Source organism: Streptomyces sp. NBC_01463 (assembly GCA_036227345.1).
GTDB lineage: Bacteria > Actinomycetota > Actinomycetes > Streptomycetales > Streptomycetaceae > Streptomyces.
The window spans coordinates 6964380-7079722 of record CP109468.1 but is presented as its reverse complement, the minus strand read 5'-3'; the positions used below and the strand labels follow the sequence as shown (position 1 = coordinate 7079722).

General features: G+C 70.9%; 104 protein-coding genes and 3 rRNA genes (2 of these 107 cut by a window edge). 30 read left to right on the top strand and 77 right to left on the bottom strand.

What is annotated here, in order from left to right:
- Window positions 1-95 carry the end of an alpha/beta hydrolase gene (locus OG521_31255; protein ID WUW24997.1) on the top strand. The gene continues 781 nt to the left of window position 1, outside the view, so only the last 95 of its 876 coding nucleotides appear in the window; its start codon lies off the left edge, out of view; it ends in the stop codon at window positions 93-95.
- 42 nt (window positions 96-137) lie between these two features.
- On the opposite strand, the gene fxsT is transcribed toward OG521_31255, so the two are convergent.
- The 4 genes from fxsT to fxsA all read right to left on the bottom strand — a co-directional run bounded on the left by fxsT (window position 138) and on the right by fxsA (window position 8138).
- Window positions 138-4073: an FxSxx-COOH system tetratricopeptide repeat protein gene (gene fxsT, locus OG521_31250; protein ID WUW24996.1), complete on the bottom strand. Its 3936-nt coding sequence runs from the start codon at window positions 4071-4073 to the stop codon at window positions 138-140.
- Window positions 4057-5418, bottom strand: a complete 1362-nt coding sequence (fsxC, locus tag OG521_31245) for an FxsC protein (GenBank protein ID WUW26867.1) — start codon at window positions 5416-5418, stop codon at window positions 4057-4059. Before fsxC ends, fxsT begins: the two co-directional genes overlap by 17 nt.
- Window positions 5419-5640: 222 nt before the next feature.
- Complete coding sequence (gene fxsB, locus OG521_31240; protein WUW24995.1) at window positions 5641-7896, bottom strand: radical SAM/SPASM protein FxsB, inactivated metallohydrolase extension form; 2256 nt, start codon at window positions 7894-7896, stop codon at window positions 5641-5643.
- A gap of 74 nt (window positions 7897-7970) precedes the next feature.
- Window positions 7971-8138, bottom strand: a complete 168-nt coding sequence (fxsA, locus tag OG521_31235; protein WUW24994.1) for an FxSxx-COOH protein — start codon at window positions 8136-8138, stop codon at window positions 7971-7973.
- Between the two features lie 226 nt (window positions 8139-8364).
- On the opposite strand from fxsA, the gene OG521_31230 reads away from it, so the two are divergent.
- The gene (locus tag OG521_31230; GenBank protein ID WUW24993.1) at window positions 8365-9291 is read left to right on the top strand and encodes a DUF4231 domain-containing protein; all 927 of its coding nucleotides are present in this window, start codon (window positions 8365-8367) and stop codon (window positions 9289-9291) included.
- A gap of 30 nt (window positions 9292-9321) precedes the next feature.
- Here the strand turns inward: OG521_31230 and OG521_31225 are convergent, their stop codons facing one another.
- The 7 genes from OG521_31225 to OG521_31195 all read right to left on the bottom strand — a co-directional run bounded on the left by OG521_31225 (window position 9322) and on the right by OG521_31195 (window position 18165).
- Entirely contained in the window at window positions 9322-9801 is a 480-nt protein-coding gene (locus tag OG521_31225) for a hypothetical protein (GenBank protein WUW24992.1), read from the bottom strand.
- 228 nt (window positions 9802-10029) lie between these two features.
- Window positions 10030-10929 carry a S1 family peptidase gene (locus OG521_31220; GenBank protein WUW24991.1) on the bottom strand — a complete coding sequence of 300 codons (900 nt, stop codon included), beginning with the start codon at window positions 10927-10929 and terminating at the stop codon, window positions 10030-10032.
- Window positions 10930-11189: 260 nt separating this feature from the next.
- Window positions 11190-11990: a DUF1684 domain-containing protein gene (locus OG521_31215; GenBank protein ID WUW24990.1), complete on the bottom strand. Its 801-nt coding sequence runs from the start codon at window positions 11988-11990 to the stop codon at window positions 11190-11192.
- Window positions 11991-11994: 4 nt separating this feature from the next.
- On the bottom strand, window positions 11995-13296 hold the full coding sequence (locus OG521_31210; GenBank protein WUW24989.1) for an NtaA/DmoA family FMN-dependent monooxygenase: 1302 nt from the start codon (window positions 13294-13296) through the stop codon (window positions 11995-11997).
- The gene (locus OG521_31205) at window positions 13293-14360 is read right to left on the bottom strand and encodes an LLM class flavin-dependent oxidoreductase (protein ID WUW24988.1); all 1068 of its coding nucleotides are present in this window, start codon (window positions 14358-14360) and stop codon (window positions 13293-13295) included. Before OG521_31205 ends, OG521_31210 begins: the two co-directional genes overlap by 4 nt.
- A 137-nt stretch (window positions 14361-14497) precedes the next feature.
- Entirely contained in the window at window positions 14498-16357 is a 1860-nt protein-coding gene (locus OG521_31200; protein WUW24987.1) for an FAD/NAD(P)-binding protein, read from the bottom strand.
- 506 nt (window positions 16358-16863) lie between these two features.
- On the bottom strand, window positions 16864-18165 hold the full coding sequence (locus OG521_31195; GenBank protein ID WUW24986.1) for a DUF5685 family protein: 1302 nt from the start codon (window positions 18163-18165) through the stop codon (window positions 16864-16866).
- Between the two features lie 248 nt (window positions 18166-18413).
- Here OG521_31195 and sepF point away from each other — a divergent pair, with 248 nt between their 5' ends.
- Window positions 18414-18857: a cell division protein SepF gene (gene sepF, locus OG521_31190; protein ID WUW24985.1), complete on the top strand. Its 444-nt coding sequence runs from the start codon at window positions 18414-18416 to the stop codon at window positions 18855-18857.
- Between the two features lie 38 nt (window positions 18858-18895).
- Here sepF and OG521_31185 read toward each other — a convergent pair whose 3' ends face one another.
- Window positions 18896-20107 carry an acyl-CoA dehydrogenase family protein gene (locus tag OG521_31185; GenBank protein WUW24984.1) on the bottom strand — a complete coding sequence of 404 codons (1212 nt, stop codon included), beginning with the start codon at window positions 20105-20107 and terminating at the stop codon, window positions 18896-18898.
- 109 nt (window positions 20108-20216) lie between these two features.
- Window positions 20217-21947 (bottom strand): MFS transporter, encoded by a 1731-nt coding sequence (locus tag OG521_31180; GenBank protein ID WUW24983.1) that lies wholly within the window; start codon window positions 21945-21947, stop codon window positions 20217-20219.
- Between the two features lie 568 nt (window positions 21948-22515).
- Between OG521_31180 and OG521_31175 the strand changes: the two genes are divergently transcribed.
- Window positions 22516-23556, top strand: coding sequence for a phosphatase PAP2 family protein (locus OG521_31175; GenBank protein ID WUW24982.1), 1041 nt, complete (start codon window positions 22516-22518; stop codon window positions 23554-23556).
- A 96-nt stretch (window positions 23557-23652) separates the two neighbouring features.
- Here the strand turns inward: OG521_31175 and OG521_31170 are convergent, their stop codons facing one another.
- The gene (locus OG521_31170) at window positions 23653-23868 is read right to left on the bottom strand and encodes an I78 family peptidase inhibitor (protein ID WUW24981.1); all 216 of its coding nucleotides are present in this window, start codon (window positions 23866-23868) and stop codon (window positions 23653-23655) included.
- A 675-nt stretch (window positions 23869-24543) separates the two neighbouring features.
- Here OG521_31170 and OG521_31165 point away from each other — a divergent pair.
- Both OG521_31165 and OG521_31160 read left to right on the top strand, forming a co-directional pair.
- Complete coding sequence (locus OG521_31165) at window positions 24544-25326, top strand: hypothetical protein (GenBank protein ID WUW24980.1); 783 nt, start codon at window positions 24544-24546, stop codon at window positions 25324-25326.
- Between the two features lie 137 nt (window positions 25327-25463).
- The gene (locus OG521_31160; protein WUW24979.1) at window positions 25464-25802 is read left to right on the top strand and encodes a hypothetical protein; all 339 of its coding nucleotides are present in this window, start codon (window positions 25464-25466) and stop codon (window positions 25800-25802) included.
- A gap of 132 nt (window positions 25803-25934) precedes the next feature.
- Here the strand turns inward: OG521_31160 and der are convergent, their stop codons facing one another.
- The 6 genes from der to OG521_31130 all read right to left on the bottom strand — a co-directional run bounded on the left by der (window position 25935) and on the right by OG521_31130 (window position 31021).
- Complete coding sequence (gene der / locus OG521_31155; protein WUW24978.1) at window positions 25935-27404, bottom strand: ribosome biogenesis GTPase Der; 1470 nt, start codon at window positions 27402-27404, stop codon at window positions 25935-25937.
- Between the two features lie 64 nt (window positions 27405-27468).
- The gene (locus tag OG521_31150; GenBank protein WUW24977.1) at window positions 27469-28143 is read right to left on the bottom strand and encodes a 1-acyl-sn-glycerol-3-phosphate acyltransferase; all 675 of its coding nucleotides are present in this window, start codon (window positions 28141-28143) and stop codon (window positions 27469-27471) included.
- Window positions 28140-28856 carry a (d)CMP kinase gene (gene cmk, locus OG521_31145; protein WUW24976.1) on the bottom strand — a complete coding sequence of 239 codons (717 nt, stop codon included), beginning with the start codon at window positions 28854-28856 and terminating at the stop codon, window positions 28140-28142. The genes OG521_31150 and cmk overlap by 4 nt, the downstream gene beginning before the upstream one ends.
- A gap of 124 nt (window positions 28857-28980) precedes the next feature.
- Window positions 28981-30066 carry a prephenate dehydrogenase gene (locus OG521_31140; protein WUW24975.1) on the bottom strand — a complete coding sequence of 362 codons (1086 nt, stop codon included), beginning with the start codon at window positions 30064-30066 and terminating at the stop codon, window positions 28981-28983.
- Window positions 30063-30425 carry a chorismate mutase gene (aroH, locus tag OG521_31135; protein WUW24974.1) on the bottom strand — a complete coding sequence of 121 codons (363 nt, stop codon included), beginning with the start codon at window positions 30423-30425 and terminating at the stop codon, window positions 30063-30065. The genes OG521_31140 and aroH overlap by 4 nt, the downstream gene beginning before the upstream one ends.
- A 164-nt stretch (window positions 30426-30589) precedes the next feature.
- The gene (locus OG521_31130) at window positions 30590-31021 is read right to left on the bottom strand and encodes a YidB family protein (GenBank protein WUW24973.1); all 432 of its coding nucleotides are present in this window, start codon (window positions 31019-31021) and stop codon (window positions 30590-30592) included.
- 99 nt (window positions 31022-31120) lie between these two features.
- On the opposite strand from OG521_31130, the gene OG521_31125 reads away from it, so the two are divergent.
- Window positions 31121-31843, top strand: coding sequence for a nucleotidyltransferase domain-containing protein (locus OG521_31125; GenBank protein ID WUW24972.1), 723 nt, complete (start codon window positions 31121-31123; stop codon window positions 31841-31843).
- Window positions 31844-31876: 33 nt separating this feature from the next.
- Here the strand turns inward: OG521_31125 and OG521_31120 are convergent, their stop codons facing one another.
- The 14 genes from OG521_31120 to OG521_31055 form a co-directional block, all read right to left on the bottom strand.
- Entirely contained in the window at window positions 31877-32701 is an 825-nt protein-coding gene (locus OG521_31120; GenBank protein ID WUW24971.1) for a nucleotidyltransferase domain-containing protein, read from the bottom strand.
- 3 nt (window positions 32702-32704) lie between these two features.
- Window positions 32705-33727, bottom strand: coding sequence for an ADP-ribosylglycohydrolase family protein (locus tag OG521_31115; GenBank protein ID WUW24970.1), 1023 nt, complete (start codon window positions 33725-33727; stop codon window positions 32705-32707).
- On the bottom strand, window positions 33724-34461 hold the full coding sequence (locus OG521_31110; GenBank protein ID WUW24969.1) for an NUDIX hydrolase: 738 nt from the start codon (window positions 34459-34461) through the stop codon (window positions 33724-33726). The genes OG521_31115 and OG521_31110 overlap by 4 nt, the downstream gene beginning before the upstream one ends.
- A complete protein-coding gene (locus OG521_31105) occupies window positions 34458-35537 on the bottom strand; it encodes an AAA family ATPase (protein WUW24968.1) in 1080 nt (359 codons plus the stop codon). Before OG521_31105 ends, OG521_31110 begins: the two co-directional genes overlap by 4 nt.
- Window positions 35534-36187: a nicotinamide riboside transporter PnuC gene (pnuC, locus tag OG521_31100; GenBank protein WUW24967.1), complete on the bottom strand. Its 654-nt coding sequence runs from the start codon at window positions 36185-36187 to the stop codon at window positions 35534-35536. Before pnuC ends, OG521_31105 begins: the two co-directional genes overlap by 4 nt.
- A 151-nt stretch (window positions 36188-36338) precedes the next feature.
- Window positions 36339-37571: an rRNA pseudouridine synthase gene (locus tag OG521_31095; protein ID WUW24966.1), complete on the bottom strand. Its 1233-nt coding sequence runs from the start codon at window positions 37569-37571 to the stop codon at window positions 36339-36341.
- Window positions 37571-38218, bottom strand: coding sequence for an SMC-Scp complex subunit ScpB (gene scpB, locus OG521_31090; GenBank protein ID WUW24965.1), 648 nt, complete (start codon window positions 38216-38218; stop codon window positions 37571-37573). Before scpB ends, OG521_31095 begins: the two co-directional genes overlap by 1 nt.
- The gene (locus OG521_31085; protein WUW24964.1) at window positions 38215-39291 is read right to left on the bottom strand and encodes a segregation/condensation protein A; all 1077 of its coding nucleotides are present in this window, start codon (window positions 39289-39291) and stop codon (window positions 38215-38217) included. The genes scpB and OG521_31085 overlap by 4 nt, the downstream gene beginning before the upstream one ends.
- A 110-nt stretch (window positions 39292-39401) precedes the next feature.
- A complete protein-coding gene (locus OG521_31080; protein WUW26866.1) occupies window positions 39402-39998 on the bottom strand; it encodes a hypothetical protein in 597 nt (198 codons plus the stop codon).
- A complete protein-coding gene (locus OG521_31075; GenBank protein WUW24963.1) occupies window positions 39995-41113 on the bottom strand; it encodes a ParA family protein in 1119 nt (372 codons plus the stop codon). Before OG521_31075 ends, OG521_31080 begins: the two co-directional genes overlap by 4 nt.
- Window positions 41114-41481: 368 nt before the next feature.
- Window positions 41482-42597 carry an alanine dehydrogenase gene (gene ald / locus OG521_31070; protein WUW26865.1) on the bottom strand — a complete coding sequence of 372 codons (1116 nt, stop codon included), beginning with the start codon at window positions 42595-42597 and terminating at the stop codon, window positions 41482-41484.
- Window positions 42598-42740: 143 nt separating this feature from the next.
- Window positions 42741-44804, bottom strand: coding sequence for a tetratricopeptide repeat protein (locus OG521_31065; GenBank protein ID WUW24962.1), 2064 nt, complete (start codon window positions 44802-44804; stop codon window positions 42741-42743).
- A 203-nt stretch (window positions 44805-45007) separates the two neighbouring features.
- A complete protein-coding gene (locus OG521_31060) occupies window positions 45008-45634 on the bottom strand; it encodes an NUDIX hydrolase (protein ID WUW24961.1) in 627 nt (208 codons plus the stop codon).
- Window positions 45635-45722: 88 nt separating this feature from the next.
- Window positions 45723-47384 (bottom strand): CTP synthase, encoded by a 1662-nt coding sequence (locus tag OG521_31055; protein ID WUW24960.1) that lies wholly within the window; start codon window positions 47382-47384, stop codon window positions 45723-45725.
- Window positions 47385-47790: 406 nt separating this feature from the next.
- Here OG521_31055 and OG521_31050 point away from each other — a divergent pair, with 406 nt between their 5' ends.
- Complete coding sequence (locus OG521_31050) at window positions 47791-49593, top strand: glycoside hydrolase family 15 protein (protein WUW26864.1); 1803 nt, start codon at window positions 47791-47793, stop codon at window positions 49591-49593.
- Between the two features lie 47 nt (window positions 49594-49640).
- Here the strand turns inward: OG521_31050 and OG521_31045 are convergent, their stop codons facing one another.
- Window positions 49641-50477 carry a sulfurtransferase gene (locus tag OG521_31045; GenBank protein ID WUW26863.1) on the bottom strand — a complete coding sequence of 279 codons (837 nt, stop codon included), beginning with the start codon at window positions 50475-50477 and terminating at the stop codon, window positions 49641-49643.
- Window positions 50478-50746: 269 nt separating this feature from the next.
- Between OG521_31045 and OG521_31040 the strand changes: the two genes are divergently transcribed.
- The gene (locus OG521_31040) at window positions 50747-52372 is read left to right on the top strand and encodes a PucR family transcriptional regulator (protein WUW24959.1); all 1626 of its coding nucleotides are present in this window, start codon (window positions 50747-50749) and stop codon (window positions 52370-52372) included.
- A gap of 13 nt (window positions 52373-52385) precedes the next feature.
- Here the strand turns inward: OG521_31040 and OG521_31035 are convergent, their stop codons facing one another.
- The 5 genes from OG521_31035 to OG521_31015 form a co-directional block, all read right to left on the bottom strand.
- Complete coding sequence (locus tag OG521_31035; GenBank protein ID WUW24958.1) at window positions 52386-53483, bottom strand: glycosyltransferase family 4 protein; 1098 nt, start codon at window positions 53481-53483, stop codon at window positions 52386-52388.
- Between the two features lie 231 nt (window positions 53484-53714).
- The gene (recN, locus tag OG521_31030) at window positions 53715-55460 is read right to left on the bottom strand and encodes a DNA repair protein RecN (GenBank protein WUW24957.1); all 1746 of its coding nucleotides are present in this window, start codon (window positions 55458-55460) and stop codon (window positions 53715-53717) included.
- 95 nt (window positions 55461-55555) lie between these two features.
- Complete coding sequence (locus OG521_31025) at window positions 55556-56461, bottom strand: NAD kinase (protein WUW24956.1); 906 nt, start codon at window positions 56459-56461, stop codon at window positions 55556-55558.
- Window positions 56458-57273: a TlyA family RNA methyltransferase gene (locus OG521_31020; GenBank protein WUW24955.1), complete on the bottom strand. Its 816-nt coding sequence runs from the start codon at window positions 57271-57273 to the stop codon at window positions 56458-56460. Before OG521_31020 ends, OG521_31025 begins: the two co-directional genes overlap by 4 nt.
- A gap of 7 nt (window positions 57274-57280) precedes the next feature.
- Entirely contained in the window at window positions 57281-57622 is a 342-nt protein-coding gene (locus OG521_31015; GenBank protein ID WUW24954.1) for a hypothetical protein, read from the bottom strand.
- Window positions 57623-57665: 43 nt separating this feature from the next.
- Here OG521_31015 and OG521_31010 point away from each other — a divergent pair, with 43 nt between their 5' ends.
- The gene (locus tag OG521_31010) at window positions 57666-58013 is read left to right on the top strand and encodes an SCP2 sterol-binding domain-containing protein (protein WUW24953.1); all 348 of its coding nucleotides are present in this window, start codon (window positions 57666-57668) and stop codon (window positions 58011-58013) included.
- 80 nt (window positions 58014-58093) lie between these two features.
- On the opposite strand, the gene OG521_31005 is transcribed toward OG521_31010, so the two are convergent.
- The 4 genes from OG521_31005 to OG521_30990 form a co-directional block, all read right to left on the bottom strand.
- Window positions 58094-58909 carry an ABC transporter ATP-binding protein gene (locus OG521_31005; GenBank protein WUW24952.1) on the bottom strand — a complete coding sequence of 272 codons (816 nt, stop codon included), beginning with the start codon at window positions 58907-58909 and terminating at the stop codon, window positions 58094-58096.
- Window positions 58910-59022: 113 nt separating this feature from the next.
- The gene (locus tag OG521_31000) at window positions 59023-60012 is read right to left on the bottom strand and encodes an iron chelate uptake ABC transporter family permease subunit (protein ID WUW26862.1); all 990 of its coding nucleotides are present in this window, start codon (window positions 60010-60012) and stop codon (window positions 59023-59025) included.
- A gap of 92 nt (window positions 60013-60104) precedes the next feature.
- A complete protein-coding gene (locus OG521_30995) occupies window positions 60105-61064 on the bottom strand; it encodes an iron chelate uptake ABC transporter family permease subunit (GenBank protein ID WUW26861.1) in 960 nt (319 codons plus the stop codon).
- Window positions 61065-61313: 249 nt separating this feature from the next.
- On the bottom strand, window positions 61314-62342 hold the full coding sequence (locus OG521_30990) for an HAD-IIA family hydrolase (GenBank protein WUW24951.1): 1029 nt from the start codon (window positions 62340-62342) through the stop codon (window positions 61314-61316).
- Window positions 62343-62415: 73 nt separating this feature from the next.
- On the opposite strand from OG521_30990, the gene OG521_30985 reads away from it, so the two are divergent.
- Window positions 62416-63702 carry a DUF1015 domain-containing protein gene (locus OG521_30985; GenBank protein WUW24950.1) on the top strand — a complete coding sequence of 429 codons (1287 nt, stop codon included), beginning with the start codon at window positions 62416-62418 and terminating at the stop codon, window positions 63700-63702.
- A 62-nt stretch (window positions 63703-63764) separates the two neighbouring features.
- Here OG521_30985 and OG521_30980 read toward each other — a convergent pair whose 3' ends face one another.
- The 6 genes from OG521_30980 to OG521_30955 form a co-directional block, all read right to left on the bottom strand.
- Window positions 63765-64538, bottom strand: a complete 774-nt coding sequence (locus OG521_30980) for a tetratricopeptide repeat protein (protein WUW26860.1) — start codon at window positions 64536-64538, stop codon at window positions 63765-63767.
- A complete protein-coding gene (locus tag OG521_30975; GenBank protein ID WUW26954.1) occupies window positions 64538-65848 on the bottom strand; it encodes a hypothetical protein in 1311 nt (436 codons plus the stop codon). The genes OG521_30980 and OG521_30975 overlap by 1 nt, the downstream gene beginning before the upstream one ends.
- Window positions 65849-66196: 348 nt before the next feature.
- A 5S ribosomal RNA gene (rrf, locus tag OG521_30970) occupies window positions 66197-66313 on the bottom strand.
- Between the two features lie 111 nt (window positions 66314-66424).
- Window positions 66425-69549 (bottom strand): 23S ribosomal RNA (locus OG521_30965).
- A 311-nt stretch (window positions 69550-69860) separates the two neighbouring features.
- Window positions 69861-71386, bottom strand: a 16S ribosomal RNA gene (locus tag OG521_30960).
- Together the 16S, 23S and 5S rRNA genes form the textbook arrangement of a ribosomal RNA operon.
- Window positions 71387-71967: 581 nt before the next feature.
- Complete coding sequence (locus OG521_30955; GenBank protein ID WUW24949.1) at window positions 71968-72609, bottom strand: DNA-3-methyladenine glycosylase; 642 nt, start codon at window positions 72607-72609, stop codon at window positions 71968-71970.
- Window positions 72610-72682: 73 nt separating this feature from the next.
- On the opposite strand from OG521_30955, the gene OG521_30950 reads away from it, so the two are divergent.
- From OG521_30950 to OG521_30940, 3 genes are all read left to right on the top strand, one after another.
- Window positions 72683-73465, top strand: coding sequence for a sporulation protein (locus tag OG521_30950; protein ID WUW24948.1), 783 nt, complete (start codon window positions 72683-72685; stop codon window positions 73463-73465).
- A gap of 135 nt (window positions 73466-73600) precedes the next feature.
- Entirely contained in the window at window positions 73601-74140 is a 540-nt protein-coding gene (locus OG521_30945) for a YbhB/YbcL family Raf kinase inhibitor-like protein (GenBank protein WUW24947.1), read from the top strand.
- A gap of 147 nt (window positions 74141-74287) precedes the next feature.
- Window positions 74288-74794 (top strand): HNH endonuclease, encoded by a 507-nt coding sequence (locus tag OG521_30940; GenBank protein WUW24946.1) that lies wholly within the window; start codon window positions 74288-74290, stop codon window positions 74792-74794.
- A gap of 61 nt (window positions 74795-74855) precedes the next feature.
- Here OG521_30940 and OG521_30935 read toward each other — a convergent pair whose 3' ends face one another.
- The 4 genes from OG521_30935 to OG521_30920 form a co-directional block, all read right to left on the bottom strand.
- Window positions 74856-75623: a sulfite exporter TauE/SafE family protein gene (locus OG521_30935; protein WUW24945.1), complete on the bottom strand. Its 768-nt coding sequence runs from the start codon at window positions 75621-75623 to the stop codon at window positions 74856-74858.
- Between the two features lie 62 nt (window positions 75624-75685).
- Window positions 75686-76624 carry an SPFH/Band 7/PHB domain protein gene (locus tag OG521_30930; GenBank protein WUW24944.1) on the bottom strand — a complete coding sequence of 313 codons (939 nt, stop codon included), beginning with the start codon at window positions 76622-76624 and terminating at the stop codon, window positions 75686-75688.
- Between the two features lie 155 nt (window positions 76625-76779).
- Window positions 76780-77208 carry an NfeD family protein gene (locus tag OG521_30925; protein ID WUW24943.1) on the bottom strand — a complete coding sequence of 143 codons (429 nt, stop codon included), beginning with the start codon at window positions 77206-77208 and terminating at the stop codon, window positions 76780-76782.
- Window positions 77209-77275: 67 nt separating this feature from the next.
- A complete protein-coding gene (locus OG521_30920; protein WUW24942.1) occupies window positions 77276-78073 on the bottom strand; it encodes an ABC transporter ATP-binding protein in 798 nt (265 codons plus the stop codon).
- 199 nt (window positions 78074-78272) lie between these two features.
- Here OG521_30920 and OG521_30915 point away from each other — a divergent pair, with 199 nt between their 5' ends.
- The gene (locus OG521_30915; protein WUW24941.1) at window positions 78273-79052 is read left to right on the top strand and encodes a hypothetical protein; all 780 of its coding nucleotides are present in this window, start codon (window positions 78273-78275) and stop codon (window positions 79050-79052) included.
- A gap of 277 nt (window positions 79053-79329) precedes the next feature.
- Here the strand turns inward: OG521_30915 and OG521_30910 are convergent, their stop codons facing one another.
- The 3 genes from OG521_30910 to OG521_30900 all read right to left on the bottom strand — a co-directional run bounded on the left by OG521_30910 (window position 79330) and on the right by OG521_30900 (window position 81524).
- Window positions 79330-79581 carry a chaplin gene (locus OG521_30910; protein WUW24940.1) on the bottom strand — a complete coding sequence of 84 codons (252 nt, stop codon included), beginning with the start codon at window positions 79579-79581 and terminating at the stop codon, window positions 79330-79332.
- A 160-nt stretch (window positions 79582-79741) separates the two neighbouring features.
- Entirely contained in the window at window positions 79742-80386 is a 645-nt protein-coding gene (locus OG521_30905; protein WUW24939.1) for a response regulator transcription factor, read from the bottom strand.
- Window positions 80379-81524, bottom strand: a complete 1146-nt coding sequence (locus tag OG521_30900) for a GAF domain-containing sensor histidine kinase (protein WUW24938.1) — start codon at window positions 81522-81524, stop codon at window positions 80379-80381. Before OG521_30900 ends, OG521_30905 begins: the two co-directional genes overlap by 8 nt.
- 204 nt (window positions 81525-81728) lie before the next feature.
- Between OG521_30900 and OG521_30895 the strand changes: the two genes are divergently transcribed.
- The 3 genes from OG521_30895 (at window position 81729) to OG521_30885 (ending at window position 84595) form a co-directional block, all read left to right on the top strand.
- Entirely contained in the window at window positions 81729-82451 is a 723-nt protein-coding gene (locus tag OG521_30895) for an SDR family oxidoreductase (protein WUW24937.1), read from the top strand.
- Window positions 82448-83557: an S-adenosylmethionine:tRNA ribosyltransferase-isomerase gene (locus OG521_30890; GenBank protein ID WUW24936.1), complete on the top strand. Its 1110-nt coding sequence runs from the start codon at window positions 82448-82450 to the stop codon at window positions 83555-83557. The genes OG521_30895 and OG521_30890 overlap by 4 nt, the downstream gene beginning before the upstream one ends.
- 285 nt (window positions 83558-83842) lie before the next feature.
- Entirely contained in the window at window positions 83843-84595 is a 753-nt protein-coding gene (locus OG521_30885) for a transglycosylase SLT domain-containing protein (GenBank protein ID WUW24935.1), read from the top strand.
- 87 nt (window positions 84596-84682) lie between these two features.
- Here the strand turns inward: OG521_30885 and OG521_30880 are convergent, their stop codons facing one another.
- Window positions 84683-87256, bottom strand: coding sequence for an FHA domain-containing protein (locus OG521_30880; GenBank protein ID WUW24934.1), 2574 nt, complete (start codon window positions 87254-87256; stop codon window positions 84683-84685).
- Between the two features lie 284 nt (window positions 87257-87540).
- On the opposite strand from OG521_30880, the gene serB reads away from it, so the two are divergent.
- Window positions 87541-88797 carry a phosphoserine phosphatase SerB gene (gene serB, locus OG521_30875; GenBank protein ID WUW24933.1) on the top strand — a complete coding sequence of 419 codons (1257 nt, stop codon included), beginning with the start codon at window positions 87541-87543 and terminating at the stop codon, window positions 88795-88797.
- A gap of 83 nt (window positions 88798-88880) precedes the next feature.
- On the opposite strand, the gene OG521_30870 is transcribed toward serB, so the two are convergent.
- From OG521_30870 to OG521_30855, 4 genes are all read right to left on the bottom strand, one after another.
- Complete coding sequence (locus tag OG521_30870) at window positions 88881-89399, bottom strand: histidine phosphatase family protein (GenBank protein ID WUW24932.1); 519 nt, start codon at window positions 89397-89399, stop codon at window positions 88881-88883.
- A 74-nt stretch (window positions 89400-89473) separates the two neighbouring features.
- Complete coding sequence (locus tag OG521_30865; GenBank protein ID WUW24931.1) at window positions 89474-89680, bottom strand: hypothetical protein; 207 nt, start codon at window positions 89678-89680, stop codon at window positions 89474-89476.
- Between the two features lie 148 nt (window positions 89681-89828).
- Window positions 89829-89939, bottom strand: a complete 111-nt coding sequence (locus OG521_30860) for an SGM_5486 family transporter-associated protein (GenBank protein WUW26859.1) — start codon at window positions 89937-89939, stop codon at window positions 89829-89831.
- Window positions 89940-89965: 26 nt separating this feature from the next.
- Window positions 89966-91267 (bottom strand): MFS transporter, encoded by a 1302-nt coding sequence (locus tag OG521_30855; protein WUW24930.1) that lies wholly within the window; start codon window positions 91265-91267, stop codon window positions 89966-89968.
- A gap of 124 nt (window positions 91268-91391) precedes the next feature.
- Between OG521_30855 and OG521_30850 the strand changes: the two genes are divergently transcribed.
- The gene (locus OG521_30850) at window positions 91392-92066 is read left to right on the top strand and encodes a FadR family transcriptional regulator (protein ID WUW24929.1); all 675 of its coding nucleotides are present in this window, start codon (window positions 91392-91394) and stop codon (window positions 92064-92066) included.
- 152 nt (window positions 92067-92218) lie between these two features.
- On the opposite strand, the gene OG521_30845 is transcribed toward OG521_30850, so the two are convergent.
- From OG521_30845 to fabG, 3 genes are all read right to left on the bottom strand, one after another.
- On the bottom strand, window positions 92219-92632 hold the full coding sequence (locus OG521_30845) for a hypothetical protein (protein ID WUW24928.1): 414 nt from the start codon (window positions 92630-92632) through the stop codon (window positions 92219-92221).
- A gap of 189 nt (window positions 92633-92821) precedes the next feature.
- The gene (gene fabI / locus OG521_30840) at window positions 92822-93589 is read right to left on the bottom strand and encodes an enoyl-ACP reductase FabI (GenBank protein WUW24927.1); all 768 of its coding nucleotides are present in this window, start codon (window positions 93587-93589) and stop codon (window positions 92822-92824) included.
- Between the two features lie 5 nt (window positions 93590-93594).
- Window positions 93595-94314, bottom strand: a complete 720-nt coding sequence (gene fabG / locus OG521_30835) for a 3-oxoacyl-[acyl-carrier-protein] reductase (protein WUW24926.1) — start codon at window positions 94312-94314, stop codon at window positions 93595-93597.
- 244 nt (window positions 94315-94558) lie between these two features.
- Between fabG and OG521_30830 the strand changes: the two genes are divergently transcribed.
- The 3 genes from OG521_30830 (at window position 94559) to tyrS (ending at window position 98913) form a co-directional block, all read left to right on the top strand.
- Window positions 94559-96082: a TldD/PmbA family protein gene (locus OG521_30830; GenBank protein ID WUW24925.1), complete on the top strand. Its 1524-nt coding sequence runs from the start codon at window positions 94559-94561 to the stop codon at window positions 96080-96082.
- Window positions 96083-96164: 82 nt separating this feature from the next.
- Window positions 96165-97559 (top strand): metallopeptidase TldD-related protein, encoded by a 1395-nt coding sequence (locus OG521_30825; GenBank protein WUW24924.1) that lies wholly within the window; start codon window positions 96165-96167, stop codon window positions 97557-97559.
- 85 nt (window positions 97560-97644) lie between these two features.
- Complete coding sequence (gene tyrS, locus OG521_30820; protein ID WUW24923.1) at window positions 97645-98913, top strand: tyrosine--tRNA ligase; 1269 nt, start codon at window positions 97645-97647, stop codon at window positions 98911-98913.
- A 96-nt stretch (window positions 98914-99009) separates the two neighbouring features.
- On the opposite strand, the gene OG521_30815 is transcribed toward tyrS, so the two are convergent.
- Entirely contained in the window at window positions 99010-99285 is a 276-nt protein-coding gene (locus tag OG521_30815) for a GlsB/YeaQ/YmgE family stress response membrane protein (GenBank protein ID WUW24922.1), read from the bottom strand.
- A gap of 192 nt (window positions 99286-99477) precedes the next feature.
- On the opposite strand from OG521_30815, the gene OG521_30810 reads away from it, so the two are divergent.
- Together OG521_30810 and OG521_30805 are read left to right on the top strand one after the other, a co-directional pair.
- The gene (locus OG521_30810; GenBank protein WUW24921.1) at window positions 99478-99843 is read left to right on the top strand and encodes a DUF3099 domain-containing protein; all 366 of its coding nucleotides are present in this window, start codon (window positions 99478-99480) and stop codon (window positions 99841-99843) included.
- A gap of 221 nt (window positions 99844-100064) precedes the next feature.
- Window positions 100065-100316 (top strand): hypothetical protein, encoded by a 252-nt coding sequence (locus tag OG521_30805; GenBank protein WUW24920.1) that lies wholly within the window; start codon window positions 100065-100067, stop codon window positions 100314-100316.
- A gap of 9 nt (window positions 100317-100325) precedes the next feature.
- Here the strand turns inward: OG521_30805 and moaA are convergent, their stop codons facing one another.
- The 3 genes from moaA to OG521_30790 all read right to left on the bottom strand — a co-directional run bounded on the left by moaA (window position 100326) and on the right by OG521_30790 (window position 103503).
- Window positions 100326-101315, bottom strand: a complete 990-nt coding sequence (gene moaA / locus OG521_30800) for a GTP 3',8-cyclase MoaA (protein ID WUW24919.1) — start codon at window positions 101313-101315, stop codon at window positions 100326-100328.
- A gap of 185 nt (window positions 101316-101500) precedes the next feature.
- Window positions 101501-103141, bottom strand: coding sequence for a cation acetate symporter (locus tag OG521_30795; GenBank protein ID WUW24918.1), 1641 nt, complete (start codon window positions 103139-103141; stop codon window positions 101501-101503).
- On the bottom strand, window positions 103138-103503 hold the full coding sequence (locus tag OG521_30790) for a DUF485 domain-containing protein (protein ID WUW24917.1): 366 nt from the start codon (window positions 103501-103503) through the stop codon (window positions 103138-103140). Before OG521_30790 ends, OG521_30795 begins: the two co-directional genes overlap by 4 nt.
- Window positions 103504-103793: 290 nt before the next feature.
- Between OG521_30790 and OG521_30785 the strand changes: the two genes are divergently transcribed.
- Entirely contained in the window at window positions 103794-105329 is a 1536-nt protein-coding gene (locus tag OG521_30785) for a S8 family serine peptidase (protein WUW24916.1), read from the top strand.
- A gap of 48 nt (window positions 105330-105377) precedes the next feature.
- Here OG521_30785 and OG521_30780 read toward each other — a convergent pair whose 3' ends face one another.
- The 8 genes from OG521_30780 to OG521_30745 form a co-directional block, all read right to left on the bottom strand.
- A complete protein-coding gene (locus OG521_30780; protein WUW24915.1) occupies window positions 105378-106421 on the bottom strand; it encodes a zinc-dependent alcohol dehydrogenase family protein in 1044 nt (347 codons plus the stop codon).
- Between the two features lie 21 nt (window positions 106422-106442).
- Window positions 106443-107144 carry a lysoplasmalogenase gene (locus OG521_30775; protein WUW24914.1) on the bottom strand — a complete coding sequence of 234 codons (702 nt, stop codon included), beginning with the start codon at window positions 107142-107144 and terminating at the stop codon, window positions 106443-106445.
- Window positions 107141-108028 carry a sterol desaturase family protein gene (locus OG521_30770; GenBank protein ID WUW24913.1) on the bottom strand — a complete coding sequence of 296 codons (888 nt, stop codon included), beginning with the start codon at window positions 108026-108028 and terminating at the stop codon, window positions 107141-107143. Before OG521_30770 ends, OG521_30775 begins: the two co-directional genes overlap by 4 nt.
- A gap of 131 nt (window positions 108029-108159) precedes the next feature.
- On the bottom strand, window positions 108160-108873 hold the full coding sequence (locus OG521_30765; protein WUW24912.1) for a VIT family protein: 714 nt from the start codon (window positions 108871-108873) through the stop codon (window positions 108160-108162).
- Window positions 108874-108898: 25 nt separating this feature from the next.
- Entirely contained in the window at window positions 108899-110125 is a 1227-nt protein-coding gene (locus OG521_30760; GenBank protein ID WUW24911.1) for an amidohydrolase, read from the bottom strand.
- Window positions 110122-111402, bottom strand: coding sequence for an amidohydrolase (locus OG521_30755; protein WUW24910.1), 1281 nt, complete (start codon window positions 111400-111402; stop codon window positions 110122-110124). Before OG521_30755 ends, OG521_30760 begins: the two co-directional genes overlap by 4 nt.
- Window positions 111403-111412: 10 nt before the next feature.
- Window positions 111413-112297, bottom strand: a complete 885-nt coding sequence (locus OG521_30750; protein WUW24909.1) for an SDR family NAD(P)-dependent oxidoreductase — start codon at window positions 112295-112297, stop codon at window positions 111413-111415.
- On the bottom strand, window positions 112294-113094 hold the full coding sequence (locus OG521_30745; GenBank protein WUW24908.1) for an acetoacetate decarboxylase family protein: 801 nt from the start codon (window positions 113092-113094) through the stop codon (window positions 112294-112296). The genes OG521_30750 and OG521_30745 overlap by 4 nt, the downstream gene beginning before the upstream one ends.
- Window positions 113095-113205: 111 nt before the next feature.
- On the opposite strand from OG521_30745, the gene OG521_30740 reads away from it, so the two are divergent.
- From OG521_30740 to OG521_30725, 4 genes are all read left to right on the top strand, one after another.
- Entirely contained in the window at window positions 113206-113862 is a 657-nt protein-coding gene (locus OG521_30740) for a TetR family transcriptional regulator (protein WUW24907.1), read from the top strand.
- A gap of 40 nt (window positions 113863-113902) precedes the next feature.
- Window positions 113903-114907 carry a DEDDh family exonuclease gene (locus tag OG521_30735; GenBank protein ID WUW24906.1) on the top strand — a complete coding sequence of 335 codons (1005 nt, stop codon included), beginning with the start codon at window positions 113903-113905 and terminating at the stop codon, window positions 114905-114907.
- Between the two features lie 64 nt (window positions 114908-114971).
- Window positions 114972-115205 carry a hypothetical protein gene (locus OG521_30730; GenBank protein WUW24905.1) on the top strand — a complete coding sequence of 78 codons (234 nt, stop codon included), beginning with the start codon at window positions 114972-114974 and terminating at the stop codon, window positions 115203-115205.
- Window positions 115206-115276: 71 nt separating this feature from the next.
- Window positions 115277-115343, top strand: partial view of an SURF1 family protein gene (locus tag OG521_30725; protein WUW26858.1) — the beginning only. 737 nt of this gene lie beyond the right edge of the window; 67 of the gene's 804 nt are visible here — the first part of the coding sequence; its start codon is at window positions 115277-115279; the stop codon falls past the right edge of the window.

The window sequence follows — 115343 nt, the reverse complement described above, 5'->3', positions numbered from 1 at the left end:
CCACCGTCGTGGTGGAACCGGCGGCCGCGCACTTCGACGCGCTGCACGCCCTCCCCCGCATCCTCACCTGGCTGCTGGACACGTCGGGAGGCTGAGCGGCGGGAGCGTCCGGCCCGGTGGCCGGACGCTCCCGTCCCTCACACCGCCTGCGGTTCCAGTTCGCGCTGGAACCGGCGCTCGTCCCGGGCGATCCGGGTGAGCGGATGCTCGTCACCGAGCTGCCGGGACAGCTCGTCGACCGTCTCGGCCCTGACCTGGAGCGCCTCGTCCTTGCGCCCCATCGCGTCGAGCGTGACCGCCATGTTCGACTTCATGGCCAGGGTCTCCGGATGGTGTGCGCCCAGTACGTCCCGGAACTGCACCGCCAGGACCCGCTCGGTCTTCAGCACCAGGTCGAGATCGCCCCGCTCCGCCGTGGCGTTGGCCAGGTTCATCACGCTGAACAGCGTGTTGGGGTGCTCCCGCCCGTACACCTCACGCATCAGGGCGACCACCCGGGTGAGCACCCGCACCGCCTCCTCGGCCGCGCCGGTCCCCCCGAGGTAGACCCCCAGGTTGTTCAGCGCCGCCAGCGTGTACGGGTGCTTCTCGCCCGGCACCTTCACGTACTGGTCGACGACCTCCTGCGCGGCGTCCCGGGCCTCGGTCGACTCGCCGGCCGCGAACAGGTCGGCCGCCAGATTGAGATCACAGGCCAGCGACTCCGGGTTGGCGGAGGTGTACTTGGCCCGGTACCGGGCCCTGGTCGCCACCGTCAGCCGGCGGGCGTCCTCCAGCCGGCCGGCCCGGCGCAGCGAGACCGCCAGGCTCTTGGCCGCGCTGAGCGTGCCGGGGAAGGACCGGCCGAGCGTGCCCTTGTAGCTGTCGTACGTACGGCTGAGGATGCCGACCGAGTCCTCGTACCGTCCGACGTCCCGCAGGTCACGGGCCAGGTTCATGGCCGAGGAGAGGCTGTACGGGTGTTCCTCGCCGAGCACCTCGCGGCGCCGGTCGAAGACGTCCTGGTCGATCTCGCGGGCCCGGGCGTACTGGCCGATGGAGCGCAGGGTGAACGCCAGGTTGTTGGCCGCGGCCAGGGCCCTGGGGTGCGAGTCGTGGAAGATCTGGTTGAACCCGTCGGTGGCCTCGGTCGCCAGCTCGATCGCCCTGGTGTACTCGCCGAGCGTGCCGAGGTCCGTGGCCAGGCTGCTGGTGCTCATGTACGTGTGCGGGTGCTCCGGGCCCAGCACCTCCCGCTGGGTCGCCAGCGTGATCTCGTCGAGGTCCTTCGCCTCCACGTAACGGCCGCGCGAGCGGTAGATGTTGGACAGGTGGAAGCAGAGGTAGAGGTACTGGATGTCCCGCTCCCCCAGCGTCTCGCGCCAGATCTCGCGCAGCTCCTCGCAGAGCGTGGTGGCCGTCCTGAAGTCACCGCGCTTCCACAGGTAGCGCACCCGGTCGATCAGCAGCCTGCGGGCCTCGGGCTCCTTGCAGTTACGGGCGTCGGACGGGCCGAGGTGCGGCCATATCGTGGCGAACTGAGGCCAGTTGGCGGGGTTGTCGATCGGCTCGTCGTCATCGGGCCTGGCACCGGCCAGGATGCGGTGGACGGCGTGCCGGGCGTCCCGCTGCTCCTCCTCGGTGAGCTGGGCCCGGATGACGGCCTGCACGAGCCGGTGCACCTGGATGGAGTTGGAGACCTGGTCGACCTTGGCGAGGGCGAACCGGCCGATCTCCCGGATGACCCGGCCCAGCACCAGCTTCTCCTGGAGCGAGGCGTCGTACGGCTTCAGCGCCTCGATCATCTCCTTGCTGTACAGCAGGTTCCCCGAGATCGGCTCGGGGGCGAAGAAGGCGCAGAGCTGGAGGAGGCGCACCGCGGCGGGCGAGCGCTCCTTGAGGCGCTGGATGGAGATGTTCCAGGTCGCCGCGACGGGCTCGGGGTAGCCGGCCGGCTGGTTGAGCGCCAGGACCTCCGGTGCCTGCTGGGCCAGCTGTTCCAGATAGGTGTCGATCGGGGTGGCGGTCTCCGCGATCCAGGCCGCGGCCTGTTCGACGGCGAGCGGCAGGTCGCCCACGGCGGTGGCCACCTGGGCGGCGTCCTCGTCGCTCAGTCCCGGTGCCCGGCGCTGGAGGTGCTCGATGGACTCCTCGCGCAGGAAGACGTCGACGGGCAGCGCGTCGCCGTGCTGGGACCAGGCCTGGTTGCGGGAGGTGACCAGGATGTGGCCGGAGCCGCCCTGGGGGAAGTAGCGCCGCAGCCGCTCGGGGTCGTCGGCGTTGTCGAAGACCAGCAGCCAGCGGTCCGACGGCACGCCCCGGCGCAGCAGGTCGACGGCCTCCTGGGAGGCGGCCGCCATGTCGTCGCCGCCCTGGGCGCCGAGCCGGACGGCGAGTTCGGCGAGGCCGGCGACCACGTCGTCGGTCTGCTCGGACGATATCCACCAGACCAGGTCGTAGTCGGCCATGAACCGGTGCACGTACTCCAGGGCGACCTGCGTCTTGCCGACGCCGCCGAGTCCGTACAGGGTCTGCGGCTGCGGCAGCACGACGGCCATGCCGCCGCCGAGCTGGTCGCGCATCCGCTCCAGGACCAGGGAGCGGCCGGTGAAGCCGGGGTTGCGCGGCGGTGCGTTCCAGATCCGGGGGACGGTGCCGGGGAAGCGCGGTCCGGGCGAGACCGCGTCGGTGAGCTGGACGGGCCGGTCCAGGGCCCGTAACAGGGCGGCGGTGGCGTGCACCTCGTCGAGCCGGAACAGATCGACGGGGTTGCGGTCGATGTAGGGCGCGGAGAGCCGGACGTCACCGACCCTGAGGGGCAGCAGATGGCGCCGCCCGCCGCCCGGGTCCTCGGCGACGGCCCGGTCCCAGAGGTTCACCGCGCGCTGCGACTTCAGATAGGCGCTGGAGAGCAGCACCACGGTCCGGACCGCGTTCTCCGCGGCGACGGCGGTCGCCTCCTGGGGCTCCCGCTCGGCGGACACGTCGCGCGGCACGACGCGGAAGCCGGCCCGGGTGAGCACGGACTCGATCCAGTCGGCCCACATCCGGTTCTCCGCCACATAGCTGAGCAGGAGATCGGCGGGCAGGGCGGGCCTGCGCCGGGTGAAGGCGTCGCGGATGCGCAGCCGTACCTCTTCGCCGACCGCCGGCATCGAGGTGACCTGCTGGCCGGTGATGACGGAGGTGAGCCGCTCGAAGGCGGAGAGGAGGGAGTTGGTGAGGCCCGCCTCGTCGCCGAAGGTGGCCAGTGTCTCCTCGTACGCGTAGTAGGGGCGGTACGGGATCTCCACCGCGCCCCAGTAGGCGGTGAGTTCGTCCCCCGAGAGGTCGCGCGGCAGCCGGTCGAACTTCAGCCGGGCCAGGGCCCGGCCGGCGTCGGCCTTCTCCTTCTCGCCCTCGTCGATGCGCATCGGGACGGGGAAGATCGATATGGGGCGGCCGGTGTAGCGCTCGGAGATCTGCCGGGCGACCGAGGCGGCGCCGTCGATGGACTGGTCGCTGAGGGTGAAGCAGTCGACGAGCACGTCGGGCAGGTGGACGGTGCAGATGTCGGCGATGTCGCTGAGGCCGGTGCGGCTGTCGATGAGGACGTAGTCGTAGTTGGCCTTCATGTCGTCGCGCAGGGCGTCGAAGAAGTGGCCGCCGCCGAGGCGGTCGTAGAAGTTGTCCCAGTCGAAGGTGGAGACGGTCGCGGAGTACTCGCGGTTCTGCCGTCCGGCGGAGACGAAGTCGAGCGTGCCGCCCTGCGGGAACTCCCAGCCGAGCGCCTCCGGGGTGAGCGAGACCGCGTGCGGCTGGATCCGGGCGTAGTCCCGGTGCCAGTCGTCGGCCCGCTGCACGGGGCTGGTCGCGGCCCAGGCGTACTCGGTGATCAGGTCGATGACCCCGGTGGTGGCGCCGAGCGTCGAGGGGTCGAGGAACGGGTGGAAGAACCGGTGGAGTCCGGGGGCCTCCAGGTCCCAGTCGACGGCCAGTACCCGTTTGCCGTTGGCGGCGAGGATCCAGGCGGTGTTGGCCAGGGCCATGGTGCGCCCGGTACCGCCCTTGTACGAGTAGAAGGTGACGATGCGCCCGTCACGACTGGCCGTCATCCGTGTCCTCCGCATCCGTCGAAGCGTCATGTGTCCCGGGGATGTACTGGGTCTGCGCCATCGGTCCCATCAGCCGTGTCCGTTCGGTGGGGCCTCCGCCGCCGGTGGCGGGCAGATAGACGGCCGCGTGTCTCAGATACTGCTGGGCGGCCACCTCGACCACCTGCGGCAGGATCTGGCCGAAGGCCTCCATGCTCGGCACGCCCTTGGCGGCCGCGCGGCAGTAGGCCCGGCCCTGGCGCATCTTGGTGGGCATGGTCCGTTCGAGCTTGGCGGTGAGTTCGGCCTCCGCGGCTCTGCTCTCGTGGTCGTCGCGGTTCCACGGCACGACCATCGTCACCCAGGGGCGGTTCTCCGCGTCGAAGGCGGCGAGCCGCCGGCACCGGTCCTCGTCCTGGAGCGCCCAGCGGTCGACGAGCAGGATCTCCGGGGTGGTCGGTGGCTGTTTGCCGCCCGGCAGGCCGGCCTCCTCGTCGAAGGAGGCGATGGTGGCCTGGTAGTTGAGGGAGCGCACCAGGTCCTCGGCCACGTAGGCGAGGGGGCGCGCGGCGTCCGGGTGGTAGGGGTTCCAGTCCTGCGGGTTGTCGCCGTAGTAGTCGGCGTTGCGCCCCTCGGGCAGGTCGTGGCGGGTGGCGGCGGCGATGGTCACCTGCATGGGGCGGGGGCCGCCGGCGGCCATGCTGCCCGGTGAGCCGAAGGCGCTGGGCGCGAGCCGGTAGTCGACGGGGCGGCCGGTGCCGATCCGTACGGTGTCGGCGACGCTGACGATGCGTTTGGCGAGCTCGTACACCGCACGCTCGTACTCCTCGTTGAAGAGTTTGAGCTTGATCAGCCCGTACAGTCCGTCGCTGACGTAACGGTCACCGAAATCACGGTGGTTGAACTGTAATCGCTCGGCGGGCCCCGGCAGCTGGCTGGGCGGCACCGGCACCCAGAGCGCCGGCACGATCGCCTCGGCCGGCTGGTTGGAGCGGGCCCGGTAATGGATGGCGCGCTGGGCGAAGGCGTACCACTCCTTGCCGCACATCTCGCTGGCGAAGTAGCGCGGCGAGAACAGCGGTACGAACACCCGGCAGGTGGCGAGCACTTCACCGAGCCGTTCGGACCAGCCCTCGCCGGAGCGTATCTCGCGGTCGATGAAGCCCGCGGGGGCGCCCGCGGGCAGATCGGTCATGGCCATCACATGGCCACACAGATCCTGGAAGAGCCGCTCGACCCACATGTCGGGGTCGGTGCCACCGCCGTACCCCGGTGTGTGGGCATAACTCAAGAAGAAGTACGGCCGATGGTCCGCCGCTCGCTGCTGCGTCGTCGCGTGCACACGACCCCCGTCCTGTGTGAGCACCCGCACCCGAGGAGTGAAGAGAATGCGAGCGAATTCATCATTCCGGAGCGGACCTTGCTCCACCCCCATGACGTTCGGTCAATCAACGCCACTTTTCAGTCATCTGTTCACGCGCTCCGCCGACCACACTCCTGATCGAATGCGGTCTGCGGTCGTTCCTCCCGGTTGTTCCTTCCGATTCTCCCGCATCCGCCCCCTTCCCATCGAACCGGAATCCAGGATTCAGAATTCTTTTCGCATCAGGGCCAGAAGCCGTTTTCCGCCGACGGTGAGTTCGGCGGCGCCTTCCAGCGTGTCGAGCGCCTGCGGCACTCCGTCCCGGTACCGGGGATCGAATGCCGCGAGCGCCAGTCGTTCATAGGTGCCGGCCAGCAGCCGGGAAAACGGAACCAATTCCTCCTGCCAGGGCATTCGATGTTCCCAGGAGCCGTCCGCCGCGTAAAGATCCGTGACGTCCGCAAGTGCCCGGAATCTCGCCCGCCGCACTCCGCGCAGCAGAGTGAGCGCCAGCGTGTACGCGCGCTCGTCCGCGCCGATTCCCAGGGCGCCGTATCCGTGCCGTCCCACGGAGGGCTCGCCCGGCACGGAGCCGGTGAGCGGGGTGAAGGTGAGCGGGCCGTCGGCGGAGTCCGCGCCGTACGCCGGAGCCCGCCGCTCGATCAGCTCCCACGCCTCGGTGAGCGCGGCACCCAGCCGGCCGGCCGCGGCCGCGCCGAGGGTGGCCGCCGCGGGTCCGGTGAAGCAGTCGCGGTACGGGTCGAGGTCGTCGATCACGAAGCCGCGGTCCGCGGCCGGGCCGCCGGGCAGGGCGAACGCGCGCACCGGCAGCCAGCCGGGCTCGGCCGCGGCCCGCCGCCGGACCCGTCGGATCCGCCGCTCGGCCGGTCCGGCGGCGGCCCCGGCCAGGAACCCGTCCCCGGCGGCGCACACCAGCACCGTGCCGTGCTCCCCCGGGCCGCCGACCATCAGCCGGCCGAGGGTGGGCAGGACCAGCGCGCCGTCCCGGTAGGTCACCGGTGCGCGGAGATCGAGGCCGGCCCGCACGGCGGCGGCCGCGAGCAGCGCCCGCAGGCCGTCGGCGGCGGCGGTCGCCGCTCCCGGGCGCTCGTCGTACAGGGCGTCCAGCGAGTCCAGCAGCCAGCTGCGGCTGTACGGATGGGCGAGTACGGCGTCCAGCTCCCGGGCCCCTTCCTCCGAGCCCTCCAGCACGGCCGCCAGTTCCCACCCGGCCGCCCAGGGATCGCCGCCCCTGCCGTCCAGGTCCGCGTGCAGCCGGGCCAGGAGCGTGCGGGTGAGGTCCTCCTGGGCGGCGAGCAGCTCGGCGGGTTCGGCCACCGCCGGTGCCACGGCGTCCGCGGACGTGCGGGCCTCGATGCCGTGCACCAGGGCGGCGAGATCGTGGCAGTAGACCGACGGGTTGTCGAAACCCTCGCCGGAGCCGGCGGAGCTGTAGCGGTGGGTGTACAGGCCTCCGCCGCACGAACGTACGACGGGGCAGGCGCGGCAGGTCTCGCTGACGCCCGCCAGGCCGAGCTGCCTAGCCCGCACCCCGGGGTGCGCCGCGACCTCGTCGAAGGAGTGCGCGAAGACGTCGAAGCCGGTGTCCGCCGCGCCCTCGTAGGCGCTCTTCAGCGAGTCCACCTGCTCCAGCCGGCCGTCGGTCTCGACGACGACGAGGTCGGTCGGGGCCAGGCCCAGCGACTCGGTGAGACTGGGGCCGCCGTTCAGCGTGGAGGCGACCGAGGAGAAGATCCGTACCGGCACCGGACGCCCCTGCTCCTGCCAGCGGTCGAAGACCGCGAGGAGCCAGTCGGCGTAGGCGGTGGGCGATCCGTCCGGACGGGGCGGCGGGTCGTCCCAGGTGGCGTGCGGCAGCAGGAAGTCGATGAGCGGCGGTTCGAGCTCCGTGAGGGCGTCGAGGACCGCGTGCGGGTCGTTCTCGATGTCGATGGTGCACAGGAGGCCGAGGTTGAGATGGCGGTAGCGCTCCTGCCGGAGCAGTTCGACGGCCTTGAGCACCAGGGGGTGGCTGCTGCGCCCGTCGGCGAAGCGGCGGTGCCGGTCGTTGGCCGCGCGGTCGCCGTCGAGGGAGATGCCCACCTTGACGTCGTACTCGCTGAAGAGGTCGAGATAGCGCGGACTGAGCTGCAGCCCGTTGGTGTGGATGCGCAGGTCGAGGGCGGCGATGCCGTCGAAGGCGGAGGTCAGCTCTTCGCAGATGCGGCGCAGCCGGGCGGGGCCCGCCAGTAGAGGCTCCCCTCCGTGCAGGATCACTGACACGGAGGGCAGTGCGTGTGTCTTGGCATGCTCAGCCAGGCGCTGAGCAGTCCGGAAGATGACGTCGTCAGAGATTGTTTTCGGACGGGTTCGCCAGCTCTGATCGGCATGTTCGTAGACATAGCAATGGTCACAGGCAAGATCACACCTGCTGTGAACCTTGAGGACTACTTCACGGAAAGGGACCAGAAGTCCTGTCATTCCACCAGTCTAGCCAGCCCGGAAGGGTGATCCGGCAGACCGGCTGCCCCGGAGGAGTGATCCGCAATAAGGGATCAGAGGGAGGAGTTGAAGGTGGATGCCTGGCTGGGGCGACCGGCGGAGGCTGCATGCACCCGACCGAGCTTCCTGGCTGCTTCGCCACCACGCGCGTCGATCGCGGCGAGCGGCACACGACTCTTCTTCGCAACGGCGAAGGAGAGGGAGGATTCAGTGGTCTTCACGGCCGTCCTTGAGGGGATTCGTTCCGATGGAATAGTTCCGGACAGGAAACCAGTGTTGGTACCTGCACCATTGCAGTGCCCGGCGGCACGACTTTACTCTCATGGCCTCGGTTGGCAACTGAGGACGCCCACTTGGAACAAGAGCGTCACACGGGACCGGCCAGGATCAAACGGAACTATAGATTCCGCCAACAGAGTGACAACATAACCGCAGACGGGAGTGAACATGACGGCGATTCCCGGACCACTGCAGAGCATGGTCTTCAGGAACGCTGATCTGCCGGATCTCTTTCACCACACGGACGCCATCGCGATCGCGCGTCAGCGCGAGGCGGTCAACACCACCAGGTGGCAGCTCATCCTGCTGGTCACGGGCTCGGTTCCGGCCGCGCTGCCCTGGCGTGCGGAGGTCGCGGGCACGCTCCAACTCACGGATGGTGTTGCGGTGTTGGCCTACCTCGGGGTGCTGATCACGACCTACCTCACCTCCCGGCGGAAAGCAAAGTCGCATTGGCAACTGAATCGCTCCGCGGCGGAGTTCATCAAATCGATGTGCTGGCGCTACTCGGTGCATGGCTCACCTTTCGACACCGGCACACATCACCCCGAAGCGGTGTTCGCCAATCGGCTCGAGGAGGGGCTGCAGGAGCTCCGCAAGGTGGGCTGGTCCGATCCCCGGGACCGGACGGCGGATTCCGGCGGGCTCATCACCGAATCCATGCGCGCATTGCGGGACAAGGCATTCACCGTGCGCAAGGAGACCTATGTGCGCGACCGGCTGATCGAACAGCGCAGCTGGTACCGCAGACGCCAGGAGGTGTCGCGGCGCGCCACGCTCGCCTGGTCGACCACGATCGCCGCACTGACGGCGCTCGCCCTGCTCCTCGCCCTGCTCAGGGCGTTCTCGGTCGGCCAGTCCTTCGCCCTGACCGGGGTGCTCTCCGCCGCGGGCGCCGCCTGTCTCGCCTGGGTCGAGATGCGCCGCCACCATCCGCTGATCTCGGCCCACTCCCTGGTGGAGAAGGACCTGGAGTCCATGCAGGTGGCGATGGAGACCACACTGAACGAGCGGCAGTGGCCGCGAGCGGTGTTCGAGACCGAGCGCATCGTCTCCCCCCAGCACACCGACTGGCTCGCCCGGCATCAGATGTGACGGCCGCCCACCCCGGCCCCTGACGACCCATCAGGCGCGCTCGACCCCGTCGAGCCAGATCACCGTGACCGGGCGGCCCAGCCCCCGGGCGTACGTCACGATGTCGCCGGTGCCGCCGAGGCCGCGGGCGGGGCGGCCGTCCCACACGGCGAGCAGGCGGTCGCAGTGGTCGGCGATGTAGGCGCCGGCCGCGTAGTACGCCTCGTCGGTGGAGTGCGGGTAGTCCAGCCTGACCTCGCGGACGGCGCGGGCCTTGAGGGAACGGTAGCGGGCGAGTTCGGCCTCGTCGGCGAAGCAGGCCTCGTAGTCGCCGCTGGGGATGACCACCGTCAGCTCGGCGCCGTGGGCGAGGGCCAGGTCGGCGAAGAGCTGGTCCGCGCCCACCGCCAGGCTGGACAGTGCCTCCACCGATCCGTCGAAGCCGCGGAGTGCCGTGCGCATCGCCGCCAGCACGTGGTCGTGGACTTCCCTTGGAATGCTGCGGTGACCGGTCACTCCGATGCGTTTCACGGACCTGGAACCCCCTGGGGTGTCTGCCGGGGGTTCCCGGAGGGCATCCCTCCGGGAGGCGCAGCATCCGCCCCCGTTGCTCCTGCGTGACCGTCCGTGTCACATCCTCTCAAAAGCCGCGGGGTCAGCGGGAGCCCCCGCCCCGAATTCGGGCGGGGGCTCGGCGTGTTCGACTTGCGCTTTCGAGGATCGGCCGGTCCCCGGGGACGGGACCGGCCGCCCGGTGCGTCAGTAGACGCTGACGCCGTACGCGCTGAGCGCCTCGGTGACCGGCTGGAAGAACGTCGTACCGCCGGAGCTGCAGTTGCCGCTGCCGCCCGAGGTGAGGCCGATCGCCCTGGAGCCGGAGTAGAGCGGACCGCCGGAGTCGCCGGGCTCCGCGCACACGTTGGTCTTGATCATGCCGTAGACGACGTCTCCGCCGCCGTAGTTGACCGTGGCGTTGAGCGCGGAGACGGTGCCGCTGTGGATGCCGGTGGTGGAGCCGCGGCGGGTGACGGACATCCCGACCGTGGCGTTGGCCGCACTGGTGATGTCGACGCTGCCGACGGTGCCCTCGTGGGAGACGGCGGCGTTGTCGTAGCGCACCAGACCGTAGTCGTTGGTCGGGAAGCTGGAGCCGACCGTCGGTCCGATGTAGGTGGTGTTCGAGGAGTTGGTGTACCAGGGCGGGTTGCCGTCGGTGCAGTGACCGGCGGTCAGGAAGTAGTAGGTGCTGCCGCTGCGGACGTTGAATCCGAGGGAACAGCGCCAGCCGGGTGCGTAGATGGCGTCACCGCCGGAGAGCAGCTTGCTGAACTTCCCGGAGGTGCGCTCGATGCGCAGGGCGCCCGCGTTGGAGCCCGCGGAGTCCTTGATCTGCTGGATCTCCGAAGCGGAGACGGTGCTGTCGACCGTGACCACGAGCTTCTTCGTCGCGGGGTCGACGTTCCAGGCCGTGCCTGCCACGTCGGCGCCGAGGACGGCTTCGCTCGCGGCGGAGAGCTGGTTCGCGCTGTACGTTCCGGTGGAGCTGGCCTGTGCGCTGGGGACGGCGAGTGCGGCGACTGCCACGAGGCCTGCGGCGATGGCGACGGCCCTGCTGCGTCTCGCGTTGCCGCTGAGGGGGGTGGTGCGCTTGATCCTCACTTGTTTCCTCCCGAGGGGAGTCGGGGGTCCGCCTGTGGGGTGGCCGGACCCGTGAGGCGCAGTCAGGTGAACGGCCGGTGTCCGGATTCCGGATGTGCCGTGCCCCTGACAAGCGCTGCTCGGGAGTATTCAAGGCGTCAACTTCCGGCGCAAGAGCGCCTTTTGGCCTGAGCTTGCGGCGTGGCGACTTGCGCCGCGCAGCCGTCCGGCCCCGGCGGATCAGTTCCACCGGGGCCGGACGCGGTCGGTACGGGGGCTGTTCAGCCGTCGGTCCGCAGGCGCTCCCCCGCCTCGACGGCGACGGAGAGGGTGTTGCCGGGCGGCGGGAAGGGGCAGATGAAGTGGTCCGCGAAGGCGCAGGGCGGCAGCAGCGCACGGTTGAGGTCGACCGTCACCGAGCCGTCGGCGGCCGGGGCCGCGGGCCGCAGGAACCGGAAGCGGTAGCTGGTGTCCCCGCTGGTGGCGTCGGCGAAGACCGCCCAGAGCGAACCGTCGTCCTCGACGGCCACCTGGAGGGTGTGCCGGGCGCCGTCGAACTCGAAGGCGATCTCCCCGCCGAGACCGAGTCCGCGCTCGACCCCGTCGGCGTTCTCCACCTGGATGGTCCGGGAGGTGTCGTACGCGCGGAAGGTGCCCGGCACGGCCCAGCGCGGGTCGTACGGCGTGGCCGCGATGGCGCGGAAGGCCCGCCGCGCCGCGGAGTCCGGGTCGAAGTCCCGTACCGCCCAGAGCCCTTCGCGGCTCAGCACGACGAGCCTGCGCTCCCCGTGCGCGATCCGCGAGGTGTGGATCGGGCCACGGTCGGCGCCGAGCCGGACCTCGCCGGTGAGGGGCTTGCCGTCGGCACTCAGCCCGTCCTCGGGAGCGGCGGTGAGCACCACCTCGTCGCCGTCCTCCCGCCAGTGGCCCGGGACGGCCGGAATTCGACCTTCCGGGTAGTCGGAGAGCCAGTGGGTGCCGGTGAGGGAGAGCGGCCCGTACGGCGCGGCGACCGTGGCCGTCCGCTCCTCGTGCCAGTGGTTCCAGTCCCGTGCCGCCTGCTGCTGTGCGTCCGTGCTCATGCGGTCAACCTTTCCATACCGGCTCGGCGAGCCCGAGGTGCGACCGCAGCGTGGAGCCGGTGTACGCGGTGCGGAACACCCCCCGTTCCTGGAGGAGCGGGACGACCAGGTCGACGAAGTCGTCGAGGCCGCCGGGGGTGAGATGGGGAACGAGGACGAAGCCGTCGGCGGCTCCCGCGGCGACGTACCCGGCCAGCTCGGCCGCGACGGTCGACGGGCTGCCGACGAACGACTGCCGGCCCGTCGCCTCGATGACCGTCTGCCGGATGGACAGCCCCTTCTGCCGGGACAGCTCGCGCCAGCGCGCCGCGACCGCGAGCGGGTCGGCGACCCGGACCCGGCCCTGGACCAGCGCCGACGCGGGGTCGGGGTCGCTCTCGGGCAGCGGTCCCTCGGGATCGTACGAGGACAGGTCGCGGCCCCAGACCTGCTCCAGGGCCAGGATGGCGTTCTGCGGCGAGACCTGCTGCCGACGGATTCCGGCCGCCCGCTCCTGCGCCTCGGCGTCGGTGTCGCCGAGCACCACACCGACGCCGGGCATGATCTTCAGGTCGTCGGGCTCCCGGCCGTACGCCGCGAGCCGCCCCTTGACGTCGGCGTAGAAGGCGCGTCCCGCGTCCAGGGTGCCGTGCCGGGTGAAGACGACGTCGGCGGTGGACGCGGCGAACTCGCGGCCCTCCGGCGAGTCCCCCGCCTGGATCACGACGGGGTGCCCCTGCGGGGAGCGCGGGACGGTGAACTCGCCCTCGACGGAGAAGTGCGGGCCGTGGTGGGCGAAGGGGCGCGGGGTGCCGTCGGGTGTCCAGGAGTCCCACAGCCCGCGGGCGGTGGCGACGAACTCGGCGGCGCGGGTGTACCTGTCGGCCCGGTCGAGGTAGCCGCCGCGCCGGAAGTTCTCGCCGGTGAAGGCGTCGGACGAGGTGACGACGTTCCACCCGGCCCGGCCGGCACTGAGGTGGTCGAGGGTGGCGAGCCGGCGGGCCAGTTCGTACGGCTCGTTGAAGGTGGCGTTGACGGTGGCGGCGAGGCCGAGCCGGTCGGTGACGGCGGCCAGCGCGGCCAGCACCGTGAGGGACTCGGGGCGGCCGACCACGTCCAGGTCGTGGATGCGTCCGTTGTGCTCGCGCAGCCGCAGCCCCTCGGCGAGGAAGAAGAAGTCGAACAGCCCGCGCTCGGCCGTGCGCGCGAGGTGTTCGAAGGAGGAGAACTCGATCTGGCTGCGGGAGCGGGGGTCCGCCCACACGGTCGTGTTGTTCACTCCCGGGAAGTGCGCGGCGAGATGCAGCTGTTTCGGGGCGGTCGTCATGCCGGTTCTCCTTGGAGGGCGTACCGGTTGGCCGGCCGGGCCAGGCCGAGGTGCTCGCGCAGGGTGCCGCCGGGATAGAAGGTGCGGAAGAGGCTGCGGTGCTGGAGTAGTGCCACCGTGCCGTTGACGATCCGCTCCAGGTCGCGCTCGGGGGTGATCGGGGTGAGGTGGAAGCCGTCGACGGCTCCGGCGCGGTGCCACTGGGTGATCAGGTCGGCGAGGTCGACCGGGCCGCCGCGGTAGTACGTGCCGTGCCCGGCCAGCGGCGGGCCGCTCTCCAGTCCCGGCTCCGGGGGCGATTCCGCGTCGCCGAGGTCGACGGTGAGCGCGGCGAGCACCCGCAGTGTGCCGAGGTCGCGGCCGTGGGCCGCGGCCCGGCGGTGCACGTCGTCGCGGATCTCGGCGGTCCGCTCGGGTGTGGTGGCCCGGACGAGTACGACGTCGGCGTGGCGGGCGGCGGTCTCCCGGGCCGGGTCCGCCGTGCCGTCGACGACGGTCACCGGGCGCCCCTGCGGGGGCCGCGGCACGATCGCGGGCCCGCGGACGCTGAAGGCGGCGCCCTCGAAGTCGACGTGGTGCAGCTTGTCCCGGTCGACGAAGCGTCCGGTGGCGGCGTCCCGGATCTCGGCGTCGTCCTCCCAGCTGTCCCACAGGCGCGCGCCCACGTCGGCGGCCTCGCCGGCCTCCCGCCACAGGTCGGCGGCGGGCGCGGCGGGGCGGCGGCCGAACAGCCTTGCCTCGGCACCGGTCGTCGACACGTCCACGCTCCAGCCCGCCCGGCCGCGGCTGACCCAGTCCAGGGTGGCCACGGCGGACGACACGTGGAAGGGCTCGGTGTGGGTGGTGGTGACCGTCGGGACGAGCCCGATCCTGCGGGTGGCGGGCGCCACCCGGGAGAGCACGGCGAGCGCGTCGGGTCCCGGCCGGGCGAACGAGTCGCCGAGGGTGACGAAGTCGAGGGCGCCGTGCTCCGCGAGCCGGGCGAGGCCGGTGTAGTGCGCGGGGTCGTAGCGGGGCGGGCCGCCGATCTCGGCGGCCAGGTGGAGGGGGCGGAGCGGGGGCATGGCGGGCTCTTTCGGGAAGGTTCGGGAACGGCTGCGGGGCGTGGGGCCACGGAGCCTCGGATCACCGGGCGGCGCTGCGGACCGGTGATCCTCGTGGGGTGGGCTCGGACGGCGCGGATCGCGGGTGCGCCGGCCGGTCAGTCATCGGGGCCCGCGGCATCACCCGGGACGGCAAGGTCGCGCAGGAAGGTGAGGGCGGCGCGCGCGGTGGCGTCGTTCTGGCCGAAGGCCGGGCCGCCGGTGCGCGGCCGGGTAAAGGCGCCGCTCGTCCGCGCCGCGGTGTGCGGGCCGAGGGCGAAGCGGCGGGGGTACGGGCGCCCGTCGCGGTCCAGGACCCTGCCGTCGCCGGGGTCGACCGCGAGCAGCCCGGTGGCGGTGGCGCCGGCCCCGTCCTCGTACAGGGCCCGGAGCAGGGTGCTGCGGGTGTGCCGGGGGGACGGGTCGGGCAGCCGGGCCTCGACGAGCGCGCGGGCCTCGGTCCGCTCCCCCGGCACGGTGGCGGCGGACGCCCGGAACACGCCCCGCTCCTCGTCGGTCTCGACCGTCGTCCCGGCGCCGAGGAAACGGACGACGCCGGCCCGGGAGAGGGCGAGCAGCTGCCGCAGCCGGGGGCCGGGCGGCCCGGAGGCGAGGTAGCTGAAGAAGCCGTGCCACCACTCCCCGATGTCGCCGAACCGGGTCAACTGGCCGTACACGGAGAGCAGTCCGAGGAACACGGCGAGGTCCTCGCTGTGTCCGGAGTCGTGCCGGCGTTCGAGGTCGGCGGTGATGTAGGCGCGCGTCGCCTCCTGGAACGCACCGGAGGAGTGGTGGCGTATCCCGTCCAGCGGGTGGTCGAGCGCCGCCAGGTCGAGCCGGTCGGCGGGGTCGGGGACGGCCGCGGCGACCAGGGCGCGCAGATCGGCGCTGCCCGGTTCGGCGGCCGCGTACTTCTCCTCGAAGACGGTCCAGTCGGCCGTGGTGCGCTCGGGGCGGGAGGCGAAGAGCCGGTGGTAGTGGGCGTAGCCGAGCTCCTTGTCGACATGGGGCCAGATGTCGCGCCGGAAGTCGGGCGGCTCCGGCCGGTTCAGGAGTTCCTCGGCCAGATCGGGGCCGAAGAAGCGCGGCAGCGGCGGCCGCTCGCCGGGCCGGACGTATCCGATCTTGGAGTGGTACGGGACGCCGCGCCGCGATCCGACGTACAGGACGGGTTCCTCGCCGGAGGGCAGGTACGCACCGTCCTCGTACCGCCCGCCGCGGCCCTCGGTGAGCAGCACCATCAGGTCGATGAAGGCGAGTCCGAAGCCCCGGACGATGACGGGTTCGCCCGGGCGCAGGGCGCTCAGGTCGGTGTCGGCGGTGAAGTCGGGCGGCAGGTGGACGAGTCCGTGCCGGCCGGCGAAGCCGGAGAGCCGGCGCTGTTCGTCGTCCGGTTCGGCGTCCAGGTGGCCGAGGGCGAGGACCACCAGGTCGGCGGCGAGCGGTTCGGCGCGGCCCTCCAGGTGGACGGACTGGCGGCCGCCGCGCGGACCGGTGACGCGCAGGGCCCGGCCGCGGTGTTCGTGGACGGTGACCGTGGGCGGGAGTGCGGCGACGGACCGCTCGTACACCCAGCGGAGATAGGCGCCCTGCAGCCGGCGGCTCGGGAAGTCGGCGGCCCCGAGGCCCTCGACCTCGCCGCGCAGCGCGGGGTCGGCCGCGACATCCGGGCCCGGATCGGTCCGTCCCTCGCGCACGTCGGCCGCCCAGGCGTCGAGGGCGGGTCCCGGCCGGACGGGTCCCGCCAGGCGGACGGTCTCGTCGGTGAACATCGTGACGTCCTCGGCCATGGAGTTCATCCACAGCAGCGGTGACTGGTCGTGGCGCCAGATCCGGCCGCCGCCGGGCGGGAACGGGTCGACGAGATGGATGTCCAGCGGGCCGTCGTACAGGCCGGGTGCGTTGGCGGCGATGCGCTCGATGAGGCCGGTGCCGCGTGGTCCCGCGCCGATGACGACCAGCGTCGGTACGGCGTTCACCGGAGGTCACCGGTGGCGCGTGCGGTGGGCGGCCGGTCGGCATCGTTGTCTTCGAGGGGCGGGGCCGGCGGGATCGGGGGGAGGGGCGTGGTCTGCGCGGACATGCGGGGGCTCCGTGGATGCGGCGATCGAACACGGGGCGCGCCCTCGGCACGGAACACAACGGTGGTGCGCAACGGGGACCGGGCCCCTCAGCCCGATCCGCCTCCGAGGTAAGCGCTGTTCACGGCGGGTTGTCAAGCCTGTCCACACTGTGAGCCGTACGTCTCAGGTCGGTTGACGGGCCACCGGATGCCTGTTCCACTTGGGCCATGTATTCGCAGCAGTGGCTGGTCAAGCGCTCCCACATCGACTTCGGTCGCGTGTGGTCCTGTTCCTGTTGAGCCGACGCCCTGCTTCGTCCCGCACTGCCGCTCGCGCCGTGACCGGCGCCTGAGCCCTTCTCCCCGCGTGCCCTCGCGTACACAACACAGCACCACCCTCCCCTCGCTCCAGGTGACGCAGGCTCAGCAGCTGCAGTCACACCCGCAGTCGCAGCAGTCACAGCCATCGCAGCAGTCGCCACAGTTGCTGCAGCAGTCACAGGCGTCGCAGCAGTCGCCGCAGTCGCACTGGCTGCACAGCCCCTCACGCCGCTGATGGCTCCAGGGGTCGTCGAAGGTGCCGCAGCACATCTGGCAGGTGCAGGCGAGCCCGGCCCACACCAGGCACCCCATGATGAGCCCGCGCCGGTCGCGCGGGGGCTCGGGCGGCGGCTGCGGCGGGCCGAAGGGTGCCCCGGGGCCGGTGGGGGCGTACGGATTGCCCGGCGGCGGCCCGAACGACCCTGCGGGCCCGCCTTCTGACGGATGGCCGGCTCCGGTCAGGAGCCCGCCGCCCTGATGCGAACAGGCGTCCGTGGCGAACGCGCGGTCCACCGACCGCCGCAGTTCGTGCGCCAGCAGCACGTGGGCCAGCTTGCCGTCGGCGAACTCCGCGTCGCGCAGCGCCAGCCGTACGCCGCGCAGCGCGTCGTCGCACAGCCGCCGGGCCTCGGCGCGCGAGGTGCCGGTCGCGGTGAGCGGGTTCCAGGCACCCGACGCGGCGTCAGCTTCCTGGTCCTCCACGGCATCCAGCAGATGCGCGAGGCGCCCGAAGAGGCGGCCGGCCTCGGCCAGCGGGGCGGCGTTCTGCGGCTTGCCCGCGAGTACGGCGGTGTGCGCGAAGGCCGCGGCGGTGGCGGTCTCGGTGGGCTCGGTGACCGTCAGCAGCGGGGTGCCGGGCCCCGCGAGCAGCTCGATGCCGGTCTGCCGGTCGACGGCGTCGACGAGCACCGCGGTGTCGAAGCCGAGCTGTGCGCCGGTGCGCGCCCCGGCCCGGTCCCAGCCCGCGGCGACCCGGCGCGCGGCCGCGGCCACCGGCCGGCGCGCCAACAGGCCGTCCCGGTCGGCGACGTGGTCACGCACCTTGGCGGAGGCCAGCACCAGCGAGACGGCGGCCGCGAGCCTGGCGCCCTCGCCGCGCGCGACCGGCGCGGTGCGCATGGCACGCAGCGGGCAGGGTCCGGCGGTACGCCGCTGCGCGGGGGTGCGCTCGGTCTGAGCCTCCGTCAGGACCGAGACGATCAGACCGTCGTAGTTGGTGACGATCCGGGCGAACTGCCCGTGATCGGAGCGAAGTGCCAGACAGAGCCCGCAGAGATGGGCCATCCACTCGGCCTTGAGCCCCTCCGACAGGCGGTGAGCGCAGGGCCTGACTATTCCGAACACGGCCGTCCCCCGGGAGTCGTTCAGCTGTGCGCGGCGCTCGGGCGCCCGCGCGACGTGCATCGTATCGAGTGACCCGTTCACCCGTACGTCCCCCATGTCACCCGTACGGACCGGAGGACCATATTTTCTTATCTCCAGGGCCCTTATGCAGGAGGAACCTTGACGAATCGCCACATCTTCTGCACCAGTACCGTCACGAATGCCCTGCGCGCCGCCTATCCCCTTGGCGCACGATCCGCATCATGGACGACCATAGGGATACGAAAGGCATGCGGAACGCCAAGGAACCGCGGTGAGAGGAGGCGTCCATGGGATCGGTGCGCAAGGCGAGTGCCTGGCTGGGCCTCGTAGAGGACAACGACGAGCGGTACTACGACGACGACGAGTACGCCGAAGGTGCACGGACCGGGACCGGTCAGGCCTGGGTGACCGATCCGCGGGTGCGGGTGGCATCGGAGGCGGCAGAGGAGACGGGCCGCCGGATCGCCACCGTGACCCCGGACAGCTTCCGGGACGCCCGGAGCATCGGAGAGCTCTTCCGGGACGGCGTCCCGGTGATCATGAACCTCACGTCCATGGACTCCGCCGACGCCAAGCGCGTCGTGGACTTCGCCGCAGGGCTGATCTTCGGACTGCGCGGGTCGATCGACCGCGTGGCCACCCGGGTCTTCCTGCTGACCCCCGCCGACACCCAGGTCGTCAACGGCGAAGCCGCCGGCCGGCCGGCCGACGGCTTCTTCAACCAGAGCTGAGCGGGGCGCTCACCGATCGGTCGGGCCGTCGTTCCGGTTCACCGGAACGCGTCCAGGCCGGTGAGCGCCTTGCCCAGTACCAGCTGGTGCATCTCCACGGTTCCTTCGTAGGTGAGCACCGACTCCAGATTCGTCGCGTGACGCATCACCGGGTACTCCAGTGAGATCCCGTTGGCGCCGAGGATCGTCCGCGAGGTGCGGCAGATCTCGATGGCCTCACGCACGTTGTTCAGCTTTCCGAAACTGACCTGCTCCGGGCGGAGCCTGCCCGCGTCCATCCGACGGCCCAGGTGGTGGGCGAGCAGGATGCCCTTGTGCAGTTCGACGGCCATGTCGGCGAGCTTGGCCTGGGTGAGCTGGAAGCCGCCGATCGGCTTCCCGAACTGCTCACGGGTCCTCGCGTAGTCGACGGCTGCCTCGAAGCTGGCCCGGGCGGCTCCCATGGCTCCCCAGACGATGCCGTAGCGGGCGTGGCTGAGACAGCTGAGAGGGCCGCGCAGCCCGGTGACGCCGGGCAGTACGGCATCGCCGGGCAGCCGCACCTCGTCCAGGATCAGCTCACTGGTGACCGAGGCGCGCAGCGACCACTTGTGCCGGATCTCGGGGGCGGAGAAGCCGGGGGCGTCGGTCGGCACCACGAATCCGCGGATGCCGCTGCCCGCACTCCCCTCGTCGGTCTGCGCCCAGACGACGGCCACCCCGGCGACCGAGCCGTTGGTGATCCACATCTTGCGCCCGCTGAGCACCCAGTCCTCGCCGTCGCGCTTGGCGTACGTGCGCATGCCGGCCGGGTCGGAGCCGTGGTCGGGTTCGGTGAGGCCGAAGCAGCCGATGATCTCGCCGGCCGCCATGCCGGGCAGCCACTGCCGCTTCTGCTCCTCGGAGCCGAAGCGGTGGATGGCGTACATGGCGAGGGAGCCCTGTACGGAGACGAGGGAGCGGATCCCGGAGTCGGCGGCCTCCAGCTCCAGGCAGGCCAGTCCGTACTGGACCGCGGTCGCGCCCGCGCAGCCGTACCCCTGGAGGGACATGCCCAGGGCCCCGAGCGAACCGAGCTCGCGGGCCAGCTCGCGGATGCCGGGCAGCTCGCCGTTCTCGTACCACTCGGCGATGTGCGGCAGGACCCGGTCACCGGCCCAGGCCCGGACGGTGTCACGGATCGCGAGGTCGTCGGCGCCCAGGAGATCGTCGATGCCGATCGGGTCGCGGGGGTCGAAGGGCGGGAGTTTCGAGGACGGAGCGGTGGACACGAGGGGGTACCTCCGGCGGCTCGCACGGTACTGAGGTCGGTGGGGAACGGGTCGGTGGGAACACCAAAAACTAGCAGTGTTAGTTACGACGCCGTGCCGACGTTACGACTCAGTGTGCCGCGCGTCCAGAGCCCGTCGCCTCGGCCGGCCGGCGCCGCGCGGGCAGCCGCAGCAGCACCTCGGCCCGCTCCCGGTCCGGCAGCTCGCGCGGCTGCGGGAGCTCGTGGTGGCCGGCCGCGTCGCGCTGCCCGGGCACCTCCTGGCCGGCAGCGGACTCCGCGGGCTCGCAGATCAGCGGCGGGCACTCCATCACCCGCGGCAGCTTGAGCGCGGCGAGCGCCCCCAGCAGCAGCAGCCCGGCGCTGACCAGCAGTGTGATGTGCAGTCCGCCGATGAAGGCGTCCCGGGCCGTGGAGCGCAGCACGGTGCCCAGCGGACCGCCGAGCTGGGCGGCGACCTGGTAGGCCTCGCCTAGCGAGTGGGAGGCGGCGGCGCCCGCCGACGCGGGGACGCCCTCCTTGGGCAGCCCGGCCAGACCGGGGGTGTACGCGGCGTTCATGACGCTGCCGAGCAGAGCGATCCCCATGCCGGCGCCCAGCTGGTAGGAGGTCTCCCCTATCGCCGCCGCGCCTCCGGCCCGGTCGGCGGGGGCCTCGCTGAGCATCGACTCGTACGCCCCGAAGAGCGTGGACTGCAGGCCGAAGCCCAGGATGACGAAGGAGGCGGTCAGCAGGCCGGGCCGGTCGTGCTGGCCCATCGCGGTCAGCATCAGCACCGCGACGGCCGTCAGGACGAAGCCCCAGCCGACCATCCGGCGCGGCCCGATCCTGCGCAGTGTGTACGAGCCGGTGGCGCCGGCGGCCATGGCTGCGAAGGTGAGCGGCAGCAGCCGCAGACCGGTCTCCAGCGGGCTGAGGTCCAGGACGAGCTGGAGGTACTGGACGGCGATCAGCTCCAGGCCGACCAGGGCCAGCATGGCGAGGACGATGCAGCCCACCGCGGTGGAGAACGCGGGCCGGGCGAACATCCCGATGTCGATCAGCGGATGGGTCCGCCGCCTCTGCCGGCGGACGAACGCGGTCAGCAGCGCGGCCCCGGCCAGCAGCGGCACCAGGGTGCCGGGACCGAGCAGCCCCTCGCCGGTCCCCGCCCGCTTCACGCCGAGGACCACGCCGAGCACCCCGGCAGCGGCCATCAGCGCGCCGAACACGTCCCAGGGTCCGTCGGCGCTGCCGCGGGACTCGGGGAGCAGCACCCGGGCGACCGGCAGGATCAGGGCCATCAGCGGGATGTTGATCAGGAAGACCGAACCCCACCAGAAGTGTTCGACGAGAAAGCCGCCGATGACCGGCCCGGTGGCGGCGCCGACGGCGGCGACGGCGGTCCACACGCCGATCGCCACGGCCCGCTCGCGGCGGTCGGGGAAGACCTGCCGCAGGATCGACAGGGTCGCCGGCATGATCATGGCGCCGCCGACGCCGAGCATGGCCCGCGCCGCTATGAGCACGCCCGCGCTGTCGGCCAGGGCGGCGACGGCGGAGGCGACCCCGAAGAGCGCGTAGCCGAGCAGCAGGATGCGCCGCCGCCCGACGCGGTCACCGAGGGTGCCGAAGAGGATCAGCAGGGAGGCACAGACCAGCGGGTAGGCGTCGACGATCCACAGCAGCCCGACGGCACTGGGCCGCAGGTCCTCGGTGACGGCGGGGACGGCGACGTGCAGCACCGTGGCGTCGAGCGCCACGAGCAGCAGACTGAGGCAGAGAACGACCAGGACGACCCATCGATTGGCTCCGTCGGCGGCTGCGCGCAGGCGGATTCGGGCTGTGGTCGTCCCGGACATGCATCTACCTCCCAAAAGGTCCCTCGCGCTCGGCAGGCCCCCCGGGGATCCAGCGTCCGCTGTCCCTCCGGGCCCGGCATCGACGGGCGAGTGATGCGCCAGCGTACGCGAGTTCGGCAGGGCCACACGTGGCCCATCTCATACCCCGTCGCGCCGTCGAGTGTGGCGTACGCCACTGCGGGCGCTCGCCCCGGGCCCCCTCATGGCCACCGCCTCGACCTGCGACGACCGGCCGGTGGGCCGCTGGGACACGGGTTCCCGGAGCGTTCACGGGGGTTCGAGGGGCTCGCGTCGGGTCCCCGCCGAAGGCATCCAGTAACCGGACCGATACCGTCCGTTCGGCCCCGCGGGAGCCCGGGGCAATAGCACTTCGCCATCCGGTGCGCTTTTCCTTCAATCACCGAATTCGCTTGGGGAACGGCCGCCGAGTAAATGCGGGGGAAGCACCCCGGGATTCTCCGGGCCGCGGGAAAATGCAACCGGACTGAGACATAGTCCACATCACATCGTCATCACAAAGCGGCCGGATCGACCGGGCCACCCACTCACTCGCTGTAACGTCGATTGGGTGCGTACCGACATCTTTGCCCGTCTGGACCGGGAGCCGGAACCGCCGAAGATAGAGACACCGCGGATGAGCCGTCACCGCATCGCTCTCTTCGGCGGGACGTTGGCGTTCTATGTGGCCATCGTCGTTGCCGTGCTCATGTCGTCCTGGCTGGTGACCCTCGACTGGAAGGTCATGCTCTTCCGGCCGTACCAGCAGTGGCCGGGCATCCACGCCTTCCTCGACTACTACGTCGTCCTCGGCCAGCGCGGACCGACGGCGGTCATGGTCGCCTGCTGGCTGGGCTGGCGCTCCTGGCGGCAGCACACCCTGCGGCCCCTGCTCACGCTGGGCGCCTCACTGCTGCTGCTCAACGTGACGGTGGGCGCGGTCAAGATCGGCCTCGGCCGGCTCGGACCGCACTACGCCACCCAGATCGGCTCGGCGGAGCTCTTCGCCGGCGGCGATATATTTCCCTCCGGCCACACCGCCAACGCCGTCGTGACCTGGGGAATCCTCGCCTACCTGGCGGCCACCCCGAGGGCCAGGCGGTACCTGTCGGCCATGTCGGCGATCGTCTCGCTCGGCGTCGGTCTGACCACGGTCTACCTCGGCACGCACTGGCTCAGCGACGTGGTCCTCGGCTGGGCGGCGGGACTGCTGATCCTGCTGGGACTGCCCTGGGTGGAACCGCTGATCACCCGGGCCGAGAACTGGATCTTCGCCGCCCGCGAGCGCCTGGGCGCGCGTGGCGGGGCCCCGGCCCCGGCACCCGTCGCGGCGGACACCCCCCGGCCCGTGCCGGCCGCCGTGCCCGCCGTGGGCGAGGCGGCGGCGCAGAGCGAGGCCCGGGAGCCGGTCGGTGCGAGCGGACCCCCCACGGCCGTGGTCACGGCCGTCACCGGCCGCCCGCGCGCCCACAGCACGCCTCCGGCCCACCAGGGCCATCCGGCGCGCTCCGAGCGGACACCGGTCACCCCGGCCGGCAGCCGCCGCCCGCCGCACGCGGACCGCACACCGCGCGGTGGTACGGCTCCGGCCCGGCCGGTGGCCGGCGGCTGACCGCACAGCCTCGCGGGAGCGGCGCGCACCACCCCGTACAGCACGAAGGCCCCGACTCCGGTCGGGGCCTTCGCCGTGCGTCGGGGGCGGGGAGTCTCAGCCGGTCCAGCAGCGCCTGACGACGCCCCCGTCGACCTCGAAGTTGATGCGGCCGCCCAGGAACTCCATGGTGATGACGGTGCCCGGCGGCAGGGCTCGGACCGTGGTCCAGCCGCGCTCCCGGGCCCGCCGTTCGGCGGTCTCGGCGGCGAGGCCGACGTATGCGCCGGTGGCGTCGTCGGGCTGGGCGGAAGGAGTCGGTATGGGTGCCATGCCTCTCACCGTAGGCGGCCGCGCGCGGCGGCGGAAGCCGGGGCACCACCCCGCCGCAGCGCATCCTCACGTACCTCGCCGGTCACACTTGTGTCACAGGATCACCACAGGCGAACCCTTCGAACTTCTTCACCCGAACGTGCGATTCAGCATGGGACACACAGTAATCACACAGGACCGGAAACGATCATCGGCAGGGGTCGGAATGGGCCGGAAAACAAGCGGAATACTCACTACCGGGTGACGTCGAATTTTCGCCGCAATGACCCCCGTAAATGAACACACCACCGGGAATTCACCCTTCCTTATCGCACCCTTATCCGGAGGTGACGATATCCACACCACCGCACCACCCCGCCGCTCCGGGCACCGGTCCGCCCGTATAGCGGACACCCGGATCATCCGCATTCCGGCACCGGCACCGCCCCTGGCAACCGCCCCGGCACGCGCGCACAGCGCGTCCGCCGGGGCCCGGCACACAGGCGGACACCGCCCCCTTCACGCGCAGGTGCGACTCCCTGTCATTCAGGGACGTGTCCACGCATATCGGGTGTGACCGTCGTGCCCGGTTCGATTCTGTTCCCCTTCTCGCGTGACCCCGGCAGCGGCTCACCCGTTGTGTCCTTCATGAGCCGGGAACCGCCCGGCGCACGTACCGAGTTCGAGGAGCCACCCGTGCCGCGCATGCTCGACGTCAGCGAGGACGTACGCGCCGAGATCGGCGACGCCGAAGCCGACCGGCTGCTCGTCGGCGACAACGCCCCCGGCAGTTACGACTGCACCTCCTGCCGCACCCCCGGCGACTCCGAGCAGGAGCGCACCAGCACGGTGCTGTTCGTCGGCGACGAGACGGCCGTCCTCGCCTTCGCCCACGCGACCTGCATCCCCTCCCAGGTCGTCCAGGTCGCCGAGGAGCAGCTGCAGGGGGCCGTCCGCAGCATCACCGGCGGCGAGCAGGAGGAACAGGACCGGCTCACGCCCGATCAGGCGGTCCTGGGCATCACCAGCGGCCTCGTCCTGATCGACGACGAGCTGCACCCCGCCCTGGTCGTCGAGCCGACCGGGGCGATCGCCCGCCCCGGCACGGACGGCAGTGGCGGTGACGAGTTCCTCCAGCTGCTCCTGGAGCAGGGATTCCACCCGGTGCAGCGGATGGACCAGGTGCCCGAGGTGCTGCACGGCTGGTCGATCCTGCTGGCCATGGGGCAGCTGCACGCCGTGCTCCAGCCCGGCACGGGCGGCGGCTCCCCGGTGGCCTGGTGGCAGGCGCACGCGCCCCTCCAGGTCACCGAGGGCTGGCGGACGGCGGCCAACAAGTCGCAGACCGTGCTGGTCTACGCCGCACCGGCCGGCTCGATCGGCCAGCAGCCCCGCGAGGACCTGCTGCGCGACGCCCTGGAGAAGGCCGCGGCCGGCGGAATCCTGGTCGCCGCGGCGATGCCGCTGGCCGGGACCTGATCATGTCCGTGCACCCCGTGCACCCGCGGCGAACAGCTATTTCTCCCGCGGGACCGCATCCGACGGACGGCGGGGTCGTTGGCACATACGTGCACTCATACGACCCCTCCCACCAGCGTCCGAGCCCGATCCCTGCGATGCGTCCCGCGCAGGACCCATCGGGCGGCCCGTCCCACACCCCGATCTACGACGCGCTGTACTCCGAGTACCGCAGGTCGTTCCGGGCGTTGCCAGGTGACCGGAGCGGCGAGGAGAGTCTGGGCCTGCCGGCCTTCGGGGCCGGGCTCTTCGGCTCCCGGACCTCCCTGAGCAGCCACTCGGGGCACGGCGGGACGGGCAGCACGGCCGGTGGCACGGGCGGGCACGGCAGCGGGCCGAGCACCCACACCGGGAGCCTCGGCTCGTGGCAGCGCGTCGGACGGCACGCGGGGCGCGTCCAGCCTGCGGCGCTGCCGCCGGGCTCTCGGGGAGCCTGACCGCACGCAAGAGCCCCTGACCGCTCGTACACCGAGTGGTCAGGGGCTCCGTCGTGTCCGGGGCTCCTGGAGCCCCTGAGACGCCGTGACGCCGTCCCTGGCGCTCACGCGCCGGGCGGCGTCACCGGTCGGCTACTTGTTGCGGCCGCGCTTCTCGCGGACCCGCACCGAGATGTGGATCGGGGTGCCCTCGAAGCCGAACTCCTCGCGCAGCCGGCGCTCGACGAAGCGGCGGTAACCGTGCTCCAGGAAACCGGACGCGAAGAGCACGAAGCGCGGCGGCTTGGTGCCCGCCTGGGTGCCGAAGAGGATGCGCGGCTGCTTGCCGCCGCGGACGGGGTGCGGGTGGGAGGCGACGATCTCGCCGAGGAAGGCGTTGAGCCGACCCGTCGGGACGCGGGTCTCCCAGCCGTCCAGGGCGGTCTCGATCGCCGGGACCAGCTTCTCCATGTGCCGGCCGGTGAGGGCCGAGACGTTGACCCGGGGGGCCCACGCGACCTGCGCGAGCTCCGTCTCGATCTCGCGCTCCAGGTAGTAGCGGCGCTCCTCGTCGAGGGTGTCCCACTTGTTGAAGGCGACGACGATCGCGCGTCCGGCCTCGACGGCCATGGTCACGATGCGCTGGTCCTGCACGCTGATCGACTCGCTGGAGTCGATCAGGATGACGGCGACCTCGGCCTTCTCCACGGCGGCGGCGGTACGCAGCGAGGCGTAGTAGTCCGCGCCCTCCTGGAGGTGGACGCGGCGCCGGATGCCGGCCGTGTCGATGAACTTCCAGGTGATGCCGCCGAGCGTGATCAGCTCGTCGACCGGGTCACGGGTGGTGCCGGCCAGCTCGTTGACGACGACGCGGTCCTCGTTCGCCACCTTGTTCAGCAGCGAGGACTTGCCGACGTTCGGGCGGCCGATCAGCGCGATGCGGCGCGGTCCGCCGAGCGCGGTGCCGAACGACTGGGCCGGGGCCTCGGGAAGCGCCTCCAGGACGGCGTCCAGCATGTCGCCGGTGCCGCGGCCGTGCAGCGAGGAGACGGGGTGCGGCTGGCCGAGACCGAGCGACCAGAGCGCGGTGGCGTCCGCCTCGCCGCTCTGCCCGTCGACCTTGTTGGCGCAGAGCACGACCGGCTTGCCGGAGCGCCGCAGCAGCTTGACGACGGCTTCGTCGGTGTCGGTGGCGCCGACCGTGGAGTCGACGACGAAGACGACCGCGTCGGCCATCTCGATCGCGTACTCGGCCTGGGCGGCCACGGAGGCGTCCAGACCGAGGACGTCCTGCTCCCAGCCGCCGGTGTCGACGACCTTGAAGCGGCGGCCCGCCCACTCGGCCTCGTAGCTGACGCGGTCACGGGTGACGCCCGGCTTGTCCTGGACGACGGCCTCACGACGGCCGATGATCCGGTTGACCAGCGTCGACTTGCCGACGTTGGGGCGGCCGACGACGGCGAGAGCGGGGAGCGGTCCATGACCGGCCTCGCCAATGGCTCCCTCGACGTCCTCGGGGTCGAACCCCTCCTGCGCGGCGAGCTCCATGAACTCCGCGTACTCGGCATCGCCAAGTGCTCCGTGCTCGTGGTCCGAGCCGCCGGAGTGAATCTGGTCGTTCATGAAGTCCGTTCCTCTTTGCATCATCATCGATGGACCACGCAGCACGCGGTCCACTACTCAAGTCTTACCCGGTGCGCCCGGTGAGGCGCCCGGCCTGCTCCAGGTGGCCGGTCAGCCGCCCCTGGATCCGCACGGTCGCCTCGTCCAGCGCCCTGCGCGTCCGACGGCCGCTGCCGCCCACCACGCCCTCTTGCGCCGCGAATGCCTCACCGAAGACGACATCGACGCGGCTGCGCAGCGGAGGCAGTGCCGATATCAACCGTCCGCGGCGCTCCGTGCTTCCCAGTACGGCCACGGGCACGATCGGCGCTCCGCTCCGTACCGCGAAATACGCGAGCCCGGCGCGCAGCGAGGCGAAGTTCCCTTCGCCCCTGGTGCCCTCGGGGAAGATCCCGAGCACCCCGCCGTCCTCCAGCACGCCGAGGGCGTGGGTGATGGCGGTGCGATCGACGGTCGTGCGGTCCACCTTCAGCTGACCGATTCCGCGCAGGAACGGGTCCAGGGGGCCGACGAACGCCTCTTTCTTGATCAGGAAGTGGACGGGCCGGGGCGCGGTGCCCATCAGCATCGGCCCGTCGATGTTGTGCGAGTGGTTCACCGCGAGTATGACGGGTCCGGAGGCGGGGACCCGCCACGCGCCGAGGACACGGGGCTTGAAGAGCCCGTACATCAGCCCGATCCCGATGCCGCGCCCGACCGCCGCTCCGCGCAGCGTGGGTGCGCCCGTGGCAGGTGTCACTTCGCGGCCTGCTTCTCCCCGACGAGGGTGACGACGCACTCGATGACCTGCTGGAGGGTCAGCTCGGTGGTGTCCACCTCGACCGCGTCGTCCGCCTTGGCCAGGGGCGAGGTCTTGCGGCCGGAGTCCGCGGCGTCCCGCTTGATCAGCGCCTCCTTGGTGGCGGCGAGATCGGAGCCCTTGACCTCACCGCTGCGGCGGGCGGCACGCGCCTCGGGCGACGCGGTCAGGAAGATCTTGATGTCGGCCTCGGGCAGCACGGTGGTGCCGATGTCGCGGCCCTCGACCACGATGCCCTTCTCCGCCCCGGCGGCGATGGTGCGCTGGAGCTCGGTGATCCGGGTGCGCACCTCGGGGACGGCGCTGACGGCGCTGACCTTGGAGGTGACCTCCTGGGTACGGATCGGGCCGGCGGCGTCCTCGCCGTCGACGGTGATCGTGGGGCCGGTGGGGTCGGTGCCGGAGACGATGACCGGCTTGGCGGCCGCCGTCGCCACCTCCGTCGCGTCGTGGACGTCGATGCCGTTGTTCAGCATCCACCAGGTGATCGCCCGGTACTGGGCACCGGTGTCCAGGTAGCTGAGGCCGAGCTGGGCGGCGACGGCCTTGGACGTGCTGGACTTGCCGGTGCCGGAGGGGCCGTCGATGGCGACGATCACTGCGGCCGGGGCGGTCCGGGCGGCGGTGCTTACGGTTTCCACGGTGGTGGACACCTTCCTGGTACACGGGGTGGGCGGGACGGGGACGCGCGAACCCGCCCCGCACAAGGTTACCGAGTGTCGGCGTGCTCCCGACCACCCCTGTGGACAAGTGCCTCCCGGCCCGGTGCCCCAAGGGCTACTGCCGGATCGACCAGCCGCGCTCGCGCAGGGCGTCGCTCAGCGCGGGGGCCGCACTCGGCTCGACCATGAGCTGGACCAGACCCGCCTGCTGACCGGTCGCGTGCTCGATCCGCACGTCCTCGACGTTGACCCCGGCCCGGCCCGCGTCGGCGAAGATCCCGGCCAGCTCGCCGGGGCGGTCGCTGATGAGGACGGCCACGATCTCGTACGAGGAGGGGGCGGCGCCGTGCTTGCCGGGGACCCTGACGCGGCCGGCGTTGCCGCGGCGCAGGACGTCCTGGATCCCCTCGGTGCCCGCGCGCCGCTTGTCCTCGTCGGCGGACTGGAGCCCGCGCAGGGCGGTGACGGTCTCGTCGAGGTCGGCGGCGACCCCGGCGAGGACGTCGGCGACGGGTCCGGGGTTGGCGGACAGGATCTCCACCCACATCCGCGGGTCGGATGCCGCGATCCTGGTGACGTCCCTGATGCCCTGCCCGCACAGGCGCACCGCGGTCTCGTCGGCCTCCTCCAGCCGGGCGGCGACCATCGACGAGATCAGCTGCGGGGTGTGGGAGACGAGGGCGACGGCCCGGTCGTGGGCGTCGGCGTCCATGACGACCGGGACGGCGCGGCAGAGCGCGACGAGCTCCAGGGCGAGGTTCAGCACCTCGGTGTCGGTGTCACGGGTGGGCGTGAGCACCCAGGGGCGGCCCTCGAAGAGGTCGGCGGTGCCCGCGAGCGGGCCCGAGCGCTCCTTGCCGGCCATGGGGTGCGTACCGATGTAGGGGGTGAGGTCGACGCCGAGCGCCTCCAGCTCGCGGCGCGGGCCGCCCTTGACGCTCGCGACGTCGAGGTAGCCGCGGGCGACACCGTCGCTCATGGCGGCGGCCAGCACGGTCGCGGTGTGGGCCGGCGGCACGGCGACGATCGCCAGGTCGACGCGGCCCTCCGGCGGTGTGTCCGTGCCGGCGCCGAGGGCGGCCGCCGTGCGGGCCGACTCCGGGTCGTGGTCGACGAGGTGGACCGTGATGCCGCGCCCGGAGAGGGCGAGGGCTGCGGAGGTGCCGACGAGGCCCGTTCCGATGACGACGGCGGTTCTCACTGGGCGATGTCCTTGCGGAGGGCGGCGGTGGCGCCGAGGTAGACGTGGGCGATCTCGGACTTGGCGAGATACGTCTCGACATGGGCGAGGATCCGCACCACCCGGGGCATGGCACCTTCGATGTCCAGCTCCTGGGCGCAGATCAGCGGTACGTCGACGATACCGATCCCGCGCGCCGCGGCGGCCGGGAAGTCGCAGTGCAGATCGGGGGTGGCCGTGAACCAGATGCTGATCAGGTCGTCGGGGACCAGGCTGTTGCGTTCGAGGACGGCGGTGAGCAGGGCGCTGACCTGCTCGTCCATGTGTCCGGCCTCGTCCCGCTCCAGCTGGACGGCTCCGCGGACCGCTCGTACCGCCACGTCGTGCTCCTTGCCTGTGCCTGCCGCATCTGCGCTTGTGTTTCAGCGTAGAGGGGCGGTGCCTTCCGCTGCCGGGCCGCCCTGTCCGTGAGACGCGGCGACGGCATGCGCGCGGGCGCGGGTGCCGTGGTGCGGTCCCCCGCACCCGCGCCCGGCGGCACGGTTCAGAGCTGCTGCTCCCGGATCAGGTCCTCGATCGAGCCGCCCTGGGGCACCTCACCGGCCGGAGTCAGTTTGTCGACAGTCTTCGGCAGCGACCTGGCGATCTCGTCCGCGGCCTGCTCGGTGGAGACCCCGGCGTCCTGAGCGACCTTCCGGAGCGTCTCGTCCGGCAGGGCCTCGGCGATCTGCGCGCCGCTGACCGGCTTGTTCTCGCCGGTGCCGACCCACGACTGCGCCTGGTCGACGAGCCCGGACTTCGTGAGCATGCCGATCAGCCCTTCGAGTGCGTTGCCGCTGCCGCCGCTCCCGCCCTTGGCCCCGCCCAGCGCTCCGAGCAGTGAGCCGAGGATGTTCCCGGCGCCACCGGCGCCACCGCTCTGACCACTGCCGCCCAGCAGACCGCCGAGCAGGCTACCGAGATCGTTTCCCGCCATGGTTCCGCCTTCCGAAAGGGGATGATTCATCGACAATGTCGGCCAGATCCGGAGCCGCTGCCACTCGGACGCGACGGCCCCCTCGCGTACCCTCCCCGCATGATCACTCCCGGCGACGAGGCCCTGGTGCGCGACCACACGGTCTACTCCTGTGTGATGGGCTCGCGGGCGTTCGGTCTGGCCACGGACGCCAGCGACACCGACCGGCGCGGGGTGTTCCTCGCCCCGACCCCGCTGTTCTGGCGGTTCGACAAGCCTCCGACGCATGTCGAGGGGCCGGCCGACGAGCAGTTCTCCTGGGAGCTGGAGCGGTTCTGCGAGCTGGCGCTGCGGGCCAATCCGAACGTGCTGGAGTGCCTGCACTCGCCCCTGGTGGAGCGGATCGACGCGACCGGCCGGGAACTCCTCTCGTTGCGCGGGGCCTTCCTGTCCCGGCAGGCCCATCAGACCTTCGTCCGGTACGCGCTGGGGCAGCGCCGCAAGCTGGAGGCCGATGTCCGGCAGTACGGGGCGCCGCGCTGGAAGCACGCGATGCACCTGCTCCGGCTGCTGACGAGCTGCCGGGACCTGCTGCGCACCGGCGAGCTCATCATCGAGGTGGGGTCCGCCAGGGAGGAGCTGCTGGCGGTCAAGCGGGGCGAGGTGGCCTGGCCGGAGGTGGAGCGGCGGATGACCCGGCTGGCGACGGAGGGCGACGAGGCGGCCGCCGTCTCCCCGCTGCCGGAGCTGCCGGACCGGGCACGGATCGAGGACTTCCTGATCCGTGCCCGGCGGGCGTCGGCCCTGGCGGTGTCACCGGCCGGTGAGGGCCCTACGGGCTGAACCCGGCAGCCGCGACCGGCCACCGGCCGCCCCTCAGACCGCTGCCGCCTGCACAGCCGCCGGTTCCGGGACCGCCCGCGGGGCGAGCCGGGCGCGTACCACCAGGTCGTGCAGCGCGTCGAACGCGCCCGGAGCATCCGGGAGCCCCGAGCCGGCCTGCGCCTCGTCGAGCACCCGGTGCAGCGACTCCACGTCCCGGGCCGCGGTGGGACCGTCCACCCCGTCCGCTCCCCCGTGCTCGGCCGCGGCCTTGGCCGTGATCAGTCCGGGGAGGTAGGACGGCGCCGCCACCCGGTCGAGGAGCGAGGGCAGATGGGCCAGCACCTCGCCGTCGCGCATCAGGTGGATGCCGGTGAGCAGCGCCCGGAAGGTGTACAGGAGCGGCTTCAGTTCGCCGGTCTTCTCGAAGAGCCGCCACTGGGTGCCGGCGAACCCCCGGTAGTGGTGGGCGTGGTTGCGGGTCAGGACGCCGGGGGCGAGCGCCACCAGCTCCGCGTGCGCGGCCGTCGTGTGCACGACCAGGGGCGAGAGCAGCTGTTCCAGCACGTAGCCGTTCGGCTTCAGCATCAGCCGGACGAACTTGCGGAGGTCATGGGTGACCAGGTCCATCTCCACCCCGTCGTCGCTGTCCCACATCCGCGAGCGGGTCTCCTCGGGCTCCCGGAGCCCGACGAGGTCCTCGGCGGGCAGGATGTGGACCCCCCGCAGGTCCACATCCGAGTCCCGGGAGGGGAACCCGTACAGATGCGCCCCGGAGACCGTGGCGAACAGCAGCGGGTGGCGTTCCCCGGCGATGACGGGGGCGAGGTCCGTGACCGGCAGTCCGGCCTCCTGGAGGCCGGTGATGTCGTGGCGCATGGCTCAAGCGTCCCAGAGCGCCGCCAGCGACAGGAGATCGCTCCGGTACTCGATCCGCTCGGACCACTCCTTGGGCCAGGCCGCCGAGCCGAGGTGCGCGCCGGCCAGGGCGCCGGTCAGGCAGCCGAGCGAGTCCGAGTCGCCCCGGGTGCACGCGGCCCGGCGCAGGGCGGTGACGGGTTCGTCGGGGAAGAGCAGGAAGCAGTGCAGGGCGGTGGCGATGGCCTCCTCGGCGATCCAGCCGTCTCCGGTGCTCTCGCAGGGGTCGGTCTCCGGCGACGGGTGGCGCAGGGCGTCCTGGACCCGGGCCAGGGCGGTCAGGCACTCGTCCCAGCCGCGCTGGATGTACTGCTCCGGGGTGGAGTCGCCCGCGTAGCGCCAGAGGTCCCCGAGCCAGCGGGTGAGGTAGCGGCTGCTGTTCTCGTAGGCGTAGCTGCGCAGCTGACCGATCAGGCCCATCGGCTCGGCGCCCTGCGCCAGCAGGTACACCGCGCGGGCGGTCAGGTCGGAAGCGGCGAGCGCGGTCGGGTGTCCGTGGGTGAGGGCGGCCTGGAGCTGGGCGGCGCCGGCGCGCTGTTCCTCGCTGAGGCCGGGGACGAGGCCGACGGGAGCGACGCGCATGTTGGCGCCGCAGCCCTTGGAGCCGGTCTGGCTGGCCTCCTGCCAGAGCCGGTCGCTGTCGAGCAGCCGGCAGGCGGTCATGCAGGTGCGGCCGGGGGCGCGGTTGTTGTCGGGTGAGTGGTACCAGGCGACGAACTCGTCGCGCACCGGCCGCACGAGGCGCAGCGGGGTGAGCAGTCCGCTGTCCGTGGCGGTGCGGATTCCGCGGCCGAGGGCCAGGGTCATCTGGGTGTCGTCGGTGACGATCGCCGGCTTCGGCAGCCGCATCTGGCGCCACGGCCCGCACTTGGCGAGGATCGAGGGGACGTTGTTGAACTCGGTCGGGAAGCCCAGTGCGTCGCCGAGCGCGAGCCCGGTGAGCGCGCCGGTGGCGGCCTGTTTGGTGAGGGTCCTGGTCACGATCATGCGCTTCTTCCTTCCGGTCGCAGGAGTGGGGGGTGCAGGGCGGTCGCGGCACCCGCCCGGTACAGGGCGGCCGGTTTCCCCCGTCCGCCGGTGCGGCGCGGCGATCCTTCCGAGGCCTGGACGAAGCCGGGCGTGGTGAGGACCTTGCGCCGGAAGTTGGGCCGGTCCAGCTCGACGCCCCAGACCGTCTCGTACACCTGCTGGAGCTCTCCCAGGGTGAATTCGGGCGGGCAGAACGCGGTGGCCAGGCAGGTGTACTCGAGTTTGGCGCCGATCCTGGTGCGGGCGTGGCCGAGAATGCGGTCGTGGTCGAAGGCGAGCGTGCCGAGGTGTCCGGCGTCCCACCACTGGGCGCTGGCCGCGTCGCCGCCGCCGCGCGGTTCGGGCAGGTCGGGGACGAGGGCGGCGTAGGCGACGGAGACGACCCGCATCCTCGGGTCGCGGTCCGGTTCGCTGTAGGTGCGCAACTGCTCCAGGTGGAGGGCCGAGACGGTGTCCTCGGTCAGTCCGGTCTCCTCGGCCAGTTCCCTGCGCGCCGCGGTCCCGGCGGACTCCCGGGGCAGTACGAAGCCGCCGGGCAGTGCCCAGCGGCCCTTGTACGGATCCTCGCCGCGTTCGACGAGCAGGACGTGCAGCCGCGACTCGCGGACCGTGAAGACGGCGAGGTCGACGGTGACGGCGAAGGGTTCGAAGGCGTGCGGGTCGTACCCCTCGGGGGCGGCGGCGTCGCTCATCGTCGCTCCGGGAGGGGTGCGGCGAAGTCCCAGCCGGCGGCGAGCAGCGCGTCGACGGCCGCGACGGCGGCGGTCAGCCGGTCCTGACGGCTGCCGGTGATCTCGGTGAACGTGCGTCCGGTACGGGTGAGTTCGGCGCGGAAGCGGTCGGTCATCCAGGGCCGCAGCTCCTCGCCGTCGCGCAGTCCGTCGTCCTCGAAGGCGACGCCCTCGTGGTCGGTGAGGAGCCACAGGTGGTGGGTGACCCGGTCGGCCGTCCGCTCGACCAGGGGGTTGCGGCCGCCGACGTACCGCTCGTGCCACACGGTCGTGGCGAAGGAGTCCGTGTCGCAGACGAGCAGCGGCGAACCGGTGCGGGCGGCGGCCTCCTCGCGGGCGTTCTGGGTCTCGGCGATGAGGGGGAAGTCATGGGTGGTGAAGGAGACGTCCTCCCACTGGGCCCCGGGCCACCGGGCGCGCAGCGCGGCCAGCTTCTGCTCGCTGAACTCGCGTCCGTACTCGGCGACATAGCCGGTGTGCGCCCAGATGCCGCCGCGCCGGCGGTAGTGGCCCGCGAGGTCGCGGGCCAGGGTGGTGGTGCCGGTGGACTCGGCTCCGAGGACGACGACCCGGCGGGCGAGCGCGGCCCGGACCGGCGGTTCGAGGAAGTCCCAGCAGCCGGCCGGATCCGCGCGCACGGCGGTGCCGGAGACCGGGAAGACGCTGCGTGCGGGGTCGACGCAGACGGACTCGGCGCCGAAGCGGCGGGCGAGTTCGTCCCCGTACGACTCCGAGGTGAAGACGGCGTCCACGGGTTCGGGCACGGCTCCGGTGAAGACCGCCATGTGGGCGTCCCAGACCGCCGGGTCGTGGAGATCCATCCGGGTGTCGTCCACGGCACCCACCACCGTCACGTCCGGGTGCACCTCGCGCATCCACGCGACCCGGTCGGCGAGCGGTACGGATTCCACCGAGGAGGCGCAGACCAGCACGGTCAGCCGCTCGCAGCGGTCCTGGGCGGTGCGGACGAGGTGGTGGTGGCCGGCGTGCGGGGGGTAGAACTTCCCGAGCACCAGCCCGTGTCCGAAGGGCTTCATGCCACGGCCTCCACGGGTTCCTGCGGGCGGACGGCGAGGTCCCGGGTCCAGTTGCGCAGGCCGATCAGGCACAGCGTCAGGAACCCGGCGTACAGCAGCGAGGTCAGATAGAGCTCCTTGTACGCGTACAGCGGGATGTACACGAGGTCGGCGGCGATCCACAGCCACCACGACTCGACGAGCTTCCGGCACTGCCCGTACGTCGCCGCGAGGGACAGCGCGGTCGTCAGCGCGTCCCAGAAGGGCACGGTCGAGTCGGTGGCCCGGCCGAGCAGCACGGTCAGGGCGAGGGTCCCCACCGCCCCTGCCGCGAGCAGCCCGGTCCACTCGGTGCGGGTGGTGCGCCGCACCGGCAGTCCGTCCGTCCCTGGTCCACCCCCGTGGGTCCAGGTCCACCAGCCGTACGCGGCAAGGACGATGAAGACGATCTGGAGACCCGCGTCCGCGTAGAGCCCGGACTGGGTGAACAGCAGGATGAAGAAGACGTTGTTGGCGATGCCGATCGGCCAGTTGGCGAGGTGCTGGCGGGCCACGAGCCAGACGCACAGCGCCCCGCTGCCGAAGCCCAGCACCTCGGTCCAGCTGACCGGGGTGTCCAGAACCGTCACCAGGGGTTGCTGCAGGGGATCGAGTACGTCCGCGAGACTCACGCCCGCCTCCTTAATAGTCACTCTGACTATAAAGGCAGAACGGGGGCAGCAAAAGGCCCGCGGCCGGTTCCTGTTCGAAAGTCGGAGGTCGGGAATCGACCACCGGGAACAGGGAACCGGCCGCGGGCCGTGAAGCGGTGAGCGGGGTGGTCTACAGACCGACCTCGCGCATCAGCATGCCCACTTCGGTGTTGGTGAGCCGGCGCAGCCAGCCCGACTTCTGGTCGCCCAGCGGGATCGGTCCGAAGGACGTGCGCACGAGCCGCTCGACGGGGAAGCCGGCCTCGGCCAGCATCCGGCGGACGATGTGCTTGCGGCCCTCGTGGAGGGTGACCTCGACGAGGTAGTTCTTGCCGGTGTTCTCGACGACGCGGAAGTGGTCGGCGCGGGCGTACCCGTCCTCCAGCTGGATGCCGTCCTTGAGCCGCTTGCCCAGGTCGCGCGGGAGCGGGCCCTGGATGGCCGCGAGGTAGGTCTTCTTCACGCCGTACTTCGGGTGGGTGAGACGGTGGGCCAGCTCGCCGTGGTTGGTGAGCATGATGATGCCCTCGGTCTCGGTGTCCAGCCGGCCGACGTGGAAGAGACGCGTCTCACGGTTGGTGACGTAGTCGCCGAGGCACTGGCGGCCGTCCGGGTCCTCCATGGAGGAGACGACACCGGCCGGCTTGTTCAGCGCGAAGAAGAGGTACGACTGGGTGGCGACGGTCAGGCCGTCGACCTTGATCTCGTCGTGGTGGACGTCGACGCGCATGCCCTGCTCGACGACGATCTCACCGTTCACCTCGACGCGGGACTGCTCGATGAGCTCCTCGCACGCGCGGCGGGAGCCCATGCCGGCCCGGGCGAGGACCTTCTGCAGCCGCTCGCCCTCCTGCTCGGCGCCCGGGTGGGTCTTGGGCGTGTTGATCTCGGGCTTGTTCGCGTACCTGTCACGGTTGCGCTGCTCGATCTTGGCGTCGAGCTCGCGCGGGCGGGCCTGGGCGCCGTACGGGGTACGTCGCGGACCGCCGCTCCTGGCGGAGCCGGGCGTCGCCGCCTTCGGGCCGCCCTTGGCACCGCCGCGGGCCGACGCGCCGCGGCCCTTGCGGGTGCCGCCGTCGCCGCCCGGCTTGTCGTTGCCCACGTCGTAGCGGCGCTCCTCGGGGCGGGGCCGGCGGGGGCGCTGCTCCTGGTTGTCGTCGCGCCCGGAGCCGGACACGCGGGGGCTCGGGTTGCTGTTCCGGCCGGTGCCGCTGTTGTTCCTGCCGCCCGCGCCGCCGCTCCTGCCGCCCGCGCCGCCGCTGCTCCTGCCGCCGCCGCTGCCGCCGCTGCTCCTGCCGCCCGCGCCGCCGCCGCTCCTGCCGCCGCCGCTGCCGCTTCCGCTGTTCCTGCCACTGCTTCGCATCAAAAATCCGTCTTGTCGTCTGCGTGAGTATCCGGGGTGTCCGGTGCGTCCGGATCGAACGACGGCACACCCTCTAGCGTCTCAGCCTCGATCGCGTCCGCCTCGGGGAGGAAGGGCGCGAGCTCCGGGAGCTCATCCAGGCCACGCAGGCCCATCCGCTCCAGAAAGTAGTTCGTCGTCCTGTACAGGATCGCACCTGTTTCGGGTTCCGCGCCCGCTTCCTCTACCAGACCCCTCTGCAGCAGGGTCCGCATGACCCCGTCACAGTTCACTCCACGCACCGCGGAAACCCTCGAACGGCTCACCGGCTGGCGGTACGCGACGACCGCCAGGGTCTCCAGCGCGGCCTGGGTGAGACGGGCGTGCTGGCCGTCCAGGACGAAGCCCTCGACCGCCGCCGCGTACTCCGGGCGGGTGTAGAAGCGCCAGCCGCCCGCGACCAGCCTGAGGTCGAAACCGCGGCGCTGCACGGTGTACTCGTCGGCCAGCTCCCGCAGCGCGTCCGCGACGGCCCGCCGGGGCCGCTCCAGCACCTTGGCCAGGTGCTCCTCGGTGGCGGGCTCGTCGACGACCATGAGGACGGCCTCCAGGGCCGGCTTGAGATCGAGCTCCGCGACGGTGGAACCGGTGACGTCCTGCTCGCTCATGCCTTCACGTCCCTCTGCGCGTCCCGCACGTCCTGTGCCTCCTGGTCGAACTCGTCCGTCACGGCCGGCTCCGCTCCCTCTCCCCCGGCCCAGCGCACCATGAGCTCGCCGAGCGCCTCGTCCTGGTCCAGGGCGACGGCCTTCTCCCGGTAGAGCTCCAGCAGCGCCAGGAACCGTGCGACGACGGTGAGGGTGTCCGGGGCGTCCGCGGTCAGCTCCCGGAAGCTGATCTCGCCCGCCTCCCGCAGCCGCTCCACCACGATCCCGGCCTGCTCGCGCACGCTGACCAGCGGGGCGTGGATGTGGTCGATGTAGACCTGGGGCCTGGGCTTCGGCTGCATCGCCTTCACGGCGAGCCGGGCGAAGCCCTCGGCCCCGATGCTGATGACGACGTCGGGCAGCAGTTCCGCGTGATGCGGTTCCAGTCCGACGGTACGGGGGAAGCGCCGGCCCTCGGATTCGAGACGGGCGCTGAAGATCTCGGCGATGCGCTTGTACGCGCGGTACTGGAGCAGTCGCGCGAAGAGCAGGTCCCTTGCCTCCAGGAGCGCCAGGTCGCCCTCGTCCTCCACCTCGGCGGAGGGCAGCAGCCGGGCCGCCTTCAGGTCGAGGAGGGTCGCGGCGACCACGAGGAACTCGGTGGTCTGGTCGAGGTCCCAGTCGGGCCCCATGGCCCGGATGTGGGCCATGAACTCGTCGGTGACCTTGGACAGGGCGACCTCGGTCACATCCAGCTTGTGCTTGGAGATGAGCTGGAGCAGGAGATCGAACGGCCCCTCGAAGTTCGCCAGCCGAACGGTGAAACGCCCGTCGTCGGGAGTGGGGGCGGGAGCGGGAGCGGGGGCTACCGCCGCAGGGGCCTCGTCGACCACAGGCACGTCGTCCACCACTGGCGCCTCGTCGATCACAGACGCCTCGTCCACCACCGGCACCTCAAGCACCACCGGCGCCGGATCCACCGCAGGCACGTCGTCCACCACCGCCGGGAGGACGTCCCCCGGCACGGGTCCCCCGCCCGGCCCGCGGCCCAGTGGGCGGCGGGAGGTGCGGGCGGGCTGGTCGGGCGTCGGCATGGGGTTCCAGGGTGCGGCGGGACACGGTCGGCGGGCGGCGGCCCGTACGGGAGGGCCGGACCGCCGGACGGCCGCGGACCCTCTCCGGCAGGCTACCGGCGCCGCACCGCTCAGCGGCCGCGCAGCCGCCGTACGAGGATGCTCGCGTCGCCCCGCGACTCCAGGTCCGCGAGGACCACCGCGACCGCCTCACGGACGATGCGTCCGCGGTCGACGGCCAGTCCGTGCTCGCCGCGCAGCACGAGACGCGCGTGTTCGAGGTCCATCAGCTCCTCGGCGGAGACGTAGACCGTGATCTTCTCGTCGTGGCGCTCCCGGCCGCTGGGCCTGCGGTTCGCGCCGCGCCCGCCACCACGCCTGCGCTGCTGCTGCACGACGGGTGCGGGAACCGGTTCCTGCGAGGACGGCGGCTGCGGGCGGCGGCCGGCCTGTGCGGCCACCGCGACCCGGTCGTTCTCGCCGCCGCGGCTGCGCGAGTCACCGGCGTCGGCGTCCGCCGCGGAGTGTTCCTCCTGCGCGGCGGGGGCTGCACCGGCGGGGGCCTCGGAGCCCTCTCCGGACGCCTCGGTCCCGGCCTCGGCCTCACCGGCCGGAGCCGGCACCCGGGTCTCGCCGTTCGCCTTGCGCCGCCGCTCCGCGGGGGACGAGGACTGCAGCCCCATCCCCCCGGTGGTACGGAACAGTTCGTCGGCCCCGGGCAGACTCACTCGGCGTGACACCGGGCGAGCACCTCCCTGGCGAGCTGGCGATAGGCGGCGGCACCGACCGAGTTGGAGGCGTACGTGGTGATGGGCTCACCGGCGACCGTGGTCTCCGGGAAGCGGACCGTACGCCCGATGACCGTGTGGTAGACGTGGTCGTCGAAGGCCTCGACGACGCGCGCGAGGACCTCGCGGCTGTGCACCGTACGGGAGTCGTACATGGTGGCGAGGATGCCGTCGAGCTCCAGCTCCGGGTTGAGCCGCTCCTGGACCTTCTCGATGGTCTCGGTGAGCAGCGCCACCCCGCGCAGCGCGAAGAACTCGCACTCGAGCGGCACTATCACCTTGTGCGCGGCGGTCAGCGCGTTCACGGTGAGCAGGCCGAGCGAGGGCTGGCAGTCGATCACGATGTAGTCGTAGTCGGCCATCAGCGGCTTCAGGGCGCGCTGCAGCGTGGACTCCCGGGCGACCTCGCTGACCAGCTGGACCTCGGCGGCCGACAGGTCGATGTTGCTCGGCAGCAGGTCCATGTTGGGCACGGCGGTCTTCAGGAGGACCTCGTCGGCCGCCATGCCCCGCTCCATGAGCAGGTTGTAGACGGTGAGGTCGAGCTCCATCGGGTTGACGCCGAGGCCGACGGACAGGGCCCCCTGCGGGTCGAAGTCGACGAGCAGGACGCGCCGGCCGTACTCCGCGAGCGCGGCACCCAGGTTGATGGTCGACGTGGTCTTGCCCACGCCGCCCTTCTGGTTGCACATCGCGATGATCTTCGCGGGGCCGTGATCGGTCAGCGGGCCCGGGATGGGGAAGTAGGGCAGGGGGCGGCCGGTCGGGCCGATCCGCTCGCGGCGCTGCCGGGCGGCGTCGGGCGCGAGGGTGGCCGCGTACTCCGGATCGGGCTCGTACTCGGCGTCTGGGTCGTAGAAGTGCCCCTGGGGCGCTTCGTCGAAGTCGGCGAAGTGGGCGGTGTCCCGGCCACTCTCGTTGCCGGCCATGGCGTTCACGTGTAGGCCGTCCATCATCTGGGGGGCTGTCGTCATGTGCTGGTGGGTGGCGAAGGTGCGGACAGCGACGGAGCCGACAGCCTCCAGCCCGTTCGGGCTCTGGCCCCGCGCCGGCATCCCTGGATGAACACCCCCGGGAGTAAATGTCGACTCATTCACAAGTCGTCTTACCTCCTTGGACGTGACCAGGAAACTTATCGATAGGTCAGCGTGGCACCATGCCGACGATTGGCGACTCTATGGCGTGTCACCGGTCCGCAGCAACACAATCCGCCGGACCCGGCCCGTTGTGTCGGCAATCGAACACCCCGCTGTCAAGGGCGCGCAGCCCTTCGGGCGCACTTTTCGCGGGGGCACGAATCGGTTAAAGGGTTACGTTCGAGACGAGTTGCGCGCGGCCCCGGGAAGGCCCGACACGCGTCCGGCCGGACCTTGCTCGGCAAGGTCCGGCCGGACGCGTGAGGTTGACGATCGGTGTTGACCCGTCAGCCGAGAAGCGTGCTCAGTTCGACGTGGTCGAGACCGTGCGCCTCGGCGACCTCGCGGTAAACGACCTGCCCGTCATGGGTGTTGAGGCCCTTGGCGAGTGCGGCGTCACGGCGCAGCGCCTCGGCCCAGCCACGGTTCGCGAGCTCCACGATGTAGGGCAGCGTCGCGTTGGTGAGGGCGTACGTGGACGTGTTCGGGACCGCGCCCGGCATGTTGGCGACGCAGTAGAAGACCGAGTCGTGAACCATGAAGGTCGGCTCGGCGTGCGTCGTCGGGTGCGAGTCCTCGAAGCAGCCACCCTGATCAATTGCAATGTCGACAAGTACACTTCCGGGCTTCATCTTGGCGACGAGCTCGTTGGTGACCAGCTTCGGGGCCTTCGCGCCGGGGATCAGCACGGCGCCGACGACGAGGTCCGCCTCGACGACGGCCTTCTCCAGTTCGAAGGCGTTGGAGACGACGGTCTGCACCTTGGTGCCGAAGATCTTGTCGGCCTCGCGGAGCTTGTTGATGTCCCTGTCGAGCAGCGTGACGTGGAATCCGAGACCGACGGCGATCTGCGTGGCGTTCCAGCCGGAGACGCCGCCGCCGATGACGACGGCCCGGCCGGCCGCCGTGCCGGGCACACCGCCGGGCAGCACGCCGCGGCCGCCGACCGAGCGCATCAGGTGGTACGCGCCGACCTGCGGGGCCAGCCGGCCCGCGACCTCGGACATCGGGGCGAGCAGCGGCAGCGCGCGGTTCGCGGTCTCGACGGTCTCGTAGGCGATGGCGGTGGTGCCGGACTCCAGCAGCGCGTCCGTGCACGCGCGGGAGGCGGCGAGGTGCAGGTACGTGAAGAGGGTCTGGTCCTTGCGGAGGCGGTGGTACTCCTCGGCGACCGGCTCCTTGACCTTCAGCAGCAGGTCGGCGGTGGCCCAGACCTCGTCGGCGGTGGGCAGGATCTGCGCCCCGGCGGCGACGTACTCCAGGTCCGTGATGGAGGAGCCGGCCCCGGCGTTCTCCTCGACGACGACCTGGTGGCCGTGGCGGACGAGCTCGTGCACACCGGCAGGCGTGATCGCCACGCGGAACTCGTTGTTCTTGACTTCGCGGGGGATGCCGACCTTCACGTCGATCACGGTCCTTGGCTCAGAGGGTTATCCGGGCATAGCCATACATACCCGGATAGACACAGCGTAAATGGAGACACCGCGAAGACCCGCGGCAGAGCCAGTCTAATGAAGGGCTTCCCGCTGTCTAGCCTTACAAAGCATTAATTTTCTGTCGATGGACTACGGATTTCGTAGGCTGCGCTCTCCTCGCCCAGCAATCTCTCGGCCGCACCCCTGTGCAGACCCGCGGCCGCGGGGTCTCCGAGCCGGTCCAGCGTGTCGGCCAGCCGGAGCTCCAGAGCGGCCTGCAGCCGCAGGTCCTTGGCCTGCCGCGCCCATTCCACGGCCTCCCGGCAGGTCTGCAGCGACTCCTGCGGACGGCCCGCGTACTCCTGGACCCGGGCGACCTCGCTGAGCGCCCGCGCCTGGGCCGGCAGGTCGCCGAGCCTGCGGTAGCCGGCCGCCGCGGCCCGCCAGCTCCGCAGCGCCTCCCCGTACCGGCCGGCGTAGGTGTGGACGGTGCCGATCCGCCCGTACAGCCGCGCCTCGTCGGCCCGCTCCCCCTGGGTGAGCCGCTGGGCGAGCGCCCGCCCGTACCAGTCGGAGGCCCGGTGGAAGTCGCCCAGCTCGGCGTAGGCACCGCCTACGGATTCCATCGCGCGGCCGGTGGCGTACGGGTCCTTCGCGGCCCGTCCGGCGTCCAGCGCGGCCCGGTAGCGCGCCAGCGCCTCCCGGGTCCGGCCGGTCCCGGCGTCGAGATCCGCGAGGTTGAGCAGAGCGGCCGCCCGCTCCCGGGGCAGCTCGCGCCGCTCCGCCACGGCCAGCACCAGACCGTGCAGTCCGTAGAGATCGGGCGCGGCCGCCTCGGTGCCCTCGTGCGCGGCCAGCGCCCGTACCAGGGCGGCCACCAACCGCCTTGCCAGGGTGTCGAGTTCACCGTCCTCGACGGCGATCCTGGCGGAGGCGAGCAGCGCGGGCCGGCGGCTGCGCAGCCATGCGGCGGCGGCCTCGGGAGCCGGGAACCGCAAGGAGCGCGGCAGCCCGGCCAGCTTGCGCCGGGCCGGGGAGCCTTCGGGTTCGGTGACCGCCCGGCAGGACTGGAGCAGCCGCACGGTGCGCTCCAGCATCCGGGCGCGGGCGAGCTGGATCTCGGCCGGGCGGTCCCGGTCCTCCAGCAGCGCCCGCAGCAGCCCGGCGAGGCAGCCGGGCACCTCGTACTGCGGCTCCTCGGCCCCGTCGGCCCGCAGCAGGCCCAGCGTCACGAAGTCGTCGAGGGTGGTCCGGGCGGCCGAGACGGAGCAGCCGGCCAGCGCCGATGCGGTGTGGGCGTCGGCGAGCCCGGCCGGGGCGAGGGAGAGCAGACGCAGTATCCGGGCGGCGGTCGGCGGCAGCGAGTCGTGGACCAGCCGGAACGCACGGGCCAGCGGGCGGGCGCCGGTGGGCTGCTCGGCGTCGTCCGGCAGCTCCCGCAGCTGTTTGGTGACGTCGGCCACCGAGGCCGTCGGCCGGGTGGCGAGCCAGCCGCCGATCATGACCAGTGCGGCGGGCTGGCCCCCGCACTCCTCGGCCAGGGTCTCGGCCGTCAGCGGGTCGACGGTGATCCTGACCTGGCCGATGGCACGGGCGAGCAACTGGACGGCGGAGGCCGCGTCCAGGCCGCCGAGGGTGCAGGGCCGGACACCGGGGATGCCGGTCAACGGGCCCTGGGAGGTGGCGACGACGAGGCAGTCCGGGTTGTCCGGCAGCAGCGGGTCGACCTGTTCGGCGTCGGGTGCGTCGTCGAGCAGCAGCAGGACGCGGCGTACGGCGAGCGCCTCGCGGACCATCTCGGTGAGTTCGTCCGCGTCCGCGCCGGGCGGTCCGGCCACGCCGAGGCCGCCGAGGAGTTCGCGCGCGGCGCGGTCGGCGGGTACGGGGGTGCCGTCGGGTTCGGTGAGCCGGACGCGGATCAGCCCGTCGGGGTAGTCGCCGGTGCCGAGCAGCCTGCGGGTGAGTTCACCGGCCAGCGCGGTGCGGCCGGAGCCGGGGCGTCCGGCGATCAGCAGGACCCGGGCCCTGCCGCTCTTGCGCCCGGCCATGGTGTCCAGTCCGGCACGCTCGATATCGGCCCGGAGTTCCTTCAACTCTCGCTCGCGCCCGAAGAATTGGACTGGCTCGACGGTGTCCGGCTCCTCGGTCCCCGCTGCCTCAGCCGGGCCGCTGGTGTCCACCGCCTGATCCGTCACGGGCCACGCTCCACTTCGCTGCACGCGTCGCCCGCCGGGACTCCGGTCAGGGCGTTCCGAGCGTAGTTCAGGCGGGTGGACGAATCGGGTGGAGCGCGGCGGAGACATCCCCCGATCGGATCAGCATTTCTTCCGATCGGGGGACGTCCGGGAGGGTGCGCACGGGGTCGCGCGGACGGTTCCGCGGGGTCCCCGACGGTCCGTCAGGCCTCGAACGGGCGGGCGGGCCAGGGGGCCTCCGCGGGCCGCAGCGCGTCGGTCCCGTCGCCCGCGCGCGCGGCGGCCAGTGCCAGCACCCCCACCACCAGGCAGCTGTTGTGCAGGTCCCCGGCGAGCACGCCCCGCACGAGGTCCTGGAGCGGCACCCGGGCCACCTCCATGTCGGCCTCCTCCTCGGAGACCTCGAAGCGCTCCCCGTCCGCCTCGGAGATGTTCCGGGCGAGGAAGATCCGTACGGCTTCGTCGCAGCCGCCGGGCGTGGTGTAGATGTCGGTCAGCACCCGCCAGTCCTCGGCCTTGACGTACGCCTCCTCGTAGAGCTCGCGCTGCGCGGCGTGCAGCGGGTTCTCGCCGGGGACGTCGAGCAGTCCGGCCGGGATCTCCCACAGCTTGTGGCGCACCGGGTGGCGGTACTGGCGCAGCACGAGGACGCGGTCCTCGTCGTCGAGCGCGAGCACGGCGACCGAGCCGGGGTGGACCTGGTAGTCGCGGCGCACGACCGTGCCGTCGGGCATCTCCACGTCATCGGTGCGGACGCTGGTCTTGTTGCCCCGGAACGGAGTCACGGTCGCGGTGACCGGCCACTCCTCGGGCGTGTCCTGGAAACCCATCTACGTCCTCCCACAAAAAACAGTGACCGGGGTACCCGTCCTCGAAGGACGGGTACCCCGGTCAACCGTAACGCCTGCGCGGGTGCTGTTACTTAACCGGCTCGGCGCCCGTCTTGCGGGCGACGGCCGCCTTCACCAGGCCCGCGAAGAGCGGGTGCGGGCGGGTCGGGCGGGAGCGCAGCTCCGGGTGCGCCTGGGTGGCGACCAGGTAGGGGTGGACCTCGCGCGGGTATTCGACGTACTCGACGAGCTTGTTGTCCGGGGAGGTGCCGGAGAAGACCAGTCCGGCCTTCTTCTCCAGCTCGGCGCGGTAGGCGTTGTTGACCTCGTAGCGGTGGCGGTGGCGCTCGTCCACGTACGGCAGGTCGTCATAGGCCTCGCGGACCAGCGAGCCCTCGGCGAGCTTCGCCGGGTACAGGCCGAGCCGCATGGTGCCGCCCAGGTCGCCCGCGCCCTCGACGTACGCCAGCTGCTCCTCCATCGTCGAGATGACGGGGTGGGAGGTGGCGGCGTCGAACTCGGTGGAGTTGGCGTCGGGGATCTCGGCGAGGTTGCGCGCCGCCTCGATCACGATGCACTGCAGGCCGAGGCAGAGGCCGAGCAGCGGCACCTTGTTCTCACGGGCGTACTGGATGGCGCCGACCTTGCCGATGACACCGCGCTCGCCGAAGCCGCCGGGGATGCAGACCGCGTCGACGTCGCCGAGGGCCTTCTGGGCACCGGCCGGGGTCTTGCAGTCGTCGGAGGCGACCCACTTGACCTTGACCCGGGCCTTGTTGGCGAAGCCGCCGGCCCGGATGGCCTCGGTGACCGAGAGGTACGCGTCGGGCAGGTCGATGTACTTGCCGACCAGGGCGACGGTGACCTCGTGGTCGGGGTTGTGGACGCGGTCCAGCAGGTCGTCCCAGGTGGTCCAGTCGACATCGCGGAACGGCAGGTCGAGCTTGCGCACGACGTAGGCGTCCAGACCCTCGGTGTGCAGCACCTTGGGGATGTCGTAGATCGACTTGGCGTCCACACAGGCCACCACGGCGGCCTCGTCGACGTCGCACATCAGCGAGATCTTGCGCTTGATGGCGGTCGGTACGTCACGGTCGGCGCGGAGCACGATGGCATCCGGCTGAATACCGATGTTGCGCAGCGCGGCGACCGAGTGCTGGGTGGGCTTCGTCTTGAGCTCGCCGGACGGGCCGATGTAGGGCAGCAGCGAGATGTGCACGACGAAGACGTTGTCCCGGCCGACCTCGTGGCGGACCTGGCGGACGGTCTCCAGGAACGGCAGCGACTCGATGTCGCCGACCGTGCCGCCGACCTCGGTGATGACGACGTCGACGTCGTCGGTGGCCATGCGGCGGATGCGGTGCTTGATCTCGTTGGTGATGTGCGGGATCACCTGGACCGTGTCGCCGAGGTACTCGCCGCGCCGCTCCTTCGCGATGACCTGCGAGTACACCTGGCCGGTGGTGACGTTGGCGGTGCCGTCGAGGTCGACGTCGAGGAAGCGCTCGTAGTGCCCGATGTCCAGGTCGGTCTCGGCGCCGTCGTTGGTGACGAACACCTCACCGTGCTGGAAGGGGTTCATCGTGCCCGGGTCGACGTTCAGGTACGGGTCGAGCTTCTGCATGGTGACCCGAAGGCCGCGCGCCTTGAGCAGGGCACCGAGGCTGGAGGCAGTCAGACCCTTGCCGAGGGAAGAGGCGACACCCCCGGTGACGAAGATGTGCTTGGTCGTCGTGGATGTGGGCTGCATAGCCAAAGGGGGCTCCCGTGGTCGCGATCGTGAGGTGCGTACCGGCGTTGCCGTCCGGAGATTCCGGAGGTGCCGTCGCTGCGGTTCGGGGGCCTCGTCTGCTGTTGCGGACGACCACCGGTCCACGGGCTACCAGGGTAACAGCGACGAGGGGAGCCTGCTTCCGGCCACTCCCGGCACACCCTGCACACAGGATCACCGCACGTCTCTCACGCCCCACCCGTTCGGCTCATCTCTGTTGCCGAGAGCGTCGCGCGGATCACCCGGGTGCGTCGTATCCTGCTCGGACACTCGCTCCGGGCGAGGTAAGAGCTCGCAGGTTCCCCCACATCAACCCCTTGCAACGACCTCTTGACCCGCAGTAAGCGCCCTACGGGGCGACATGGCCGTTCGACTGGAGATGCACGTGGCCGGGCGCATCGAGGATTACGCACTCATCGGAGACATGCAGACCGCCGCCCTGGTCTGCCGGGACGGCACAGCCGACTGGCTGTGCCTGCCCCGCTTCGATTCACACGCCGTCTTCGCGGGACTGCTGGGCACCGAGGAGCACGGCTTCTGGCGCCTGGGACCGGCACATCCGGAGGGCACGGAGCCCCCGGTGGCCGACCGCCGCCGTTATCGCGGGGACTCACTCATCCTGGAATCGGAGTGGGACACGCCGCGCGGCACGGTCAGAGTGACCGATTTCATGCCGCCGCGTGACGGCGCTCCGCAGCTGATCCGGATCGTGGAGGGAATCAGCGGCCGGGTGCCGGTGCGCTCGCAGCTGCGCATGCGGTTCAGCTACGGGCGCGTCACCCCATGGGTGCACAAGGTGGACGGCCGTACGGTCGCCGTCGCCGGCCCCGACTCGGTCTGGTTCGACACCCCGGCGGAGACGTACGGCGAGAACCTGACGACGTACGCGGACTACACCGTCGCCCCCGGCGACCGGATCGCGTTCACCATCAGCTGGCAGCCCTCGCACCGCGAGCCGCCCGCGGTCCCGGACCCGGAGGGCTCACTGGAGGCCACCGCGGACTTCTGGCGCGAGTGGGTCGAGCAGTGTACGTACCACGGCCCCTACCGCGAGGCCGTGGTCCGCTCGCTGATCACCCTGAAGGCCCTGACGTACGCGCCGACCGGCGGCATCGTCGCCGCGCCGACCACCTCGCTGCCGGAGGACATCGGCGGCTCCCGCAACTGGGACTACCGCTACACCTGGCTGCGCGACGCCGCGATCACCCTGTCCTCGCTGCTGCGCACCGGCTACCGCGAGGAGGCCCGGGCCTGGCGCGAATGGCTGCTGCGGGCGGTCGCGGGCGACCCCGAGAACCTCCAGATCATGTACGGCATCGCGGGCGAGCGGGAACTCGGCGAGGCCGAGCTGGAGTGGCTGCCCGGTTACGAGAACTCCGGCCCGGTCCGGGTCGGCAACGGCGCCGCGGGCCAGCTCCAGCTGGATGTGTACGGCGAGGTCACCGAGGCGCTGCACCTGGCGCACATGACGGGGCTGACCCGCAACGACTACGCGACCGGTCTCCAGCTCAAGCTGATCGAGTACCTGGAGAAGCACTGGGACGAGCCGGACGAGGGCATCTGGGAGGTGCGCGGTCCGCGCCGGCACTTCGTGCACTCCAAGGTGATGGCCTGGGTCGCGGTCGACCGGACGATCAAGCTGATCGAGTCCGGCGACACGGACGGACCGCTGGAGAAGTGGCGCGAGCTGCGCGACGACATCCACCGCGACGTGTGCGAGCGGGGCTACGACAAGGAGCGCAACACCTTCACCCAGTCCTACGGGTCGAAGGAACTGGACGCCTCGCTGCTGCTGATCCCGCAGATGGGCTTCCTGCCGCCCGACGACAAGCGGGTCATCGGCACGATCGAGGCGATCCAGCGGGAGCTGTCCACCGAGGACGGCTTCGTGCTCCGGTACCCCACCTCGGGCGAGAACGCGGGCGTGGACGGTCTGGAGGGCGACGAGGGCGCGTTCCTGGCGTGTTCGTTCTGGCTGGCGGACGACCTGGCGATGATCGGCCGGGTCGACGAGGCCCGACAGCTCTTCGAGCGCCTGCTCTCGCTCCGCAACGACCTGGGCCTGCTGGCCGAGGAGTGGGACGCGCGGCTGCAGCGCCAGGTGGGCAACTTCCCGCAGGCCTTCAGCCATGTGCCGCTGATCGACACGGCACTGCGGCTGACGGCGAGCGGGGCGTACGTGGGCTGAGCGGCCGGACCGCGGCGGGCCGCAAGGTCCGCCGCGGAACGCCGCCGTCAGCCGGTCTGCGGCCCCGGGCCCGTCTCGACCGGGCGGAGCTCCGACGGCAGCCCCCACTCGCTCCAGGACCCGTCGTACACCGCGTTCTCGCGGTATCCGGCCAGCTCCGCCCCCAGCGTCAGCACGCAGGCGGTGACACCCGATCCGCAGCTGAAGTACAGCCGCTCCCGGTCGCCGGCCAGAGCACCGAACGCGGCGCGCAGCTCGGCGGCCGGCAGCATCCGGCCGTCCCGCTGGATCTCGCCGAACGGCAGATTGACCGCGCCGGGCATATGGCCGCCGCGCAGCCCCGCGCGCGGCTCGGGAGCCGTACCGGCGAACCGTTCCCGGGCCCTCGCGTCGAAGACCGCGGCCGCCGGGTCGGCCAGGGCCGCCGCCACCTCGTCGGCTCCGGCGAACAGCCCCGTACGCGGCCTCGCGGTGAAGTCACCGCGCTCCGCGGCGCCCGGCGCGCCGCTCTCCACCGGCAGTCCGGCGGCCGTCCAGCCGGGCAGGCCCCCGTCGAGCACCGCGACCCGGTCGAAGCCCATCGCCCGGAGCATCCACCAGGCCCGGGCGCTGGAGTAGATACCCACCGCGTCGTAGACGACGACCGTGTCGCCGTCGTCGAGGCCGAGGGCGCGCAGCTCCTCGGTGAACCGGGCGGCACCGGGCATCGTGTGGGGCAGCGGACCCGAGTGGTCGGAGAGCGCGCCGTCGATGTCGAACGGGCGCGCCCCCGCGATCCGCCGGGCGCTCCCCCGGTTCGCGCCGACCGAGGCGTCCAGCACCAGCAGCCCCGGCGCCCCGAGCCGCGCGGCGAGCCAGTCGGCGCCGACCAGCGGCCCGGGCAGGGCGGCGCCGTGCGGCCGGCCCCCGCCCGCCCGGTGACCGTCCCCGTCCTCGCTCCCGTCTCCGTCCCCGTACGACAGCACCTCGTCGTCCACGCTTCGTCCCCCTCGTCCCGGTACCGGATTTTCAAGATCGCAGCGGGCTCCGGTCCTGTCAACGGCCCACCGCCCCGGCGGAGCCGTCGGCGCCCCGGGCCGGTACCTTCCTGACCAGGGCGACCGCGACGGGGCGGCCGCCCGCCCGATCCGACCGAAGTGCGAGGCCAGAGCCAGTGGAGACCCAAGGCGGCATCACCGTGCAGCGTGCCCTTGAGCTTCCCGGGCTGCGCAGCGGGCTCCCCGAGGTGGTGGCGGGCTCCGACCGGCTCGGCCGCACCGTGCGCTGGGTGCACGCGGGCGAGGTCCCCAACATCGCCTCGCTGCTCAAGGGCGGCGAGCTGCTCCTCACCACCGGTCTCGGCCTCGGCACCCGCCCGGCCGAACAGCGCGCCTTCGTCCGCCGGCTCGCCGACCGCGGCATCGCCGCCCTCGTCGTGGAGCTCGGCCCGCGCTTCAGCAGACTGCCGGCGTCGATCGTGGACGCGGCGCGCGCGGCGGGGCTGCCGCTGGTCCAGCTGCACCGCGAGGTGCCGTTCGTGACGGTGACGGAGGAGATCCACACCGAGATCGTCAACGGGCACTACGCCCTCCTGCAGCGGGCCGAGGAGGTGCACCGGCGCTGCACCGTGGCGCTGCTCGGTGGCGGCGGGGTGCCCCAGGTGCTCGGCATCCTGGCGGACTTCACCGCCAATCCGGTCTTCCTGGAGACGGCCGACGGCCAGTTGCTGTACGCGGCGGGCACCGAGTCCGGACCGGTCTCCGCCGACCCGCTCCAGGTCTGGGACGGGATGCGCGGCGGCCGGGCGGCCCGCGAGTCGCCGCCCGCGAGCGCGCTGCTGGTGGATGTGCCCGGCGGCGGGCCGGGGGCCGGTTCGGTGCGGGCCAGACTGGTCCTGCTGGCCGTGGACGGTCCGCTGGTGACGGTGCACCGGATGGCGGCGGAGCGGGCGGCGGGCCTCCTCGCGGTGGTGCTGATGCAGGCCCGCCAGGAGGAGGAGCTCGCGGCGCGCGGCCGCGGCGACTTCCTGACCGATCTCGCGGAGGGGCGCATCACCCCCGAGGACGCCCCGGCGCAGGCCCGGGTGCTGGGCTTCAAGCCGGGCGAGATGCCGCTGCTGCCCGTGGTGATGCGGCTGGCCCCGGAGCTCTCCCCCTCCGGCAACTGGGCGCTGCTGGCGCGCGCGGTCCTGGAGGAGCTGTCCTCGGTGGGCGTGCCCGTGCTGCTCGGGGTGCGGCCGGTGGAGGGCCGGGTGCCGCTGCTGCTGGGGCTGCGCACCGAGTCGGAGCGTACGGCGGTGGCCGACCGGGTCGCCGCGGCGCTGCGGGCCGGGGTGGAGCGGGCCGGTCTGGAACGGGCGGGCTCCCATCCGCCGGTCGTGGTGGTCGGTGTGCCGGGTGGCTGGGGGGCGGCCGGGGCCGGGCTGCGGCACGCGGCGGAGACGGCTACGGCGGCGCAGGGGCTCGACGACCGGCCCTGGTACGACGCGCGGCGCCTCGACATCGATCTGCTGCTGTGGCGGCTGCGGGACCATCCGGACCTGGCGGCGTTCGTCGAGCGGGCGATCGGCCCGCTGCGCGATCACGACCGCACCTCGCGCCCGCCGCTGCTGCCCACGCTGGAGACGTATCTGGCCCATGCGGGCCGCAAGGCGGAGACGGCCCGCGAACTGCACCTGAACCGTCAGACGCTGTACAACCGGCTGGCCCGCATCGGTGAACTCCTCGGCACCGACCTGGACGACCCGCAGGCCGTCCTGGCGCTGAGCCTGGCCCTGCGCGCCCGCCGCCACACCACCTAAGTACTGACGGCTCTCAGTGGCTGCGGGCCGTCCCGAGCGGCTGGACCAACTCGTCGTACACACTCAGCACTTGGGCGATCGTGTCGTCCTCGGTCGGCCAACTCGCCGCCTGCCGGGGCCCGGCGGCCGCCAGCCGCTCCCGTGCCGCCGGATCGCCGAGCAGCCGGGACACCGTCCGGGCGAGCGCCTCCGCGTTCCCGTACGGGACGAGTTCGGCCGCGTCGCCCACGAGTTCGGGGATCCCGCCGACCGCGGTGGCGACCAGCGGCACCCCGATCCGCAGCGCCTCCTGGGCCAGTACCGAACGGGCCTCCCAGCGGCTGGACAGCACGACCAGGTCGGCGACGGCCAGGAGTTCGGCGATGTCGGTACGGGTGCCGATCAGCGAGACGGGCAGGTCCTCGGCCTTGATCCGGCGCCGCAGCGCCGCCCGCTCCCGCCCCTCGCCCGCGATGACCAGCAGGGGTACGGGGTCCAGCCGGCGCCACGCGCGTGCCGCGTCGAGCAGCGTGCCGTACCCGTACTGCGGTACGAGACTGCCCACCGCCATGATCAACGGCCTTTCCACCGCGCCGAGTTCGGCCCTCAGCTTGCCGTCGGGGGCGGGCGCAGGGACACGCGGCGCGGGAGAGGCGACGGGCGCGAGGCGGGCGTCGCGCGCGCCGCGCCGCCTGGCCCGGTCGACCAGGTCGGACGACGCGCCGAGCACAACGGACGCCGCCCGGGCGGCCCTTCGCTCCAGCAGGTGCAGCAGCCGGCGACGGGCGCCCTCGGCATGGGCCCGGGTGTGCCAGGTGACGACGAGCGGGACGCGGCGGCCACCGAGCGCCAGAGCGGCCCGCACGGCGGCGTGCAGTCCGTGCGCGTGCACGACGTCCGCACCGGCGCAGGCGGCGCGCAGCGCGCCGACGGCGGCGGGGTCACTGCGCCGCGGCACGGGCACGAAGCCGGCCCCCGTGGCGGAGAACTCGTAGACGCGGTCCAGTGCGGCCGGCGCGCAGACGGTGACCTGCACGCCTCGCGCGACCAGTCCGGCGGCCAGCGATCCGACGTGGGCGCTGCTGCCCGCACTGCCGCCGCCGAGCACTTGGACCGTACGCAGCTGTGACACGTTGAATGGCTCCCGGGGCTCCGGAGTCGGCGGCAAGAAGGCCCCGCGATCGGTGGCGTCGGGCCCTCTCCGTACACCGCCAAGGATGCCAGTCCGTACGCACGTTCCGGCACGGCCGAACCGTTACGCCGGTACGCACCGCGACAAACCGGGCGTGGCGCACCACCCGCACGGGTGAAATCGCGGAGCTCCGGGCAGCCCCCGGACACCGCGGTCACCTCCGCACGGGTGCTATCCGTCCGCCCGCGCCGTGGCCAGCAGTTCCTCCGCGTGCGCCCGGGCCGTCTCGGAGTCCTCCTGGCCCGCGAGCATCCGGGACAGCTCCCGCACCCGGTCCTCGCCCTCCAGGACGGTGACACCGCTCCTGGTGACCGAGCCGTCCACGGTCTTCTCGACCAGCAGCTGCCGGTCGGCGAACGCGGCGACCTGGGGCAGGTGCGTGACGACCACGACCTGCGCCGACCTGGCGAGCTTGGCCAGCCGGCGGCCGACCTCGACGGCCGCCTTGCCGCCGACGCCCGCGTCCACCTCGTCGAAGAGATAGGTGGGTACCGGGTCGGACCCGGCGAAGACCACCTCGACGGCGAGCATCACCCGCGACAGCTCACCGCCCGAGGCGCCCTTGGCGATCGGCCGGGGCTGGGCGCCGGGGTGCGGGGCCAGCAGCAGTTCGACCTCGTCGGCGCCGGACGGGCCGTAGGCCACGTTGCGTCCGCCGATCTCGATGCCGGACGCCTCGTCGGCCGCCTCGGTCTGCCGGATGTCGAAGGAGACCCGGGCGTGCGGCATGGCGAGGGAGGCGAGTTCCGCGGTCACCGCTTCGGCGAACAGCGCGGCGGCCGCCGTGCGGGCGTCCGTCAGTGCCTGGCCGAGGCCGGAGAGTTCGGTGCGCAGCGCGTCCCGCTCCGCGGTGAGTTCGCCGATCCGGTCGTCGTCGCCCTCCAGCTCGGTGAGCCGGGCGGCCCCGTCCTCGGCCCAGGCCAGGACGGCGGCGATGTCCGTGCCGTACTTGCGGGTGAGACCGGTGAGCGCGGCCCGCCGCTCCTCCACCGCGGCGAGCCGGAGCGGATCGGAGTCCAGCTGGTCCGCGTACCCGGACAGTTCGCCGGAGACGTCGGCGAGCAGGATGGAGATCTCGCCGACCCGGTCGGCGAGCGCGGCGAGGGCCGGGTCGTGGGCGCGGACCCCGTCCAGGGCCTGCCGGGCCGCTGCCACGACGGTCGTCGCGTCGACGGCCTCCTGGTCCTCCGGGTTGCCGGCCAGCGCGGTGTGCGCGAGGGCGGCGGCGGAGGCGAGCGCGTCGGCGTGACCGAGCCGCTGCGCCTCGGCGGCGAGCTCGGTGTCCTCGCCGGGCAGCGGTTCGACGCCGGCGACCTCGTTCAGCCCGAAGCGCAGCAGATCGGCTTCCTGGGCGCGCTCGCGGGCGCGCGTCGTCAGCTCGTCGAGTTCACCGGCGACCTCGCGCAGCCGCCGGTAGGCCGCCGCGTACTTGGCGTGGGGTCCGGCGACGCCGTCGCCCGCGTACCGGTCCAGGGCCTGCCGCTGCCGGGCCGGCTTGAGCAGCCCCTGCTGGTCGGTCTGGCCGTGCACGGCGACGAGTTCGTCGGCGAGTTCGGCCAGCACGCCGACCGGCACGGATCTGCCGCCGAGATGGGCCCGGGAGCGCCCTTCCGCGGAAACGGTACGGCTGATGAGCAGCGCACCGTCCTCGATCTCGGCCCCGGCCTCCTCGGCCCTCAGCGCCGCGGCGTCGCCCTCGGCCACCGTGATCCGGCCCTCGACGACGGCGGCCTTGGCACCGATCCGCACCAGGGCGGGGTCGGCACGTCCGCCGAGCAGCAGCCCCAGGCTGGTGACGACCATGGTCTTGCCCGCGCCGGTCTCACCGGTCACCGCGGTGAAACCGGGTGACAGCTCCACCACCGCGTCGTCGATGACTCCGAGCGACCGTATCCGCATCTCCTCCAACACGGACATGACCATACGAGGTTTCGTGGCCCGCGCGCACACGGGCCGGGGTCACGGAGCCGGATCGAGTGGTGCGCCGCGCTCCCGTGACCCCCGGCCCGGGGTCAGTGCGGTGCGCCCCGCCACCCCGACACCGGCAGGGCGAACTTGGCGACCAGCCGGTCCGTGAAGGACGCCTGGTGCAGCCGGGCCAGCCGGACGGGCACGGCGCCGCGCCGCACCTCGACGCGTGCGCCGGCGGGCAGTTCCACGGTCCTGCGCCCGTCGCACCACAGCACTCCGTGCGGGGTGTGCGGCTGGACCTCGACGGCGAGCACCGAGGTCGGTGACGTCACCAGCGGCTTGGCGAACAGGGCGTGGGCGCTGATCGGGACCATGAGGAGTGCCTCGACCTCGGGCCAGACGACGGGACCGCCGGCCGAGAAGGCGTACGCGGTCGAGCCGGTGGGCGTCGCGCACACGATGCCGTCGCAGCCGAACCCGGTCACCGGCCGGCCGTCGATCTCCAGCACGACCTCCAGCATCCGCTCGGGCGACACCTTCTGCACGGCGGCCTCGTTGAGCGCCCAGTCGGTGTGCACGACGGTGCCGTTGCTGTGCACGAGGACGTCGATCGTCATGCGTTCCTCGACGGTGTACGCCCGGGTGACGACCCGGTCGACGACCTTGTCGAGGTCGTCGCGCTCGGCCTCGGCGAGGAAGCCGACCCGGCCGAGGTTGACGCCGAGCATCGGCACGCCGGAGGCGCGCGAGAGTTCGGCGCCGCGCAGCAGCGTCCCGTCGCCGCCGAGAACGATCAGCAGCTCGCAGCCGTTGACCGCCTCGGGCGTGGCATCGGTGACGGTCTCGACGGACGGCGGCAGCGGCAGATCGGCCGCCTCATGGGCCAGGACCCGCACGCCCAGGCCGCTGCGGAGCAGCCCCTGGACGACGAGCTCGGCGCTGCGGATCGCGGCCGGCCGGCCGGTGTGCGCCAAAAGAAAGACTGTTCGTGCCGCATTCGTCGTCAACGAGGCCCCTCCGCCACTGCACGGTCGACATCCGCGGGATCCAGTTCAGGTGCTCCGGCCCGCAGCCACAGAAAGTACTCGACATTCCCCGACGGCCCGGGCAACGGGCTCGCCGTCACACCCCGGACCCCCAGGCCCAGCGCCCAGGCCCGGCGGGCCACCTCCCGGACCGCCTCGGCGCGCAGCTCCGGACTGCGCACCACTCCGCCGCTGCCGAGCCGCTCCTTGCCGACCTCGAACTGCGGCTTGACCATGAGGACCAGGTCGGCGTCCGGGGCGGCGCAGCGCGCCAGGGCGGGCAGGACGAGCCCGAGCGGGATGAACGACAGATCGCCCACCACCAGGTCCACGGCCTCCCCGTCGATCGCCTCCAGGGTCAGTTCCCGCACGTTGGTACGGTCCTTGACGGTGACGCGTTCATCGGACTGGAGCGACCAGGCGAGCTGCCCGTAGCCGACGTCCACGGCCAGGACGCGGGCGGCTCCGGCGCGCAGCAGCACATCGGTGAACCCGCCGGTCGACGCCCCGGCGTCCAGCGCGCGCCGTCCCGCGACCTCCAGCCCGAGCGGGACGAAGGCGGCGAGGGCGCCCGCCAGTTTGTGGCCGCCCCGCGAGACGTACTCGGGGTCGCTGTCGTCCTTGGTGACGACGACGGCGGCACTCGTCTCGACCTGGGTGGCCGGTTTGGTCGCGGTGTTGCCGCCGACGGTCACCCGTCCTGCGGCGATCAGCTGGCTCGCATGCTCGCGCGAGCGGGCCAGCTTTCGGCGCACCAGCTCGGCGTCGAGGCGGCGACGGGCCACTCCTGCCACGTTCGGTTCAGCTCCTGTTGTTGTACGAGTTGTTGTACGAGGGCGTCGGCGCGGGCACCGGCGCGGGTCCGGGCCGGGCGTCCAGCGCGGTCAGCGCGTCGCGCAGGGCCCCGTGCACATCCTCGTACACCTCGATGTGTCCGTCCGCCGGGAGGTGGTCCGCATCGGCCAGACGCTCCAGCCGCGCGTCCACCTCGGCGTGGCCCGTGGGCGTGCGTACGACGCCGAGGGGCGCGGGGTCCGCGGGCAGGTGCGGCACGGGGGCCGACGGCTCCTGCGGGGCGTCCTGCGCCGTCTGCGCGGGCGCGGTTCCGGCGGCCGTGTCCGGCCCCGGCATCGAGTCGCTCATGCGGGAAACGCTACCTCGAAGGGCTGCGGTACCGTCGATCACGATGGCGACCATGGCGGAGTGCCGCAGCGCACTCGAAAGACTTTCCGACAACCTCGCGGGGGCCGACGGCGACGTGCGCAGCGCGGCCGCGCTCGACCGTTCGCTCAGCTGCCACATCAAGGACCTCGACGTCACGTTCACCGGCCGCCTGGCCGGCGGCCGGATCCAGGTCCTGGACACGGTCGAGGGCCCGCCCGCGCAGAAGGCGGAGATCCGCCTCGCGATGACCGGGGACGACCTGGTGGCGATGGTGGACGGCGAGCTGAACTTCGCCAAGGCCTGGGGCTCGGGCCGAGTCCGCCTGGAGGCCGGCTTCCGCGACCTCCTGAAACTCAGATCCCTGCTGTGAGGGCCACAACCAGCCCGTCCGGCGGCTGAGGACACCTCTTCAAGCCCGTCGGGCGATGGAGGACAAGGCGCGGTCGCAGGTCACACTCCCCCGGACACCGCCGCCCGCACCGACCGCTTCCGCGCGGCCGGCACCACCAGCGGCGTCCCCGTCTCCGGGTCGGGGATCACCTGGCACCGCAGCCCGAACACCCGCTCCACGAGCTCCGCGGTGACGATCTCTCCCGGCGCGCCCTCCGCGACCACCTCGCCCTCCCGCATGGCGATCAGGTGTGTCGCGTAGCGGGCGGCGTGGTTCAGGTCGTGCAGGACCGCCACCAGCGTGCGGCCCTGCGTCTCGTGCAGCTCCGCACACAGGTCGAGGACGTCGATCTGGTGCTGGATGTCGAGGTACGTCGTCGGCTCGTCCAGCAGCAGCAGCGGCGTCTGCTGCGCGAGCGCCATCGCTATCCAGACGCGCTGGCGCTGACCGCCGGACAATTCGTCGACATAGCGATCACCCAGCGCACCGACACCGGTCGCCGCCATCGATTCCTCGACAATGCGTTCGTCCTCGGGCGACCACTGCCGCAGCAGCCCCTGGTGCGGATAGCGTCCCCGGGCCACGAGGTCCGCCACCGTGATGCCGTCCGGTGCGATCGAGGACTGGGGCAGCAGGCCGAGGGTCCGGGCGACCTTCTTCGCGGGCAGGCTGTGGATCGTCTGCCCGTCGAGCAGCACCCGGCCCCGGGTCGGCTTCAGCATCCGGGAGAGCGCCCGCAGCAGCGTCGACTTCCCGCAGGCGTTGGGGCCGACGATCACGGTGAACGAGTGGTCGGGGATCTCGACCGAGAGGTTCTCCGCGATGACCCGCTGGTCGTAGCCGAGGGTCACCGAGTCCGCGGTGAGGCGCTGCATGGTCGTACTCCGGGGGTGGGTCGAGTCGGGGGAAGGGGGTACGGCATCGGAACGGGATTCGGAGCCGGAGGCAGAGGCTGTCGCGGAGCCGGATTCGGAAGGGGAGCCGGGAGTCATATCCGCCCCGCCTTGCGCTCGGTCACCAGGAGCCACACCAGATAGCAGCCACCGAGCACTCCGGTGACCACACCGACGGGAAGCTGCCGGTCGCCGAACGCCTCCATCGCGATCCAGTCGGCGACGAGCAGCAGCGCCGCCCCCATGAAGGTCGCGGCGACCAGGTTGGGGCCGGTCGAACGGGTCAGCCGGCGGGCCAGCTGCGGGGCGCTGAGCGAGACGAACGCGATCGGCCCGGCGGCGGCCGTGGCGACGGCCACGAGCAGCACGGCGGAGCCCATCAGGACGAGCCGGGTCCGCTCCACCCGTACACCGAGCGCGTACGCCGCGTCGTCGCCCATCTCCAGCATCCGCAGCGCGGGCCCGTGCCCGAACACCAGCGGGAGGAGCAGGCCGCAGACCACGAGCAGCGGCCAGACCTGCGCCCAGTCCCGGCCGTCGAGCGATCCGGTCATCCAGACGACCGCACGGGTCGCGTCGACGAGGTTGGCCTTGGTGATGAGGTACTGGGTGGCGGCGGTGAGCATGGCGGCCGCGCCGATGCCGACCAGGACGAGCCGGAAGCCGTGCACCCCGCGTCTCCACGCCAGCAGGTAGACGGCGACGCCGGTGAGCAGACCGCCGACGACCGCACCGCCCGCGACCGCAGCCGCCCCGCCCTGGAAGAGGACGATCACGGTCAGCGCGCCCACGGTGGCGCCCTGGCCGAAGCCGAGCACGTCGGGGCTGCCGAGCGGGTTGCGGGAGATGGTCTGGAAGACGGCGCCACCGGCACCGAGCGCCGCACCGACGAGGAGCCCGACCAGCACCCGCGGCAGGCGCAGGTCCGTGACGATGAACTCCTGCTGGAAGGTGCCGTGTCCGAAGAGTGTGGTGACGACCTCGCCCGGCGTCATCGAGAAGTCGCCGCTGCCGATGAGGACGACCGCCGCCCCGGCCGCGACGACCGCGAGCACCAGCACGACCAGGGCCGCCCGGACGTTCATCCGGAACGAGTAGCCTCCGGCGGTCCGCACGGCCCTCACCGAACGGGCGGCCCCCGCCGCCGCCTTCGTGTCCGCCGTCTCCTGGGTGGCCTTCACAGCTGGGACATCCTCTTGCGTCGTACGAGGTGGATGAAGACGGGACCGCCGAGCAGCGCGGTGACGATGCCGACCTGCAGTTCGGACGGCCTGGCGATGACCCGGCCGACCACGTCCGCGCCGAGCAGCAGCACCGGGGAGAGCACGGCCGCGTACGGCAGGATCCACCGCATGTCGGGACCGGTGATCGCCCGCACCAGGTGCGGGATCATCAGCCCGATGAAGACGATCGGGCCGCACGCGGCCGTCGCCGCCCCGCACAGCAGGGTGACGGCGAGCATGGCGAGGACCCGGGTCCGGGTCAGATGGGCGCCGAGGGACCGTGCGGTGTCGTCGCCCATCTCCAGGGCGTTGAGCGGCCGCGCGATGAACAGGGTGAGGAGCACACCGAGCGCGATGAAGGGCCACACCTTGCCGAGCGTCTCCGTGTTCGCGGAGGCCAGCGAGCCGACGGTCCAGAACCGCAGCCGGTCCAGCGCCGCCGAGTCCAGCAGCTGCACCGCGTTGACGTAGCCGTACAGCGCGGCGGTGACCGCCGTCCCGGCGAGCGCGAGCCGTACGGGAGTGGCGGACCGGCTGCCGCCGAGCAGATACACGGCGACCGAGACGATCGCGGCTCCGGCGAAGGCGAACCAGACGTATCCGGTCAGCGAGGTGACGCCGAAGAAGCTGATGGCGGTGACGACCGCCGCGGACGCGCCCGAGTTGACGCCGAGCAGTCCGGGCTCGGCCAGCGGGTTGCGGGTCAGGGCCTGCATCACCGCGCCGGCGAGCCCGAGCGCCGCACCGACGATCAGTCCGAGCACGGTCCGGGGGATGCGCACCTGCCGTACGAGGACGTCGTCGCCGCTCCCCCCGTAGTGGAACAGCCCGTGCCAGACGTCCGCGAGCGGCAGCGCCTTGGCGCCGATCGCGATACTCGCCAGGCACACCAGCACCAGTAGGGCCAGCGCCACCAGGAGGCCTGCGGCACGTACCGCGTGACGTCTGCGGGGCGCGGCCTTGGCAGGGGCGGCTATCGGGCCTGCGCTCGGGTTCGGGGGACTCTCAACCAACACGAGGTTAGGCTAGCCTACCCTCCTGTGAGCTCGGTCCGGCCGCCCACCTCGTCGGCCGCGAGCCCCGCTCCCCCGCGGAAACCGGAAGCCGAAGGCCGGCATCCGGAGCCGGGAAGCGGAAGCTCAGGGCCGGATCCGCCCGTCGCCCTACAGCCCCAGCCGGGCCACGGCCTTCTCCGCTTCCAGCCCGCACGCCCCGTCCCCGGCGTGCGACCACGCCGCTCCGCACAGGGCCCGCAGACCGTCGAGCGCGTCCCCGTCACCCTCCAGCAGCAGTGCGTCGCCCCGGACGGAGGCCGTCCAGCCGCCGCAGGTGTGGGCCTCGTCCGTACGCGTCACCTCGGGCTGACCCGTCAGCAGACCGCGCAGGTCCGCGTCGACGTACGTCGGCCGGTGCTCGGGCACCGCGGCCACCAGCTGCGCCGCGTCGGTCACTCCGGTGAGCACCAGCAGGGAGTCCACTCCCCCGTTGAACGCCCCCTCGATGTCCGTGTCGAGCCGGTCCCCGACCACCAGCGGCCGCTTCGCCCCGGTCCGCAGCACCGTCTCCCGGTGCATCGGCGGCAGCGGCTTCCCGGCCACCTGAGGCTCGGCGCCGGTCGCGATCCGTACGACCTCCACGGCGGCCCCGTTGCCCGGAGCGATCCCCCGGGCGCTCGGAATGGTCAGGTCGGTGTTGGAGGCGAACCACGGCAGCCCGCTGTTGACCGCGTAGGACGCCTCGGCGAACCGGCCCCACGTCATGTCGGGCCCGCCGTATCCCTGCGCCACCGCGACCGGGTCGTCGTCCGCCGACTCCACCGGCACCAGACCGCGTTCCCGCAGCGCCACCCGCAGTCCCTCGCCGCCGATCACCAGCACCCGCGCCCCCGCGGGCAGCTGATCGGCGATCAGCCGCGCCACGGCCTGCGCCGAAGTGATCACGTCGGCGGACTCGGCCGGCACCCCGAGCTCGGTCAGATGCTCCGCCACCGCCGCCGGGGTCCGCAGCGCGTTGTTGGTCACGTACGCCAGGTGCATCCCACCGTCCCGCGCGGTGCCGAGCGCCTCGACCGCATGGCCGATCGCCTGCCCGCCCGCGTACACCACCCCGTCAAGATCGAGCAGAGCCGTGTCGTACGCCTCGTTCAACGCGGTGCTGCTGCCGCTCGGCCTGGTCCTGCTCGCCTGACTCATATATCCCGCGCTCCTCATTGCCTGCGTATCCCCCGATCATCGCGCATCCGCGGAGCGCACATACGATGCAGAAATGAACACACGAGGCCCGGCGGACGAGGGACTGCGTCTGATTCCGTTCCGTGGACTGCGGTACGTCCCCGAACGGGTCGGCAGTCTCGCCGCGGTGACCTCGCCCCCGTACGACGTGGTCGTACGGCCCGACGGCCTGCTCCACCTGGAATCGGCTGATCCGCACAACATCGTGCGGCTGATCCTGCCGCAGGCCGACACCGCGTCCGCCCGCCACCAGCAGGCCGCGGCGACCCTGAACCGCTGGCTGGCGGAGGGAGTCCTCGCCCCCGATCCCGAGCCCGCGCTCTATGTGTACGAGCAGCGCAACGACGAGATCCTGCAACGCGGCGTAGTCGGCGCGCTGGCGCTCTCGGGCCCGGCGGACGGCGTCGTCCTCCCGCACGAGGACGTGATGGCCGATGTCGTCGAGGACCGCGCCGACCTGATGCGCACCACCGAGGCCCATCTCGAACCCCTGCTGCTGACCTACCGCAGCGACGCCGACGACAGCGCCGATACGGGCGCGAGCGGCGTCATCGAGCGGACGGTCTCCCGCCCGCCGCTGCTCGCGACCACCACCGAGGACGGCTTCAGCCACCGGCTGTGGGCGGTCACCGACCCGGCCGACCGCACGGAGATCGAGACGGACCTGGCCGGCCACCAGGCCCTGATCGCCGACGGCCACCACCGCTGGGCCACCTACCTCCGGCTCCAGCAGGAGCACGCCGAGCCCGGCCCGTGGGACTTCGGCCTGGTCCTCCTCGTCGACACGGCGCGCTACCCGCTGCGGGTCCGCTCCATCCACCGGCTGCTGCGCGGACTGCCCGTCGCCGACGCGCTCGCCGCGCTCACCGGTCTGTTCCGGGTCCGCACCGTCGAGGGTCCGCTCCCCCGGGCCCTGGACGCCCTGGCCGGCGCGGCGGCCGAGGGCAACGCCTTCCTGCTGGCCGGCGACGGCGGCTTCCACCTGATCGACCGCCCCGACGAGGCCCTGCTCACCCATACCGTTCCGGCGGACCGCCCGGCCGCCTGGCGCACCCTCGACGCGACGGTTCTGCATTCGGCACTGCTCGACCATGTCTGGCGCATCCCCGACGACCCGGCGCACATCGCCTACATCCACGACACCGCGGCAGCCGTCGAACAGGCCGAGCGCCACAACGCCACGGCGGTGCTGATGCATCCGGTACGCGAAGAAGTCGTACGGGACCTGGCCCGCCAGGGCGTGACCATGCCGCGCAAGTCGACCTCCTTCGGCCCCAAACCCGCCACCGGCCTGGTCCTGCGCAGCCTGCCCCTCGACTGACGGCCCTGCCCCGAACGCAGAAGAGGGCGGCACCCCGCGGGGTGCCGCCCTCTTCCTACGCGCTACGCCTTGACGGGACCATCGTCCTCATCGGCGTCGTCCTCTTCGTCCTCGTCCTCATCGGCGTCGTCGATGTCGTCGATGTCGTCGATGTCGTCCACCTCGACGACAACGACCGGCGCCTCGGCGGCGGGGGCGGGGGCTTCGTCCTCGTCGTCACCGAGAGCATCGACGAACTCGACCCCGTCCAGCTCGGCAAGCCGGTCCGACGCGTCCGTGGAACCGTCCTTGTCGGCCTCAAGAGCCTTGCCGAACCACTCGCGCGCCTCGTCCTCACGCCCTGCGGCCAGCAGCGCGTCCGCGTACGCATAGCGCAGGCGGGGCGTCCAGGGGTGCACGGCGCTGGACGCGAGCTCGGAGCTCTGCAGCGTCACGATGGCGGCGTCGATCTGCCCCATGTCCCTGCGGGCCCCGGCAGCCACCAGACGCATCTCGACCTGACCGGCCTTGTCCAGCTTCTGCACCTCGGGCTCGCCGGCCATGGCCATCGCCCGCTCGGGCCGGCCCAGTCCGCGCTCGCAGTCGGCCATCACGGGCCACAGCTCCACGGAACCGGTCATCCGCCGGGACGCCCGGAACTCCGCCAGCGCCTCCGCGTACTTCTGCGTCGCGTACGCGGCGAATCCGGCCGCCTCCCGCACCGCGGCCACACGCGAGGCCAGCCGCAGGGCGATGCGCGAGTACGCGTACGCCTGCTCGGGGTCCTCGTCGATCAGCCGGGCCACCATGACGAGGTTCCTGGCCACGTCCTCGGCCAGGGTCTTCGGCAGGCTCATCAGCTCCTGGCGGACGTCCTTGTCGATCTCGTGACCGGTGACGTCGTCAGGGATCGGAAGCCGCTTGATCGGCTCGCGGTCCCGGTCGTCCCGGCGCTCGTAACCACCGCGGTCGTCACGCCCGCGGTAGCCGCCGCTGCTGCCCCGGTCGTCACGCTGCCCACGGTAGCCACCACCTGAGGAGCCACCACGACTGTCGTCACGCCGGAAACCGCCGCCACCGGAACCACGGCTGTCATCGCGGCGGAAGCCGCCACCACTGGAACCGCGGTCGTCGCGGCGGAAGCCGCCGCTGCGGTTGTCGTCGCGACGCGGCCCACGCGGCTGGTCGTCACGCCGCTCGAACCCACCACTGGGACGCCCACCACGGTCATCATCACGACGCGGAGCCCGGTCATCACGACGGAACCCGCCGCCGGAGGAGGGACCACCACGGCTGTCGTCACGCCGGAACCCGCCGCCGGAGGAGCCACCGCCGCGGTTGTCGTCACGCCGGAAGCCACCACCGGAGGAGGCACCACCGCGGTTGTCGTCACGGCGGGGCGCACGGTCCCGGTCACGGTCGTCGCGGCGGAAGCCGCCGCTGCGGTTGTCGTCGTCGCGACGCGGCCCACGCGGCCGGTCGTCACGCCGCTCGAACCCACCACTGGGACGCCCACCACGGTCATCATCACGACGCGGAGCCCGGTCATCACGACGGAACCCACCGCCGGAGGAGGGACCACCACGGCTGTCATCGCGCCGGAAGCCACCACCGGAGGAGGGACCACCACGGCTGTCGTCACGCCGGAACCCGCCGCCGGAGGAGCCACCGCCGCGGTTGTCGTCACGCCGGAAGCCACCACCGGAGGAGGCACCACCGCGGTTGTCGTCACGGCGGGGCGCACGGTCCCGATCACGGTCGTCGCGGCGGAAGCCGCCGCTGCGGTTGTCGTCGTCGCGACGCGGCCCACGCGGCCGGTCATCGCGCCGCTCGAACCCACCACTGGGACGCCCACCACGGTCATCATCACGACGCGGAGCCCGGTCATCACGACGGAACCCACCACCGGAGGAAGGACCACCACGGCTGTCATCGCGACGGAAGCCACCACCGGAGGAGCCACCGCCGCGGTTGTCGTCACGCCGGAACCCGCCGCCGGAGGAGCCACCGCCGCGGTTGTCGTCACGCCGGGGCGCACGGTCATCGCGGCGGAAGCCGCCACCACCGCTGGTCGGCCGGCTGTCGTCACGACGGAACCCACCGCCGGAGGAGCCACCACCGCGGTTGTCATCACGACGGGGCGCACGGTCCCGGTCACGGTCGTCACGGCGGAAGCCGCCAGCACCACTGGTCGGCCGACTGTCATCGCGACGGAAACCGCCACCGCTGGTGGGCCGGCTGTCGTCACGACGGTTGCCGCCGCGGTCGTTGTCCCGACGCTGGCCGCCCGACCGGTCGTCACGACCGCCGCTGAAGCCGCCCCGGTCACCGCCGTCCCGGCGACGCGGCTCGCGCTCCGAACGATCGTCGGGAGAGTTGGTGGACATCGGTGGGGCTCCTGTCATCGGGTACTACAGACATTCTTGCGCAGCCGGTCAACCGACGCGCTTCGGCAAAACAAAAAGGACCCTTGGTCCCAGCGTTGAACGCTGGGACCAAGGGTCCTTCAAAGATTGTTCGGCGGCGTCCTACTCTCCCACAGGGTCCCCCCTGCAGTACCATCGGCGCTGAAAGGCTTAGCTTCCGGGTTCGGAATGTAACCGGGCGTTTCCCTAACGCAATGACCACCGAAACCCTATCGGGTTCTAGCGAACAAGCACACTTTTCAATTAAGTAGTGAAGCTGTTCAACCGGTGCGATAACTGTTCGCAACCCGGGAACAACACAGTGGACGCGAGCAACTGAGGACAAGCCCTCGGCCTATTAGTACCAGTCAGCTCCACCCGTTACCGGGCTTCCACATCTGGCCTATCAACCCAGTCGTCTACTGGGAGCCTTAACCAATCAAGTTGGTGGGAATACTCATCTCGAAGCAGGCTTCCCGCTTAGATGCTTTCAGCGGTTATCCTTTCCGAACGTAGCCAACCAGCCATGCCCTTGGCAGGACAACTGGCACACCAGAGGTTCGTCCGTCCCGGTCCTCTCGTACTAGGGACAGCCCTTCTCAATATTCCTACGCGCACAGCGGATAGGGACCGAACTGTCTCACGACGTTCTAAACCCAGCTCGCGTACCGCTTTAATGGGCGAACAGCCCAACCCTTGGGACCGACTCCAGCCCCAGGATGCGACGAGCCGACATCGAGGTGCCAAACCATCCCGTCGATATGGACTCTTGGGGAAGATCAGCCTGTTATCCCCGGGGTACCTTTTATCCGTTGAGCGACAGCGCTTCCACAAGCCACTGCCGGATCACTAGTCCCGACTTTCGTCCCTGCTCGACCCGTCGGTCTCACAGTCAAGCTCCCTTGTGCACTTACACTCAACACCTGATTGCCAACCAGGCTGAGGGAACCTTTGGGCGCCTCCGTTACTCTTTAGGAGGCAACCGCCCCAGTTAAACTACCCATCAGACACTGTCCCTGATCCGGATCACGGACCCAGGTTAGACATCCAGCACGACCAGAGTGGTATTTCAACGACGACTCCACAACCACTGGCGTGGCCGCTTCAAAGTCTCCCACCTATCCTACACAAGCCGAACCGAACACCAATATCAAACTATAGTAAAGGTCCCGGGGTCTTTCCGTCCTGCTGCGCGAAACGAGCATCTTTACTCGTAGTGCAATTTCACCGGGCCTATGGTTGAGACAGTCGAGAAGTCGTTACGCCATTCGTGCAGGTCGGAACTTACCCGACAAGGAATTTCGCTACCTTAGGATGGTTATAGTTACCACCGCCGTTTACTGGCGCTTAAGTTCTCAGCTTCGCCGACCCGAAAGTCAGCTAACCGGTCCCCTTAACGTTCCAGCACCGGGCAGGCGTCAGTCCGTATACATCGCCTTACGGCTTCGCACGGACCTGTGTTTTTAGTAAACAGTCGCTTCTCGCTGGTCTCTGCGGCCACCCCCAGCTCAGGAAGCAAGTTCCCTCACCAGTGATGGCCCCCCTTCTCCCGAAGTTACGGGGGCATTTTGCCGAGTTCCTTAACCATAGTTCACCCGAACGCCTCGGTATTCTCTACCTGACTACCTGAGTCGGTTTAGGGTACGGGCCGCCATGAAACTCGCTAGAGGCTTTTCTCGACAGCATAGGATCATCCACTTCACCACAATCGGCTCGGCATCAGGTCTCAGCCTTAATGTGTGACGGATTTACCTACCACACGGCCTACACCCTTACCCCGGGACTACCACCGCCCGGGCTGGACTACCTTCCTGCGTCACCCCATCGCTTACCTAGTACAAGTCTGGTTCGTCGGCTCCACCACTACCCTCAACTCCGAAGAGATCGGGCCGGCTTCACGGACTTAGCATCGCCTGATTCAGTATTGGGCGTTTCAAAGCGGGTACCGGAATATCAACCGGTTGTCCATCGACTACGCCTGTCGGCCTCGCCTTAGGTCCCGACTTACCCTGGGCAGATCAGCTTGACCCAGGAACCCTTAGTCAATCGGCGCACACGTTTCTCACGTGTGTATCGCTACTCATGCCTGCATTCTCACTCGTGAACCGTCCACAACTCGCTTCCGCGGCTGCTTCACCCGGCACACGACGCTCCCCTACCCATCCATACTCCCGTTGGGGATATGTGTATGAATGACACGACTTCGGCGGTACGCTTGAGCCCCGCTACATTGTCGGCGCGGAATCACTTGACCAGTGAGCTATTACGCACTCTTTCAAGGGTGGCTGCTTCTAAGCCAACCTCCTGGTTGTCTCTGCGACTCCACATCCTTTCCCACTTAGCGTACGCTTAGGGGCCTTAGTCGATGCTCTGGGCTGTTTCCCTCTCGACTATGGAGCTTATCCCCCACAGTCTCACTGCCGTGCTCTCACTTACCGGCATTCGGAGTTTGGCTAAGGTCAGTAACCCGGTAGGGCCCATCGCCTATCCAGTGCTCTACCTCCGGCAAGAAACACACGACGCTGCACCTAAATGCATTTCGGGGAGAACCAGCTATCACGGAGTTTGATTGGCCTTTCACCCCTAACCACAGGTCATCCCCCAGGTTTTCAACCCTGGTGGGTTCGGTCCTCCACGAAGTCTTACCTCCGCTTCAACCTGCCCATGGCTAGATCACTCCGCTTCGGGTCTTGAGCGCGCTACTAAATCGCCCTATTCGGACTCGCTTTCGCTACGGCTTCCCCACACGGGTTAACCTCGCAACACACCGCAAACTCGCAGGCTCATTCTTCAAAAGGCACGCAGTCACGACGCACCGAGTAAACTCGATGCGCGACGCTCCCACGGCTTGTAGGCACACGGTTTCAGGTACTATTTCACTCCGCTCCCGCGGTACTTTTCACCATTCCCTCACGGTACTATCCGCTATCGGTCACCAGGGAATATTTAGGCTTAACGGGTGGTCCCGCCAGATTCACACGGGATTTCTCGGGCCCCGTGCTACTTGGGTGTCTCTTAAACGAGCCGTTAATGTTTCAGCTACGGGGGTCTTACCCTCTACGCCGGACCTTTCGCATGTCCTTCGCCTACATCAACGGTTTCTGACTCGTCTCACAGCCGGCAGACTATGAAAAAGAGATCCCACAACCCCGCATGCGCAACCCCTGCCGGGTATCACACGCATACGGTTTGGCCTGATCCAGTTTCGCTCGCCACTACTCCCGGAATCACGGTTGTTTTCTCTTCCTGAGGGTACTGAGATGTTTCACTTCCCCTCGTTCCCTCCACACTGCCTATGTGTTCAGCAGCGGGTGACAGCCCATGACGACTGCCGGGTTTCCCCATTCGGACACCCCCGGATCAAAGCTTGGTTGACAGCTCCCCGGGGCCTATCGTGGCCTCCCACGTCCTTCATCGGTTCCTGGTGCCAAGGCATCCACCGTGCGCCCTTAAAAACTTGGCCACAGATGCTCGCGTCCACTGTGCAGTTCTCAAGCAACGACCAGCCACCCATCACCCCGCCCTTACAGGCGAGTTCACTGGGGCCGGCGTTTGAAGGCAGCCTTACGGCCATACCTTCAGACACCCAACAGCGCGCCCAGTACCCGGAATTCAATCGGTTCGTTTTCCACGCTCCGAGGAGCAGTACTTACGACCCGGTTGAACCACCAGGTACTGAATAGTCAACGTTCCACCCATGAGCAACCAGCACCGAACATTCGCCGGTGTACTGGCCTCTGACCGAACCGAGGTCCGGTAAGAAGTGCTCCTTAGAAAGGAGGTGATCCAGCCGCACCTTCCGGTACGGCTACCTTGTTACGACTTCGTCCCAATCGCCAGTCCCACCTTCGACAGCTCCCTCCCACAAGGGGTTGGGCCACCGGCTTCGGGTGTTACCGACTTTCGTGACGTGACGGGCGGTGTGTACAAGGCCCGGGAACGTATTCACCGCAGCAATGCTGATCTGCGATTACTAGCAACTCCGACTTCATGGGGTCGAGTTGCAGACCCCAATCCGAACTGAGACCGGCTTTTTGAGATTCGCTCCGCCTCGCGGCATCGCAGCTCATTGTACCGGCCATTGTAGCACGTGTGCAGCCCAAGACATAAGGGGCATGATGACTTGACGTCGTCCCCACCTTCCTCCGAGTTGACCCCGGCAGTCTCCTGTGAGTCCCCATCACCCCGAAGGGCATGCTGGCAACACAGAACAAGGGTTGCGCTCGTTGCGGGACTTAACCCAACATCTCACGACACGAGCTGACGACAGCCATGCACCACCTGTCACCCGACCACAAGGGGGGCCGTATCTCTACGGCTTTCCGGGCGATGTCAAGCCTTGGTAAGGTTCTTCGCGTTGCGTCGAATTAAGCCACATGCTCCGCTGCTTGTGCGGGCCCCCGTCAATTCCTTTGAGTTTTAGCCTTGCGGCCGTACTCCCCAGGCGGGGAACTTAATGCGTTAGCTGCGGCACCGACGACGTGGAATGTCGCCAACACCTAGTTCCCAACGTTTACGGCGTGGACTACCAGGGTATCTAATCCTGTTCGCTCCCCACGCTTTCGCTCCTCAGCGTCAGTAATGGCCCAGAGATCCGCCTTCGCCACCGGTGTTCCTCCTGATATCTGCGCATTTCACCGCTACACCAGGAATTCCGATCTCCCCTACCACACTCTAGCCTGCCCGTATCGACTGCAGACCCGGGGTTAAGCCCCGGGCTTTCACAACCGACGCAACAAGCCGCCTACGAGCTCTTTACGCCCAATAATTCCGGACAACGCTTGCGCCCTACGTATTACCGCGGCTGCTGGCACGTAGTTAGCCGGCGCTTCTTCTGCAGGTACCGTCACTTTCGCTTCTTCCCTGCTGAAAGAGGTTTACAACCCGAAGGCCGTCATCCCTCACGCGGCGTCGCTGCATCAGGCTTTCGCCCATTGTGCAATATTCCCCACTGCTGCCTCCCGTAGGAGTCTGGGCCGTGTCTCAGTCCCAGTGTGGCCGGTCGCCCTCTCAGGCCGGCTACCCGTCGTCGCCTTGGTAGGCCATTACCCCACCAACTAGCTGATAGGCCGCGGGCTCATCCTTCACCGCCGGAGCTTTTAACCTTCCCCCATGAGAGAGAAAGTATTATCCGGTATTAGACCCCGTTTCCAGGGCTTGTCCCAGAGTGAAGGGCAGATTGCCCACGTGTTACTCACCCGTTCGCCACTAATCCACCCCGAAAGGCTTCATCGTTCGACTTGCATGTGTTAAGCACGCCGCCAGCGTTCGTCCTGAGCCAGGATCAAACTCTCCGTGAATGTTTTCCCGTAATCGGGTAGACACACACGAGAGCGGAACGGTCAGGTCGGAATAAGACCGACCGTTCACTGTGTCCTCGCTGTGTTCATTGCCTACCAGGCCGGTAAAGGCCTGCTAGGACTTTCAAAGGAACCTCGAACCTGCCGAAGCAGGTCGGGGTATCAACATATCTGGCGTTGACTTTTGGCACGCTGTTGAGTTCTCAAGGAACGGACGCTTCCTTTGTACTCACCCTCTCGGGCTTTCCTCCGGGCGCTTCCCTTCGGTCTTGCGTTTCCGACTCTATCAGACTCTTTCGTGTCCGATTCCCGGTCGAAGCGGGCCTCGCATTTACCGCTTTCCAGGAATTCGCTTTCGCGCTTTCCCTTTCGGCGTGTTCACTACTTTAGCCGATTCCCCCGGTGACTCATAATCGAGTCATCAGACCGGATTTCGGCATGCCGAAATCCGCACCCAGAGGGTGAGTCGTAGGTAGTGGTTGGCCACTTCGAGTTGCTCGGCGTGCGATCCGATGGACCGAACCAGAAGCTGTACCCGTGTCAAGCGGCTCGGACTACATTAGGCGTCCCCCAAGGGCGAGTCAAGTTGACCGTCGGCGCGGCGCATGGGCCCGGTACGGGCTCACCGTGGGGTCTCCGTCGATCCAGAAACGCCAGGGATGTGTCGCCCCGTCACCGCCCACACCCGTGCGCGGACCGTTGCGTACCTGGTCGCGCGGTGGTGGGGTGCCCCGCAGTACGGAGAGGTCGGCACCCGGGTGGGCGATGGCGTCCGTGCCGTCGAGTGCCCGGTCGATGTCGAGCGCCGTCGCGAGACGGGCCGGCCCTTTGGCCAGTTCTCGGTCATTGCGGGCCGAGAACCGACGTTTGCGGGTGAGGTCGGCGCCCGTACGGATGTCGCCGGCCCTGAGCAGGACACCGCTCGCCATGCCCTCCGGGCCGCACACCAGGTTGAGGCAGTGCCACATGCCGTAGGTGAAGTAGACGTACGCATGGCCGGGGGGTCCGTACATGACGCCGTTGCGCCGCGTCCGGCCGCGGAAGGCGTGGGAGCCGGGGTCGATCTCCCCCGCGTACGCCTCCACCTCGGTGAGCCGCAGTTCGATCGGGCCGTCCGGCGTGCTGCGGACCAGGGTCCGGCCCAGGAGGTCCGGTGCCACCTCCAGGACGGGGCGGTCGAAGAAGTCCCGCGTCAGCGGCGTACGGTCCTGGCCATCGATCATGACGTCCGAGGTTACCGGGAACCGACTACGGTCATGGCGCGTATGTAGGGGTCAGGACCTAGGAGGAGAAAACATGGGCTTCAAGCGGCTGCTCGCGAGCATGGGTGCCGGTGGCGCCTCGGTGGAGACGGAGCTGACCGAGGTCAACGTCGTGCCGGGTGGAGTGGTGCAGGGCGAGGTGCGGATCCAGGGCGGGTCCGTCGACCAGCAGATCGAGGGGCTCTCCGTCGGCCTGCAGGCCCGGGTCGAGGTCGAGGGCCAGGACCAGGAGACCAAGCAGGACATCGAGTTCACCAAGCTGCGGATCGGCGGCGCGTTCGAGGCGCGGGCCGGGGCGGTGCACGTCGTGCCGTTCGGGCTCGAGATCCCGTGGGAGACGCCGATCACGATGTTCGCCGGCCAGCACCTGCACGGCATGAACATCGGGGTGACCACGGAGCTGGAGATCGCGCGGGCACTGGACTCGGGCGACCTGGACCCCATCAACGTGCACCCGCTGCCGGCCCAGCAGGCCATCCTGGACGCCTTCGGGCAGCTGGGCTTCGGTTTCCGCAGTGCGGACATGGAGCGCGGGCACATCCGCGGCACCCGTCAGCGGCTGCCGTTCTACCAGGAGATCGAGTTCTTCCCGCCGTCGCAGTACCGGGGGCTGAACCAGGTCGAGCTGACGTTCGTCGCGGACGACCGCGAGATGGACGTCGTCCTGGAGATGGACAAGAAGCCGGGGCTCTTCAGTGAGGGCAGCGACTCGTACCGCGCGTTCAAGGTCGGTCTGAACGACTTCCGGGGGACCGACTGGACGGCGTACCTGAACCAGTGGCTTGCGCAGGTCGGCGGGCAGCGCAACTGGCTCTAGGGTCGAATGGAAGTCGGAGGGAAGGAGAGGAGGACGGAGACCTTCGGGTCGTCCGGACTCCTTCCGGGACCGTATCGGTCCTTCGAGTCCTTCCGAGTCCTTCCGAGAGCAGAACCGATCAGGAGAGGTGCTGACGTGACCGAGCCGAAGAGGGCCCCGCTTCCGCACGACTTCCATCCCGAGGTCCCGTCCTTCACCGTGGTGAGCGAGGACCTGGCACCGGGGGCCGTGCTTGCGGACGCGCAGGTGTTCGCGGCGGGGAACACCTCGCCGCAGCTGCGGTGGGAGGGTTTCCCGCCGGAGACGAAGAGTTTCGCCGTGACGTGCTTCGACCCGGACGCCCCGACGGGCAGCGGGTTCTGGCACTGGGTGGTCTTCGACATCCCCGCGTCGGTCACCGAGCTGCCCGCGGGTGCGGGCAGCGGGAAGTTCGAGGGCCTGCCCGCCGGCGCCGTGCAGGTGCGCAACGACTACGGGTCGAAGGATTTCGGCGGCGCCGCTCCGCCGGCCGGCGAGAACCACCGCTACGTGTTCACCGTCTACGCGGTGGACAGCGAGAAGCTCGGTCCCGACAGCGATGCCTCTCCCGCGGTGATCGGTTTCAACCTGCGGTTCCACACGCTGGGCCGGGCCCAGCTGATCGGTGAGTACGCGGAGCCCGCCGCCGGCGAGTGAAGCAAAGGGTTCCACCCCTGTTTGCCCTGCCCTGGTCTTGGAGAGATCAGGGCAGGGCATTTTTTATTGCGTTGTCCATCACGGCCTGCCCGGACAGAGTTGATCCGGGCCTGCCAGGGGGCGGGCGGCACACGGGAGGTGGGCGAGATGCGGGACACGCTGGTGCTGAACGCGAGCTTCGAGCCGCTGTCGACGGTGACACTGAACCGTGCGGTGGTGCTGATTCTGCAGGACAAGGCCGTCGTCGAGCAGTCGCATCCCGAGCTCCGTATGCGTGGTGCCGCGGTGGACATTCCGGTGCCCCGGGTGATCAGGCTCTGCCGGTACGTACGGGTGCCGTTCCGAAGACAGGCTCCGTGGTCCAGAAGGGGTGTGCTGATCCGCGACCAGCACCGGTGCGCGTACTGCGGGCGCCGGGCGAGCACCGTCGACCACGTGGTGCCGCGTGCCCAGGGCGGGCAGGACACCTGGCTGAACACGGTGGCCTCGTGCGCCGAGGACAACCACCGCAAGGCGGCGCGTACGCCTCAGGAGGCGGGGATGCCGCTGCTGCGGCAGCCGTTCGTGCCGTCTCCGGCGGACGCGATGCTGCTGGCGCTGGGGGCCGGTGACCGGTCGGCGCTGCCGGAGTGGCTGGCACAGTCCGCGGCGTAGCCGCCGTACGCCCGGTGACGTAGAGGAGCCCGCTTCCCGGGAGGGAGCGGGCTTCCGCGTGTCAGCGGAGCACGAGCTGGACGATGGCGACCGTACCGACCGTGACGATCAGGACGCGCAGGAACGTGGGGCTGAGCCGGCGGCCGATCTTGGCGCCGAGCTGGCCGCCGAGTGCGGAGCCGACGGCGATGAGGACGACGGCGGTCCAGTCGAAGTCCGCGACGAAGAGGAAGAAGAGCGCGGCGATGCTGTTGACGACGGCGGCCAGGACGTTCTTCACGGCGTTGAGGCGCTGCATGGTGTCGTCGAGCAGCATGCCCATCAGGGAGAGGTAGATGATCCCCTGGGCGGCGGTGAAGTAGCCGCCGTAGACGCTGGCGAGCATCAGTCCGGTGAACAGGAGCGGGCCGCCGTCGGGGCGGGCGGTCGTGCCGGTGTGGGCGCGTCGGCGCTGGACCGCTTTGCTGATGCGTGGTTGCAGGATGACGAGGACGAGGGCCAGGGCGACGAGGACCGGGACGATGGTCTCGAAGGCCGTGGAGGGCAGTGCCAGCAGCAGGGTGGCGCCGGTGAGGCCGCCGATCAGCGCGCCGACGGAGAGCTTGAGGACACGGTGGCGCTGTCCTTCGAGTTCCTTGCGGTAGCCGATCGCGCCGCTGATGGAACCGGGGATCAGGCCGAGCGCGTTGGAGACCGTCGCGGTGACCGGGGGCAGGCCGGTGGCGAGCAGGACCGGGAAGGTGATCAGCGTTCCCGAGCCGACGATCGTGTTGATCGTGCCCGCGCTGATGCCCGCGACGAAGACGGCGAGCATCTCCCAGGTGGTCATGTCGGATCCCCCGTGGATGGTCGGTGCTTGGTGCACTGATCATGCACGAGGGGATGTACACGTCAGTCGACCGGGGGTTCCTCGCGGCGTTCCTTGTCGGAGTTGCCCGTGTTGAAGCCGGGCATCCCGGTGCCGAGGTTGCCGAAGGCGCCGCTGAGGCCCTTGAGGGCGTCGCCGATCTCGCTGGGCACGATCCAGAGCTTGTTGGCGTCACCCTCGGCGATCTTGGGGAGCATCTGGAGGTACTGGTACGAGAGGAGCTTCTGGTCCGGGTCGCCGGCGTGGATCGCCTCGAAGACCGTACGGACGGCCTGCGCCTCGCCCTCCGCGCGCAGGGCGGCCGCCTTCGCCTCGCCCTCGGCGCGCAGGATCGCGGACTGCTTCTCGCCCTCCGCGGTGAGGATCGCGGACTGCCTCGTTCCTTCGGCCTGGAGGATCGCGGCGCGCTTGTCACGGTCGGCGCGCATCTGCTTCTCCATCGAGTCCTGGATGGAGGTGGGCGGCTCGATCGCCTTCAGCTCGACGCGGTTGACGCGGATGCCCCACTTGCCGGTGGCCTCGTCGAGGACTCCGCGCAGGGCCGCGTTGATCTCCTCGCGGGAGGTCAGGGTCCGCTCCAGGTCCATGCCGCCGATGATGTTGCGGAGCGTGGTGACGGTGAGCTGCTCGATGGCCTGGATGTAGCTGGCGACCTCGTACGTCGCCGCCCTGGCGTCGGTCACCTGGTAGTAGATGACGGTGTCGATGTTGACGACCAGGTTGTCCTGGGTGATCACCGGCTGGGGCGGGAAGGGGACGACCTGTTCGCGGAGGTCGATCCGGTTGCGGATCGAGTCGATGAACGGGACGACGATGTTCAGGCCTGCGTTGAGGGTGCGGGTGTACCGGCCGAAACGCTCCACGATGGCGGCGCTGGCCTGTGGGATGACCTGGATCGTCTTGATCAGAGCGATGAAGACGAGCACCACCAGAATGATCAGGACGATGATGATCGGTTGCATCGTTTCCTCGTGCCCTTCGGTTGCCGACGGATCGCGATGATCGGGGTCGAGATCGTATGGGGGCCGTGGATCAGGTTGTGCGTCCTGCCGGTCCGGATTCCATGATGATCTACATCGAGTCTGGCAGAACGGGCGCCGCCGCGGGGGCTGTTCGGTTACATGACGACGGCCGTGGCACCGTCGATGTCGACGACATCGACCTGTTGGCCCGGTTCGAAGGTCAGTTCCGCGTCGAGGGCGCGGGCCGACCAGATCTCTCCGGCGAGCTTGATCCGGCCGCCGCTGCCGTCGACCCGTTCCAGGACGACGGCCTGACGGCCCTTCAACGCGTCTATTCCGGTGGCGAGATGGGGCCGGTCCGCGCGATGCCGGTTGGCGATCGGGCGGACCACGGCGATGAGTGCCACCGAGACGATGACGAAGACCAGGACCTGGGCCACGATTCCGCCGCCGAGAGCCGCGACGACCGCGGCGGCGATCGCTCCGACGGCGAACATGCCGAACTCGGGCATCGCGGTCAGGACCAGGGGGATGCCCAGTCCCACCGCGCCGATCAGCCACCACACCCACGCGTCGATGTCCACGTGGTCATCGTATGACCGCGAGCACCTCCGCGGACAGTGCGCGAGCCGGCGGACCGGCCAACGGCCGTCAGCCGAGCGGAAGTCCGCGAGCGGTGTAGCGGTCGCCCTGGTGCTCGACGACGAGCGGCAGGCCGAAGCAGAGGGAGAGGTTGCGGGAGCTGAGCTCGGTCTCCATGGGGCCGGCCGCGAGCACCTTGCCCTGACGGATCATCAGGACGTGGGTGAAGCCGGGCGCGATCTCCTCGACGTGGTGCGTGACCATGATCATGGAGGGCGCGTACGGGTCGCGGGCCAGCCGGCCGAGACGGCGGACCAGGTCCTCGCGGCCGCCGAGGTCGAGACCGGCGGCCGGCTCGTCGAGGAGCAGCAGCTCGGGGTCGGTCATCATCGCGCGGGCGATCAGGGTGCGCTTGCGCTCGCCCTCGGAGAGGGTGCCGAACTTCCGCTCCAGGTAGTCGGTCATGCCGAGCCGGTCGAGGAAGGCGCGGGCCCGGTCCTCGTCGACCTTGTCGTAGTTCTCGTTCCACGTGGCGGTCATGCCGTACGCGGCGGTGAGCACCGTCTGCAGGACCGTCTGGCGCTTGGGCAGCTTCTCCGCCATGGCGACGCCCGCGATGCCGATGCGGGGGCGCAGGTCGAAGACGTCGGTGCCGACGCCGCCGAGCTGCTCGCCGAGGATGGTGGCGCTGCCCTTGGTCGGGAAGAGGTAGCTGGACGCGATGTTGAGGAGGGTGGTCTTGCCGGCGCCGTTCGGGCCGAGGATGACCCAGCGCTCCCCCTCCTTGACCGACCAGGAGACATCGTCCACCAGAGCGCGTCCGTCGCGGACCACGGATACGTCCACCAGCTCCAGTACATCGCTCATGAGCGCGTTGTCTCCCCATGCAGTCTCGAGATCGTCGCGTGCCTGTGGGCACAGCTCCCAGGGAAAACCTACGCCACCGCGCGAACGCTTCCGGCGCTGGGCCCGTGGTCGGGCGGTCACCGTACCGCCGTCGCGCGGCCTTGGGGCGGGTCCTGGGAGGGTGGGGACAGGGCGTGGGTGCGTTCCCTAGGCTGGTGCCATGCTTTCGGAACCACGCTCAGGGCTGCTGGCCGCTTGGGGCAACGCGCTGCTGGCCGGACTCGTGTCGCCCGACGACGCGGCGCTGGCCATTGTCGGGGAGGACGCGGTTCACCGCGTCGAGGGACTGCCGGGTGAGGCCGGGCCGGTCGGGCTCACGCTCGCGCTGGGGCGGCTGCGGGCGCTGGGGGTGACGGGTTTCCGGGTCGCGCTGCCGGTTCCCGGGCATCCGCTGGGGCTCAGCGGCCCTGCGGAGTTCAACGCCCGGGCGCTGGAGGCCGAGGAGGCGGTGGTCACCTTCGGTGCGCCGTACGGGCTGGTGCCCGAGGTGCGTGAGGCGGGGCCCGCCGGGGATCTTCATGTCGACGTGGTGTGGCAGTGCCTCGCGGTGCGCGAGGCGCCGCCGGCCGATGTGCCGTCGCTGGGCGAGGCCGAGCGGGAGCTCGCGGAGGCGTTGCGGGATGCGACGGCGCTGCTGTCGCGGCTCGACGTGGCCGGTTCGGGGCCGGTGGCCGAGGCCGCGGTGGACGCGTACCGGGCGCGGGCGGAGCGGGGCCGCGAGGTGCTCGCCCCCGGGTATCCGCCGCGGGCGGTCCGGGTGCTGGAGCTGGCGCAGCGGGTCGGGCTGCTGGTCTCGGTGGCACAGGAGAACGGTCACGGCGGTGCGGTGAGCGCGTCGGAGATGGCGGCGCGGGGTGAGGCGCTGCGGCCGGTGGAGCGGGTGGCGCGGCGGGCGCAGGTCGCGGCGTACAACGCGTATGTGGAGGAGCGGGCGCGGTAGGTGGGGGCGGGGCGTGTACGGGGGCGGGCGCGCCTGCTCCTTGTCCTCAAGCGCCGGACGGGCTGGAAGAGATGCCCTCGATCGCCGGGCGGGCTTGATTGTGCGCTGATGGGCTGCCTTACGCGCGGGCGGGCGCCGGACGGGCCTGATTGTGCGCGGGCTGACCTCGCACGCCGCGCAGCGTTTGATCTCGGCGCCTGACAGGGCCGTTTACGCGTGATGCCGCCGCCCGGTCCCCGCAGGGGCCGGACGGCGGCATCGCCGTGTGTGTGGCGCGTCAGCCGTTCAGGCCGAAGTTGCCGAAGGCCGGGTTGAGCAGGCCGATCACGTTGACCGTGTTGCCGACCACGTTCACCGGGACGTGGACCGGGACCTGGACGAGGTTGCCGCTGGCCACACCCGGGGAGTGGGCCGCGACACCGTGGGCGCCCGCACCGCTGTGGCCGGTGGCGGAGGCCGCGCCGGCACCGGCGGCGATGATGCCACCGGCGATCATGGTGACGGCAGCAGCCTTCTTCAGGTTCTTCACTTCAGGATCCTCCTAGCGTCGCTGCGGCCAGCCGCCGCAGCACGCCATGAAGAACGCACCGGGCCGGAAGAAGATGCGCCGTTCGGGTGACGTACACCCGGGAGTGTGAATCATGGGCCGCAGGGTGACGCCTGTTCCGGTCTCCCGGGCCGGTTGCCGCTCAGCCCGCCGCCCCGTGCCGGACCGCCCAGAGCGCCGCCTGGGTGCGGTCGGACAGGTCCAGCTTCATGAGGATGTTCGAGACGTGGGTCTTGACCGTCTTCTCGGAGAGGACCAGAGCCCGCGCGATCTCGCGGTTGGAACGGCCGTCGGCGATCAGGCCGAGCACCTCCCGCTCCCGTTCGGTGAGGGTGCTCCCCCGGCCGGTCCCGGAGCCCGGATCGTCCTGGGCGAGCAGTGCGCCCGCCACTTCCGGCTGGAGCAGCACGTGGCCCGCGTACACCGAGCGGATGGCGCCGGCCAGCGCGTCCGGGTCGACGTCCTTGTACACGTAGCCGGAGGCTCCGGCGCGCAGGGCGGGGACGACCGTGCGCTGTTCGGTGAAGCTGGTGACGATCAGCACCTTGGCGGGGTTCTCCAGTTCGCGGAGCCTGCGCAGCGCCTCGATGCCGTCGGTGCCGGGCATCTTGATGTCCATCAGCACCACGTCGGGACGCAGCTCCTCGGTCCTGGCCACTCCCTCCGCGCCGTCGGACGCCTCGCCGACGACCTCTATGTCGTCCTGGATCTCCAGGAACGTACGCAGACCGCGGCGGACCACCTGGTGGTCGTCGACCAGCAGCACCCTGATGATCCGGTCAGCCACCGGGTACCTCCATCTCGATCGTGGTGCCCTTGCCGGGCGCCGATTCAACGGTGAGCCGCCCGCCGACCCCGCTCGCGCGGTCCCGCATCGAGACCAGGCCCAGGTGCCGTCCCGCCCGGCGGGTGGCGGCGGGTTCGAAGCCGCGGCCGTCGTCCGTGATCCGCAGCACCGTGTCACTGCCGCGACGGGTGAGGGTGACGTCGACGTGTGCGGCCTCCGAGTGCCGCAGGGCGTTGTGGAGGGCCTCCTGGGAGACCCTGAGCAGTGCCTCCTCCTGGGAGGCGGGCAGGGCCCGGATGCCCACGCTCCGGAAGGTGACGCGGGCGGTGTGCGCGCGGTCCAGGACCTGGATCTGGGTGCGGAGGGTGGCGATGAGGCCGTCCTCGTCGAGCGCCGCGGGGCGCAGCTCGATGACGGCGGCCCGCAGTTCGTCGACGGCCTCCGCAGCCAGCGCGGCGACCTGCTGGAGCTCGCCCTTGGCCCGTGCCGGGTCGCGGTCGACCAGGGTGGCGGCGGCCTGGGCGGTGAGCCGCAGGGAGAAGAGCTTCTGGCTGACGGCGTCGTGCAGCTCGTGGGCGAGCCGGGAGCGCTCCTCGGCGATGGTGAGCTCGCGGCTGCGTTCGTACAGCCGGGCGTTGGTGAGGGCGATCGCGGCGTGCTGGGCGAGGATCGACAGCAGTTCCTCGTCATCGGCGGTGAAGCCGCAGCTGCCCTCCGGCTTCGGGCAGCGCTTGTTGGCCAGGAAGAGGGCGCCGATGACGTCGTCGCCGTCCCTGATCGGCAGCCCGAGGAAGTCGGACATGTCGGGGTGGGCGGAGGGCCAGCCCTCGAAGCGCGGGTCCTTGCGGACGTCGGCCAGGCGCTCGGGCTTCGCCTCGTGGAGCATCGCGGCGAGGATGCCGTGCTGGCGCGGGAGCGGCCCGATGGCCTTCCACTGCTCGTCGCTGACGCCGTCGACGACGAACTGGGCGAAGCCTCCGTGGTCGTCGGGGACCCCCAGGGCCGCGTACTCGGCGTCCAGCAGTTCGCGGGCCGACGCGACGATCGTCTTCAGGACGTCCCGCATCTCGAGGTGCCGGCTCATGGCGAGCAGCGCGGCGCTGACGGCTGCGAGGCCCGACGGTGGGCTGTGGCTCATGGCCCTCACCGTACCGGCGGGCCGTACCCCCCGTATCCGCCTGTGGACGGCCGCTGATTAGGGCGTGGGGACTAGGTCGAAGGGCCTTGCGGTTGCGGCCCGGGGACGAGGCGCCGCCGGGGCGGTCCTTTCTACGTTGGAGGGGTCCGGGGCCGGCCGGTGGCCGCCCACGGGGCTCATGACGGTTCGAAGGGGACGGTTGTCATGTCTGTCGCATTGATTACGGGTGGTTCCAGGGGGCTGGGCCGTGCGCTGGCCGAGGCGCTCGCGGAACGGGGCTGGGATCTGGTCCTGGACGCCAGGACCGCCGGGGCTCTCCAGGAGACGGCGGACGGGCTGCGGAGCCGGTACGGGGCCCGGGTGGTGGCGCTCGCCGGTGATGTCACCGACGACGCGCACCGGGCGGAGCTCGCGGCGGCCGCGCGCGGGCTCGGCGGGCTCGATCTGCTGGTGAGCAATGCCAGCGCGCTGGGCGCCGAGCCGCTCGTACGCCTCGAGGCGCTGACGCCGGAGGGGCTGCGGCAGGCGCTGGAGACCAATGTGGTGGCGGCGCTCGGCCTGCTGCGGGAGACCCTGCCGCTGCTGCGGGCCGCGGCGGCGGGCTCGGTCGTGGTGGTCAGCTCGGACGCGGCCGCGGAGCCGTATCCCGCCTGGGGCGGTTACGGGGCGTCGAAGGCTGCGCTCGACCAGCTGGCCGCGGTGCTGGGGGTGGAGGAGCCGGGGCTGCGGGTGTGGGCCGTCGATCCGGGTGACATGGGGACGGCGCTCTACGCGGCGGCGGTACCGGACGACGACGATCCGCGGCCGCGTCCGGAGAGCGTGGCGCCCGCGTTCCTGCGGCTGCTGGACCTGCGGCCGGTGAGCGGGCGCTATGCGGCGACGGCGCTGCTTCGGGCGGCGGGCGCCGGGGCCGGGGAGGAGCGGTGACCGCGCTCGACGCGCTGCGGGTGCCCGCCGAGCTGCTCGCGCGGGTGCCGGCCGAGCAGCGGGGTGCGGGACGGGACGACGTACGGCTGCTGGTGTCGCGGGGGCGGGAGGTCTCGCACCACGCGTTCCGGGAGCTGCCGGGGCAGCTGAGGGCCGGTGACGTGCTGGTGGTGAACACGTCCCCGACGCTGGCCGCCGCGGTGAACGGGCGGGTGGGCGGCGACCGGGTGGTGGTGCACTTCTCGACCCGGGGCGCGGACGGGCGCTGGGCGGTGGAGCTGCGGCGGCCGGACGGGGCCGGGGCGACGCTGCCGCGCCCCGGCGGGCCGGCCGGGGCGGCCGTCCGGCTGCCGGGCGGCTCGCAGCTGGTGCTCGTGGAGCCGGTGGGCGGCGCGGGCGACGGGGCGCGGCTGTGGTGGACGCGGGGAGGGATCGACGTGCCGGGGCTGCTGCGGCGGTACGGGCGGCCGATCCGGTACGGGTACACGGAGCGGGACCAGCCGCTGTCCGCGTATCAGACGGTGTTCGCGCTGCCGGCCGCCGACGGGAGCGGTTCGGCGGAGATGCCGAGCGCGGCCCGGCCCTTCACCGCCGGGCTCGTGGCGGCTCTGGTGAGCCGCGGGGTGCAGTTCGCACCGCTGACGCTGCACACGGGGGTGGCTTCCGCGGAGGCGCACGAGCCGCCGTATCCGGAGCCCTTCGAGGTGCCGTCGACCACCGCGTGGCTGGTGAACGCGGCCCGGGCGGGCGGCGGGCGGGTGATCGCGGTGGGGACGACGGCGGTGCGCGCGCTGGAGTCGTCGGCCGGCCCCGACGGGGTGGTGCGGGCGGCCGCCGGCTGGACGGATCTGGTGGTGACGCCGCAGCGGGGCGTGCGGGTGGTCGACGGGCTGCTGACCGGTCTGCACGAGCCACGGGCCTCGCACCTGCTGATGCTGGAGGCGGTCGCGGGCAGGGAGGCGCTGGACCGCGGATACGGGGAGGCGCTGCGCCACCGGTACCTCTGGCACGAGTTCGGGGACGTCCATCTCCTGCTGCCCGCGGGGCCCGGGCGGGGGTTCCGGGAGCCGCGACCCGTTCCGGAGCATCACAGTCCGAATTGCTGAAGCAACATTCGGTGATTCTGTTACCTGCTCGATGTGAGGACGCGCATAGGACCCACGTCACTTACGAAGCCGCCTAGTGGACCAATAAGGGCGATTTGAGTGGGCATGAGTACCCAAATGTCCGATTGGGCGGACCCCGGCTCCACTACCTGGCTTCGTACGTCACACCTTTGCCACGACATTTTGCTGCCGCTAAGAATTGCTGTTGTCCCCGACGGAGATGCGAAGTCGCCTCCCGTCTTCGTCCTCCGTGAGGACTCCCGCGATTCGAAGAGGTACGCCTGTATGTCCGCGTCCAGCATTCCCGGCCGTCTCCGCCGCCTGAACAAGACCCAGAAGCTCTCCGCCGCCGGCATCTCCGCCGTCGCCGCCGCGGCACTCTCCTTGTCCCTGGTGCCCGGTCACGCCGCAGAGGCCGAGACCGAGCCCCAGGCACTCTCCGCCGCTCCGGTCGTCTTCGCGTCCGCCGCCGGCGCCCCGCAGGCGAAGACCATCCAGAACAGCATCATCGAGCAGCACTCCACCGCCGAGCAGCTGGTCAAGGCCGCCGACGCCGCGAAGGCCAAGAAGGCCGCCGCCGTGAAGGAGAAGGCCGAGGCCGTCGCCAAGGCGAAGAAGGCCAAGGCCAGGGCGCACGCCAAGGCGAAGGCCCACAAGGCCGCCGCCAAGCGCGGCCACCAGGCCGCCAGCCGCTCCGAGTCCCGTACCGCCGTCTACGGCAACAACCTGGACGGCTGGATCAAGGAGTCCCTGGCCATCATGAAGGCCAAGGGCATCCCGGGAACCTACGACGGCCTGCACCGCAACATCATCCGTGAGTCCAGCGGCAACCCGAGGGCCATCAACGACTGGGACGTCAACGCGGTCAACGGTGTCCCGTCGAAGGGTCTGCTCCAGATCATCAAGCCGACCTTCGACGCCTACCACGTCGGCGGTACCCCCCACGACCAGTACGACCCGGTCGCCAACATCACCGCGTCGGCCAACTACGCCGCCGACAAGTACGGCTCGATCGACAACGTCAACAGCGCGTACTGATCCGTAGGGCACCTGACAGCGCCGAAGGGCGGCACCCCACGAGGGGTGCCGCCCTTCGGCGTCGTGCTGTCAGCGGTGGGAGCCGCGCTACTTGCGCATGACCTCGGGCTCGTGGCGGCGCAGCAGGCGCGCGACCGCGAAGCCGCAGATGATGCCGAGCACCAGCAGCACCGTGAGGTTGATCCCCCACTGGCTGACCGAATGCTCCCAGAGCGGGTCCAGGTCCGTGGGGTTCTTCTGGTCCCACGGCGGCATGAGGTGGGCGAGGTCGAGCGTCGAGCCCGCTCCGGCGATCGCCCAGCGGGACGGCATCAGCCAGGCGAACTGCTCCAGGCCGGGCGATCCGTACACCTGGAAGAGGATGCCGGTGAAGACGACCTGGACGATGGCGAACATGACCAGCAGCGGCATGGTCTTCTCGGAGGTCTTCACCAGCGAGGAGATCACCAGGCCGAACATCATCGAGGTGAAGCCGAGCGCGATGATCGTCACGCAGAGCTCGATGGCCGGCGGCATGATCAGGCCCTCCGCGGGCAGATCGCGGGTGGCGAAGCCGATGCCGCAGATGATGACGCCCTGGATGGCCGTGATCACGCCGAGCACGATCACTTTGGACATCAGGTAGGCCGAGCGGGAGAGGCCGGTGGCCCGTTCCCGTTCGTAGATGACCCGTTCCTTGATCAGTTCTCGTACGGAGTTGGCCGCGGCCGAGAAGGTCATGCCGATCACCAGGATCAGCATGATCGTTCCGGCGTCGCCGTTGAACCGGGACGGCGGCTTCGGCGGGGCGAGGCCGAAGTCGGCGGGGATGACCACGCTGACGATGCCGAGCACCGCCGGCAGGATCACCATGAGACCCATGAAGCCCTTGTCGGACGCGATCACCGAGACGTAGCGGCGCATCAGCGTCCACAGCTGCGTCATCCAGCCCTGCGGCTTCGGCGGGCGCATCTGCTGGTGCGGCGGCATGTGCACGGGCTGCGCGGCGACGGCGTCGATGTCGGCGGCGTACATCTGGTAGTGCTGCGAACCGCGCCAGCGGCCCGCCCAGTCGTAGTCGCGGTAGTTCTCGAAGGCCGAGAAGACGTCGGCCCAGGTGCCGTAGCCGAAGAAGTTGAGCGCTTCCTCCGGCGGACCGAAGTAGGCGACGGCACCGCCCGGCGCCATCACCAGGAGCTTGTCGCAGATGGCCAGCTCGGCGACCGAGTGCGTGACGACCAGGACGGTACGGCCGTCGTCGGCCAGGCCGCGCAGCAGCTGCATGACATCGCGGTCCATGCCCGGGTCGAGGCCGGAGGTCGGCTCGTCCAGGAAGATCAGCGACGGCTTGGTCAGCAGCTCCAGGGCGACCGACACGCGCTTGCGCTGGCCACCGGAGAGCGAGGTGACCTTCTTGTCCTTGTGGATGTCGAGCTTGAGCTCGGCCAGGACCTCCTGGATCCGGGCCTGGCGCTCGGCCTCCGTGGTGTCCGCGGGGAAGCGGAGCTTGGCGGCGTACTTGAGGGCGCGGGTGACGGTCAGTTCCTTGTGCAGGATGTCGTCCTGCGGGACCAGACCGATGCGCTGGCGCAGCTCGGCGAACTGCTTGTACAGGTTCCGGTTGTCGTAGAGGACGTCGCCCTGGTTGGCGGGCCGGTAGCCGGTGAGCGCCTTGAGCAGGGTGGACTTTCCGGAGCCGGACGGGCCGATGACGCCGATCAGCGACTTCTCCGGGACGCCGAAGGAGACGTCCTTGAGGATCTGCTTTCCGCCGTCGACCGTCACCGTGAGGTGGCGGGCGGCGAAGGAGACCTCACCGGTGTCGACGAACTCCTCGAGCCGGTCGCCGACCAGCCGGAAGGTCGAGTGGCCGACGCCGACGATGTCGTTCGGCCCGATGAGCGCGGTGCCGGACTTCGAGAGCGGCTGGCCGTTGACGTACGTACCGTTGTGGGATCCGAGGTCACGGATCTCGAAACGGCCGTCGGGCGTCGCGTGGAACTCGGCGTGGTGGCGCGAGACCTGCAGGTCGGAGACGACCAGCTCGTTCTCCAGCGCACGGCCGATGCGCATCACCCGGCCGAGGGCCAGCTGGTGGAACGTGGTCGGGCTCCGGTCGCCGTACACCGGTGGCGCCCCCGCCGCGCCGCCGGGGCCGCCGTGCGGTGCCGGTCCGTTGCCCTGCTGGTGCGGCACCTGGGGCCGCTGCTGCTGGGCCTGCGGCTGCTGCTGCCAGGCCTGCTGCTGCGCCGGCGGCTGGGCGGGCTGCTGCCAGCCCGGTCCGCCCTGCGGCTGCTGCTGCGGCGGGGTCTGCGGCTGCTGGACGGGGGCCTGGGCACCCGCTGCGGCCTGCCCGCTGTAGACGTCGGCACCGGCCGCGGCGCCGCTGAGACTCACCCGCGGCCCGTCGGTGGCGTTGCCGAGGTTCACCGTGGAACCGGGCCCGATCTCCATCTGATGGATCCGCTGGCCCTGCACATAGGTGCCGTTGGTGCTGCCGTGGTCCTCGATGAACCAACTGTGGCCGCTCCAGCTGATCGTGGCATGCCGCCACGACACTCTGGCATCGTCGATCATCATGTCGCCCTGCGGATCACGTCCGAGGGTGTACGACCGGGACGGATCGAGCGTCCAGGTCCTGCCATTCAATTCCAGTACGAGTTCCGGCACTCCGCGCCCCACTAGTTGTCCCCCGAGTTACCCCCGTTGCAGGGAGTCTAGGGATGCTGAACATCGTGGGGAACTATTCCAGGAGCAGTCCCCGATACGAAAGCCGGGCGGCACGTTGACCGAACCGAGACCGCACCGTTGCGACCGTCCCGGCCCGAACCGCCACCTAACACCGCAGCTGGTCACAGGCCGGGTCAGACCGCAAGGATCGGGAGCATCGGGGACACCGGGCGGGCTGTCCGGTCCTCGGGACGGGCGGTCGGGGGCGCGCCGCGGACCGATACGGTGGGAACACCATGAGCGCATCGCAGCCCCCTCGGCCCTCCCTGTCTCCTGAGCCCCCTGAGGCACATCAGGGCATAGACACACCGACCCTTCTCGTGAAGATCTTCGGCAAGGACCGCCCCGGCATCACCGCCGGGCTCTTCGACACCCTCGCCGCCTACTCGGTCGACGTCGTCGACATCGAGCAGGTCGTCACCCGTGGCCGCATCGTCCTGTGCGCGCTGGTCACCTCCCCGACCGCGGGCGGCACCACGGAGGGCGACCTGCGGGCCACCGTGCACAGCTGGGCCGAGTCGCTGAGGCTGCAGGCCGAGATCATCTCCGGTACGGGCGACAACCGCCCGCGCGGCGACGGCCGTTCCCATGTGACGGTGCTCGGCCACCCGCTGACCGCGGAGTCGACCGCCGCCATAGCGGCCAGGATCACCTCGACCGGCGGGAACATCGACCGGATCTTCCGGCTGGCGAAGTACCCCGTCACGGCCGTCGAGTTCGCGGTGTCCGGCACCGGGACCGAGACGCTGCGCACCGCGCTGGCCATCGAGGCCGCCGGGATCGGGGTCGACGTGGCGGTCGTCTCGGCCGGGCTGAGCCGGCGGGCACAGCGCCTCGTCGTGATGGACGTCGACTCGACGCTCATCCAGGACGAGGTCATCGAGCTCTTCGCGGCCCACGCCGGCTGCGAGGCCGAGGTCGCCGCGGTGACCGAGCAGGCGATGCGCGGCGAACTCGACTTCGAGCAGTCGCTGCACGCCCGGGTGGCGCTGCTGGCCGGGCTCGACGTGTCGGTGGTGGAGAAGGTGCGCGCCGATGTGCGGCTGACGCCGGGGGCCCGCACCCTGATCCGTACGCTGAAGCGGCTCGGCTACCAAGTGGGCGTCGTCTCGGGCGGGTTCACCCAGGTGACGGACGATCTGAAGGAGCGGCTCGGGCTCGACTTCGCCTCTGCCAACACTCTGGAGGTCGTCGACGGGAAGCTCACCGGCCGGGTGACCGGGGACATCGTCGACCGGGCCGGCAAGGCCCGGCTGCTGCGCAGCTTCGCCGCGGAGGCCGGGGTGCCGCTGGCGCAGACGGTGGCGATCGGCGACGGGGCGAACGACCTGGACATGCTGAACACCGCGGGCCTCGGGGTCGCCTTCAACGCCAAGCCGGTGGTCCGCGAGGCCGCGCACACCGCGGTGAACGTGCCGTTCCTGGACACCGTGCTCTATCTGCTCGGCATCACCCGCGAGGAGGTCGAGGCCGCCGACGGTCTCGTCGAGTAGGGACGCGCGGCCCGCACGTGCACAGGGCCCGGGTGCGCACGCTTCGGCGTGCGCACCCGGGCCCTGTCGTGAGCCGGGGCGGGTCAGTCGTTCGGCGTCCAGTACTCGACGAGCTTGCCGACGCCGTGCTCCACGCTCTTCCAGGTGCCGGAGAACGCGACCACGGCGAACGCGGCGGTCGGGAAGCCGCCTCGGCTCATCCTGGCCAGGGCGTCGCCCTCGCCCGCGCCCGCGAGGGCGTCGGCGACGGCGTGCATGCCCGGGTTGTGGCCGATCACCAGCAGATCGCGGACCTCGTCGGGGGTCTCGTTGATCAGCGCGATCAGCTCGCCGAGCGAGGCGTCGTAGAGCCGCTCCTCGTACACGGTCCTGGGGCGCTCCGGCATCTCGTGCACGGCGAGCTTCCACGTCTCTCGCGTCCTGGCCGCGGTGGAACAGAGGGCCAGATCGAAGACGATCCCGGAATCGACGAGTTTGCGGCCTGCCACGGGGGCGTCCTTGCGGCCGCGCTCCGCGAGCGGCCGCTCATGGTCGGAGTCCTGCGACCATTCCGCCTTTGCATGCCTGAGAAGGACGATCCTGCGAGGTGTATCGACGCTCATACACCTCAGCTTCGCATGAAATGCGGCACCCGGCGCAGGGTGTTGGAGGGCTCCCCCGCACGGGTCACCGGACGTCAGCGGGTCAGCAGGTCCACGATTCGCTCGAGCAACCGGCCGACCGCGGGGTCGCCCGCGGCGGCGTGCGCCTGTCCCGGTCCGGCCATCAGCAGCAGGAGCGCGGCGAAGGCCACGGCGGGCAGTGCGACGGCCCACCAGGGCAGCCGGACCTCGACGGCGCCCGCGTCCGGGCGGGTGGACGGGGTGTGCGTACGGGCCGGCATGTCCGCCTCCGTGGGTGCTGGATTCCGATACCCAGAACCTACGGATCCCGGGGCGCCGGTCACATCCGGTGACCCACCCACTTCACCCTGACCCTGGCCCCCTAGGGGTTGGTGGGGCTAGCCCCACCCCCGCGCCGGGAGCCGTGCGTCACGGAGAGGCGATGGAGGCGATCACGCCGATGACGACCGTGATCAGCAACATGGCCCCGAAGACCATGAGCAGCTTCTTCTGACCGTTCTGGGGATTCGGATCGAGCACAGGAGACATGGCCACAGTCTCGCATCTCAGCATTCGTCCTCGATCGTCCGGTCCCGTCCGGCGAGGATGCCCGCCACCATCTGGGGCACCATCAGGGCCGCCATCAGGGCGATCGGCAGCCCCCAGCCGCCGCTGTGCTGGTAGAGCACGCCGACCAGGAGCGGGCCGGGGATCGAGATGAGGTATCCGGTGGACTGGGCGAACGCGGAGAGCCTGACCACGCCGGCGCCGCTGCGGGAGCGCATGCCGATCATGGTGAGGGCGAGCGGGAAGGCGCAGTTCGAGATGCCCAGGAGCAGCGCCCAGGCCCAGGCGCCGCCGGACGGGGCGAGGTAGAGGCCCGCGTAGCCGACGAGGCCGCAGGCGCCGAGGAAGACCACGATCGGGCCCTGGTTCTTCATCCGGGCGGCGACCCTGGGGATGACGAAGGCGAGCGGTACGCCCATGGCCATGGTGACGGCGAGCAGGACGCCCGCGGTGCCGGCCGAGACCCCGGCGTCGCGGAAGATCTGCGGCATCCATCCCATGGTGATGTAGGCGGCGGTGGCCTGGAGGCCGAAGAAGCAGGCGAGGCCCCAGGCGGTGCGGCTGCGGGTGATGCGGAGCGCGGGGGCCTCGGTCCGGTGGGCCGCGGGGTGGCCGGAGGCGCCGCCGCGCTCCCGTACCAGCGGGATCCAGGGCAGGATCGCGGCGGCGGCGAGCACGGCCCAGATGCCGAGGCCGGCCTTCCAGCTGCCGCCCATGGCGTTGGTCATGGGCACGGTCACGGCCGCGGCCAGCGAGGTGCCGAGCGCCAGGGCCATGGAGTAGAGGCCGGTCATGGAGCCGACGCGGTCCGGGAACCAGCGCTTGACGATCACCGGCATCAGGACGTTGCTGACGGCGATGCCCATCAGGGCCAGCGCGCTCGCGGCGAGGAAGCCGGCCGTCCCGCCGATGAGGGGCCTGATCACCAGCCCCGCGGTGATGGCGACCATGCCCGCGCAGACGACAGCGCCGGGTCCGAAGCGACGGGCCAGGCGTGGCGCCATGACGCCGAAGACCGCGAAGCAGAGCGGCGGTACGGAGGTGAGGACGCCGGCGACGCTGCCGCTCATGTGCAGCCCGTCGCGCACCTCTTCGAGGAGGGCGCCGAGGCTGGTGATGGCGGGGCGGAGGTTGAGCGCGGTGAGGACGAGCCCGACCACGACCAGGCGGAGCAGCCACGGGGCGGGGCCGGCTGCCGGGGCGGCGGTCTCCTGGGCGGAGAGGCCGGTGCGGGAGGCCGCCGGGGCGGCGGGGCTCAGCGTCCGGGTCGGGGCCGAGGGAGGGGTTTCGTCGTCACGCATGGGGCCATCATAGAATCATGGGATGATTGCTTGTCCAATTCTCTTGGTCCCCTGAGAAGATTCGGATACCTCCGCGAAACGGGGGGCGGCCGGCCGTCCTCCGTACACCCGAGCAAGGAGCACCATGGCGCTGACGTCCCCGCGGCGTTCGGCACTCGCCGACCAGGTGATTGCCCAGCTGAGGAACCAGATCACGTCGGGCGAGTGGCCCGTGGGCTCGCGCATCCCCACCGAGCCCGAGCTGGTCGAGCAGCTGGGGGTGGCCCGCAACACCGTCCGCGAGGCGGTGCGCGCCCTCGCGCACAACGGGCTGCTCGACATCCGGCAGGGCTCGGGCACCTATGTGGTGGCCACCAGTGAGCTGGCCGGGGTGATGCACCGCCGGTTCGCGTCCGCCGATCCGCGCCACATCGCCGAGCTGCGGTCGACCCTGGAGTCGTCGGCGGCCCGTCTGGCCGCCGCGCGGCGCACCGACCGCGACCTGAAGCAGCTGGACGCGCTCATGCGGCGCCGGGAGGAGACCTGGGCGGCCGGCGACGCCGAGGCTTTCGTCGCGGCGGACGCGACCCTGCATCTGGCCGTGGTCGCCGCCTCGCACAACGACGTGCTGACCGGCCTCTACGCCGACCTGGGTGATCTGCTGCGCGACTATCTGCGTGACGACGTCGGCCATGAGCTGCGGCCGGAGAACCACATGGACCACAGCCGGCTCGTCGAGGCGATCCGTGCCGGTGACGCGGAGACGGCGGCGGCCGAGGCGGCGAGCCACGCGCTGAGCTGCCTGGTGGACCGGGTCTAGCGGCGGTCCGGCCCCGGATCCAGGGCGCGTTCCGAAAGTAGCGCCGTCCGCCCGGAAGGCGGCGCCGCCGGGCGGACGGCGCGCGTTCCGAAAGTAGCGCCGTCCGCCCGGAAGGCGGCGCCGCCGGGCGGACGGGACTTCCAGAGCACGCCCTAGGACTCCGCCTCGTCCTTCTTGCCCGTCTCCTCGTCGTGCGTCTCCCGCGCGTGGGTGACCCAGGCCGAGGAGACCTCTTTCCAGCAGCGGTCGTCCAGCCGCACGGTCCGCCCCGGGCCGACGGCGACCGGCTTGGAGTCCGCGTCGACGTCCCACCAGCGGGCACATTCGGTGTGCAGCTGCACGCGGTCGGCGCTGGGGTACGGGTTGTGGCAGTAGGCGACGACCCGGGAGCCCTTCACCGCCGTACGGCATTCCGCGCCGGAGGGCTCGGGGTCGGACGCGGGAGGCGCGGCCGCGCCGACGGCTCCGACGTGCCCCGCCGCGTACAGACCGACGGGCACGAGCAGTCCGGCGACGGCGGCGGAGGCCGCCAGCAGGGAGCGGGTTCGGTGACGTGTGCCGCGCACAGCGATCTCCTCCCCTAGGGCCTGATCCGCCGGCCAGGCATCGGCCTGACCAGAAGTCCGGGTTCCTCCACATTCTGCGGTGGATCGACCAGCTTTTCGACCTGAGCGCCCGGAGCCCTGACGGGACAAGGAAAACGGCCGCGCACCGCCTCCGGAGAGGCGGTGCGCGGCCGGGGTGCGGGAGGGGGGTCAGGCCCCGATCATGTGCACGCCACCGTCGACGTGGATGATCTCGCCCGTCGTCTTCGGGAAGAAGTCCGAGAGCAGCGCGACGATCGCGCGGCCGGCCGGCTCCGGGTCGGCCATGTCCCACGCCAGCGGGGAGCGGGTGTCCCACACGCTGGCGAGCTCACCGAAGCCCGGGATGGACTTGGCGGCCATCGAGCCGAGCGGCCCGGCGGAGACCAGGTTGCAGCGCAGCCCGTCCTTGCCCAGGTCGCGGGCGAGGTAGCGGGAGGTGGCCTCCAGGGCGGCCTTGGTCGGGCCCATCCAGTCGTACTGCGGCCAGGCGAACTGCGCGTCGAAGGTGAGTCCGACGATCGAACCGCCCTCGCTCATCAGCGGCTTGCACGCCATGGCGAGCGACTTCAGCGAGAACGCCGAGACGTGCATCGCGGTGGCGACCGACTCGAAGGGGGTGTTGAGGAAGTTGCCGCCGAGCGCGTCCTGCGGCGCGAAGCCGATGGAGTGGACGACACCGTCGAGCGAACCCAGCTCCTCCTTCACCAGACCGGCGAGCCGGTCCAGGTGCTCGGCGTTGGTCACGTCCAGCTCGATGACCTTGGCCGGCTTGGGCAGCTTCCGGGCGATGCGCTCCGTCAGCGTGGGGCGCGGGAAGGCGGTCAGAATGATCTCCGCGCCCTGCTCCTGGGCCACCTTCGCGGCGTGGAACGCGATGGACGACTCCATCAGCACCCCGGTGATGAGGATGCGCTTGCCGTCGAGAATTCCGCTCATGGTGATCAGTGACCCATGCCCAATCCGCCGTCAACGGGGATGACGGCTCCAGTGATGTACGACGCGTCGTCGGAAGCGAGGAAGCGCACCGCGGCGGCGATCTCCTCGGGCTGCGCGTAACGCGCGAGCGGCACCTGGGCGACGATGCCCTTGCGCTGCTCCTCGGTGAGCACCTGCGTCATGTCGGTGTCGACGAAGCCGGGCGCGACGACGTTGAAAGTGATGTTCCGCGAGCCGAGCTCGCGCGCCAGGGACCTGGCGAAGCCGACCAGACCGGCCTTGGACGCGGCGTAGTTGGCCTGCCCCGCCGAGCCGAGGAGGCCGACGACGGAGGAGATGAGGACGACGCGGCCCTTCTTGGCGCGCAGCATGCCGCGATTGGCGCGCTTGACGACCCGGAAGGTGCCGGTGAGGTTGGTGTCGAGGACGGACGTGAAGTCCTCCTCGGACATCCGCATCAGCAACTGGTCCTTGGTGATACCGGCGTTGGCGACCAGCACCTCCACGTTGCCGTGCTTCTCCTCGATCTCCTTGTAGGCCTGCTCCACCTGCTCGGCATCGGTGATGTCGCAACGGACCGCGAGAACGCCGGCCTCGGTGAGCTCCGAGGGCGGCTCGCCGGAGCGGTAGGTGATCGCGACCTTGTCGCCGTTGGCGGCGAAGGCGCGGGCGATGGCGAGGCCGATGCCCCGGTTTCCTCCGGTGACGAGAACCGAGCGGCTCAACGGATCACCCTTTCGATAGCGGTCTGGTAACTCGAAAACCTATCGGTACCACCCGCTCCCCGAGGAATCGGCCCCTGACAGGGCCTTCCCCCGGGCACTGTGGGGTTCCTACAGTCACGCATCCGGCCGGGCCCGGCCGGGCGGGCCCCGCGGCGGCCCGGAATTGGGCCGCGACGCCGTTGCGGTCATGCTTCACTGCCTCGTAAACGATCCGAGGGTATGCGACGCAGAGGAGAGGCCGCCCGTGCCCCATGAGGTAGATCAGTCGTTCCTGGCACTCCCGTTGCGGCCCCTCGCCGACGCGGCGCTGGCCCGCGCGCGGGCGCTCGGGGCCGTGCACGCCGACTTCCGGTTCGAGCGGGTGCGCAGTGCCACCTGGCGGCTGCGGGACGCCCGGCCGGCCGGTTCGTCGGACACCACCGATCTCGGATACGCGGTGCGGGTGGTGCACGGCGGGGCGTGGGGGTTCGCCTCCGGGGTGGACCTGACGATGGACGCGGCGGCGAAGGTGGCCTCGCAGGCCGTCGCCATGGCGAAGCTGTCGGCGAAGGTGATCGCGGCGGCGGGGTCCGACGAGCGCGTGGAACTGGCGGACGAGCCGGTGCACGGGGAGCGGAGCTGGGTCTCTGCGTACGACATCGACCCCTTCGACGTACCGGCCGAGGAGAAGGCGGGGCTGCTCGCCGAGTGGAGCGGCCGGCTGCTGGGGGCTGAGGGCGTCGCGCATGTGGACGCCTCGCTGATGACCGTCCACGAGAACAAGTTCTACGCCGACACGGCGGGCACGGTCACCACGCAGCAGCGGGTGCGGCTGCATCCGCAGTTCACCGCGGTCGCCGTGGACGCGAAGTCCGGTGAGTTCGACTCGATGCGGACGATCGCACCGCCGGCCGGACGCGGCTGGGAGTACCTGACCGGGACCGGCTGGGACTGGGGCACGGAGCTGGACAGCATCCCCGGGCTGCTGGCCGAGAAGATGCGGGCGCCGAGCGTCGAGGCGGGGACGTACGACCTGGTCGTCGACCCGTCCAATCTCTGGCTGACCATCCACGAGTCGATCGGCCACGCCACCGAGCTCGACAGGGCGCTGGGGTACGAGGCGGCGTACGCCGGGACCTCGTTCGCCACCTTCGACCAGCTGGGCAAGCTGGCGTACGGCTCCCCGGTGATGAACGTGACGGGCGACCGCACCGCCGAGCACGGCCTCGCCACGATCGGGTACGACGACGAGGGTGTCGAGGCCCAGTCCTGGGACCTGGTCAAGGACGGGACGCTGGTGGGCTACCAGCTGGACCGGCGGATCGCGAAGCTGACGGGGCTCGGCCGCTCCAACGGCTGCGCCTACGCGGACTCCCCGGGCCATGTCCCCGTACAGCGCATGGCCAATGTGTCGTTGCAGCCGGATCCGGGCGGGCTCTCCACGGAGGATCTGATCGGCGGGGTGGAGCGCGGGATCTACGTGGTCGGCGACCGGTCCTGGTCCATTGATATGCAGCGGTACAACTTCCAGTTCACCGGGCAGCGGTTCTTCCGGATCGAGAACGGCCGGCTGGCCGGACAGCTGCGCGATGTCGCGTACCAGGCGACGACGACGGACTTCTGGGGCTCGATGGAGAAGGTGGGCGGCCCGCAGACGTACGTCCTGGGCGGCGCCTTCAACTGCGGCAAGGCCCAGCCGGGCCAGGTCGCGGCGGTCTCGCACGGCTGCCCCTCCGCCCTCTTCCGGGGCGTGAACATCCTCAACACGACGCAGGAGGCCGGACGATGAGCGGCGACCACGGAACCGGCCGGGGGTCCGGGGGGCGTCCCCCGGGCAGGCACAGTCTCAACACGACGCAGGAGGCCGGACGATGAGCCGCGTCAGCAAGCCGCACGAGATCGTCGAGCGGGCGCTCGAACTGTCCACCGCCGACGGCTGTGTGGTCATCGCCGACGAGGAGTCGTCGGCCAATCTGCGCTGGGCGGGCAACGCGCTGACCACGAACGGGGTGACCCGGGGCCGCACCCTGACCGTCATCGCCACGTTCGACGGGGCCGAGGGCGCCGCCTCCGGTGTGGTGTCCCGGTCCGCCGTGACCGCCGCCGATCTGGAGCCGCTGGTGCGGGCCGCAGAGGCCGCCGCGCGCGGAGCCGGTCCGGCCGAGGACGCGCAGCCGCTGGTCAGCGGGGTGCCGGACTCCCCCGACTTCACGGACGCGCCCGCGGAGACGGGTTCCGATGTCTACGCGGCGTTCGCGCCCGCGCTCGGCGACGCCTTCGCCCGGGCCCGGGCCGGCGGCCGTGAGCTGTACGGCTTCGCCAACCACGAGATGACGTCGACGTACCTGGGCACGTCGACGGGGCTGCGGCTGCGCCACGACCAGCCGAACGGCACCCTGGAGCTGAACGCCAAGTCGCCCGACCGGTCGCGCTCGGCGTGGGCGGGGCGTTCTACGCGTGACTTCAAGGACGTCGACCCGGCGGAGCTGGACGACGAACTCGCGCGGCGGCTGGTCTGGGCGGAGCGCCGGATCGAGCTGCCGGCCGGGCGGTACGAGACACTGCTGCCGCCGACCGCCGTCGCCGACCTGCTGATCTACCAGCTGTGGTCGGCGACCGCGCGGGACGCCGTCGAGGGCCGGACGGTGTTCTCCAAGCCGGGCGGCGGCACCCGGCTCGGCGACACGCTGTCCCCGCTTCCGCTGACACTGCGCAGCGACCCGCACGCTCCGGGCATCGAGTCCGCACCCTTCGTCATCGCGCACTCCTCCGGGGACGGCGGCTCGGTCTTCGACAACGGGCTGCCGCTCGGCCGGACCGACTGGATCAAGGACGGCCGTCTCGACCGGCTGACGACGACCCGGCACACCGCCGGCCTGACCGGGCTGCCGGTCGCCCCGGCGATCGACAACCTGGTGCTGGAGGGCGGTGGCGAGCGGTCCCTGGACGAGATGGTCGCGGCGACGACCGGCCGCGCACTGCTGCTGACCTGCATGTGGTACATCCGGGAGGTCGATCCGGCGACGCTGCTGCTGACCGGGCTGACCCGCGACGGGGTGTATCTCGTGGAGGACGGGGAGGTCGTCGGCGAGGTGAACAACTTCCGCTTCAACGAGTCCCCGGTGGACCTGCTGTCGCGGGCCACCGAGGCGGGGCGCACGGAGAAGACGCTGCCGCGCGAGTGGGGCGACTGGTTCACCCGGGCCGCGATGCCCGCGCTGCGCATCCCCGACTTCAACATGAGCTCGGTGAGCCCGGGCGTGTGACCGGCCTAGACTGACTGTTGCCTTTCGATCCACGTATCGGCACACCACGTATCGACACACATAGCTGCTGAGGAGACACGGAACCGTGACGGACATCGTCGACGAGCTGAAGTGGCGCGGGCTGTTCGCCCAGTCCACTGACGAGGACGCCCTGCGCAAGGCTCTCGCGGACGGTCCGGTCACGTTCTATTGCGGCTACGACCCGACCGCGGCGAGCCTGCACGTCGGCCATCTGGTGCAGGTGCTCACCATGCGCCGGCTCCAGCGGGCCGGTCTGCGGCCGCTCGCCCTGGTGGGCGGGGCCACCGGTCAGATCGGTGACCCGCGGCCGACCGCCGAGCGCACGCTGAACGACCCGGAGACCATCGCCGCCTGGGTGGCGCGGCTGCGCTCCCAGATCGAGCCGTTCCTGTCCTTCGAGGGCGAGAACGCGGCGGTCATGGTGAACAACCTGGACTGGACCGCGGGCATGTCCGCGATCGAGTTCCTGCGGGACATCGGCAAGCACTTCCGGGTCAACAAGATGCTCACCAAGGAGTCCATCGCCCGGCGGCTGGAGTCCGACGAGGGCATCAGCTACACCGAGTTCAGCTACCAGCTGCTCCAGAGCATGGACTTCCTGGAGCTGTACCGGCGGCACGGCTGCACCCTCCAGCAGGGCGGCAGCGACCAGTGGGGCAACCTCACCGCGGGCCTCGACCTGATCCACCGCCTGGAGCCGGGCGCCGAGGTGCACGCGCTGGCGACCCCGCTGATGACGAAGGCGGACGGCACCAAGTTCGGCAAGTCCGAGAGCGGCGCCGTCTGGCTCGACCCGGAGATGACCACGCCGTACGCGTTCTACCAGTTCTGGCTGAACGTGGACGACCGGGACATCTCGCGCTACATGCGCATCCTCAGCTTCCTGAGCATCGACGAGCTGACGGAGCTGGAGAAGGTCACCGAGGAGCGGCCGCAGGCGAGGGCCGCTCAGCGCGCGCTGGCCGAGGAGCTGACGACGCTGGTGCACGGCGCGGACCAGTGCGCCGCGGTCATCGCCGCGTCGAAGGCGCTGTTCGGCCAGGGCGAGCTCGGCGAACTCGACGAGGCGACTCTGGGCGCCGCGCTGTCCGAGGTGCCGCACGCGCGGGTCGCCGAGCTCGGTCCGCTGGTCGACCTGCTGGTGGAGGTCGGTCTGGCGCCGAGCAAGTCGGGTGCCCGGCGCACGGTCAAGGAGGGCGGCGCCTACGTGAACAACGTGAAGGCCGTCGACGGCGAGGCGGCCCCGGCCCGTGAGGAGCTGCTGCACGGGCGCTGGCTGGTGCTGCGCCGGGGCAAGAAGAACCTCGCGGCGATCGAGGTCGCGGCCGGCTGAGCCGCACCCGTACGGGGCGTCACCACAGCACTGCGGCCGGACACGCGCGATGCGTGTCCGGCCGCGGTGCTGCGCCCGTTCGGCGGGCCCGGTGGTTCAGGTTTTCTGCCGACTGCCGCGGATGGAGGCCCACAGCATGTCGCCGACACCGACCACCACCACGGCTCCGATCAGCTGGAGCACATGGCGTGTCCAGTCGATGCCCTTGGTGTCGTTGACACCGATCCAGGTGGCGACAGCATTGCCGAGGATGCTGCCGATGATGCCGAAAATGGTCGTCAGCCAGAGTGGGATCTCCTGTTTGCCCGGCAGGATCGCCTTCGCGATCAGACCGAGCACCAGGCCCACGATGATTGCCCACAACCAGCTCATGTCGCCTCCTCGTGCGACGCGGTGTCGCGCATGTCCGCCCAGTCTCGGTCCTGGTGCGGTACGCCGCATGTCGGACAGGTCCGTACGTGCGACGGGGTGGCGCGGTGTACGTACACCGCGCGCCCCGGTCTCGAACCCGGGGGTGGCCCGGCGTACCGTGGGATCCGGTGCTCGGGGAAGGTGGGTGGAGGCGTGTTGCGGAAGCAGGGCGGTGCGGAGGTCTTCCGGATCACGGGGGCCCGGCAGGGACTCGCGGACGATGTCCGCGGCAGGCAGCGACGCTATGTGATCTCGATGTCCGTGCGCACGGTTTCGGTCGTCGCGGCGGCATCGCTGTGGAACGTGGAGCGCCATGTGGCGATCGTGGCGCTGGCGCTGGGGGTCCTGCTCCCGTACGTCGCCGTCGTCATCGCCAACGCGGGCCGGGAGAACACCCCTTCGCTGCCCTCCACCTTCGTGCCGGCGCCGACGCGGCCGGCTCTGGCGGCCGCTCCGGCGGAGCCCGTTCCGGATGCCGAACCTGTCTTCCGGACTCCGGATCCGCAGGAGCACGGCTGAGCCCACGGCGTGCCCAAGCTCAAGAAAAGCTCAGATCAATCATGAAGTTCCAGTGCACTGCACCCCGGTCTGCGTGACATACTTCGTGAGCGCTCCGCATCCCCCGTCGGAGCGACGGACCGACGCCGGGCAGCTCCCCCCGTGGCTGCTCGGCGTCGCCTTTTCTCCGGCGGGGATGCCCGCAGCATGTGCCGGGCGGCACAGCCCTTAGGGTTGAGTGCGTGAGCTCCCCCGATGGCACACCCGCTCCCGGCCCCGCCGCCCCCGTCTGTTCGGCCAAGGGCTGCCGTGCCGACGCCGTGTGGGTGCTGGCCTGGAACAACCCGAAGCTGCACACCCCCGAGCGTCGCAAGACCTGGCTGGCCTGTGACGAGCACCGGGAGCATCTGTCGTCGTTCCTCGGGATGCGGGGCTTCCTGAAGGACGTGGTGACGCTGGCGGAGTGGGAGTCGCAGGACTCGCCGCCCGCGTAGCCGGAGGCTCTAGCCGCCGATCGCCGACATCGGGCGGTCGGGCTGGAGGAAGGACGGGTCGTCGAGACCGGATCCGGCCTTCTTGCCCCACATGGCGAGCTTCCAGATCCGGGCGATCTCCTCGTCCGGCGCCTCGGAGCGCAGTGCGCCGCGCAGGTCGGTCTCCTCGCGGGCGAACAGGCAGGTGCGCACCTGCCCGTCGGCGGTGAGACGGGTGCGGTCGCAGGCCCGGCAGAACGGTCGGGTGACCGAGGCGATGACGCCGACCCGGTGGGGGCCGCCGTCGACGAGCCAGCGCTCGGCGGGGGCGGAGCCGCGCTCGCCGTCCTCCTCGGCGGTGAGGGCGAAGCGGGTGCGCAGCGACTCCAGGATGTCGCCCGCGGTGATCATGCCGTCGCGCTTCCAGCCGTGCTGGGCGTCGAGCGGCATCTGCTCGATGAAGCGGAGCTCGTAGTCGTTCTCCACGGCCCAGGCGAGGAGGTCGGGGGCCTCGTCGTCATTGAGTCCCGGCATCAGGACCGTGTTGACCTTGACGGGGGTGAGCCCGGCGTCACGGGCGGCCTCCAGTCCGGCCAGGACGTCGTGGTGCCGGTCGCGGCGGGTGAGGGTCTTGAACGCCTCGGGGCGCAGGGTGTCCAGCGAGACGTTGACCCGGTCCAGGCCCGCGTCCTTGAGGGCGGCGGCGGTCCGCTTGAGTCCGATGCCGTTGGTCGTGAGCGACATCTTCGGGCGGGGCTCCAGCGCCGCGCACTGCTGGACGATGGAGACGAGTCCCGGGCGCAGCAGCGGCTCTCCGCCGGTGAAGCGGACTTCCGTGATGCCGAGCCGGGTGACGGCGATCCGGACAAGGCGGACGATCTCGTCGTCGCTCAGCAGGTCGGGCTTGGCCAGCCACTGCAGGCCTTCCTCGGGCATGCAGTAGGTGCAGCGAAGATTGCACCGGTCGGTGAGCGAGACGCGCAGGTCGGTGGCGACCCGGTCGAATGTGTCGATGAGCATGGTGGGCCCCCTCCCCCGGTGACTTCCCGGTTGCGGTATCTGACTCTTTCGAGACTACGCGAGACCAGTGACAACGGAGGGGCCCGTTTGGCACGAGGAGCGGCGCGGCCGCGTCGTAGGACTCTACGACGCGGCCGCGGGGAAAGAGTGTCGCGGGGACCGCTCTCCTGTGTGAATTCCTGCTCTCAGTGGGCTCCGATGCCGGTGAGGGACTTGACCTCCAGCTCGGCGTACTTGCCCTTGTCCGGTTCCTCCTTCGACAGGAGGGAGCCGATCCAGCCGAGCAGGAAGCCCAGCGGGATGGAGATCAGGCCGGGGTTCTCCAGCGGGAACCAGGCGAAGTCGACGCCCTTGAACATCGAGGTCTTCGCGTTGCCGGAGACGACCGGCGAGAACAGCACGAGGATGACCGAGCTGGCGAGGCCGCCGTAGATCGACCACAGCGCGCCCTGGGTGGTGAAGCGCTTCCAGAAGAGGCTGTAGAGGAGCGTGGGCAGGTTGGCCGAGGCGGCGACGGCGAAGGCCAGTGCCACCAGGCCGGCGACGTTCATGTCGCGGGCGAACGCGCCGAGCAGGATCGCGGCCGCGCCGATGAACACGGTGGCCCAGCGCGCGGCCCGCATCTCCTCCTTCTCGCTCGCCTTCCCCTTGCGGATGACGTTGGCGTAGATGTCGTGCGCGAAGGACGACGAGGAGGCGAGGGTGAGGCCGGCGACGACGGCGAGGATGGTGGCGAAGGCGACGGCGGAGATGACGGCGAGCATGATCGCGCCGCCGGTGGTGCCGACCCCGCCGAGGTACTCGGCGAGCTGCGGGGCCGCCGCGTTGCCCGCCGGGTTCTTCGCGATGATCTCCTTCGGGCCGATGAGGGCCGCGGCGCCGAATCCGAGGGCGATGGTCATCAGGTAGAAGGCGCCGATGATGCCGATGGCCCAGTTGACCGACTTACGGGCGGCCTTGGCGGTCGGCACCGTGTAGAAGCGGATCAGGATGTGCGGCAGTCCGGCGGTGCCCAGCACCAGGGCGATGCCGAGGGAGAGGAAGTCCAGCTTCGAGGTGCCGGTGGCGCCGTACTTGAGCCCGGGCTCAAGGAAGGACGCGCCGTGGCCGCTCTTCTCCGCCGCGGTGCCCAGCAGGTCGGAGACGTTGAAGTCGAACTTCCACAGCACCATGAACGTCATCAGGATGGCGCCCGCGATGAGCAGCACGGCCTTGACCATCTGCACCCAGGTGGTGCCCTTCATGCCGCCGATGGTGACGTACACGATCATCAGTACGCCGACCAGCGCAACGATGAGGATCTTTCCCGCGTCGCTGGTGATGCCGAGGAGCAGCGAGACCAGAACTCCCGCTCCTGCCATCTGTGCCAGCAGGTAGAAGATGGACACGATGATGGTGGAAACACCCGCGGCCGTACGCACCGGGCGCTGGCGCATCCGGTAGGCGAGGACGTCGCCCATGGTGTAGCGGCCCGAGTTGCGCAGTGGTTCGGCGACGAGGAGCAGCGCCACCAGCCAGGCGACGAGGAAGCCGATCGAGTACAGGAAGCCGTCGTAGCCGAACAGCGCGATGGCTCCGGCGATACCGAGGAACGACGCGGCGGACATGTAGTCGCCGGAGACCGCGAGTCCGTTCTGGAAAGCGGTGAACTGGCGGCCGCCGGCGTAGAAGTCGGAGGCGTTCTTCGTCTGCCGGCCGGCCCAGACGGTGATGCCGAGGGTCGCGGCGACGAAGACGGCGAAGAGCGAGATGATCAGCGGCCGGTGCTCGGTGGTGGACGAGGCGGCGAGCGTCACGACGGTCTGGGAGTGGTACGCGGCGCTCATACGTCGGCCTCCATACGGGACTTGATGGCCTCGGCCTTCGGGTCGAGCTTCGCGTTGGCGTGCCGCGAGTAGAACCAGGCGATGAGGAAGGTGGTGAGGAACTGGGCGAGGCCGAAGACGAAGGCCACGTTGAAGTTGCTGTACACCTTGGTGCCCATGAAGCCGCCGGCGTAGTTCGAGAGCAGCACGTACAGCAGGTACCAGAGGACGAAGGCGATGGTCAGCGGGAAGGCGAACGAGCGGTACGAGCGGCGTAGTTCACCGAATTCCGCGCTCTCCTGCTCCGCGACGAACGCCTCGGTGGTGGGCTGGGCGGGGCCGGTCTCCGAACTGCCCTCGGGCGGCGGTGCATCGGTAGCCACGGAATCTCCTCGCGACGCGGGTGCGGTGGTGGTGGGGACGGTGGATTTCACTGGGACCTCGATATCGGGGGGTGATGGTGCGCCTCCCCTGACAACGGCACGCGGCGCGCGGCGAAGCGGTTCACCGCGGTTTCCGTCTTCTCCGGCTCACCCCTTCGGGGGCTCGGGTGGCAACGGGTTCTCCCGAACGCATTGATGAGCCGGGATGATCAGCGATAGCTTCACTCGTCATGTACGCGACTGGACACAGCCCGTGTCCGGTCGGCTGACACGGATGAAGTGGAGACCCCATGGCTCATCTGGGATCCAGACGGACGCGCGCATTGACGCTCCCCGTCGGATTGGCCCTCACCGCATCGCTCGGCTTCCTGCCGACGGGTGCGGCCTCCGCCGCTCCGGTGGACGCCGCGCCCTCGGCGGCGGTTCCGACGGACGGTCCGAAGCTCTCGTACGTGATCAACACCCGGGGCGGTCACGGCACCGTCAAGCAGGTGCGCAAGGCGGTCGAGCGGGCCGGCGGCACGGTGGTGATCTCCTACGACCGGATCGGAGTCATCGTCGCCCACTCGCAGAACCCGCAGTTCGCGCAGACGGTCCGCCGGGTCAGGGGCGTCGATTCGGCGGGCGCCACCCGCACCAACCCGATCGTCCCGCAGGCCACCAAGGACATCGGGGTCGACCAGCCGCTGACGGCCCAGCAGGAGCGGACCGCGGCGGCACGGGCGACGGCGGGCCAGGACCCGCTGGAGCCGTTGCAGTGGGACCTGCCCGCCATCAAGGCGGACAAGGCGCACGAGAAGTCGCTGGGCAGCTCGAAGGTCACGGTCGCGGTCATCGACACGGGTGTCGACGACACGCACCCGGACCTCGCCCCGAACTTCGACCGCCGCGGCTCGGCGAACTGTGTCTCCGGCGCACCGGACACCACGGACGGCTCGTGGCGTCCGAAGACCGGTGAGAGCGATCACGGTACGCATGTCGCGGGCACCATCGCGGCCGCGAAGAACGGCATCGGGGTGACGGGTGTCGCGCCGGGCGTGAAGGTCTCCGGCATCAAGGTGGGCAACCCGGACGGCTTCTTCTACACCGAGGCCGTCGTCTGCGGCTTCATGTGGGCGGCGGACCACGGCGCCGATGTGACGAACAACAGCTATTACACCGATCCCTGGATGTACAACTGCAAGAACGACCCGGACCAGGGCGCGCTGGTCGAGGCGGTCGCCCGGGCCACCCGGTACGCGGAGAGCAAGGGCACGGTCAACGTCGCCGCCGCGGGCAACTCGGCGGAGGACCTGGCGGGCGACACGATCGAGGACACGGGCAGCCCGAACGACACCGTGCCGGTCACCCGGACCATCGACCCGAAGGTGTGCCTCGACATCCCGACGATGCTGCCGGGGGTCGTGACGGTCTCGGCGACGGGCGCGAAGGGGCTGAAGGCCTCGTACTCGAACTACGGCGACGGCGTCATCGACGTGGCCGCGCCGGGCGGCGACTCGACGGTCTACCAGACGCCCGAGCCGCCCGCGACGAGCGGTCTGATCCTGTCCACGCTGCCGGGCGGCGCATACGGATACAAGGCCGGTACGTCGATGGCCTCCCCGCATGTCGCGGGCGTCGTGGCCCTGATCAAGTCGAGGCACCCGTATGCCTCGGCCGCCGCGGTCAAGGCCCTGCTGACGCTGGAGGCCGATGCGAAGGCGTGCGGTGAGCCGTACGACATCGACGGCGACGGCAAGATCGACGCGGTCTGCGAGGGCGGCAAGAACCGCAACGGCTTCTACGGGGCCGGAGTGGTGGACGCGCTGGACGCGGTGCGCTGGTGACGGACGGTCCGGGGCCGGCCTGCGGGCCGGCCCCGGACCGGTCGGAGCTCACGGCGTGATGAGGACCTTCAGCGCCGTGCGCTCGTCCATCGCCTTGTAGCCGGCCGGCACGTCGTCGAGGCCGACGGCCAGATCGAAGACGGGCGACGGGTCGAGGGTGCCGGACAGGATGTCGGGGAGCAGCTCGGGGATGTACGTGCGGACGGGGGCCACACCGCCGCGCAGGGCGATGTTCCGGTCGAACATGACGCCGAGGTCCAGTCCGGTGCCGCTGCCGTGCGGGACGCCGACGTAGCCGATCGAGCCGCCGTCGCGGGTGATCTCCACGGCGGTGCGCATGGACTGCTCGGTGCCGACGGCCTCGATCACCGCGTGGGCGCCCTCGCCGCCGAGCAGTTCCCGTACGGCGGCGACGGCCGCGTCACCGCGCTCGGCGACGACGTCGGTGGCGCCGAAGGTACGGGCGATGTCCGTACGCGCCGTGTGACGGCCCAGCGCGATGATGCGCTCGGCGCCGAGCCGCTTGGCGGCCATGACCCCGCACAGGCCGACGGCCCCGTCACCGACGACGGCGACCGTGGAGCCGGCCTTCACTCCGGCGCCGACGGCGGCGTGGTGGCCGGTGCCGAGGACGTCGGAGAGGGCGAGGAGCGCCGTGAGCAGGTGGTCGTCGGAGGCCGCGGCGGCGGGGAGCTTGACCAGGGTGCCGTCGGCGAACGGGACGCGTACGGCCTCGCCCTGCCCGCCGTCGGAGCCGACCGAGCCCCAGAAGCCGCCCTGCGGGCAGGAGGTGGTGAGCCCCTCGGCGCAGTAGGCGCAGCTGCCGTCGGACCAGACGAAGGGCGCGACGACGAGGTCCCCGGCCGCGAAGCCGTTGACCTCGGAGCCCGCCTCCTCGACGATGCCCAGGAACTCGTGGCCGATGCGCTGGCCGGGCTGCCGGGCGGACTCGCCGCGGTAGGCCCACAGGTCGCTGCCGCAGATACAGGCCCGCAGGACCCGCAGCACCACATCGGTGGGCCGCTGGATCACCGGGTCCGGGACCTCCTGCACGCGGATGTCGTGGGGGGCGTGGATGACGGTGGCGCGCATGCGTGGGGGTCCTTGCTGATCTCAGATACTGATACTCCGCTCACGGTACGCCCCAATCACCCCACCAGCCCCTTTCGCCCCCGGGGCGAGGGCGCCCAGGGTCAGCAGGAACTGCGCCGCGACGTAGGTGAGCATGACCCAGAAGTCGGGGGCGGGCAGCTGCGGCCAGTCGGCGATTCCGGTGGCGATCAGCGCGTCGGAGAGCAGGAAGAGCGCGCCCCCGGCGGCCGCGTACCGGCCGAGCACCCCGGACCGGTAGGCCATGGCGGTGAGCAGCAGGCTGTAGCCCGCCAGCGGGATCCGCAGTCCGGCCGGCAGCGAGCCCCAGAGCAGGACGAGGAAGACGGCCAGCACGGCCGTGTACAGGATTCCGGGCAGCAGGGCGCCGCGCGCCCGGCCGAAGAGCCGCAGGTAGCACAGGTGCCCCGCGGCGAAGCCGCCCATCCCGATGAGGAACGCGGTGTCGGAGTCGGCCAGCAGGAAGACGTCTCCCACCCATCCGCAGAGCAGCGCCGCGATCAGCAGCCGGGGCCCGCGCCGGGCGGCGGCGTACGCGGCGAGCAGCGGCATCAGCAGCGGTTTGGCGACCAGGTGCGCGATCCCGCTGTCGGTGAGCACCCCGCCGAGGTCGACGGCGCAGGCGACGAGGAAGGCGATGAGCAGGGGTCGTACGAAACGCTCCCGCCGGTCCATGGGCCGGCCGGCGAGCGGGCCGGCGCTCATCCGGTGCGTTCCGCGGCGACGGCGGTGGCCGCCTCGGGGCGCACGGCGGCCCCTGCGGGCTGCCAGCCGGGCCCCCGGAACACCCGCCCGGCCCGCTCGCCCCAGCTGCCCGCCGCGCGCACGTCACGGGCGATGGCGGCGTACTCGTGGGTGGCGACCCGCAGCGGGTTGAACGTGCCGATGTTCTTGGTGAGCCCGAACACCGGCCGCTCCGTCTCCACGGTGAAGGACCCGAACCACCGGTCCCACACGATCAGGATGCCGCCGAAGTTCCGGTCGAGGTAGCCGCCCTGGGAGGCGTGGTGCACCCGGTGGTGGGAGGGCGTGTTCAGTACGTACTCGAACGGCCGGGGGAGCTTGTCGATGCGCTCGGTGTGCACCCAGAACTGGTAGACGAGATTGGCCGACGAGCAGAAGGCGAGCGCCGCCGGGTGGACGCCGAGGGCGATGAGCGGGAGGTAGAACGGCCAGACGGTCAGCGAGGTCCAGGGCTGGCGCAGCGCGGTGGAGAGGTTGAACTTCCGGCTGGAGTGGTGCACCACGTGGCAGGCCCAGAGGATCCGGATGACGTGGTGGCCGCGGTGGGACCAGTAGTAGAAGAAGTCCTGCGCCAGCAGCATCAGCGGCACGGTCCACCACAGGACGGGCACGCGGAGCGGGGTCAGCTCGTACACCGCGGTGTAGACGGCGACGATGGGCACTTTCCACAGCAGGTCGAAGGCGAGACTGCCCAGCCCCATGGTGATGCTGGTGGCGGCGTCCTTCGCCTCGTAACCGGCGGCGTCCTCGTCGGGGTGGAAGTGGTGGAGCGCCATTTCCAGGACGGTGAGCAGGACGAAGGCCGGTATGGACCAGAGCACTACATCGGGCAGGTTCGTCGGCATGCCTGCACCGTAGAGCGGCGGGGCGACCGGGGACTAGACGTTGTTACCAACAAGTATGCGAGACGCGTTGTCAGCAGCCTTTGGCACTTTCTGCCAATGCCTCAGCCGCCCAACCGCCCGCCCGGCACCCCTCACACCCCCGCCGCCCCCAGCAACGCCCCCGCCCCGTACGTCACCGCCATCGCCACCGCTCCCCCGCCCATGTTCCGCAGCACCGCCGGGCCCGCCTTCGCGTCGCCCAGCCGGGCGCTCCACCAGCCCGTCAGGGCCAGCGCCGCGAGGACCGACAGCACGGTCACCGGGAGCCGCGCCGACGAGGGCGGCAGCACGATCGCCAGCAGCGGCAGCAGTGCGCCCACCGTGAACGCCAGGAAGCTGGCGCCCGCCGCGTGCCAGGGGTTCGTCAGGTCGTCCGGGTCGATGCCCAGCTCGACCTCCGCGTGCGCGCGCAGCGCGTCGCGCTCGGTGAGCTGGACGGCGGCCTCGCGGGCCACCTCGCGGCTCAGGCCCTTGCCCTCCAGCAGTCCGGTGAGTTCCGCGAGTTCCGCCGCCGGGGCCTCCTGGAGCTCGCGCTTCTCCGTCGCCAGGGCGGCCTTCTCCGAATCGCGCTGGGTGGAGACCGACACGTACTCGCCCGCGGCCATCGACATGGACCCGGCCAGCAGCCCGGCCAGGCCCGCCGTGAGCAGGGCGCTGCGGGCCCCGGTGGCCCCGGCGACGCCGACGACGAGGCCCGCGGTGGAGACCACACCGTCGTTGGCCCCGAGGACCGCGGCGCGCAGCCAGTTCAGCCGTGCGCCAAGGCCGTTGGTGTGCGGTTCGTCGTGCGCCGGGGTATCCGTCATCCGGGGATGGTCTCACCTCCCGCCGTCACCAGACGCGAACCGACCCACCCGGTGCGAAGGCGGGGCTGGTGGCGTCCTGCGGTACCTCCTTCAGGGGTTCGGCTATCTCCTCGACCGTCGGGCCGACCTTCGCCGCGATCCGGTCCAGGGCCGCCAGGTCGAATCCGTAGACGCGCGCCGCGTTCCCGCCGGTCATCGCCGCGATCTCGGCGGGCGGCAGTCCGGCGTAGGCGATCCGCAGGCCCTCGCGTGAGTAGGGGGCGGTGCCCTCGTCGTGCGGGTAGTCGCTGCCCCACATGATCTTGTCGAGGCCGATCCGGTCGCGCAGCGGCACCTCGTGCGGGCGCATGAAGCTGGCGCCGACGAAGCAGTTGTCGCGCCAGACCTCGCTGGGGCGGGCGCCCATCGAAGCCGACAGCCCCGCGCCGAACTTGGACTCGGCGGTGGCCGCCCGGGTCGCCGCCGCGACGAGCCGGCCGTGGTAGTAGTCGAGCATCTCCACGATGCCCGGGATCCAGCCGGAGCCCTGTTCGGTGAGGACCAGTTTCAGGGCGGGGTGGCGGCGGAACGCGCCGCCGAAGATCAGGTGCCACAGGGCCCGGTGCGAGAACCAGGTCGTCTCCACCATGAAGACGGCACGGGCCGCCGGTTCGTCGCCGAGCGGCGGGGAGGCCGAGCCGCCGTGGTGGTTGACGGGGACGTCCAGCTCCGCGCAGACCGCCCAGAGCGGGTCGTACACCGCGGAGTACAGCTCCGGGATGCCGGAGCCGGGCGGGGTGCCGGGCAGCAGGATGCCGCCGGTGAGGCCCGCGTCCTTGGCGCGGCGGACCTCGCGGACCGCCTCGGCCGGGTCGTTGAGGAGGATCTGGGCGACGCCGGCCCGCCGGCCGGGTGCGGCCGCGCAGAAGTCGGCGAGCCAGCGGTTGTGGGCGCGCAGCCCCGCCCAGCGCTGTTCGTACTCCTGCCGGGAGGGTGCGGGGGCCATCAGGGAGGCGGAGGGGAAGAAGGGCGGGATGGTGTTGGGGAAGACGACTTCCGCGACGATGCCGTCCGCCTCCAGTTCGGCGAGGCGGCGCTCCGAGTTCCAGTTGCGGTCGGCGGTGTCGGCCACCAGGTCCTCGTACGGGTTGACGTAGGTCGCCGCCCAGGCGTCGAAGTCGTCGTGGTGCTTCGACTCCAGGTACGGCCTGTAGTCGAGGAGGTCGGCTCCGGCGTGGCAGTCGGCGGAGATGACGGTGTAGCGGTCCGTCATGACGCCCCCAGGACCGGGAAGTCGTGGCCGGTCAGCCAGTGGCGGCCCGTCTCGCGCGAGCGGGCCCAGGAGGCCTCGACCGCCGCCTGGTCGGTGCTCTGGCCCAGGTCGGCGGGGGTGGGGCCGATGCGTGCGGCGAGCGGGGCGAGTTTGTCCGTGTCGAAGCCGAAGACCTCGGCGGCGGCCAGGCCCAGCATCCGGCGGGTCTCGGCGACGGGGATGTCGTGGAAGGTGTCGCGCAGCCAGGTCGCGGTGTTGGGCCAGGTGCCCTCGGGGTGCGGGAAGTCGCTGCCCCAGAGGATGTTGTCGACGCCGATCTCGTAGCGCTGGGCCAGTTCGCGGCGTTTGGTGTTGGTGGCGCAGATGAACACCTGGCGGTCGAGGTACTCGTGCGGCGGGCGCTTCAGCTCCGCGAACGGGGAGAGCTTCTTGCCGCCGTGGGCGCCGAGGTAGAGCCGGTCCATGAACCACAGCAGGTTCGGCAGCCACCAGCAGCCGGACTCGGCGACGCCGAACCTCAGCCCGGGGTGGCGTTCGAACGCACCCGACCAGAGCAGGAACCACAGCGGGCGCGAGGGCCACCAGGTGACCTCGGAGACGTAGATGCCGAGGTGGTCGCCGTACTCGTGGCGCGGGGCCGCGCCGGAGTGGGTGACGACCGGCATCGCGGTCTCGGCGGCGGCCGCCCACACGGGGTCGTAACGCCGGTCGTGGTAGGGGGCCTTGTCCACCCACATGGAGGGGATCATCAGCGCGCCGAGGCCGGAGTCCTTCGCCCGGTGGATCTCGGCGACCACCCGGTCCACCTCGCCGGTGACGGGCAGCAGCGCGACCCCGCAGTGGCGTTCGGGGTGCTGCGAGACGAAGTCGGCGAGCCAGCGGTTGTGGGCCTGCGCGCCGGCCATGCCCAGCTCGGGGTCCTGGTCGCCGGAGAGGCCGAGGCCGACACCGAAGGGTGCGGCGGTGCGGCTGTCGACGGCGTCCGCGTCGGGGAAGACGACCTCGGCCGCGACCCCGTCGCCGTCCAGCTCCTTGAGTCGCTGGGTGGCGTCCCAGCCGCCCCTGAGCCCTTCCTCGTTGTCCTGGAACCACTTGTCCGCGAAGGCCTCGTTGCGGACCCCGAGGCGGGTCATCTCCTCGCGGCGGCGGTCGCGGCCGGCCAGGAACTCGTCGAACTCGCGGTGGTAACGGCTGTCGAGGTAGGGCCGGTACTCCTCGGTGGGCAGTCCGGCGTGGCAGTCGGAGGAGATGATCAGGTACGGGTCGTCATCGGTCATGGCTCACTCCTCAGTCGAGTATGAAGTTCTCCAGGTACGACGGGTTGGACCGGTCGAGCATCGACTGCGACCTGGCCCGGATCTGGCCGTCGCTGCGTTCGCTGTCCGGCAGCATCCAGAAGCGGTCGGCGCGGATCCCGTCGACGACGGTGGCGGCGACGTCCTCCACGGGGGTGAACTCCACCTCCTGGCCCGCCGCCTTCATCGCGCTCTCCCACTGGTCGAGGCTGCGGTACGGGGTCCGGCGCGGGCGCTCCTTGGCGTACCGCTCGGGCCGGTTGCGGTGCGACTCCCACAGGCCGGTGCGCAGCATGTGGGGGCCGGGGAAGAGGACCGAGGCGCCGACCGGGGCGTCCTCCGCCCTCAGGTGCGCGTACAGGGACTCGGTCATGGTGACGACGGCGGACTTGGTGACCGCGTACACGGACGCGGTGGGCAGCGGGGCGATCCCGCCGTCGCCGGACGAGGTGTTGACGACATGGCCGGGGCCGCCGTCCGCGAGCATGCGAGGGACGAAGGCCTGGATGCCGTGGAAGACCCCCCAGACGTTGACGGCGAAGGCCCACTTCCAGTCGTTGGGTTCGTGCTCCCACATCCGGCCCTCCGCGCCGGAGCCGACCCCGGCGTTGTTGCAGAGGACGTGCACCGCGCCGAAGGTGTCGTACGCGGCGTCGGCCAGCGCCCGCACGGAGTCGCGCTCGCTGACGTCGACGGGCCGGGCCAGCACCTGTGCGCCCTCGGCGCGCAGTTCGCCGGCCGCCTTGTCGAGCGCGCCCTCCTCGACGTCGGCGAGGACGACCTTCAGTCCCTCGGCCGCGAACCTCCTGGCCATCGCCAGACCGATACCGCTCGCCGCGCCGGTGACGACGGCGACCTGCCCCTCCTGAAGCCTCATCGGACACTCCCCTGCGGCGGGCCGTCGTGGATCTGCTGCGGGTCGTCGTAGCGCTGGTGGATGTACGGCAGCAGCGCCTCGGCGCTCACCCGCTCGACGGCCCGGCCCTGCTGGTCGCTGGTCTTCTCGCCGATGGTGAGGTCGAGGACGCGGAGCACGGGCAGGTCGGCGACCGGGTCGTACATGGACTCGCGCAGCACCACGTCGCCGGTGATCCGCTCCAGGCGGCGGACCTTCTCGTGGCGGGTGCAGTGGATCAGGACGGGGTCGGCGTCGAAGCCCTCGCCGTCCACCGCGGGCAGGAACTTGAAGTAGAAGTCGAGCTTGGTGGCCGGTTCGGGCAGCGGGAGCGGTTCGCCGACCGCGCCGCGGACCTCGACGAAGGCGATGCCGTGCCGGGCGAGGGAGGCGGTGACGAGCAGGCCGTCGCGCTCGACGCTCACCTCGCCGAGCTTCTTCGGCTCGCCGAACACCTCACGGCCGCCGGTCAGCGCCCGCTCGTGGGTCATCGGCATGACCAGCGGGTACCAGCCCTCGTGTCCGTCGTGGACGGCGGCGACGGCGACGGAGCCCGCGCCGAGGGGATATCCGGGCAGGTCGACCTTGCTGATGCTCGCCCGCACCAGCGGGCGCCCGGAGGGTTTCAGGGGCGGGGGGAGGACGGCCGCCACCGCGTCGGGATCGCTCTCCCAGACCGCGCTCACGCCGGTGGACCAGATGTCGGGGAGCCGGGAGCGGGCCTCACGGGATGCCGCGATCTCGGCCTCGGTGCGCGCGCCGTACCGTACACGTGCCATGCGGTGCCACCCTTCTCGGTTGTCCGTGCCGGGTTCTGTAACACAGTTACACCGGAGCTCGTGAAGGGTAAATAGCCGTGCGTGTAACGGAGTCCGGGACCTGGAGGAGCTGTGGCGCGATCGTCGCTGACCCGTGAGGAGGTCCTCGCGGCCGCCGCGGGACTCGTGCGGCAGCACGGTCCGCAGACCCTCACCATGCGCAAACTGGCCGCCGAGCTGGGCACCGCCGTCACCTCGATCTACTGGCACGTGGGCAACCGCGAGTCGCTGCTGGATGCCCTCGTCGAGCGCACCGTCCAGGAGATGGGCACCCTGCGCCCCGCCGGCCGGGCCCCGGCCGCCCGGATCGTCTCCGTGGCCCGGGGGCTGCGCCGCGAACTGCGCGCCCGCCCGCATCTGATCGCGATGGTCCACGAACGGGGGCTGACGGAACGGATGTTCCTGCCGGCCCAGCAGGCGCTCGTCCACGAGGTCCATGCGGCCGGGCTGCGCGGCGCCCGGGCGGCGGACGCGGTACGGGCGGTGCAGATGCACACCGTCGGTTTCCTGCTCGTCGAGCGCAACCGGGAGCGGTCCCCCGTCCAGTCACCGGCGGAGGGCGACCTGTGGTCCGTCTCCACCGCGGACGACGATCCGGCACTGGCCCGGACGCTGGCCCGGCCCGCCGACCCGGACCGGCTGTTCACCGTGTCCGTACGGGCCCTGGTGGACGGACTGCTGGCGGGCGGCGGAGGCCGGGCCGGTGGCTCCGGGACGGTCCGGGGGTGACGGCCGAATAGGGGACTGTCGGTGTCGGCCCGTATTCTCTGTGACCATGCTCGACGACCGCCAGACCGCAGCACCGTGGCCGACCGCCTACCCGCAGGGGTACGCGGTCGTCGACGTGGAGACCACCGGACTCGCCCGGGACGACCGGATAATCTCCGCCGCCGTCTACCGCCTGGACGCGCAGGGCAACGTCGAGGACCACTGGTACACCCTGGTCAACCCGGAGCGGGACCCCGGCCCCGTGTGGATCCACGGGCTGACGAGCGACGTGCTCGAAGGCGCCCCGCTCTTCCCCGAGGTGGCCGCCGAGCTCTCCGAGCGGCTGGCCGACCGCGTCCTCGTCGCGCACAACGCCGCCTTCGACTGGTCGATGCTCGCGCGGGAGTACGCACGGGCGTCGGTGATCGCCCCCGTCCAGCAGCGGCTGTGCACCATCGCGCTCTCCAAGGAGCTGCGGCTGCCGCTGCCCAACCACAAGCTGGAGTCGCTGGCCGCGCACTTCGGCGTGGTGCAGCAGCAGGCGCACCACGCGCTGGACGACGCGCGGGTGCTGGCCGAGGCGTTCCGCCCGAGTCTGCACGCGGCGGCGCGGGGCGGGATGCGGCTGCCGCTGCTGGAGTGCCGGCCGCTGACCGAGTGGTCGGACTCCCCCGTCACCCCGCGGGTCGGCTACCAGCCCTCGTACGGAGCGCAGAACAGCTGGCGCCCCTCGCGCAAGCGCCCGGCCTGCCCGTATCCGAATCCGGGACGGTACGAGAAGGACAAACCTCTCATGCAGGGCATGCGGGTGGCGTTCTCCGGAGACACCTCGATCGACCGTGAACTGCTGGAGGACCGGGCGGTGGAGGCGGGGCTGCACGTGGCGACCAGCGTCTCGCGGCTGACGAGCCTGCTCGTCACCAACGACCCGGACGCGGCGACGTCGAAGACGGTGAAGGCGAAGTCGTTCGGCACCCCGATTTTGGAGGAGAGCGCCTTCACGCATCTCCTGCGGGACGTGGCAGCGGCGAAGAAGGTCCCGGCGCCGACGCCGTCATCGGAGTGAACCGGCGGCGACTCGCCCGCCCGCCGCTCGCCCGCCGCCGCCCTCGCGTCCCACCCTGTGGCGCATGGCACGTTGTGAGGTTTGCGGAAACGACTACGGGATGTCCTTCGAGGTGCACGCGCAGGGCGCGATTCATGTCTTCGACTGCTTCTCCTGCGCCATTCACCGCATGGCGCCCATCTGTGAGCACTGCCGGGTCCAGGTCATCGGCCAGGGCGTGGAGGTCGACGGGCACTGGTTCTGCGGCGGGCACTGCGCCCGCGCGGAGGGGAAGGCGGGCATCGTCGACAGAGTCTGAGCACCGGGCGCCGCGCCCCTTCCCCCACCCCCTGCGCGATGCACCCCATGACGCAGTTGTACCGTCATGGGGTGTACCGCTTCCTGTTGACCCGGCAGTGGCTGATTCTCGCCCTCATCGCCCTCGTACTCATTCCCA

Excerpts from the sequence above, each read along its gene's own strand:
- OG521_31005 (WUW24952.1), bottom strand. The coding sequence starts at position 58,909 with ATGCAGCGCCTCACCGCGGACTCGGTGACCCTCGGCTACGACCAGCGG.
- OG521_30850 (WUW24929.1), top strand. The coding sequence starts at position 91,392 with ATGGCGCTGACGTCCCCGCGGCGTTCGGCACTCGCCGACCAGGTGATT.
- OG521_31105 (WUW24968.1), bottom strand. The coding sequence starts at position 35,537 with ATGAAGCCCTTCGGACACGGGCTGGTGCTCGGGAAGTTCTACCCCCCG.
- der (WUW24978.1), bottom strand. The coding sequence starts at position 27,404 with ATGAACGACCAGATTCACTCCGGCGGCTCGGACCACGAGCACGGAGCA.
- recN (WUW24957.1), bottom strand. The coding sequence starts at position 55,460 with ATGTCCGTGTTGGAGGAGATGCGGATACGGTCGCTCGGAGTCATCGAC.
- OG521_31015 (WUW24954.1), bottom strand. The coding sequence starts at position 57,622 with ATGAGCGACTCGATGCCGGGGCCGGACACGGCCGCCGGAACCGCGCCC.
- OG521_30730 (WUW24905.1), top strand. The coding sequence starts at position 114,972 with ATGGCACGTTGTGAGGTTTGCGGAAACGACTACGGGATGTCCTTCGAG.
- OG521_30750 (WUW24909.1), bottom strand. The coding sequence starts at position 112,297 with ATGAGGCTTCAGGAGGGGCAGGTCGCCGTCGTCACCGGCGCGGCGAGC.
- OG521_30815 (WUW24922.1), bottom strand. The coding sequence starts at position 99,285 with ATGAGCTGGTTGTGGGCAATCATCGTGGGCCTGGTGCTCGGTCTGATC.
- fxsB (WUW24995.1), bottom strand. The coding sequence starts at position 7,896 with ATGACAGGACTTCTGGTCCCTTTCCGTGAAGTAGTCCTCAAGGTTCAC.
- OG521_31060 (WUW24961.1), bottom strand. The coding sequence starts at position 45,634 with ATGGGTTTCCAGGACACGCCCGAGGAGTGGCCGGTCACCGCGACCGTG.
- OG521_30980 (WUW26860.1), bottom strand. The coding sequence starts at position 64,538 with ATGAGCCTGCCGAAGACCCTGGCCGAGGACGTGGCCAGGAACCTCGTC.
- OG521_31180 (WUW24983.1), bottom strand. The coding sequence starts at position 21,947 with ATGTCCGGGACGACCACAGCCCGAATCCGCCTGCGCGCAGCCGCCGAC.
- OG521_31085 (WUW24964.1), bottom strand. The coding sequence starts at position 39,291 with ATGCCGACGCCCGACCAGCCCGCCCGCACCTCCCGCCGCCCACTGGGC.
- OG521_31160 (WUW24979.1), top strand. The coding sequence starts at position 25,464 with ATGCGTCCCGCGCAGGACCCATCGGGCGGCCCGTCCCACACCCCGATC.
- OG521_31075 (WUW24963.1), bottom strand. The coding sequence starts at position 41,113 with ATGCCGGCGCGGGGCCAGAGCCCGAACGGGCTGGAGGCTGTCGGCTCC.
- OG521_30950 (WUW24948.1), top strand. The coding sequence starts at position 72,683 with ATGGGCTTCAAGCGGCTGCTCGCGAGCATGGGTGCCGGTGGCGCCTCG.
- moaA (WUW24919.1), bottom strand. The coding sequence starts at position 101,315 with ATGCTCATCGACACATTCGACCGGGTCGCCACCGACCTGCGCGTCTCG.
- OG521_30825 (WUW24924.1), top strand. The coding sequence starts at position 96,165 with ATGAGCCGCGTCAGCAAGCCGCACGAGATCGTCGAGCGGGCGCTCGAA.
- OG521_31000 (WUW26862.1), bottom strand. The coding sequence starts at position 60,012 with ATGAACGTCCGGGCGGCCCTGGTCGTGCTGGTGCTCGCGGTCGTCGCG.
- OG521_30885 (WUW24935.1), top strand. The coding sequence starts at position 83,843 with ATGTCCGCGTCCAGCATTCCCGGCCGTCTCCGCCGCCTGAACAAGACC.
- OG521_30755 (WUW24910.1), bottom strand. The coding sequence starts at position 111,402 with ATGACCGATGACGACCCGTACCTGATCATCTCCTCCGACTGCCACGCC.
- OG521_31170 (WUW24981.1), bottom strand. The coding sequence starts at position 23,868 with ATGGCACCCATACCGACTCCTTCCGCCCAGCCCGACGACGCCACCGGC.
- OG521_30930 (WUW24944.1), bottom strand. The coding sequence starts at position 76,624 with ATGCAACCGATCATCATCGTCCTGATCATTCTGGTGGTGCTCGTCTTC.
- OG521_30870 (WUW24932.1), bottom strand. The coding sequence starts at position 89,399 with ATGAGCGTCGATACACCTCGCAGGATCGTCCTTCTCAGGCATGCAAAG.
- OG521_31120 (WUW24971.1), bottom strand. The coding sequence starts at position 32,701 with ATGCGCCACGACATCACCGGCCTCCAGGAGGCCGGACTGCCGGTCACG.
- sepF (WUW24985.1), top strand. The coding sequence starts at position 18,414 with ATGGGATCGGTGCGCAAGGCGAGTGCCTGGCTGGGCCTCGTAGAGGAC.
- OG521_31115 (WUW24970.1), bottom strand. The coding sequence starts at position 33,727 with ATGATCGTGACCAGGACCCTCACCAAACAGGCCGCCACCGGCGCGCTC.
- OG521_30985 (WUW24950.1), top strand. The coding sequence starts at position 62,416 with ATGAACACACGAGGCCCGGCGGACGAGGGACTGCGTCTGATTCCGTTC.
- OG521_30935 (WUW24945.1), bottom strand. The coding sequence starts at position 75,623 with ATGACCACCTGGGAGATGCTCGCCGTCTTCGTCGCGGGCATCAGCGCG.
- OG521_30780 (WUW24915.1), bottom strand. The coding sequence starts at position 106,421 with ATGCGCGCCACCGTCATCCACGCCCCCCACGACATCCGCGTGCAGGAG.
- OG521_31110 (WUW24969.1), bottom strand. The coding sequence starts at position 34,461 with ATGAGCGACGCCGCCGCCCCCGAGGGGTACGACCCGCACGCCTTCGAA.
- OG521_31195 (WUW24986.1), bottom strand. The coding sequence starts at position 18,165 with ATGCACGTCGCGCGGGCGCCCGAGCGCCGCGCACAGCTGAACGACTCC.
- OG521_30900 (WUW24938.1), bottom strand. The coding sequence starts at position 81,524 with ATGAGCCACAGCCCACCGTCGGGCCTCGCAGCCGTCAGCGCCGCGCTG.
- OG521_30920 (WUW24942.1), bottom strand. The coding sequence starts at position 78,073 with ATGAGCGATGTACTGGAGCTGGTGGACGTATCCGTGGTCCGCGACGGA.
- OG521_31215 (WUW24990.1), bottom strand. The coding sequence starts at position 11,990 with ATGAGCACGGACGCACAGCAGCAGGCGGCACGGGACTGGAACCACTGG.
- OG521_30855 (WUW24930.1), bottom strand. The coding sequence starts at position 91,267 with ATGCGTGACGACGAAACCCCTCCCTCGGCCCCGACCCGGACGCTGAGC.
- OG521_30760 (WUW24911.1), bottom strand. The coding sequence starts at position 110,125 with ATGACGGACCGCTACACCGTCATCTCCGCCGACTGCCACGCCGGAGCC.
- OG521_30895 (WUW24937.1), top strand. The coding sequence starts at position 81,729 with ATGTCTGTCGCATTGATTACGGGTGGTTCCAGGGGGCTGGGCCGTGCG.
- OG521_31205 (WUW24988.1), bottom strand. The coding sequence starts at position 14,360 with ATGCCCCCGCTCCGCCCCCTCCACCTGGCCGCCGAGATCGGCGGCCCG.
- OG521_31230 (WUW24993.1), top strand. The coding sequence starts at position 8,365 with ATGACGGCGATTCCCGGACCACTGCAGAGCATGGTCTTCAGGAACGCT.
- OG521_30745 (WUW24908.1), bottom strand. The coding sequence starts at position 113,094 with ATGGCACGTGTACGGTACGGCGCGCGCACCGAGGCCGAGATCGCGGCA.
- OG521_30915 (WUW24941.1), top strand. The coding sequence starts at position 78,273 with ATGCTTTCGGAACCACGCTCAGGGCTGCTGGCCGCTTGGGGCAACGCG.
- fabI (WUW24927.1), bottom strand. The coding sequence starts at position 93,589 with ATGAGCGGAATTCTCGACGGCAAGCGCATCCTCATCACCGGGGTGCTG.
- scpB (WUW24965.1), bottom strand. The coding sequence starts at position 38,218 with ATGAGCGAGCAGGACGTCACCGGTTCCACCGTCGCGGAGCTCGATCTC.
- serB (WUW24933.1), top strand. The coding sequence starts at position 87,541 with ATGAGCGCATCGCAGCCCCCTCGGCCCTCCCTGTCTCCTGAGCCCCCT.
- OG521_31010 (WUW24953.1), top strand. The coding sequence starts at position 57,666 with ATGGCGACCATGGCGGAGTGCCGCAGCGCACTCGAAAGACTTTCCGAC.
- OG521_31210 (WUW24989.1), bottom strand. The coding sequence starts at position 13,296 with ATGACGACCGCCCCGAAACAGCTGCATCTCGCCGCGCACTTCCCGGGA.
- OG521_30785 (WUW24916.1), top strand. The coding sequence starts at position 103,794 with ATGGCTCATCTGGGATCCAGACGGACGCGCGCATTGACGCTCCCCGTC.
- OG521_30955 (WUW24949.1), bottom strand. The coding sequence starts at position 72,609 with ATGATCGATGGCCAGGACCGTACGCCGCTGACGCGGGACTTCTTCGAC.
- fxsT (WUW24996.1), bottom strand. The coding sequence starts at position 4,073 with ATGACGGCCAGTCGTGACGGGCGCATCGTCACCTTCTACTCGTACAAG.
- OG521_30770 (WUW24913.1), bottom strand. The coding sequence starts at position 108,028 with ATGCCGACGAACCTGCCCGATGTAGTGCTCTGGTCCATACCGGCCTTC.
- OG521_31130 (WUW24973.1), bottom strand. The coding sequence starts at position 31,021 with ATGGCGGGAAACGATCTCGGTAGCCTGCTCGGCGGTCTGCTGGGCGGC.
- OG521_30990 (WUW24951.1), bottom strand. The coding sequence starts at position 62,342 with ATGAGTCAGGCGAGCAGGACCAGGCCGAGCGGCAGCAGCACCGCGTTG.
- OG521_30775 (WUW24914.1), bottom strand. The coding sequence starts at position 107,144 with ATGAGCGCCGGCCCGCTCGCCGGCCGGCCCATGGACCGGCGGGAGCGT.
- OG521_30940 (WUW24946.1), top strand. The coding sequence starts at position 74,288 with ATGCGGGACACGCTGGTGCTGAACGCGAGCTTCGAGCCGCTGTCGACG.
- OG521_30865 (WUW24931.1), bottom strand. The coding sequence starts at position 89,680 with ATGCCGGCCCGTACGCACACCCCGTCCACCCGCCCGGACGCGGGCGCC.
- OG521_31055 (WUW24960.1), bottom strand. The coding sequence starts at position 47,384 with ATGCAGCCCACATCCACGACGACCAAGCACATCTTCGTCACCGGGGGT.
- OG521_31125 (WUW24972.1), top strand. The coding sequence starts at position 31,121 with ATGATCACTCCCGGCGACGAGGCCCTGGTGCGCGACCACACGGTCTAC.
- OG521_30795 (WUW24918.1), bottom strand. The coding sequence starts at position 103,141 with ATGAGCGCCGCGTACCACTCCCAGACCGTCGTGACGCTCGCCGCCTCG.
- OG521_30765 (WUW24912.1), bottom strand. The coding sequence starts at position 108,873 with ATGACGGATACCCCGGCGCACGACGAACCGCACACCAACGGCCTTGGC.
- OG521_31095 (WUW24966.1), bottom strand. The coding sequence starts at position 37,571 with ATGCGAAGCAGTGGCAGGAACAGCGGAAGCGGCAGCGGCGGCGGCAGG.